This is a genomic window from Mycobacterium sp. Root135 (genome assembly GCF_001426545.1).
Classification (GTDB): domain Bacteria; phylum Actinomycetota; class Actinomycetes; order Mycobacteriales; family Mycobacteriaceae; genus Mycobacterium.
Window position 1 is genome coordinate 399860 of record NZ_LMEZ01000005.1, and the last position, 115019, is coordinate 514878.

113 protein-coding genes and 3 tRNA genes (2 of these 116 running past the window's edge) are annotated in these 115019 nt (G+C 67.1%); 63 read left to right on the forward strand and 53 right to left on the reverse strand.

What is annotated here, in order from left to right; translation table 11 throughout:
- Positions 1–213: the 5' portion of a transglycosylase domain-containing protein gene (locus ASD37_RS13050; protein WP_156720919.1), read on the reverse strand. 2070 nt of this gene lie to the left of the window's left edge; 213 of the gene's 2283 nt are visible here — the first part of the coding sequence; it begins with the start codon at positions 211–213; the stop codon falls past the left edge of the window.
- A 211-nt stretch (positions 214–424) separates the two neighbouring features.
- A complete protein-coding gene (locus ASD37_RS13055) occupies positions 425–859 on the reverse strand; it encodes a DUF5318 family protein (protein ID WP_056551401.1) in 435 nt (144 codons plus the stop codon).
- Positions 860–969: 110 nt separating this feature from the next.
- On the opposite strand from ASD37_RS13055, the gene ASD37_RS13060 reads away from it, so the two are divergent.
- The 3 genes from ASD37_RS13060 (at position 970) to ASD37_RS13070 (ending at position 3663) form a co-directional block, all read left to right on the forward strand.
- Complete coding sequence (locus ASD37_RS13060) at positions 970–1836, forward strand: DUF1707 domain-containing protein (protein WP_082570184.1); 867 nt, start codon at positions 970–972, stop codon at positions 1834–1836.
- 138 nt (positions 1837–1974) lie between these two features.
- Positions 1975–2538: a PadR family transcriptional regulator gene (locus ASD37_RS13065; RefSeq protein ID WP_056551406.1), complete on the forward strand. Its 564-nt coding sequence runs from the start codon at positions 1975–1977 to the stop codon at positions 2536–2538.
- Between the two features lie 48 nt (positions 2539–2586).
- Positions 2587–3663, forward strand: coding sequence for an inositol-3-phosphate synthase (locus ASD37_RS13070; RefSeq protein ID WP_056551408.1), 1077 nt, complete (start codon positions 2587–2589; stop codon positions 3661–3663).
- A gap of 92 nt (positions 3664–3755) precedes the next feature.
- Here the strand turns inward: ASD37_RS13070 and ASD37_RS13075 are convergent, their stop codons facing one another.
- Positions 3756–4961: an enhanced intracellular survival protein Eis gene (locus ASD37_RS13075; RefSeq protein WP_056553219.1), complete on the reverse strand. Its 1206-nt coding sequence runs from the start codon at positions 4959–4961 to the stop codon at positions 3756–3758.
- 57 nt (positions 4962–5018) lie between these two features.
- Between ASD37_RS13075 and ASD37_RS13080 the strand changes: the two genes are divergently transcribed.
- The 3 genes from ASD37_RS13080 (at position 5019) to ASD37_RS13090 (ending at position 8956) form a co-directional block, all read left to right on the forward strand.
- Positions 5019–5918 carry an alpha/beta fold hydrolase gene (locus ASD37_RS13080; protein WP_056551410.1) on the forward strand — a complete coding sequence of 300 codons (900 nt, stop codon included), beginning with the start codon at positions 5019–5021 and terminating at the stop codon, positions 5916–5918.
- Between the two features lie 115 nt (positions 5919–6033).
- Positions 6034–8124 (forward strand): PhoX family phosphatase, encoded by a 2091-nt coding sequence (locus ASD37_RS13085; RefSeq protein WP_056551412.1) that lies wholly within the window; start codon positions 6034–6036, stop codon positions 8122–8124.
- A 43-nt stretch (positions 8125–8167) separates the two neighbouring features.
- Positions 8168–8956: an LLM class F420-dependent oxidoreductase gene (locus ASD37_RS13090; RefSeq protein WP_056551414.1), complete on the forward strand. Its 789-nt coding sequence runs from the start codon at positions 8168–8170 to the stop codon at positions 8954–8956.
- A 6-nt stretch (positions 8957–8962) separates the two neighbouring features.
- On the opposite strand, the gene ASD37_RS13095 is transcribed toward ASD37_RS13090, so the two are convergent.
- Positions 8963–9871: a DUF4344 domain-containing metallopeptidase gene (locus ASD37_RS13095; protein ID WP_235568221.1), complete on the reverse strand. Its 909-nt coding sequence runs from the start codon at positions 9869–9871 to the stop codon at positions 8963–8965.
- 207 nt (positions 9872–10078) lie between these two features.
- Here ASD37_RS13095 and ASD37_RS13100 point away from each other — a divergent pair, with 207 nt between their 5' ends.
- From ASD37_RS13100 to ASD37_RS13110, 3 genes are all read left to right on the forward strand, one after another.
- On the forward strand, positions 10079–11812 hold the full coding sequence (locus ASD37_RS13100) for an ABC transporter substrate-binding protein/permease (protein WP_056553225.1): 1734 nt from the start codon (positions 10079–10081) through the stop codon (positions 11810–11812).
- On the forward strand, positions 11809–12555 hold the full coding sequence (locus tag ASD37_RS13105; protein WP_304438711.1) for an amino acid ABC transporter ATP-binding protein: 747 nt from the start codon (positions 11809–11811) through the stop codon (positions 12553–12555). Before ASD37_RS13100 ends, ASD37_RS13105 begins: the two co-directional genes overlap by 4 nt.
- Before the next feature lie 74 nt (positions 12556–12629).
- Positions 12630–13094 (forward strand): MarR family winged helix-turn-helix transcriptional regulator, encoded by a 465-nt coding sequence (locus tag ASD37_RS13110; RefSeq protein ID WP_056551416.1) that lies wholly within the window; start codon positions 12630–12632, stop codon positions 13092–13094.
- 10 nt (positions 13095–13104) lie between these two features.
- Here ASD37_RS13110 and ASD37_RS13115 read toward each other — a convergent pair whose 3' ends face one another.
- Positions 13105–14445, reverse strand: a complete 1341-nt coding sequence (locus ASD37_RS13115) for an amylo-alpha-1,6-glucosidase (protein WP_056553230.1) — start codon at positions 14443–14445, stop codon at positions 13105–13107.
- A 53-nt stretch (positions 14446–14498) separates the two neighbouring features.
- Between ASD37_RS13115 and ASD37_RS13120 the strand changes: the two genes are divergently transcribed.
- Together ASD37_RS13120 and ASD37_RS13125 are read left to right on the forward strand one after the other, a co-directional pair.
- Complete coding sequence (locus tag ASD37_RS13120; RefSeq protein ID WP_056551418.1) at positions 14499–15164, forward strand: SDR family oxidoreductase; 666 nt, start codon at positions 14499–14501, stop codon at positions 15162–15164.
- Entirely contained in the window at positions 15161–16861 is a 1701-nt protein-coding gene (locus tag ASD37_RS13125) for an amidase (protein ID WP_056551419.1), read from the forward strand. The genes ASD37_RS13120 and ASD37_RS13125 overlap by 4 nt, the downstream gene beginning before the upstream one ends.
- A 59-nt stretch (positions 16862–16920) precedes the next feature.
- On the opposite strand, the gene leuS is transcribed toward ASD37_RS13125, so the two are convergent.
- Positions 16921–19779 (reverse strand): leucine--tRNA ligase, encoded by a 2859-nt coding sequence (gene leuS, locus ASD37_RS13130; protein WP_056551421.1) that lies wholly within the window; start codon positions 19777–19779, stop codon positions 16921–16923.
- Positions 19780–19976: 197 nt separating this feature from the next.
- Between leuS and ASD37_RS13135 the strand changes: the two genes are divergently transcribed.
- Entirely contained in the window at positions 19977–20897 is a 921-nt protein-coding gene (locus tag ASD37_RS13135; protein WP_056551422.1) for an LpqN/LpqT family lipoprotein, read from the forward strand.
- Between the two features lie 41 nt (positions 20898–20938).
- Positions 20939–21298 carry a hypothetical protein gene (locus tag ASD37_RS13140; RefSeq protein WP_056551424.1) on the forward strand — a complete coding sequence of 120 codons (360 nt, stop codon included), beginning with the start codon at positions 20939–20941 and terminating at the stop codon, positions 21296–21298.
- A 7-nt stretch (positions 21299–21305) separates the two neighbouring features.
- Here the strand turns inward: ASD37_RS13140 and ASD37_RS13145 are convergent, their stop codons facing one another.
- Positions 21306–21911, reverse strand: a complete 606-nt coding sequence (locus ASD37_RS13145; RefSeq protein WP_056551426.1) for a YqgE/AlgH family protein — start codon at positions 21909–21911, stop codon at positions 21306–21308.
- A gap of 144 nt (positions 21912–22055) precedes the next feature.
- Here ASD37_RS13145 and ASD37_RS13150 point away from each other — a divergent pair, with 144 nt between their 5' ends.
- Together ASD37_RS13150 and ASD37_RS13155 are read left to right on the forward strand one after the other, a co-directional pair.
- Positions 22056–23339, forward strand: coding sequence for an MFS transporter (locus ASD37_RS13150; RefSeq protein ID WP_056553233.1), 1284 nt, complete (start codon positions 22056–22058; stop codon positions 23337–23339).
- 9 nt (positions 23340–23348) lie between these two features.
- Positions 23349–24122 carry a TIGR03084 family metal-binding protein gene (locus ASD37_RS13155; RefSeq protein WP_056551428.1) on the forward strand — a complete coding sequence of 258 codons (774 nt, stop codon included), beginning with the start codon at positions 23349–23351 and terminating at the stop codon, positions 24120–24122.
- Here the strand turns inward: ASD37_RS13155 and ASD37_RS13160 are convergent, their stop codons facing one another.
- Together ASD37_RS13160 and ASD37_RS13165 are read right to left on the reverse strand one after the other, a co-directional pair.
- A complete protein-coding gene (locus ASD37_RS13160) occupies positions 24123–24608 on the reverse strand; it encodes a hypothetical protein (protein WP_056551430.1) in 486 nt (161 codons plus the stop codon).
- Positions 24609–24657: 49 nt separating this feature from the next.
- Complete coding sequence (locus tag ASD37_RS13165) at positions 24658–26097, reverse strand: CCA tRNA nucleotidyltransferase (RefSeq protein WP_056551432.1); 1440 nt, start codon at positions 26095–26097, stop codon at positions 24658–24660.
- A 108-nt stretch (positions 26098–26205) separates the two neighbouring features.
- Here ASD37_RS13165 and ASD37_RS13170 point away from each other — a divergent pair, with 108 nt between their 5' ends.
- The 4 genes from ASD37_RS13170 to sigM all read left to right on the forward strand — a co-directional run bounded on the left by ASD37_RS13170 (position 26206) and on the right by sigM (position 33638).
- Positions 26206–26991, forward strand: coding sequence for an NUDIX hydrolase (locus tag ASD37_RS13170; RefSeq protein ID WP_056551434.1), 786 nt, complete (start codon positions 26206–26208; stop codon positions 26989–26991).
- The gene (locus ASD37_RS13175; protein WP_056551436.1) at positions 26988–29339 is read left to right on the forward strand and encodes a DUF6049 family protein; all 2352 of its coding nucleotides are present in this window, start codon (positions 26988–26990) and stop codon (positions 29337–29339) included. The genes ASD37_RS13170 and ASD37_RS13175 overlap by 4 nt, the downstream gene beginning before the upstream one ends.
- The gene (gene murJ, locus ASD37_RS13180) at positions 29336–32929 is read left to right on the forward strand and encodes a murein biosynthesis integral membrane protein MurJ (RefSeq protein ID WP_056551438.1); all 3594 of its coding nucleotides are present in this window, start codon (positions 29336–29338) and stop codon (positions 32927–32929) included. The genes ASD37_RS13175 and murJ overlap by 4 nt, the downstream gene beginning before the upstream one ends.
- 133 nt (positions 32930–33062) lie before the next feature.
- Positions 33063–33638: an RNA polymerase sigma factor SigM gene (gene sigM / locus ASD37_RS13185; protein WP_056551440.1), complete on the forward strand. Its 576-nt coding sequence runs from the start codon at positions 33063–33065 to the stop codon at positions 33636–33638.
- A 3-nt stretch (positions 33639–33641) separates the two neighbouring features.
- Here the strand turns inward: sigM and ASD37_RS32255 are convergent, their stop codons facing one another.
- Positions 33642–33953 (reverse strand): hypothetical protein, encoded by a 312-nt coding sequence (locus tag ASD37_RS32255; RefSeq protein ID WP_235568223.1) that lies wholly within the window; start codon positions 33951–33953, stop codon positions 33642–33644.
- A 104-nt stretch (positions 33954–34057) separates the two neighbouring features.
- Between ASD37_RS32255 and ASD37_RS13195 the strand changes: the two genes are divergently transcribed.
- The 4 genes from ASD37_RS13195 to ASD37_RS13210 all read left to right on the forward strand — a co-directional run bounded on the left by ASD37_RS13195 (position 34058) and on the right by ASD37_RS13210 (position 37029).
- On the forward strand, positions 34058–34333 hold the full coding sequence (locus ASD37_RS13195; RefSeq protein WP_056551444.1) for a hypothetical protein: 276 nt from the start codon (positions 34058–34060) through the stop codon (positions 34331–34333).
- A 70-nt stretch (positions 34334–34403) separates the two neighbouring features.
- The gene (gene trxB, locus ASD37_RS13200; protein ID WP_056551446.1) at positions 34404–35354 is read left to right on the forward strand and encodes a thioredoxin-disulfide reductase; all 951 of its coding nucleotides are present in this window, start codon (positions 34404–34406) and stop codon (positions 35352–35354) included.
- Between the two features lie 43 nt (positions 35355–35397).
- Complete coding sequence (gene trxA / locus ASD37_RS13205) at positions 35398–35733, forward strand: thioredoxin (RefSeq protein WP_056551449.1); 336 nt, start codon at positions 35398–35400, stop codon at positions 35731–35733.
- A gap of 96 nt (positions 35734–35829) precedes the next feature.
- Positions 35830–37029: an N-acetylmuramoyl-L-alanine amidase gene (locus ASD37_RS13210; protein ID WP_056551450.1), complete on the forward strand. Its 1200-nt coding sequence runs from the start codon at positions 35830–35832 to the stop codon at positions 37027–37029.
- Positions 37030–37036: 7 nt separating this feature from the next.
- Here ASD37_RS13210 and ASD37_RS13215 read toward each other — a convergent pair whose 3' ends face one another.
- The 9 genes from ASD37_RS13215 to rpmH form a co-directional block, all read right to left on the reverse strand.
- Positions 37037–37786, reverse strand: a complete 750-nt coding sequence (locus tag ASD37_RS13215; protein WP_056551453.1) for a hypothetical protein — start codon at positions 37784–37786, stop codon at positions 37037–37039.
- A gap of 219 nt (positions 37787–38005) precedes the next feature.
- Positions 38006–39004 carry a ParB/RepB/Spo0J family partition protein gene (locus ASD37_RS13220; protein WP_056551455.1) on the reverse strand — a complete coding sequence of 333 codons (999 nt, stop codon included), beginning with the start codon at positions 39002–39004 and terminating at the stop codon, positions 38006–38008.
- A gap of 25 nt (positions 39005–39029) precedes the next feature.
- Complete coding sequence (locus tag ASD37_RS13225) at positions 39030–40031, reverse strand: ParA family protein (protein WP_056551457.1); 1002 nt, start codon at positions 40029–40031, stop codon at positions 39030–39032.
- Complete coding sequence (gene rsmG / locus ASD37_RS13230) at positions 40028–40786, reverse strand: 16S rRNA (guanine(527)-N(7))-methyltransferase RsmG (protein WP_082570124.1); 759 nt, start codon at positions 40784–40786, stop codon at positions 40028–40030. Before rsmG ends, ASD37_RS13225 begins: the two co-directional genes overlap by 4 nt.
- A gap of 56 nt (positions 40787–40842) precedes the next feature.
- Entirely contained in the window at positions 40843–41370 is a 528-nt protein-coding gene (locus ASD37_RS13235) for a R3H domain-containing nucleic acid-binding protein (protein ID WP_056553239.1), read from the reverse strand.
- A gap of 69 nt (positions 41371–41439) precedes the next feature.
- On the reverse strand, positions 41440–42588 hold the full coding sequence (gene yidC / locus ASD37_RS13240; protein ID WP_056551459.1) for a membrane protein insertase YidC: 1149 nt from the start codon (positions 42586–42588) through the stop codon (positions 41440–41442).
- On the reverse strand, positions 42581–42871 hold the full coding sequence (yidD, locus tag ASD37_RS30950; RefSeq protein WP_082570125.1) for a membrane protein insertion efficiency factor YidD: 291 nt from the start codon (positions 42869–42871) through the stop codon (positions 42581–42583). The genes yidC and yidD overlap by 8 nt, the downstream gene beginning before the upstream one ends.
- Complete coding sequence (gene rnpA, locus ASD37_RS30955; RefSeq protein WP_082570126.1) at positions 42868–43227, reverse strand: ribonuclease P protein component; 360 nt, start codon at positions 43225–43227, stop codon at positions 42868–42870. The genes yidD and rnpA overlap by 4 nt, the downstream gene beginning before the upstream one ends.
- Before the next feature lie 32 nt (positions 43228–43259).
- The gene (gene rpmH / locus ASD37_RS30960; protein WP_079922433.1) at positions 43260–43403 is read right to left on the reverse strand and encodes a 50S ribosomal protein L34; all 144 of its coding nucleotides are present in this window, start codon (positions 43401–43403) and stop codon (positions 43260–43262) included.
- Positions 43404–43972: 569 nt separating this feature from the next.
- Here rpmH and dnaA point away from each other — a divergent pair.
- The 10 genes from dnaA to ASD37_RS13290 all read left to right on the forward strand — a co-directional run bounded on the left by dnaA (position 43973) and on the right by ASD37_RS13290 (position 56044).
- Complete coding sequence (gene dnaA, locus ASD37_RS13245; protein ID WP_056551461.1) at positions 43973–45457, forward strand: chromosomal replication initiator protein DnaA; 1485 nt, start codon at positions 43973–43975, stop codon at positions 45455–45457.
- 551 nt (positions 45458–46008) lie between these two features.
- The gene (gene dnaN / locus ASD37_RS13250; RefSeq protein ID WP_056551463.1) at positions 46009–47211 is read left to right on the forward strand and encodes a DNA polymerase III subunit beta; all 1203 of its coding nucleotides are present in this window, start codon (positions 46009–46011) and stop codon (positions 47209–47211) included.
- A gap of 31 nt (positions 47212–47242) precedes the next feature.
- A complete protein-coding gene (gnd, locus tag ASD37_RS13255; protein WP_056551465.1) occupies positions 47243–48136 on the forward strand; it encodes a phosphogluconate dehydrogenase (NAD(+)-dependent, decarboxylating) in 894 nt (297 codons plus the stop codon).
- A gap of 39 nt (positions 48137–48175) precedes the next feature.
- Positions 48176–49336 carry a DNA replication/repair protein RecF gene (recF, locus tag ASD37_RS13260; protein WP_056551467.1) on the forward strand — a complete coding sequence of 387 codons (1161 nt, stop codon included), beginning with the start codon at positions 48176–48178 and terminating at the stop codon, positions 49334–49336.
- Positions 49333–49899 carry a DUF721 family protein gene (locus ASD37_RS13265; protein WP_056551469.1) on the forward strand — a complete coding sequence of 189 codons (567 nt, stop codon included), beginning with the start codon at positions 49333–49335 and terminating at the stop codon, positions 49897–49899. Before recF ends, ASD37_RS13265 begins: the two co-directional genes overlap by 4 nt.
- A gap of 221 nt (positions 49900–50120) precedes the next feature.
- Positions 50121–52145: a DNA topoisomerase (ATP-hydrolyzing) subunit B gene (gene gyrB, locus ASD37_RS13270; RefSeq protein WP_056551471.1), complete on the forward strand. Its 2025-nt coding sequence runs from the start codon at positions 50121–50123 to the stop codon at positions 52143–52145.
- A gap of 36 nt (positions 52146–52181) precedes the next feature.
- On the forward strand, positions 52182–54752 hold the full coding sequence (gyrA, locus tag ASD37_RS13275) for a DNA gyrase subunit A (RefSeq protein WP_056551473.1): 2571 nt from the start codon (positions 52182–52184) through the stop codon (positions 54750–54752).
- A 10-nt stretch (positions 54753–54762) separates the two neighbouring features.
- Positions 54763–55686, forward strand: coding sequence for a DUF3566 domain-containing protein (locus ASD37_RS13280; protein WP_056551475.1), 924 nt, complete (start codon positions 54763–54765; stop codon positions 55684–55686).
- Between the two features lie 68 nt (positions 55687–55754).
- A tRNA-Ile gene (locus ASD37_RS13285) sits at positions 55755–55828 on the forward strand.
- A gap of 143 nt (positions 55829–55971) precedes the next feature.
- Positions 55972–56044, forward strand: a tRNA-Ala gene (locus ASD37_RS13290).
- 126 nt (positions 56045–56170) lie between these two features.
- Here the strand turns inward: ASD37_RS13290 and ASD37_RS13295 are convergent.
- The 6 genes from ASD37_RS13295 to cwsA form a co-directional block, all read right to left on the reverse strand.
- Positions 56171–56509, reverse strand: a complete 339-nt coding sequence (locus ASD37_RS13295) for a hypothetical protein (protein ID WP_056551477.1) — start codon at positions 56507–56509, stop codon at positions 56171–56173.
- Positions 56490–56837 (reverse strand): hypothetical protein, encoded by a 348-nt coding sequence (locus ASD37_RS13300; RefSeq protein WP_056551479.1) that lies wholly within the window; start codon positions 56835–56837, stop codon positions 56490–56492. Before ASD37_RS13300 ends, ASD37_RS13295 begins: the two co-directional genes overlap by 20 nt.
- The gene (locus tag ASD37_RS32260; protein WP_082570127.1) at positions 56834–58426 is read right to left on the reverse strand and encodes a WXG100 family type VII secretion target; all 1593 of its coding nucleotides are present in this window, start codon (positions 58424–58426) and stop codon (positions 56834–56836) included. The genes ASD37_RS13300 and ASD37_RS32260 overlap by 4 nt, the downstream gene beginning before the upstream one ends.
- Positions 58326–58625, reverse strand: coding sequence for a type VII secretion target (locus ASD37_RS13310; RefSeq protein ID WP_056551483.1), 300 nt, complete (start codon positions 58623–58625; stop codon positions 58326–58328). Before ASD37_RS13310 ends, ASD37_RS32260 begins: the two co-directional genes overlap by 101 nt.
- 365 nt (positions 58626–58990) lie before the next feature.
- Positions 58991–59188: a hypothetical protein gene (locus tag ASD37_RS13315; protein WP_056551485.1), complete on the reverse strand. Its 198-nt coding sequence runs from the start codon at positions 59186–59188 to the stop codon at positions 58991–58993.
- A 116-nt stretch (positions 59189–59304) separates the two neighbouring features.
- Positions 59305–59742, reverse strand: a complete 438-nt coding sequence (cwsA, locus tag ASD37_RS13320; RefSeq protein WP_056551487.1) for a cell wall synthesis protein CwsA — start codon at positions 59740–59742, stop codon at positions 59305–59307.
- 86 nt (positions 59743–59828) lie between these two features.
- Between cwsA and ASD37_RS13325 the strand changes: the two genes are divergently transcribed.
- Entirely contained in the window at positions 59829–60374 is a 546-nt protein-coding gene (locus ASD37_RS13325) for a peptidylprolyl isomerase (RefSeq protein WP_056551490.1), read from the forward strand.
- A 61-nt stretch (positions 60375–60435) separates the two neighbouring features.
- Here the strand turns inward: ASD37_RS13325 and ASD37_RS13330 are convergent, their stop codons facing one another.
- Complete coding sequence (locus ASD37_RS13330; RefSeq protein ID WP_056551492.1) at positions 60436–60855, reverse strand: PH domain-containing protein; 420 nt, start codon at positions 60853–60855, stop codon at positions 60436–60438.
- 155 nt (positions 60856–61010) lie between these two features.
- Positions 61011–61295, reverse strand: coding sequence for a cell division protein CrgA (crgA, locus tag ASD37_RS13335; RefSeq protein ID WP_056551494.1), 285 nt, complete (start codon positions 61293–61295; stop codon positions 61011–61013).
- A 100-nt stretch (positions 61296–61395) separates the two neighbouring features.
- Between crgA and ASD37_RS13340 the strand changes: the two genes are divergently transcribed.
- Positions 61396–62139, forward strand: a complete 744-nt coding sequence (locus tag ASD37_RS13340; protein ID WP_056551497.1) for a DUF881 domain-containing protein — start codon at positions 61396–61398, stop codon at positions 62137–62139.
- A gap of 18 nt (positions 62140–62157) precedes the next feature.
- Positions 62158–62826, forward strand: coding sequence for an aminodeoxychorismate/anthranilate synthase component II (locus ASD37_RS13345; protein WP_056551498.1), 669 nt, complete (start codon positions 62158–62160; stop codon positions 62824–62826).
- Here ASD37_RS13345 and pknB read toward each other — a convergent pair.
- From pknB to ASD37_RS13380, 7 genes are all read right to left on the reverse strand, one after another.
- Positions 62810–64699 carry a Stk1 family PASTA domain-containing Ser/Thr kinase gene (gene pknB / locus ASD37_RS13350; RefSeq protein ID WP_056551500.1) on the reverse strand — a complete coding sequence of 630 codons (1890 nt, stop codon included), beginning with the start codon at positions 64697–64699 and terminating at the stop codon, positions 62810–62812. The genes ASD37_RS13345 and pknB overlap by 17 nt on opposite strands.
- Positions 64696–65919, reverse strand: coding sequence for a serine/threonine-protein kinase (locus ASD37_RS13355; protein WP_056551502.1), 1224 nt, complete (start codon positions 65917–65919; stop codon positions 64696–64698). The genes pknB and ASD37_RS13355 overlap by 4 nt, the downstream gene beginning before the upstream one ends.
- Positions 65916–67394: a D,D-transpeptidase PbpA gene (gene pbpA / locus ASD37_RS13360; RefSeq protein WP_056551504.1), complete on the reverse strand. Its 1479-nt coding sequence runs from the start codon at positions 67392–67394 to the stop codon at positions 65916–65918. The genes ASD37_RS13355 and pbpA overlap by 4 nt, the downstream gene beginning before the upstream one ends.
- Positions 67391–68800: an FtsW/RodA/SpoVE family cell cycle protein gene (locus ASD37_RS13365; RefSeq protein WP_056551505.1), complete on the reverse strand. Its 1410-nt coding sequence runs from the start codon at positions 68798–68800 to the stop codon at positions 67391–67393. Before ASD37_RS13365 ends, pbpA begins: the two co-directional genes overlap by 4 nt.
- Positions 68797–70296 carry a PP2C family serine/threonine-protein phosphatase gene (locus ASD37_RS13370; RefSeq protein ID WP_056551507.1) on the reverse strand — a complete coding sequence of 500 codons (1500 nt, stop codon included), beginning with the start codon at positions 70294–70296 and terminating at the stop codon, positions 68797–68799. The genes ASD37_RS13365 and ASD37_RS13370 overlap by 4 nt, the downstream gene beginning before the upstream one ends.
- Positions 70293–70763 carry an FHA domain-containing protein gene (locus tag ASD37_RS13375; RefSeq protein WP_056551509.1) on the reverse strand — a complete coding sequence of 157 codons (471 nt, stop codon included), beginning with the start codon at positions 70761–70763 and terminating at the stop codon, positions 70293–70295. Before ASD37_RS13375 ends, ASD37_RS13370 begins: the two co-directional genes overlap by 4 nt.
- 184 nt (positions 70764–70947) lie before the next feature.
- Positions 70948–72432, reverse strand: a complete 1485-nt coding sequence (locus ASD37_RS13380) for an FhaA domain-containing protein (protein ID WP_056551511.1) — start codon at positions 72430–72432, stop codon at positions 70948–70950.
- 235 nt (positions 72433–72667) lie between these two features.
- Here ASD37_RS13380 and ASD37_RS13385 point away from each other — a divergent pair.
- Positions 72668–72750: transfer RNA gene (locus tag ASD37_RS13385), tRNA-Leu, on the forward strand.
- Between the two features lie 288 nt (positions 72751–73038).
- On the opposite strand, the gene ASD37_RS13390 is transcribed toward ASD37_RS13385, so the two are convergent.
- Both ASD37_RS13390 and ASD37_RS13395 read right to left on the reverse strand, forming a co-directional pair.
- Complete coding sequence (locus ASD37_RS13390) at positions 73039–73434, reverse strand: VOC family protein (protein ID WP_056551513.1); 396 nt, start codon at positions 73432–73434, stop codon at positions 73039–73041.
- Positions 73435–73481: 47 nt separating this feature from the next.
- Positions 73482–73997: a pyridoxamine 5'-phosphate oxidase family protein gene (locus tag ASD37_RS13395; protein ID WP_235568234.1), complete on the reverse strand. Its 516-nt coding sequence runs from the start codon at positions 73995–73997 to the stop codon at positions 73482–73484.
- Positions 73998–74104: 107 nt separating this feature from the next.
- Between ASD37_RS13395 and ASD37_RS13400 the strand changes: the two genes are divergently transcribed.
- From ASD37_RS13400 to ASD37_RS32265, 3 genes are all read left to right on the forward strand, one after another.
- Positions 74105–74821, forward strand: a complete 717-nt coding sequence (locus ASD37_RS13400; RefSeq protein WP_235568237.1) for an SDR family NAD(P)-dependent oxidoreductase — start codon at positions 74105–74107, stop codon at positions 74819–74821.
- A 192-nt stretch (positions 74822–75013) separates the two neighbouring features.
- Positions 75014–76093 carry a phospho-N-acetylmuramoyl-pentapeptide-transferase gene (gene mraY, locus ASD37_RS13405; RefSeq protein WP_056551515.1) on the forward strand — a complete coding sequence of 360 codons (1080 nt, stop codon included), beginning with the start codon at positions 75014–75016 and terminating at the stop codon, positions 76091–76093.
- Between the two features lie 37 nt (positions 76094–76130).
- Positions 76131–76517 (forward strand): hypothetical protein, encoded by a 387-nt coding sequence (locus ASD37_RS32265; RefSeq protein ID WP_056551517.1) that lies wholly within the window; start codon positions 76131–76133, stop codon positions 76515–76517.
- 82 nt (positions 76518–76599) lie between these two features.
- On the opposite strand, the gene ASD37_RS13415 is transcribed toward ASD37_RS32265, so the two are convergent.
- Positions 76600–77895 (reverse strand): EAL domain-containing protein, encoded by a 1296-nt coding sequence (locus tag ASD37_RS13415; protein ID WP_056551519.1) that lies wholly within the window; start codon positions 77893–77895, stop codon positions 76600–76602.
- Positions 77896–78431: 536 nt separating this feature from the next.
- On the opposite strand from ASD37_RS13415, the gene ASD37_RS13420 reads away from it, so the two are divergent.
- Positions 78432–78920 (forward strand): hypothetical protein, encoded by a 489-nt coding sequence (locus ASD37_RS13420; protein WP_235568239.1) that lies wholly within the window; start codon positions 78432–78434, stop codon positions 78918–78920.
- Between the two features lie 233 nt (positions 78921–79153).
- Positions 79154–80068 carry a hypothetical protein gene (locus ASD37_RS13425; RefSeq protein WP_235568241.1) on the forward strand — a complete coding sequence of 305 codons (915 nt, stop codon included), beginning with the start codon at positions 79154–79156 and terminating at the stop codon, positions 80066–80068.
- A gap of 17 nt (positions 80069–80085) precedes the next feature.
- Here ASD37_RS13425 and ASD37_RS13430 read toward each other — a convergent pair whose 3' ends face one another.
- Positions 80086–81072 (reverse strand): GNAT family N-acetyltransferase, encoded by a 987-nt coding sequence (locus tag ASD37_RS13430; RefSeq protein ID WP_056551524.1) that lies wholly within the window; start codon positions 81070–81072, stop codon positions 80086–80088.
- Positions 81073–81074: 2 nt separating this feature from the next.
- A complete protein-coding gene (locus ASD37_RS13435) occupies positions 81075–81800 on the reverse strand; it encodes a peptidase E (RefSeq protein WP_056551526.1) in 726 nt (241 codons plus the stop codon).
- 177 nt (positions 81801–81977) lie between these two features.
- On the opposite strand from ASD37_RS13435, the gene ASD37_RS13440 reads away from it, so the two are divergent.
- Complete coding sequence (locus ASD37_RS13440) at positions 81978–82607, forward strand: GNAT family N-acetyltransferase (protein ID WP_056551528.1); 630 nt, start codon at positions 81978–81980, stop codon at positions 82605–82607.
- A gap of 158 nt (positions 82608–82765) precedes the next feature.
- On the opposite strand, the gene ASD37_RS13445 is transcribed toward ASD37_RS13440, so the two are convergent.
- Together ASD37_RS13445 and ASD37_RS13450 are read right to left on the reverse strand one after the other, a co-directional pair.
- Positions 82766–84292: a UbiD family decarboxylase gene (locus tag ASD37_RS13445; RefSeq protein WP_056551530.1), complete on the reverse strand. Its 1527-nt coding sequence runs from the start codon at positions 84290–84292 to the stop codon at positions 82766–82768.
- 34 nt (positions 84293–84326) lie between these two features.
- A complete protein-coding gene (locus tag ASD37_RS13450) occupies positions 84327–84953 on the reverse strand; it encodes a UbiX family flavin prenyltransferase (RefSeq protein WP_056551532.1) in 627 nt (208 codons plus the stop codon).
- A 162-nt stretch (positions 84954–85115) separates the two neighbouring features.
- Between ASD37_RS13450 and ASD37_RS13455 the strand changes: the two genes are divergently transcribed.
- Complete coding sequence (locus ASD37_RS13455; RefSeq protein WP_056551534.1) at positions 85116–85802, forward strand: DUF5701 family protein; 687 nt, start codon at positions 85116–85118, stop codon at positions 85800–85802.
- Here the strand turns inward: ASD37_RS13455 and ASD37_RS13460 are convergent.
- Together ASD37_RS13460 and ASD37_RS13465 are read right to left on the reverse strand one after the other, a co-directional pair.
- Positions 85776–86264: a putative immunity protein gene (locus tag ASD37_RS13460; RefSeq protein WP_056551536.1), complete on the reverse strand. Its 489-nt coding sequence runs from the start codon at positions 86262–86264 to the stop codon at positions 85776–85778. The genes ASD37_RS13455 and ASD37_RS13460 overlap by 27 nt on opposite strands.
- Before the next feature lie 28 nt (positions 86265–86292).
- The gene (locus ASD37_RS13465) at positions 86293–86655 is read right to left on the reverse strand and encodes a hypothetical protein (RefSeq protein WP_056551538.1); all 363 of its coding nucleotides are present in this window, start codon (positions 86653–86655) and stop codon (positions 86293–86295) included.
- Positions 86656–86838: 183 nt separating this feature from the next.
- Here ASD37_RS13465 and ASD37_RS13470 point away from each other — a divergent pair, with 183 nt between their 5' ends.
- Both ASD37_RS13470 and ASD37_RS13475 read left to right on the forward strand, forming a co-directional pair.
- Positions 86839–88074 (forward strand): diguanylate cyclase, encoded by a 1236-nt coding sequence (locus ASD37_RS13470; protein ID WP_235568243.1) that lies wholly within the window; start codon positions 86839–86841, stop codon positions 88072–88074.
- Positions 88075–88122: 48 nt separating this feature from the next.
- Positions 88123–88830, forward strand: a complete 708-nt coding sequence (locus tag ASD37_RS13475) for a hypothetical protein (RefSeq protein WP_056551542.1) — start codon at positions 88123–88125, stop codon at positions 88828–88830.
- Here ASD37_RS13475 and ASD37_RS13480 read toward each other — a convergent pair.
- Positions 88803–89648 carry a hypothetical protein gene (locus ASD37_RS13480; RefSeq protein ID WP_200959886.1) on the reverse strand — a complete coding sequence of 282 codons (846 nt, stop codon included), beginning with the start codon at positions 89646–89648 and terminating at the stop codon, positions 88803–88805. The two genes, ASD37_RS13475 and ASD37_RS13480, sit on opposite strands and share 28 nt — an antisense overlap.
- 96 nt (positions 89649–89744) lie before the next feature.
- Between ASD37_RS13480 and ASD37_RS13485 the strand changes: the two genes are divergently transcribed.
- The gene (locus tag ASD37_RS13485) at positions 89745–90443 is read left to right on the forward strand and encodes a class I SAM-dependent methyltransferase (RefSeq protein WP_056551546.1); all 699 of its coding nucleotides are present in this window, start codon (positions 89745–89747) and stop codon (positions 90441–90443) included.
- Positions 90440–91435 carry a serine hydrolase gene (locus ASD37_RS13490; RefSeq protein WP_056551548.1) on the forward strand — a complete coding sequence of 332 codons (996 nt, stop codon included), beginning with the start codon at positions 90440–90442 and terminating at the stop codon, positions 91433–91435. The genes ASD37_RS13485 and ASD37_RS13490 overlap by 4 nt, the downstream gene beginning before the upstream one ends.
- Here ASD37_RS13490 and ASD37_RS13495 read toward each other — a convergent pair.
- Positions 91432–92901 (reverse strand): amidase, encoded by a 1470-nt coding sequence (locus ASD37_RS13495; protein WP_056551550.1) that lies wholly within the window; start codon positions 92899–92901, stop codon positions 91432–91434. The two genes, ASD37_RS13490 and ASD37_RS13495, sit on opposite strands and share 4 nt — an antisense overlap.
- A gap of 123 nt (positions 92902–93024) precedes the next feature.
- On the opposite strand from ASD37_RS13495, the gene ASD37_RS13500 reads away from it, so the two are divergent.
- Together ASD37_RS13500 and ASD37_RS13510 are read left to right on the forward strand one after the other, a co-directional pair.
- Positions 93025–93786: a MerR family transcriptional regulator gene (locus ASD37_RS13500; protein ID WP_056553247.1), complete on the forward strand. Its 762-nt coding sequence runs from the start codon at positions 93025–93027 to the stop codon at positions 93784–93786.
- A 311-nt stretch (positions 93787–94097) separates the two neighbouring features.
- Entirely contained in the window at positions 94098–95510 is a 1413-nt protein-coding gene (locus ASD37_RS13510) for an NCS2 family permease (RefSeq protein ID WP_056551553.1), read from the forward strand.
- Here the strand turns inward: ASD37_RS13510 and ASD37_RS13515 are convergent.
- From ASD37_RS13515 to ASD37_RS13525, 3 genes are read right to left on the reverse strand one after another with little or no spacing between them, the layout of a single operon-like run.
- On the reverse strand, positions 95468–95998 hold the full coding sequence (locus ASD37_RS13515; protein WP_056551555.1) for an NUDIX hydrolase: 531 nt from the start codon (positions 95996–95998) through the stop codon (positions 95468–95470). The two genes, ASD37_RS13510 and ASD37_RS13515, sit on opposite strands and share 43 nt — an antisense overlap.
- A 27-nt stretch (positions 95999–96025) precedes the next feature.
- Positions 96026–97492, reverse strand: a complete 1467-nt coding sequence (locus tag ASD37_RS13520) for a catalase (protein ID WP_056551557.1) — start codon at positions 97490–97492, stop codon at positions 96026–96028.
- Positions 97492–97962, reverse strand: coding sequence for a Fur family transcriptional regulator (locus tag ASD37_RS13525; protein WP_056553250.1), 471 nt, complete (start codon positions 97960–97962; stop codon positions 97492–97494). The genes ASD37_RS13520 and ASD37_RS13525 overlap by 1 nt, the downstream gene beginning before the upstream one ends.
- 193 nt (positions 97963–98155) lie before the next feature.
- Here ASD37_RS13525 and ASD37_RS13530 point away from each other — a divergent pair, with 193 nt between their 5' ends.
- From ASD37_RS13530 to ASD37_RS13540, 3 genes are all read left to right on the forward strand, one after another.
- Positions 98156–98764 (forward strand): class I SAM-dependent methyltransferase, encoded by a 609-nt coding sequence (locus ASD37_RS13530; protein ID WP_056551559.1) that lies wholly within the window; start codon positions 98156–98158, stop codon positions 98762–98764.
- A gap of 201 nt (positions 98765–98965) precedes the next feature.
- Positions 98966–100840 (forward strand): S8 family peptidase, encoded by a 1875-nt coding sequence (locus ASD37_RS13535; protein ID WP_056551561.1) that lies wholly within the window; start codon positions 98966–98968, stop codon positions 100838–100840.
- Between the two features lie 15 nt (positions 100841–100855).
- Positions 100856–102184, forward strand: a complete 1329-nt coding sequence (locus ASD37_RS13540) for a hypothetical protein (protein WP_056551562.1) — start codon at positions 100856–100858, stop codon at positions 102182–102184.
- A 6-nt stretch (positions 102185–102190) separates the two neighbouring features.
- On the opposite strand, the gene ASD37_RS32270 is transcribed toward ASD37_RS13540, so the two are convergent.
- Entirely contained in the window at positions 102191–102658 is a 468-nt protein-coding gene (locus ASD37_RS32270; RefSeq protein ID WP_056551563.1) for a zinc-binding dehydrogenase, read from the reverse strand.
- A 222-nt stretch (positions 102659–102880) separates the two neighbouring features.
- Here ASD37_RS32270 and ASD37_RS13550 point away from each other — a divergent pair, with 222 nt between their 5' ends.
- The gene (locus ASD37_RS13550; protein ID WP_056551564.1) at positions 102881–103126 is read left to right on the forward strand and encodes a nitrilase-related carbon-nitrogen hydrolase; all 246 of its coding nucleotides are present in this window, start codon (positions 102881–102883) and stop codon (positions 103124–103126) included.
- A 44-nt stretch (positions 103127–103170) separates the two neighbouring features.
- On the forward strand, positions 103171–104133 hold the full coding sequence (locus ASD37_RS13555) for a dipeptidase (RefSeq protein ID WP_056551566.1): 963 nt from the start codon (positions 103171–103173) through the stop codon (positions 104131–104133).
- A 9-nt stretch (positions 104134–104142) separates the two neighbouring features.
- On the opposite strand, the gene ASD37_RS13560 is transcribed toward ASD37_RS13555, so the two are convergent.
- Complete coding sequence (locus tag ASD37_RS13560) at positions 104143–104583, reverse strand: nitroreductase/quinone reductase family protein (protein ID WP_056551568.1); 441 nt, start codon at positions 104581–104583, stop codon at positions 104143–104145.
- 120 nt (positions 104584–104703) lie between these two features.
- Between ASD37_RS13560 and ASD37_RS13565 the strand changes: the two genes are divergently transcribed.
- The 6 genes from ASD37_RS13565 (at position 104704) to ASD37_RS13590 (ending at position 111082) form a co-directional block, all read left to right on the forward strand.
- Positions 104704–105903, forward strand: coding sequence for an ROK family protein (locus ASD37_RS13565; RefSeq protein WP_235568249.1), 1200 nt, complete (start codon positions 104704–104706; stop codon positions 105901–105903).
- Between the two features lie 43 nt (positions 105904–105946).
- A complete protein-coding gene (locus ASD37_RS13570) occupies positions 105947–107116 on the forward strand; it encodes an MFS transporter (protein ID WP_056551570.1) in 1170 nt (389 codons plus the stop codon).
- Positions 107117–107125: 9 nt separating this feature from the next.
- Complete coding sequence (locus ASD37_RS13575) at positions 107126–107797, forward strand: SIMPL domain-containing protein (protein WP_056551573.1); 672 nt, start codon at positions 107126–107128, stop codon at positions 107795–107797.
- Between the two features lie 131 nt (positions 107798–107928).
- Positions 107929–109026: an acyl-CoA desaturase gene (locus ASD37_RS13580; protein ID WP_056551575.1), complete on the forward strand. Its 1098-nt coding sequence runs from the start codon at positions 107929–107931 to the stop codon at positions 109024–109026.
- A 53-nt stretch (positions 109027–109079) separates the two neighbouring features.
- On the forward strand, positions 109080–110069 hold the full coding sequence (locus ASD37_RS13585) for a GGDEF domain-containing protein (RefSeq protein WP_056551577.1): 990 nt from the start codon (positions 109080–109082) through the stop codon (positions 110067–110069).
- Between the two features lie 38 nt (positions 110070–110107).
- Complete coding sequence (locus tag ASD37_RS13590) at positions 110108–111082, forward strand: diguanylate cyclase (RefSeq protein WP_056551579.1); 975 nt, start codon at positions 110108–110110, stop codon at positions 111080–111082.
- A gap of 15 nt (positions 111083–111097) precedes the next feature.
- On the opposite strand, the gene ASD37_RS13595 is transcribed toward ASD37_RS13590, so the two are convergent.
- Together ASD37_RS13595 and ASD37_RS13600 are read right to left on the reverse strand one after the other, a co-directional pair.
- Positions 111098–111307, reverse strand: a complete 210-nt coding sequence (locus tag ASD37_RS13595) for a hypothetical protein (protein WP_056551581.1) — start codon at positions 111305–111307, stop codon at positions 111098–111100.
- 66 nt (positions 111308–111373) lie between these two features.
- Complete coding sequence (locus tag ASD37_RS13600) at positions 111374–112336, reverse strand: hypothetical protein (protein ID WP_056551583.1); 963 nt, start codon at positions 112334–112336, stop codon at positions 111374–111376.
- Positions 112337–112365: 29 nt separating this feature from the next.
- Between ASD37_RS13600 and ASD37_RS13605 the strand changes: the two genes are divergently transcribed.
- Positions 112366–112560: a DUF1737 domain-containing protein gene (locus ASD37_RS13605; RefSeq protein ID WP_200959887.1), complete on the forward strand. Its 195-nt coding sequence runs from the start codon at positions 112366–112368 to the stop codon at positions 112558–112560.
- Positions 112561–112563: 3 nt separating this feature from the next.
- Here ASD37_RS13605 and ASD37_RS13610 read toward each other — a convergent pair whose 3' ends face one another.
- Positions 112564–114216: a peptide chain release factor 3 gene (locus ASD37_RS13610; protein WP_056551587.1), complete on the reverse strand. Its 1653-nt coding sequence runs from the start codon at positions 114214–114216 to the stop codon at positions 112564–112566.
- Between the two features lie 227 nt (positions 114217–114443).
- On the opposite strand from ASD37_RS13610, the gene efeU reads away from it, so the two are divergent.
- A protein-coding gene (gene efeU, locus ASD37_RS13615; RefSeq protein WP_056551589.1) for an iron uptake transporter permease EfeU crosses the window boundary here: on the forward strand, positions 114444–115019 show its 5' portion. 1017 nt of this gene lie beyond the right edge of the window; the window shows 576 of its 1593 coding nt (coding positions 1–576); its start codon is at positions 114444–114446; its stop codon lies beyond the right edge, outside the window.

Below are 115019 nucleotides of genomic sequence, written 5' to 3' on the forward strand. Positions count from 1 at the left end.
GATCGCCAACGCGGCCAACGACCCGCGGCGAACCCACTTCCAGTTGACGTTGAACTGTCGCCCGCCCGAACCGCCACCGGGTGGCCGGCCACCGCCGGGCGGACCTGGCGGTGGTGGCTTCGGCGGCGGGGTGCCGTCCAACGCGGCCTTGACGACGTCGATCGGGTCGCGGTACTGAGCCGGGCGCGCGTCGCGCACCGGCGGGATGACCATCGTCTGGCGGTCGTCGTGGCGCCGAGGATCACGCTGCTGCGGCTGCTGCGGGGGGCGCGGCGGCTGGGGCTGCTGCTGTTGTGGCTGCTGTGGCAACGCCCGCGTCGCACCGTCCGACTGGGACGGCGCGGAGTGTCGCGGTTGCGCGACGCCACCGTCGGCCGAGGTCCCCTTGCGGATGTCGTCGGCCGACCGGTCTTGTCGCCCTTCGCTATTCACTGGCGGTACGCGCTCCTGAGCGCGCCGACTTGGTGTTCTTGGTGCGCGTCGCTCCTCCGTGAGGACGTGGCGCGCCCAACACATAGCTCTTCACCAAATGATTCCAACTGCAAGTTCTACATACCTCCACCACGTGCACCGCGAATTCGTCGAACTTGGCTGCCAGCATCACCAGCTCCTCGGTGGAGCGGGCGGATCCGGACACTGCTCCGAGATGATCACCGAACACCCACGACACCAGCGTGAGCTGCTCCTTGCGACATATCGGACACATCACCTGACTGGACTTGCCGTGGAACTTCGCGGCGCGCAGCAGATACGGATTGGCGTCACAGACCTCTGAAACACCCGTGCGGCCCGAGTACACCTCGGCCAGCAGGGACCGCCGCTTGAGCGCGTAGTCCACCACCTGTCGCTGCAATCGCACGATGACCAGAGTACGTCGGCCCCCCTTTCGCGCAGCTTCGACTCCGCCACCTTCACCCCTGTTCGACATCTGGTCTGCGGCGATGGCACGTGAACTCCTACGATCCGTCAATGGCGACTCGGCAGACAGCAGGTACACGGGCGAAGGACAGCGACCGCAACAACACCTGCCAGGTACTCGACAGCGCGCTCGGCGACGGGCAACTGTCCGGGGAGGAGCACCGCATCCGGGTCGCGGCCGCCACCACCGCCGCGACGCTCGGCGACCTCCAACAGCTGGTGGAAGACCTGCAGAACGACAACGCACCGGTCCAGATGCCCGACTTGAAGAAGCCCTCGCGGATGATCGGCGGTGACAGCGGCTGGGGCATGCGCGCCGCCGTGGCGGGCGTTCTGGTGGTTCTCGGCATCGCCATTGGCTGGGGGTTGTACGGCAACACCACCTCGCCGTTGAGCTTCACCTCCGACCCCGGCGCCAAGTCCGACGGCATCCCCGCGAAGGTGATCACCCCGCCCAAGCAGCTGCAGTCACTCGGCGGGCTGACCGGCCTGATGGAACAGATGCGTCAACGCTTCGGCGACACCATGGGCTACGGCCTGACGATCTATCCGGACTACGCCGTGCTCTATCGGCCCGACCCCACCGACGACCGGCGCAAGCTCAACTACACGTACCGCGGCGGGTTCGACGATCCGTATCCGGCCACCAAGAGCTCGGACGACACTCTGGTCGACCTGAGCGCCTTCGACGTCAAGACCGTCGTCGGGATCATCAGGGGCGCCCCCGAGACGGTCGGACTACAGCAGAAGGACGTCGAGGCCGACGACACCTACCTCACGATCGACCCGGCCCGCGACCCCACCATGCCCGGCACGCTGACTCTGCGCGTCAGCGTCTCCAGTGACTTCGGCAGCGGGTCCATCACCTTCGCCGGCGACGGCACGATCAAGCGCATCGACGGCCCGCCGCCAAAATAGCGGCCCGACTCGCCGCCTGACTGGCGGACTTTCCAAAGTGTTGTGTATGTTCGCTTTACGCAGCGCCGTTTATATCGGTGCGATACATTTTTTCGACGGGTGTAATCGTCGTAGCGAAACCGCATAGGAGGTGATTCGATGCTGGAACTGGCCATCTTGGGACTCCTCATCGAGTCACCGATGCACGGCTACGAGCTGCGCAAGAGGCTGACGGGCCTGCTCGGAGCCTTCCGGGCGTTCTCCTACGGCTCTCTGTATCCGGCCCTGCGCCGGATGCAAGCCGACGGCCTCATCGTCGAGGAGTCGGACCCCGTCGGTGCCGTCAAGATGCGGCGGGCCCGGCGGGTCTACGTCCTCACCGACGCCGGCAAGCTCCGCTTCACCGAGCTCGTCGCCGACACCGGTCCGCAGAACTACACCGACGACGGATTCGGCGTCCACCTGGCCTTCTTCAACCGCACCCCGGCCGAGGCCAGGATGCGCATCCTGGAGGGTCGTCGCCGCCAGGTGGAGGAACGCCGCGAAGGCCTGCGTGAAGCCATCGCGCGCGCCAGTAATTCACTCGACCGCTACACCCGCCAGCTTCATCAACTCGGGCTCGAGTCCAGCGAGCGCGAAGTCAAGTGGCTCAACGACCTGATCGCGGCAGAACGCGTCGCCGCTACAGGCCGCCCCGAGACCACCCCCGAACCACAGCCCTAAATCCCCAACACCCGCTTCGCAGTCGTCAGTACAGAAGGAGATCGCCCCATGTCCGAGTCGAATGAAATCCGGGTCGCCATCGTCGGCGTCGGCAACTGCGCCTCGTCGCTGGTGCAGGGCGTGCAGTACTACCTCGACGCCGACGAGAACTCGACCGTCCCCGGTCTGATGCACGTCAAGCTCGGCAAGTACCACGTCCGCGACGTGCAGTTCGTCGCCGCGTTCGACGTCGACGCCAAGAAGGTCGGCTTCGACCTCTCCGAGGCCATCTTCGCCTCCGAGAACAACACCATCAAGATCGCCGACGTGCCGCCCACCAACGTGACGGTGCAGCGCGGCCCGACGCTCGACGGCATCGGCAAGTACTACTCCGAGACCATCGAGGTGTCCGACACCGAGGCCGTCGACGTCGTCAAGACGCTCAAGGACGCCAAGGTCGACGTGATGGTGTCCTACCTTCCCGTCGGGTCCGAAGAGGCCGACAAGTTCTACGCGCAGTGCGCCATCGACGCCGGCGTGGCGTTCGTCAACGCGCTGCCCGTCTTCATCGCCTCCGACCCCGTCTGGGCCGAGAAGTTCCGTGCCGCAGGCGTTCCCATTGTCGGCGACGACATCAAGAGCCAGGTCGGCGCCACCATCACCCACCGCGTGATGGCCAAGCTGTTCGAGGACCGCGGCGTGCAACTCGACCGCACCATGCAGCTCAACGTCGGCGGCAACATGGACTTCCTCAACATGCTGGAGCGCTCGCGCCTCGAGTCGAAGAAGATCTCCAAGACCCAGGCCGTCACCAGCAACCTGCAGCGCGAGTTCAACGCCAAGGACGTCCACATCGGCCCGTCCGATCACGTCGGCTGGCTCGACGACCGCAAGTGGGCCTACGTCCGCCTCGAGGGCCGCGCCTTCGGCGACGTGCCGCTGAACCTGGAGTACAAGCTCGAGGTCTGGGACTCGCCGAATTCCGCTGGCGTCATCATCGACGCGGTGCGTGCGGCGAAGATCGCCCTCGACCGTGGCATCGGCGGACCGGTCGAGGCCGCCTCGGCGTACCTCATGAAGAGCCCGCCCAAGCAGCTGGCCGACGACATCGCGCGCGCCCAGCTGGAATCGTTCATCGAGGGCTAGGTTCCTCAACCTCACCATCGAGTGTGCTGTGGGATCGCGACAACTTCGGTTGAGGCGATCTCACAGCACACTCGATGCGGTTTGGGGCGGGGTTAGAAGCCGAAGCCGAGCTCCGCGGGGACGTCGGAAGCGAACGCGGCGTCCAGCGCGTCGATGACCCGAGAGTCGTTGCAGCGCAGTCGATTCGACGCGGCGAAGGCCGATGCGCGGTGCTCACCCAGGTAGAGACTGCCGAGCACCGACAGGGTCGACCACACGTCGGGCTCGGCGTCGGTGGGCTCGCAGCTCGCCTGACCGTCACGAATCTCGAGCTTGAACCGGCCGCCGCCGCCGAGTAACCCGTCGGAGACGTCGAGCACCAGCGACGCGTCGGCCGCATAGGTCCGGGCCGTCAGCACCGCAGGTACGTCCAGCATTCGCAGCCACAGCCCGTCCTCGCGATGGGTGAGCCGAACCCGCCGCGCGTCCGTCAGCAGGTACGGCAGCAGCTCACCGGGCGGCGCCTCGACCGTCACGGTGTCCATCAGGTCCATGCCGAGCAGCGTCCGCCACAATGCGACGTAGGCGTCGACGGTCACCGCCGCCAGCTTGGTGATCGCGACCGTCTTCCGCTCACTGTCGCCGTGGATGCGGTACATGGCGAAGCCGTCGTCGTGCAGCAGCGCCATCAGCGGACCGCCGCCACGCCGCGACTCCTCCCGGTCACCGAACACCTGATCCCACATCTGTCGTGGCGTGAACAATCCGCCGGGCGTCCTCAGCCGCCAGCGTTCGTAGACCTCCTCGATCCGATCGCGGTGGTCGACCGGCGTGACGATCCGCACGCCACCCCGATCGGGAACCTCGTCGAGGAACTCGGCCCCGCGACGGTCGACGCTCAGCGACTCGACGACACTCGCTTGGCCGTAACCGAACCGACTGTAGATGGCGCCCTCCGACGCCTCGAGTCCGGCAATCGGGTAGTCCGCCAACGCCATTCGACGATGCAGTTCACCGAACATCTCCCGCAGCACGCCGCGCCTGCGATGCGTCGGAGCCACGCACACCCACGACACCCCGGCCATCGGCAGCACCGCGCCGCCCGGCACGGTCAACCGAAGATCGAGGTAGTACGCCATCCCGACCACGTCGTCCCCGTCGCAGGCGATCACGACGCCGTCGGCGGGCATCAGCGTCCGCCACATGTCGTTGGCCTCCCGCGGCCGGAAGGACCCGAAACAGGTGGCCGCCAACAGCACCATCGCGGGCCAGTCGGCGTCCTCGGCGGAACGGATCGAGAGTCCAGTCGGGGAAGGCATGAATCCGACGGTGGCACAGCGCGCCGACCGTCGCATCCCCTTTTGTACTGTCGAACGATGGCGGAGATCAACGACGACGACCTGCTTGGCCTCGACGAGTTCGCGCTGCTGGCGGAGAACGCCGAGCAGATCGGCGCCACCGGTCCCCTGCCGTCGGCCGAGAGGCTGGAGTCGGGCCCCGTCAGCGCGCTCAAGTGGGGCACGGCCGATCCGGAGGTCGTCTTCCTGCACGGCGGCGGGCAGAACGCCCACACCTGGGACACCGTCATCCTGGGCCTCGGCGTGCCCGCGCTGGCCGTCGACCTGCCCGGCCACGGCCGGTCCGCGTGGCGCGAGGACGGCGACTACGGCCCCAAGCTCAACTCCGACACCCTGGCGCCGGTGCTGCGCGAATGGGCTCCCGCGCCGCGCCTGATCGTCGGCATGTCACTCGGCGGGTTGACCGCACTACGGCTGGCCGCGACCCAGCCCGCGCTGGTACCCGAGCTGCTGCTCGTCGACGTCACCCCGTCCGCACCCGAACGCCACGAGCAGATGACCAAGGCGCAGATGGGCACCGTCGCGCTGGTGCGCGGTGACCGCACCTTCCCCAGCTTCGCCGCGATGCTCGACGTGACCGTGGCGATGGCGCCGAATCGCGACCGTAAGTCGTTGCGCCGCGGCGTCTTCCACAACAGCAAGCAACTCGACGACGGCACCTGGACGTGGCGTTACGACTCGTTCCGCAAGGGCGAAGGGTTCGAGGGCCTCTGGGACGACGTCCCGTCGATCACGATGCCCACGACGCTGGTGCGGGGCGCCAACTCGCACTTCGTCAACGACGAGGACGCCGACGCGTTCGCCACCGCGGCCCCGGGCTTTCTGCGCACCCACGTCGTCGCGGACTCCGGCCACTCCGTCCAGGGTGATCAGCCGGCGGCGCTCGTCGAGATCCTGCGCGGGGTGCTCGCCCGCTGACCGTGTTTGGCTGCCGTTCACCAAATGCTTCACAACTGATCAACAGCGACCCGTAAGTTTCCGGCGAACTGGCCACAGCCCCGGCCGGTGCAATCGTCGGAAGGCTTCCCTTCGCATGTCGCTGGTGCCGTTGAACTTGTTCGTCCAACACGATGGTCGCTCCGCGCGCCAGCACGTGACGTGCCGCTACAAGTGCGGTGACGCGTGCTCTCAGCCGGTCCCCAACGACAGCGCCAACGAATACTTCGGCGACGTCGTCCAGCGGGTGTCGCGCCGAACGCTGCTGCGGACCACGGGCGTCACCGTGCTGGCCGTCGGCGCCGGATCGGCCCTGGCCGCGTGCGGCACCGACACTCCGCCAGCCGTCAGCCAGGCCCCTGAGCCCCAAAAGCCCTCGGCGGGAATGAACTTCAACTCGGTGGCCCCCAACAGCGACGACGCCGTCGTCATCCCCGACGGTTACCGCCAGGCCGTGGTCATCAGCTGGGGCGATCCCGTCGTGCCGGGAGCGCCGGCGTTCGACGTGACCAAGCAGACCGCCGCGGCTCAACGCGGGCAGTTCGGCTTCAACAACGACTTCGCCGGGCTGCTGCCGATTCCCGGCAACGCCGGTCACTTCCTGCTGGTGACCAACCACGAGTACACCACCGAACAGTTCATGCACCCCGGCTACGACGCAGACAAGCCCACCCGCGAGCAGTTCGACATCTCGATCGCCGCCCACGGCCTCTCAGTGGTCGAGGTCAAGCGGACCGCCGACGGTCTCGCGCCGGTGCTGGGCCGCTACAACCGCCGCATCACCGCCGACACCCCGATGACGCTGACCGGACCGGCCGCGGGCACCGACTTCGTCAAGACGGCCGCCGATCCGGACGGGCGAACCGTCTTGGGCACGTTCGCCAACTGTGCGGGCGGCGTGACGCCATGGGGCACCGTGCTCTCGGGTGAGGAGAACTTCCACGGCTACTTCGGGGCGCCGGAGGGGGCGTCGGTCAGCCCGGTGCGCTCCGATCAGTTCAAGCGCTACGGCGTCAAACCCGAAGCGACCGAACGTAAGTGGGAGTCCTTCGACCCCCGATTCGACGTCGTCGCGACACCCAACGAGGTGAACCGCTTCGGTTACGTCGTCGAGGTCAACCCGTGGGACCCCGCGTCTCAGCCGGTCAAGCACACCGCGATGGGCCGCCTCAAGCACGAGGGCGCCACCATCTACGTCACCGCCGACGGCACCGTCGTGTCCTACACCGGTGACGACGAACGCTTCGACTACATGTACAAGTTCGTCTCCAGCAAGAAGGTGCAGCCGGGGGTCGGGGCGAGCGGAGCGACGGGAGGAGGTTTCAGCCCAGAAGCCATGGCGCACAACATGACCCTCCTCGACGAGGGCACGCTCTACGTCGCCAAGCTGTCCAGCGACATCCCCGCCAACCAGGTCGACGGCTCCGGCACGCTACCCGCAAAGGGGTCCTTCTCGGGCACCGGCACGTGGCTCCCGCTGCTGCGCTCCGGCCCGAACGGCCAAGCCGAGTCACTCGTCCCCGGCGTCAGCGCGACAGAGGCGTCGGTGTTCACCCGCTTCGCCGCCGACAAGGCCGGTGCCACCAAGATGGACCGTCCCGAGGACTTCGAGGCCAACCCGAAGACCGGCAAGGTGTACGTCGCCCTGACCAACAACGACGAACGCGGTGCGCCCGGTGAGGCGGCCCCCGATGCGGCCAACCCCCGCAACGACAACAAGAGCGGGCAGATCCTCGAGCTCACCGACGACCACGCCGGCACCACGTTCACCTGGGAACTGCTGCTGGTGTGCGGCGACCCGGCCGCCGCCGACACCTACTTCGGCGGCTTCGACAAGAGCCGCGTCAGCCCCATCTCGTGCCCCGACAACCTGGCCTTCGACAGCCACGGCAACCTGTGGATCTCCACCGACGGCAACGCGCTCGACTCCAACGACGGCCTGTTCGCCGTCGCACTCGACGGGCCGAATCGTGGTGAGACCAAACAGTTCCTGACCGTGCCGCTCGGCGCCGAGACGTGCGGGCCGGTCGTCACCGACGACCTCGTCACCGTCTGCGTGCAGCACCCCGGGGAGAGCGACGACAACAGCGTCGACGACCCCCTCTCGCGCTGGCCGGAGGGCGACAACGGCACCGCCCGCCCGTCCGTCGTCGTGGTCTGGCGGGACTCCGGCAACATCGGCGTGTAGGCCCTCGTGGGAGAACTCGGGGAATAAGGGGTAAGCAGGACCCATGAGCTTCCCCACCCGCATCGGTGTCCAACTCCAGCCCCAGCACTCCCCCAACTACGGCCACCTCCGCGACGCGGTCCGGCGCTGCGAGGACATGGGCGTCGACGTCGCCTTCAACTGGGACCACTTCTACCCGCTCTACGGTGACCCCGACGGCGCCCACTACGAATGTTGGACGATGCTCGGCGCGTGGGCCGAGCAGACCTCGCGCATCGAGATCGGCGCGCTGGTCACCTGCAACTCCTATCGCAACCCCGAGCTGCTGGCCGACATGGCGCGCACCGTCGACAACATCAGCGACGGCCGACTGATTCTCGGCATCGGGTCGGGCTGGAAGCAGAAGGACTACGACGAGTACGGCTACGAGTTCGGCACGGCCGGTAGCCGGCTCGACGACCTGGCGGCCGCCATGCCGCGCATCACCTCACGGCTCGGCAAGCTCGATCCCGCACCGGTGCGGGACATTCCGATCCTCATCGGCGGCCAAGGCGAGAAGAAGACACTGCGCATGGTGGCGGAGTACGCGCACCTGTGGCATGGCTTCACCACCACCGAGACCTACCCGGATAAGGCCGCCGTGCTCGACCGGCACTGCGCCGACGTCGGCCGCGACCCCTCGACCATCGAACGGTCGGCGGGCGTCGAAGCCGGCAAGGGCGAGGACGCGCTGCTCGCCGACGCCGAAGCACTGGTCGGGTTGGGGGTCAGTCTGTTGACCATCGGCGTCAACGGCCCCGACTACGACCTCAGTGCCGCCGAAGCGCTGTGCCGCTGGCGCGACAGCCGCTGACCCGGCCTACTTCACATACGGCGTCAGCAGAGTGCTCCACGCCCGGCTCAGCTTCTCGTACTCGCCAGGGCACCGCTCGGCGCGATGCTCCGGCAGCTGACCGGTAGCCACGACGTCCCCCGTGTCGTCAGGATCGGCGCCGTACGCCCAACAGATCATGTTGAACATCCGCGCCCGGTCCGGTGTGTGCTCGTCGGAGAGAAGGTCGTCGTCGATCGGCCCCCCTTCACCCGAGCTCATCGCGCCGAACCACCGGGCCGAATCCAAAATGGCCTGCACGTTGTTCGGTTCGACCTTGCCGTCGTCGTCGGGTTGCAGGAGCAGGTAGGCCGACGCCTGGTCAGCCACGTCCTCTTCGCGCCCGGTGGTCGGCAGCTCGTAGAGGTCGATCACCATGTGACCGGTCTCATGATAGAAGGAGAACAAGGCCTCGTTCCACGCGCTGGTCTCCGGATCTTCGTCACCAAGCCCCGCGTACAGGTCCAAACTGTTCGCGACGTCCTCGTAACACAGGGTCATCGCCTTGTCGTCCGAGCTCCAAAAGTCGTTGGGCTCATCGCATTGCGAGCCCTTCAAGGGGATGTCGTAGGGCAGCTTCAAGGTCGCGGTGATGTCCTCGGCCAGCTGCGGCAGCAGTTTGGTGTCCTCCATGAACTTGCGGCCCCGAACGGCGTCCGGCGTGGTGGCCTCTTCGTAGACCACGTTCATGGTGCCGGGCCAGTCGTCGTCGGACGGGTCCGAGTCCGGGACGCCGTTGTGGTTGACGTCGGTCTGAGTGGGCGTCGGCATGACGGCGGCCTCGGCCGGTGCCGACGACGACACCGCCGCCTGGCTGCCCTGTCCACAACCGGCCACGACGGCCGCGACGGCCGCGACGGCCACCATGACCACACCCGTACGAATGTTGGCTGCCACGTATCAATCCCCCGTCACTACCGGACCGAAACCGCACTCTAGCCCGACGAAGTAACGTGTACGTCAATTTAGGTGGGTGGGCAGCGAAAGGGACTCGTCACGAGCAGAAGCCGTGCTGCGGCGTCGTTGCCAAGTAACTTGCTATGGGTGAACCACCACTCGGGCCACGCACGCTTCCGCCTGGCCGCACTTCTGGCCGTCGTGCTGATGACGATCGGGCTCGCGCCGCCGGCATCCGCAGACGCCGACCAGTGCGCGCCTCCGGGAGCCGAGAGCGCCAGCGCCCTGCCCACCAACCTCGCGTCGGCGGCGAAGGGCCCGGAGGCGGACAAGTACACGACGCCAGGCGTCGAGCCGCTCCCGGTCGACGCGAAAGCCCTCGGCCTCGGCACCCCCGGCGTGCTGACCGTCGGCACGCTGTCGGACGCGCCGCCCAGCATCTGCATCGACTCCCAGGGCACGTTCACCGGTTTCGACAACGAACTGCTACGCGCCGTCGCCGACAAGCTGGGGCTGAAGGTCAACTTCGTCGGCACCGACTTCTCCGGTCTGCTGGCGCAAGTGGCGGCCCGCCGCTTCGACGTGGGCTCGTCGTCGATCACCACCACCGACGCCCGGCGCCAGACCGTCGGCTTCACCAACGGCTACGACTTCGGCTACTTCTCACTGGTGGTCCCGCCAGGCTCGCCGATCAAGGGCTTCTCGCAATTGACTGCAGGACAACGCATCGGCGTGGTCCAGGGCACCGTGCAGGAGGCCTACGTCGTCGACACCCTCGGGCTCGACCCGGTCAAGTTCCCCGATTACAACACCGTCTACGGCAGCTTGAAGACCCGCCAGATCGACGCCTGGGTGGCGCCGTCACAACAGGCGGTCGGCACGGTGCAAGCGGGCGACCCCGCCCAGATCGTCGAGAACACCTTCAGCCTGGACAACTTCGTCGCCTACGCGGTGGCCAAGGAGAACAAGCCGCTGATCGACGCCCTCAACGCCGGCCTCGACGCAGTGATCGCCGACGGCACCTGGTCGACGTTGTACTCCAACTGGGTGCCCCGCGCGCTGCCCCCCGGCTGGAAGCCCGGCTCCAAGGCGGTACCACCACCGCAGCTGCCCGACTTCAACGCCATCGCCGCGAAACAGGCTCCCGCCGCGGACAATTCCAGCGTCGCACCCAAATCGGTTGGGCAACAATTGGCGGACTCCTTCCTGGACTGGGAGCTGTACAAGCGCGCCATCCCCGACCTGTTCAAGACAGGTCTGCCCAACACCCTGATCCTGACGGTCTGCGCCGCCATCATCGGCCTGATCCTCGGCATGGGCCTCGCAGTCGCCGGCATCTCCAAGGCCCGCTGGCTGAGATGGCCTGCGCGCGTCTACACCGACGTGTTCCGCGGCCTGCCCGAGGTGGTCATCATCCTGATCATCGGCCTGGGCGTCGGACCGATCGTCGGCGGGCTGACCGGCAACAACCCCTATCCGCTCGGCATCGCGGCACTCGGCCTGATGGCGGCCGCCTACATCGGCGAGATTCTGCGCTCGGGCATCCAAAGCGTGGAGGCCGGACAGCTCGAGGCCTCACGGGCGCTGGGCTTCAGCTATTCGTCGTCGATGCGGCTGGTCATCGTGCCCCAGGGCGTCCGGCGCGTGCTGCCCGCCCTGGTCAACCAGTTCATCTCGCTGCTCAAGGCCTCGTCGCTGGTGTACTTCCTTGGCCTCATCGCCAGCCAACGCGAACTGTTCCAGGTGGGCCGCGACCTCAACGCCCAGACCGGCAACCTGTCACCCCTGGTCGCGGCGGGCATCTTCTATCTCGCCTTGACCATTCCGCTGACCCACCTGGTCAACTACATCGACGCACGGCTGCGACGCGGAAGACCCGTGGCCGACTCCGAAGACCCGGCCAGTCCCTCGAACCCGGCAGCAACCCAGGAGATGTTGTGAACGCCCCCGTGAAGTTCGAGCCAGTGTCGTTGGCAGCCAACGACATCCACCTGTCGTTCGGCACCAACTCCGTCCTTCGCGGAGTCGACCTCGACGTGCCCGCCGGCACCACCACCGCGGTGATCGGACCCTCCGGCTCGGGCAAGTCCACCCTGCTGCGCGCACTGAACCGGCTGCACGAACCCGACCGCGGCGACATCCTCCTCGACGGCCGATCCGTGCTCAAGGACAACCCCGACGAGTTGCGCCAACGCATCGGCATGGTGTTCCAGCAGTTCAACCTGTTCCCCCACCGCACCGTCCTCGACAACGTGACGCTCGCACCCCGACGACTCAAGCGCCTCGACGCCGACGCCGCACGCGAACTCGGGCTGACCCACCTGGACCGAGTCGGGTTGCGACACAAGGCCGATGTTCGCCCCGCCACCCTGTCCGGCGGGCAGCAGCAGCGCGTCGCCATCGCCCGCGCCTTGGCCATGGCGCCCCAGGTGATGTTCTTCGACGAGGCGACCTCGGCGCTCGACCCCGAGTTGGTCAAGGGCGTCCTCGCGCTCATCGCCGAGCTCGGCAAGGACGGCATGACGATGGTGGTCGTCACCCACGAGATGGGCTTCGCCCGGTCCGCCGCCGACTCCGTGGTGTTCATGGACCACGGCAAGGTGGTCGAGACCGGGACACCCGAGCGGATCTTCTCCGACGCCGAGACCGACCGCTTGCGCCAATTCCTGTCGCAAGTGCTGTAGCGATTGGGGGTCAGTTGGACCAATCGACGCATGTCGAGCGGTCCAGACGGCCAGAGCGGTTAGACTAGCGAATTATGGTAGAGACCGAACCGCAGGTCACTGAGCTGGCCGGAGAGCTGCAGCAGGTGCTCTCCAAGCTCTTCTCCGTCCTGCGTCGGGGCGACTCCAACCGGAACATGCCCGAGGGCGGTGCCGACCTGACCCTGGCGCAGCTGTCGATCTTGCTGACACTGCTTGATCTTGGTCCGATCCGGATGACCGAACTTGCGGCCCACGAGCGCGTCCGCACCCCGACGACCACGGTCGCCATCCGGCGCCTCGAGAAGCTCGGACTGGTCAAGCGGTCCCGCGACCCATCCGATCTGCGTGCCGTCCTCGTCGACGTCACCCCGCGCGGACTGGTCCAACATCGTGAGGCGTTGGCGACGCGACGCGCCCAGATCGCAGGCATGCTGACCCGGCTCAGCGCCGAAGAACGCCAGACACTGGCCAATGCCCTTGCGCCACTTACCAGGTTGGCCGAGCAGCAGAGCGACTAGCTCCCCCGCGTCACCCAAGCCAGTCCAAGACCGCCGCGGCGGTCCACGACTGTTGCATGCTGCCCAACGGTTCTCCGGTGAACGGCTCGTAGTACTCGGCGAAGGTCCCGTCACTGGCCTGGCGCAGTCCTTCACGCCTCAGGTTCGACGACCGCTCGGCCCAGCCGCGGCGGGCAAAGCACCAGGAGAACAACCACGTCAGGACCGGCCAGACCGGGCCGCGCCAATACTCCCGCGCCCGGAAGTCCGGTGACACCGGCGACGTCGACGGGATCAGGGAGTACTTCAGATCCGGATGCCCGCAGAAGCGCGGACCTTCGAGCCGTCTCAGCAGCGTCCGTTCGCGGTCGTGGGACAGACCGCCGCACAGCAGCGGCGAGAACTGGGCGACCGTCTCGGTCGTGATCCACTTCTCGGCACGAAGATCGTAATCCCTTGCCCCACAGGTACGTTCGTCGGTGGAGTCGACGACGCCGCGGCGGAAGCGCTCCGCCCACGCATACAGGTCGCGGACGTCGGAATGCGGACGCTTGTAGTCCTCCCCGATCTCGGCGAGCACCGTGCACGCCACCGAGAGGATGGCCGAGACGAAGACGTCCTCGACGGCGAAGCTCATCACCTTCGGCAGCAGCGCGTCGTCATAGTTGACCGACTTCATCTGCTCGACCAACCACATGTAGCGGTCGTACTCCAGGTCCGACGGTCGCTGCGTCGCGTCGGTGACGATCGCGTTGTCCTCACGCGTGTACGGCGGCATCGGTCCCGGAGTCACGTTGGCGTACGCCGCATCCCAGCGCGGCGAGTTGTCCATCCCGGACTCCCACCCGTGATAGACCGTCACCCGGCCGCGGGTCTCGGGGTCACGGGCCTCGGCCAACCACCGGTGCCACCGCACCAAGTCGTTCCACCGACGGTCCAGGAAGGCCTCCGCCACGGCGCGCGTGGAGCGGCCCCTGGTGCGGGCGTTGTCGAGGATGCGCTGCACCGCGATGGCGTGCACCGGCGGCTGGGTGATGCCCGACGTCTGCCTACCCAGTGGCGCGTTGACCGCCAGCGCCGAGGTCGCCCACCGCGCGGGGCCGGGGAAGTAGCCGTCGACCCCGTTGGCGAAGACGATGTGCGGAATCATGCCGTTCTTCCACTGCGCCGACAGCAGGGTGTCCAGCTCCACGACGGCGCGCTCGACGCTCAGCGGGGCCAGGCCGATCGACACGAAGGCCGCATCCCAGCTCCACATGTGTGGGTACAGCAGTGGCGCGGCGGTGGTCATCACGCCGAGGTCGTTGCCGCGCAACAAGTAGGCGGCGCGGGCCGAGAGCTGCGTGGGCGCGAAGTTCGAATCCGGTGGCATCGGGTCCATCATGCGACGCCGACGGCGGGCGCGCAGGTCGGTAGGGTTTGCGCATGCCTTCTGCGTTGATCACGGGTGCCTCCGGCGGGCTGGGTTCGGCCATCGCCGACGCACTTGCCCCCACTCACACCCTGCTTCTCGCGGGCCGTCCGTCCGACCGCCTCGACGCGCTCGCCGAGCGCCTCGGCGCTCCGACCTGGCCACTCGACCTCGCCGACGCCGATTCCATCGAAGCCGCCGCCGAGGTGCTGACCGATCTGGACGTCCTGATCCACAACGCCGGCGTCGCGTACCCCGGCCGGGTCGACGAATCCAGTGCCGACCAGTGGCGCGCGACCTTCGAGGTCAACGTCGTCGGCGCCGTGGCGTTGACGCTGGCCCTGCTTCCTGCACTACGCAGCGCGGGCGGGCAGGTCGTCTTCGTCAACTCAGGTGCCGGCATCAAGGCTTCACCCGGCCTGGCGTCCTACTCGGCGAGCAAGTTCGCGCTGCGGTCGTTCGCCGATTCGCTGCGCGCCGACGAGCCGTCCCTGCGCGTCACCTCCGTGCATCCGGGCCGGATCGACACCGAGATGCAGCGCGACCTGGTCGCCTACGAGGAGCGCGACTACGTGCCAGAGCAGTTCCTCTCACCCCAGACGGTGGCCGCCGTGATCGCCCAAGCGGTCAACGCCCCGGCCGACGCGCACGTCCACGAGATCGTGGTCCGCCCCCGATGACCGCCGCGTTCGAGGTGCACGAGGCGTCCATCGCAGACCTACGCGCGGCGATGGACGCGGGCACCGTGACGGCCGTCGGGTTGCTCGAGTCCTATCTGGCCCGCATCGCGGCCTTCGACGGCGAACTCAACGCCGTCGTCGTGGCCAACCCGCACGCCCGCGCCGAGGCAGAGGCGTCCGACGCCCGCCGCCGCGACGGCCACACCCACGGCCCGCTCGACGGCATCCCGTACACGATCAAGGACAGCTACCAGGCCCGCGGCCTGACCGTCGCCGCAGGCAGCCCGGCATTCGCGAACCTGGTGGCACAGCGCGATTCCTTCGTCGTCGAGCGCTTCCGCGGGGCGGGCGCCGTCCTCATCGGGTTGACCAACATGCCGCCGATGGCCAACGGAGGCATGCAGCGCGGCGTGTACGGCAGAGCCGAAAGCCCCTACAACGCCGACTATCTCACCGCGCCCTTCGCCTCTGGGTCGTCCAACGGATCGGGCACCGCGACCGCGGCGTCGTTCTGCGCCTTCGGAATCGGTGAGGAGACGTGGTCCTCCGGGCGGGGGCCGGCGTCGAACAACGCGCTGTGCGCCTACACCCCGTCGCGCGGCGTCATCTCGACCCGCGGCGGCTGGCCGCTGGTGCCGACCATGGACGTCGTGGTGCCACACACCCGGTCGATGGCCGACCTGCTCGAGGTGCTCGACGTCCTCGTCGCCGAGGACCCGGATGCACGCGGCGACTTCTGGCGGCTGCAGCCGTGGGTGTCGTTGCCGCGCGTCGACGAGATTCGCCCACCGTCCTACCAGGCTCTGCCGACTGGCCCGGACACGTTGGCGGGCAAGCGGTTTGGCGTGCCACGGATGTACGTCAACGCCGACCCGGACGCCGGTGTCGGCGCCACCGGGATCGGTGGGCCCACCGGTCGGCGGGTCGACACCCGGCCGTCGGTGCTCGACCTGTTCGACGCGGTGCGGCGCGACTTGCTCGCCGCGGGCGCCGAAGTGGTCGACGTCGACTTCCCGGTCGTCAGCAACTACGAGGGTGACCGTGCCGGAGCCCCGACCATCGCGACCCGCGGCCTGGTCAACCCCGACTATCTCCGACGCGAAATCGTCGACCTGTGCGCCTGGGCGTGGGACGACTTCCTCGCCGCCAACGGCGATCCCGCGCTCAACCGCCTCGCCGACGTCGACGGCAGCCTCGTCTTCCCGCACCCCCCTGACGCGCTGCCCGACCGCTACGACGGCTTCGACGACGACATCGCGGAGTACCCGGCGTTCATCCGCGACAACCCCGTCGACTCGTTCCTGGGCATCCCGACCATCCCCGAAGGCGTCCACGCGCTGGAGCAGACGCGGCGGGTCGACCTCGAGGAGTGGATGGACGGCCTGGGCCTGGACGCCGTCGTCTTCCCCGCCGTCGCCGACGTCGGACCGGCCGACATGGACGTCAACCCCGCCTCGGCTGACCTCGGGTGGCGCAACGGCGTGTGGGTGGCCAACGGCAACTTGGCAATTCGTCACCTCGGCATCCCGACGGTGACCGTGCCAATGGGCACGACGGCCGACATCGGCATGCCGGTGGGGCTCACCTTCGCCGGCCGGGCCCACGACGACGTCGCGCTGCTGCGCTACGCCGCGGCGACCGAGGCCACCGCTCAGCGCCGCACCCCGCCACCGCGCACTCCCCCACTCCCGCAGTGATTTCGGCGCGTTCAGCCGCGGTGAGCGCGGATTAGCGCGCCGAAATCGCTTGGGCAGGACTAGATGACGACGTTGACCATCTTGCCCGCCACCACGATGACCTTCTTCGGCGTAGCACCGGCCAAGAACGCGACGACCTTCTCGTCGGCGAGCGCGGCCGCCTCCACGGCGTCGGCGGCGGCGTCGGCGGCCACGGTGATACGGCCCCGCACCTTCCCGTTGACCTGCACCGGGTACTCGACGGTGTCCTCCACCAGATAGGCCGGATCGGCCGTCGGGAAGGGACCGTGAGCCAGCGGTGCGTCGTGACCCAGCCGGCGCCACAACTCCTCGGCCAAGTGCGGCGCCAACGGCGCGACCATCAACACCAGGGGCTCGACCGCGGCGCGCGCCGTGACGTCCTCCTTGGTGAGGTGGTTCGTGTACTCGATCAGCTTGGCTGCCGCGGTGTTGTTGCGAAGTGCCGCATAGTCTTCGGCGACTCCGGCGATCGTCTTGTTCAGCAGCCGCAGTGTCGCCTCGCCCAGCTTCTCGTGGTCGGCGACGCGCTCGGCACCGGTGTTCTCGTCCACCACGACGCGCCACACCCGCTGCAGGAACCGGTAGGCACCGACGACGTCCTTGGTTGCCCACGGCCGCGACGCCTCGAGAGGTCCCATCGACATCTCGTATACGCGCAGGGTGTCGGCCCCGTACTCCTCGCAGATCTCGTCGGGGGACACCGAGTTCTTCAGGCTCTTGCCGATCTTGCCGAACTCGCGGTTGACCTCGATCTCGCCGTCGGGACCCGGCCAGTAGAACTTCGAGTCCCGCTCCACCACTTCGGCTGCGGGGACGTAGGAGCCCCGCGAATCCGTGTAGGCGAACGCCTGGATGTAACCCTGGTTGACCAGCCGGCGGTACGGCTCGCGGGAGCTGACGTGGCCTAGGTCGAAGAGCACCTTGTGCCAGAACCGGGAGTACAGCAGGTGCAGCACCGCGTGCTCGACACCACCGACGTAGAGGTCGACGCCGCCGGGGTCCGACGGGCCGTGCTCGGCCGGCCGCGGGCCCATCCAGTAGGCCTCATTCTCCTTGGCGCAGAACGTTTCCGAGTTGTAGGGGTCGGCGTACCGCAGCTCGTACCAGGAGCTGCCCGCCCACTGCGGCATGACGTTGGTGTCGCGGGTGTAGGGCTGAAGTCCGTCACCGAGATCCAGGTCGACGTTCACCCATTCGGTGGCCTTGCCAAGCGGCGGCGACGGTTCACTGTCGGCATCGTCCGGATCGAACTGCACCGGCGCGTAGTTCGGGATGTCGGGCAGCTCGACCGGCAGGGCAGATTCCGGCAGCCCGTGTGCGCGACCGTCGGCGTCGTACACGATGGGAAACGGTTCGCCCCAATACCGTTGGCGGGCAAACAGCCAGTCCCGCAGCTTGTATTCGATCCGCGCGCGGCCGCTGCCGTCGGCCTCAAGGCGGGCCAGCACGGCCTCCTTTGCCGAGGCGACGCCGAGCCCGTCGAGGTAGTCGGAGTTCACCAGCACCCCGTCGCCGTTGTAGGCGGCCTGGGTGACGTCGCCACCGGAGATCACCTCGAGCACCGGCAGCCCGAACGCCGTCGCGAACTCCCAGTCCCGCTGATCGTGCCCCGGCACCGCCATGATGGCCCCGGTGCCGTAGCCGGCCAACACGTAGTCGGCGATGAACACCGGAACACGTTGCCCGTTCACGGGATTGATGGCGAAGGCGCCGGTGAACACGCCTGTCTTGGACTTGTTCTCCTGACGCTCCAGGTCCGTCTTCGCCGCCACGGTCGCCCGGTAGGCGGCCACTGCCTCAACCGGCGTCGCCGCCCCGAACGTCCACCGCTCGTCGGTGCCCTCGGGCCACTCTGGGCTAAGGAGCACCAGCGCGTTGACCAAGCCGTGCTCGGGCGCCAACACCAGGTAGGTGGCACCGAACAGCGTGTCGGGTCGGGTGGTGAACACCTCGACGTCACCGGCGTCGGTGGCGAAGCGCACCTCGGCGCCGGTCGACCGACCGATCCAGTTGCGCTGCATGGCCTTGACCTTGTCCGGCCAATCCAGGTCGTCCAGATCGTCGAGCAGACGGTCCGAATAGGCGGTGATGCGCATCATCCACTGGCGCAACCGCTTTCGGAACACCGGGAAGTTGCCACGGTCGCTGCGACCGTCGGAGGTGACCTCTTCGTTGGCCAGTACGGTGCCCAACCCAGGGCACCAGTTCACGACCGAGTCCGCGCGGTAGACCAGCCGGTACGCGTCGACGACGTCCGCCCGCTCGCCCGCCGACATCGTCGACCAGTCTCCGCCGTCGGGAACCCTGGCCCCTGATTCGAACTCGGCGATCAGTTCGCTGATCGGGCGGGCGCGGTTAGCCGCCTCGTCGAACCACGCGTCGAAGATCTGCAGGAAGATCCACTGCGTCCACTTGTAGAAGTCGGTGTCGGTGGTTGAGAAGCTGCGCCGCGCGTCGTGGCCGAGCCCGAGTCGGCCCAGCTGACGACGGAAGTTGACGATGTTGGCCTCGGTGCGGGTCCGCGGGTGCGTGCCCGTCTGCACCGCATACTGCTCGGCGGGCAAGCCGAACGCGTCGAAACCCAACGCGTGCAACACGTTACGACCGGTCATCCGGAAGTAGCGGGCGTAGACGTCGGTGGCGATGTACCCGAGCGGGTGCCCGACGTGCAGGCCCTCCCCGGACGGGTAGGGGAACATGTCCTGGACGAACATCTTGTCCGCGGGCACGGGCGACCCGTCGGCGGGCGCGAGCGATCCCACCGGGTTGGGGACGTGGAACGTACCCAGCCGAGCCCACGTCTCCTGCCACGTACGTTCGATGTCGCCCGCCAGCTTCGCGTCGTAGCGGTGCTGCGGGGTGCTCGAGGCGTCCAAGCCGCCTTCCCCTTCATTCACGTGAACAGGGTAGTCAACGGCATGCTCTGCGCCCCAATTCTCGACGCGTTGGTATCGGTTCCGTTGCAGAGGTGTCTTCGCATGGTTGCAGCTCGTCCCAGCACTGGTTACCGGAAGCGGAGCCTGGATACAGTCGGCGCCTGGCCTGGGCTCACCGGGTCAGGAAGCTCGTGTGATCCGGGAGGACCGACGTTTAGATGTTCGAAAATGCCCGTCGTTGGGGACTTCTGGTAGGTGGCTTTGCAGCTGGCACGGCATGCGTGCTCGGCCTCGCCGGTCCCATTGCCCAAGCCGAGCCCACCCTCCCCCTGCCCGCAGTGCCGGCTCCTGCCACCGTCACGCAGACCGTCACCGTGCAGGCCGGCGCACCCGCCGCCGCCGCTGCGGGCCCCAACCAGCTGATCGCGTCACCCGCGGCCCCGGTGGCACCCGCCGTCCCGGCCGCACCCGCCGTCCCGGCCATAGTTCCAGCCACCGCGGGAACCCTCGCCGACTTCTTCAGGGAGAAGAACGTCGCGATGGAACCGCAGAAGGCCGCCGACTTCAAGGCGCTGACCATCGTGCTGCCGATGCCGACGGGGTGGAGCCAGGTGCCCGACCCCAACGTCCCCGACGCCTTCGCCGTGATCGCCGACCGCGTCGGCGGTGACGGGCTCTACACCTCCAACGCCGCAGTGCAGGTCTACAAACTGGTCGGCGACTTCGATCCACGCGAGGCCATCAGCCACGGCCTGATCGACACCCAGCAGCTCCCCGCCTTCCGAGCCACCGACGGGTCCCTCGCCGAGTTCGGCGGCATGCCGTCGGCCCTGATCGAAGGCACCTACCGGCAGAACAACCTGACGCTGAACACCTCGCGGCGCCACGTCATCGCGACCTCGGGCCCCGACAGGTACCTGGTGTCGCTCGCGGTGACCACCAGCGCCCAGGTCTCGGTCGCCGCCGGGTCGGCCACCGACGCCATCGTCAACGGATACCGCGTCGGATCACCGGACACGCCACCGCCGGCACCGGCCGCTCCGGCCGCCGCCCCGGTCGCCGTTGCCGCAGCTCCCGCGGCCCCCGCGGCGCCGGCAGTGGTCCCCGCCGCCGCCCAACCGCTCGGGCTGCCGCGCTAGCGGTTACCTCTCCGGCCGGCACGCCTCGTATTGTGGGGCCCATGCTGATCGCCGCCGTGCTGTGCCTCTGCGCTGCCGCGGCGACCGCGGCGATGGGCCTGTGGTCGGCGAGCCGACCCCACGCCACCGACCAGGTCGCCCAAGTTCTGCGTGCCGTCGTGCCGACCCAACTGGCCGCCGCGGTCATGCTGGCCGCCGGCGGCGTCGTCGCCCTCGCGGCCCCGCCCCACGCCGGGGTGCTGGCATTGGTGGTCTGCGTCGTCGGCGCGGTGGGCACCGTGGCAGCCGGGTGCTATCAGAGCGCGAAGTCCGTCGCACTGCGCGAGGCCGCTCGGGAAGCCCAGTCGTCGGACGCCGGCTGCGCAGGCGCCTGCGCGTCGTGCACCCTGTCCTGCCACTGACCAGAGGTCAGTTGCGGCTGACATCGATCGGGTGGGTCGCCAGCAGCGACAACGGCATCGGCTGACGCCGGAGCACCCGCGACCACAGGTCGACCTTCGGTTCGACGAGGACGTCGGACGGCAACGCCGACAACACGATCCAATCGTCGCGCTCGATCTCGCCCTCCAGCTGACCGATCGTCCACCCGGAGTAGCCCGCATAGATCCGCACGCCCTCGACCGCGGGGGCGATCGTGTCGGGGTCGCCGTCCAGGTCGACCATCACGATGCGGCCCTGCACGTGCCGCAGACCGGGCACGTCGGTGGGCTGCACGCCGGCGCGCAACGTCGCCAGACACAGCGCGGCGTCCCGCTTGACGGGGCCGCCGACGAACATGGTCTTCGGTTTGGTGGCGAGCTTGGTCCACTGCGGCAGCACGTTGAACACGGCCGTCTCGCTGGGGCGGTTGAGCACGACGCCGAGGGTTCCGCTGTCGTTGTGCTCGACGACGTAGATCACGCTGCGACGGAACGTCGGTTCCATCAGATCGGTGTTGGCGATGAGCAGCGTTCCGGCGCGGACACGATGCGTCGCCGGAGCGAAGTGGTCCTCCGGGTCCTCTGACTGCGCCACCCACCCATCATGTCACCAGCGTGCGTCGATCGTGGCGATCGGGCGCGGCCGTGCCGGGTTGTTTCGGGAATCGCGTCGCCAACCTTTGTAGGGTGGTTGGACGCCACTCGGCGCACCGAACATCCCACCGACATCGGACGGCAATTGACCACGCCTCACGACCGCTTCGCCCTGTGGCGGGCGGTGCGAGCGCTCACCGAGTTCCGCAGGCTGCTGGAGTTGCGTGCGGTCAGCTCGTTCGGGGACGGCCTGTTCCAGGGCGGGTTGGTCGGCGCGCTGCTGTTCGACCCGGAACGCGCCGCCAATCCGTGGGAGATCGCCGGATCCTTCGCGGCACTGTTCCTGCCCTACTCGTTGCTCGGCCCGTTCGCCGGAGCGCTGCTCGACCGGTGGGATCGACGCCGGGTGCTGATCGGCGCGAACCTCGCCCGCGTGCTGTTCATCCTCACGGTGGCGTTCCTCCTGGCATTCCATGCAGGAGCGCCGTGGATCCTGCTCGGCGCGTTGGTCGTCAACGGGTTCACGCGGTTCGTCACCTCGGGACTGTCCGCCGCACTGCCGCACGTCGTGCCGCGGGATCAGGTGCTCACGATGAACTCGGTCGCCACCGCCGTCAGCGCGGCGTCGTTGTTCTTCGGCGCGATCTTCATGCTGGTGCCGCGGTGGGCGTTCGGGGTGGGCGACGGCGGTTCCTCGGCCGCCCTGTTCATGGCGTCGGTGCCCGTGGCGGTAGCGTGGATCCTGTCCGTGCGGTTCTCCCCCCACGTCCTTGGTCCCGACGACTCGGCGCGCGCGGTGCACGGCTCGGTGGCTTACGCCGTGGCCACCGGGTGGGGTTACGGCTTGCGGACGGCGGTCTCGGTGCCCAGCGTGGCGGGGACGCTGTCCGGCGTGGTCGCCCACCGGATGGTGTTCGGGATCAACACGCTGTTGGTGCTGGTCACCGTGCGGCACACCGGCTCGGTGAACGTCGCCGGCCTCGGTGTCGCCGTTCTGTTCGCGGCCACCACCGGGATGGGGTCGTTCCTCGCCAACTTCCTGACCCCCGTCGTCGTGCGCCGGTGGAGCAGATACAAGACCGTCAACCTGGCCCTGTTGGCGGCCGCGGCGATCCAGCTCGCCGCGGTCGGCCTCGACCTGCCGATCATGATGGCGTGCGGCTTCCTGCTCGGCGCCGCCGGTCAGATGGTCAAGCTGTGCGCGGACTCGGCGATGCAACTCGACGTCGACGACGCCCTGCGCGGCCACGTCTTCACCGTCCAGGACGCGCTGTTCTGGGTGGCGTTCGTGGGATCGATCACGCTGTCGGCCGCAATCATCCCCGTCGACGGTCACTCCCCCGCCCTGGTCGTCCTCGGCGCGGTGGTCTACCTGCTCGGGTTGGCCGCGCACGCCGCAATCCGCAGGGGCGCAACGACGTCGGACTAGGGTGACGCCATGGCCGGAGCCGAGGGCGTAGTGACCGACTTGCAGGCCGAGAGCGACTCGCTCGACGACCTCGTCGCCGGGCTCGACGACTGGCGGCTCGCCACCCCCGCCCCGGGGTGGACGGTCGCCCACCAGGTCGCCCACCTGTGGTGGACCGACCGCGTGTCACTGCTCGCCGTCACCGACGAGCCCGCCTTCGCCGCCGTCCTGGCCGACGCCGCGACCAACCCGACCGGCTTCGTCGACGACGGCGCCGAACAGCTGGCCACCACCCCGCCCGCCGAGATGCTCACCGGCTGGCGGAACACCCGCTCGCTGCTGCACGACGAGCTTCGCCAAGTGGCCGACGGCAGGAAGCTGCCCTGGTTCGGTCCGCCGATGAGTGCGGCGTCGATGGCCACGGCTCGGCTGATGGAGACCTGGGCGCACGGTCTCGACGTCGCCGACGCGCTCGGGGTGACCAGGCCGCCGACCGCCCGGCTGCGGTCGATCGCCCACATCGGCGTGCGCACCAGGGACTTCGCGTTCACCGTGCACCGACTGCCCGTCCCGACCGAGCCGTTCGCAGTCGAGTTGGCGGCGCCGGACGGGTCGACGTGGACGTGGGGGCCCGCCGACGCCACCCAGCGCGTCACCGGGTCGGCCGAGGACTTCTGCATGCTGGTGACGCAGCGCCGCCCGCGCGCCGACCTCGACGTCGTCGCGGTCGGTGACGACGCCGCCACGTGGCTGACGATCGCGCAGGCGTTCGCGGGGCCGCCGGGGGCCGGGCGGGAGCGGTAGCTACAGCTCGCTGGCCGCGTCCGCCGCGCCGTCCCCGTCCGAGTCGGCAAGCTTCACGTCCCACCGGCCGTCCGCGTCGACGTCGACGTACGCCTCGTCACCGACCAGGGCCCGATCCGCCAGGCCGTCCCGGTCCACGTCGAGAACCCTGTCGTCGACCTGGCCGTCACCGTCGAAGTCCACCAGCGGGCCACCCGTCAGCTCGACGCCGTCGAGACCCAGCCAGCGGATCTGCCCACCGACCGCCCACGTACCCGAACCGTCGTCGGTGAACGACGCCTCCGGGTGCCCGTCGTCGTCGAGGTCGAGCAGCAGGTGGTCTGCGGTCCCGTCCCCATCGGAGTCGGTCAACGCGTCGTCGAGGCGGCCGTCACCGTCGAAGTCCAGGCCGATCGCGTCGAAGATTCCGTCGTCGTCCGCGTCGACGGTCAACTCCGCCGACCAGATCGTCGCCGACCCGTCACCATCACCCAGGCAGTAGTCCATCGTGCCAATCCCCCCGTCGCTTCGCTCACCTAGGAACTTGGACGCGGCCCTACTGCTGCGCGTTCCACCACTTCTGAAGTTCGTCGACGGCCTCGTCGTGTTCGAGCGGCCCGCGGTCCATCCGCAGCTCCTTGAGGTACTTCCACGCCTTGCCCACCTGCGGGCCGGCGGGGATGTCGAGGATGCGCATGATCTCGTTGCCGTCGAGATCGGGCCGGACCCGCTGCAGGTCCTCCTTCGCGGCCAGCTCGGTGATCCGGTTCTCCAGGTCCCCGTAGCTGGCCTGCAGCCGCGCGGCGCGGCGCTTGTTGCGGGTCGTGCAATCGGCCCGCACCAGCTTGTGCAACCTCTCGAGCAACGGCCCGGCGTCGGTGACGTAGCGACGGACCGCGGAGTCGGTCCACTTGCCGTCGCCGTACCCGTGGAACCGCAGGTGCAGGTACACCAGCTGCGACACGTCGTCGACCATCTGCTTGGAGTACTTCAGCGCCCGCATGCGCTTGCGGGTCATCTTCGCGCCGACCACCTCGTGATGGTGGAAGCTGACACCGCCGTCGCCCTCGTGCTTGCGGGTGGCCGGCTTGCCGACGTCGTGCAGCAGCGCCGCCCACCGCAACACCAGGTCGCGCTCGCCGGGATTCTCCAGATCGATGGCCTGCTGCAACACCGTCAGCGAATGTTGGTAGACGTCCTTGTGCTGGTGGTGCTCGTCGATGGCCATCCGCATGCCACCCACCTCGGGCAGCACCACCACGCCGAGGCCGGTCTGCACCATCAGGTCGACGCCGGACACCGGATCGGCGCCCAACATCATCTTGTCCAGCTCGGCGGCCACCCGTTCGACGGTGATGCGCCCCAGCTCGTCGGCCATCCGCGCCATCGCCTCGCGCACCCGGGGCGCGACGCCGAAACCAAGCTGCGACACGAACCGCGCCGCCCGCAACATCCGCAGCGGGTCGTCGCCGAAGGACACCTCCGGGGTCGACGGCGTGTCGAGCACCCGGTCGCGAATCGCGGCCAATCCGCCTAGCGGATCGTGGAATTCACCAAGCCCGGCGGGCGTGATGCGCACCGCCATCGCGTTGACCGTGAAGTCGCGGCGCACCAGGTCGTCGTCGAGGGAGTCACCAAACCGCACCTCCGGGTTCCGCGTCACGCGGTCGTAGGCATCGGCGCGGAAGGTGGTGATCTCGAGGCGTTCGGTGCCCTTGCCGACGCCGACGGTGCCGAACTCGATGCCGGTGTCCCAGAGGCCGTCGGCCCACCGCTTGACCACCTGCTGCACCTGATCCGGGCGGGCGTCGGTGGTGAAGTCGAGGTCGTTCAACGGGCGCTGCAGCAGCGCGTCTCGCACACTGCCGCCGACGAGGTACAGCTCGTGGCCGGCGTCAGCGAACAACTGGCCCAGCTCTCGGAGCACCGGCGTGTGCCGCTGCAGCGCCTTGGCCGCGGTCAACAACTCGTCGGTCGTGGAGGGATCTTTCGGCACGTTCGATGAGCCTAGTGGGCGCTACGGCTGCATAACGACCCGGCGACAAGCCGACCACGACGGCGAGTGGTAAGGGACGGATACCCCGCGGCAGCTACTATCGCTTGGGTGTCGGAGGGCGAACGAGCCAAACCACGACGGCGCCGAGGGCGGCGCCGCGGCCGACGCTCTGCAGGTCCGCCGGAGACCGCCACTTCCGACACCGCGAACGCGCCCACCACACCGCTTCCCGGCCCCGTTCCCGGCCACCAGGTCGACTCCCAGGCAAAGCCTCCGTCGAACAGATCGGGCCGACGCACCCCCGAGCGACTGCGGACGGTGCACGAAACCTCGGCAGGCGGGCTCGTCATCGACGGCATCGACGGCCCAGCTGACGGCCAGGTCGCCGCTCTCATCGGCCGGGTCGACCGGCGCGGACGCATGCTGTGGTCCCTGCCGAAGGGCCACATCGAGCAGGGTGAGACCGCAGAACAGACCGCCATTCGGGAGGTCGCCGAGGAGACCGGAATCCAGGGCAGCGTCCTGGCCGCGCTGGGCAGCATCGACTACTGGTTCGTGACCGAGGGGCGGCGCGTCCACAAGACCGTGCACCATTACCTCATGCGATTCCTCGACGGCGAGCTCTCCGACGAGGATGTCGAAGTGACTGAAGTCGCCTGGGTGCCCCTGACCGATCTCCCGTCGCGGCTGGCCTACGCCGATGAACGCAAACTCGCCGAAGTCGCCGGTCAACTGATCGCCAAACTGCAGGCCGACGGCCCTGGCTCGCTGCCGCCGCTGCCCCCCAGCTCGCCGCGCCGCCGCCCGCAGACGCACTCCCACACCCGCAACCGTCGGCCCGACGACACACCGCAACCCGGCCGGCGGGCGAACGGCTGCGGCCAAGGACCATGACGCGCGCGGCGGCCTGGATCGTCGGGTTCCGCTTGCTGGCCGTCATCGCCATGGTGACGTTGATCGTCGTACCCGCCGTGGTGCCACGCGCCGCAGCGGGCGAGCCCGGGGATCGGCCCTTCCTCCAACTGCACATCGACGCCATCACCCCGGACTCGATCACCACCACAAGCGACCCCATCGTCACCGTGTCGGGCACGGTCACCAACGTCGGTGACCGCCCGGTGCGCGACATCATGGTCCGTCTCGAGCACGCCGAGGCCGTCGCGTCGTCCGCGGCCCTGCGCACCGATCTGACCGGTGGCGTCGACCAGTACCAACCCGTCGCCGACTTCGTCACCGTCGCACCGGAACTCGCGCAGGGTCAGCACGTGCCGTTCACGCTCTCCTACCCGGTGCGCTCCGCGGAACTGCCGTCGCTGCAGATCGACCAGCCCGGCATCTACCCCGCCCTCGTCAACGTGAACGGAACGCCCGACTACGGCGCACCCGCCCGCCTCGACGACGCCCGGTTCCTGCTGCCCGTGCTCGGCGTGCCCGCCGACCCGTCCCAGGTCGACGAGTCCCCGTCCGCCGTCGTCCCCCCCGACACCTCGCGGCCGGTCCGCATCACGATGCTGTGGCCGCTCGCCGACAGACCGCGGCTCGCCGCGGGCGTACCCGGCGGCAGCACTCCGGTCCGGCTGGTCGACGACGAACTCGCGACGTCCCTTGCCCCCGGCGGTCGCCTCGACACGCTGCTGTCGGCGGCCGACTTCGCCACCAGCCCGCCCGTCGACCCGGCCGGCCAAACCCGCAGCGCGTTGTGCCTTGCCGTCGACCCTGACTTGTTGGTCACCGTCAACGCGATGACCCTGGGTTACGTCGTCAACGACGACCCCGTTGGTGGCGTCAACTCGCCGACGCACCCCGGTACCGGTCAGGAAGCCGCGGCGAACTGGCTCGGCAGGCTCAGGGCGCTGGCCCAACGGTCATGCGTGACGGCGACGGTGTACGCCCAAGCCGACCTCGGGGCGTTGGCCCGCGTCGGCAATCCCGAACTGTCCACCATCGCCGTCAAGGGTGCCGCTGACATCGTCGACCAGATCCTCGGCGTCGTGTCGACCCGCGGCGCGACCCTCGTCGGGGACGGACCGCTGACCGGAGCCGCCGTTCGCCTTCTGTCGGCGCAGGGACCGACCGTCGCGATCGCGGCGGGCGACGTCAGCCCGCGCCGGTACGACGCGAACGTGGTGGAGGCACCCTTCGACCCGGCCGTCGGAGCGGCGCTCGCGGGTGCCGGCACCATGCCGGTGACGCCGTCCTACCTGGACGCCTCGCTGGGGGTGCCGCTGGCGCACGACTCCCCCATCGCCCGCAGGGAGGACGCCATCGCCGCCGTGTTGTGGCGGGCGTTGCGGCCGCAGAGCGAGCCCCGCACCGAGATCCTGGTCCCGCCGCTGGCGTGGAACCTGCCTCCCGAGGAGGCGCAGGCGATCCTCACGACGCTCGCCTCGTCGATTCGTTCCGGCTTGGCCGTCCCGCGGCCGCTGGCCACCGTGGTCGCCGAGGGCAACGTCCTCCCCCCTTCGGCCATCGCGCCGCTGCCGCCGGACAACCTCGGCAATCCCCGCGCCCACGTCGACCAGGGCGTGACCGACGGCATCGCCAACACGACGCTGCGGCTGGGCGGACTGACCGCCGCGTTGACCGTCGACCCACGAACCGGGCTGACCGGCACGCAGTACACCGCCCCGCTGCGAGAAGACCTCCTGCGGGCGCTCAGCCAGTCCGTGCCGCCGGACGCCCGCAACGGGCTCGCCTCCCAACGCGTCGGCGTGGTCGACGACACGGTCGGTGACCTGCTGCGGGCGGTCACCATCGTCAACCCCGGTGGCTCCTACACCCTCGCGACCGAACGCAGCCCGCTGCCGTTGGCGCTTCGCAACGACCTGCCCGTCCCGATCAAGGTGCGGCTCGACGTCGACGCCCCGCCGGGAATGACCGTCGACGACATGGGCGAGATCGAGCTCCCCCCTGGCTTCCTGCCGCTGCGCGTGCCGATCGAGGTGCACTTCACCCAGCGCGTCGCCGTCGACGTGTCCCTGCAGACCGCCGACGGTCTCCCGCTCGGCGAACCGGTTCGCCTCTCGGTGCACTCCAACGCCTACGGCAAGGTGCTGTTCTTCATCACGCTGTCGGCGGGAGCGATCCTCGTCCTGCTCGCCGGTCGCCGCCTGTGGCATAGATTCCGGGGGCAACCCGACCGGGCCGACCTGGATCGGCCCAAGCGGCGCGACGGTGACGGCAGGCTGGATCCCCTCGATGTGGCGCTGGCCCACGCGCCCGACGAGGATCGCCACAAATGAGCACCACGAGGCCGCCGGGGTCCGCACCGCGACCACCGCAGGCTCCTCGCCGCATCCCGCAGGGCCCGGCCCCGCGCCGTCGCGCCGGCAGGCCCGAGCTGACCGACGCCGCCGTCGTCTCGCGGTCGTGGGGCATGGCGCTGGCGACGCTGATCAGTCGCATCACTGGCTTCATCCGCATTGTGCTGTTGGCGACGATCCTCGGCGGATCACTGCTGAGCGCCTTCTCGGTGTCCAACCAGCTGCCCAACCTGATCGCCGCACTGGTACTCGAGGCGACGTTCACCGCGATCTTCGTGCCGGTGCTGGCCCGCGCCGAGCGCGACGACGCCGACGGTGGCACCGCATTCGTGCGGCGACTCCTGACACTGTCGACGGCCCTGCTGCTCGTCGCGACGATCGTCTCGGTGGTGGCCGCACCGCTGCTGGTGCGGCTGATGCTGGGCGGCGACCCCAAGGTGGACCGCGCGCTGACCACCGCGTTCGCGTATCTGTTGTTGCCGCAGATCATCTTCTACGGGCTGTCCTCGGTGTTCATGGCAATCCTGAACACCCGCAACGTGTTCGGGCCGCCGGCGTGGGCGCCCGTGCTGAACAACGTGGTGGCGATCGGCACGCTCGGCGTGTTCGTCGCCGTGCCCGGCGAACTGTCGCTCGACCCCGTCGCAATGGGCACCGCCAAACTTCTGGTGCTTGGCATCGGCACCACCCTCGGCGTCGTCGCGCAGACCGCGGTGCTGTTCGTCGCGATCCGGCGGGAACGGGTCAGCCTGCGGCCGCTGTGGGGTCTGGACGACCGCCTCAAGAAGTTCGGCGGCATGGCCGCCGCGATGGTCCTCTACGTCCTGATCAGTCAGGCCGGCCTAGTCGTCGGCAACCAGATCGCCAGCACCGCAGCCGCGTCCGGGCCTGCCGTCTACAACTACGCGTGGCTGGTCCTGCAGCTGCCGTTCGGCATCATCGGCGTGACGGTGCTGACCGTCGTGATGCCGCGGCTGTCCCGCAACGCCGCCGCCGACGACCAGCCCGCCGTGCTGGCCGACATCAACTTCGCGACGCGCCTCACCATGCTGACGCTCATCCCCGTCGTCGCCTTCATGACGGTCGCCGGCCCGGCCATCGGCAGCGCACTGTTCGCCTACGGACGGTTCAGCGACGCCGACGCCGGCAGCATGGGCCACGCGATCGCGCTGTCCGCCTTCACCCTGCTCCCCTACGCGATGGTGCTGCTGCAGACGCGTGTCTTCTACGCCAGGGAACAGCCGTGGACCCCGATCGTGCTGGTCGTGGTGATCACCGCCGTCAAGGTCGTCGCGTCGCTCGCGGCGCCGCACCTCACCGACGACCCCGAGCTCGTCGCCGGTTACCTCGGCTTTGCGAACGGCCTCGGCTTCCTCGCGGGCGCCATCGTCGGGCACGTCATGCTGCGGGCCAATCTCAAGCCGCCAGGCGGAAGGATGATCAGCCTCGACGTCGTGCGGACGGTCCTCGTCACCGTGGCGGGGTCCCTGGCGGCCGGTCTGATCGCGCACCTCGCCGACCGACTTCTGGGTCTTGGGGCGTTGACCGACGACCACGGCGGCGGCGGCTCCCTCCTGCGGCTGACCATCCTCGGGCTGATCATGTTGCCGGTCATCGCCGCGGTCTTGCTCGCGGCCAAGGTGCCCGACGCGCAGGCCGCGGCGGGGGCGATTCGACGGCGGCTGGGCCGCGGAGCAGCTACGACGCCGGTGACACCGCCGCCGAGGATTCCTGTCCCACCGCGACCGGGTGTGCCCCTCCCGTACGCTGATCACGGCAGTTCACCTCCGTTGCGACCGCGTCAATATGGGCCAGCGTCGAGGTGGGACGGCGAACCTCCGGCAGGAGTTGTCGGAGACGGGCTTCGGAGAGGACAAGCGGTGAGCGACGACCCGGCGGGCGGTTCAACGCCCGACGCAGGCTCGACCACCCGCATTCCCCGTCAGAGCGCCGACGACTTTCAACCGGACGTCCCAGCCGAGTCCCATTTGCCGCCCTCGGGACGGCCGCCCGCCGATTACGGCGGCGACCCGACGAGGGAACCGGTGTCGGTTGGCATGCCGAATGAACCCGCCATCGAGGCGGCCACCGGCGACGACGACATCCACCTGATCCCCGGCGCCACGATCGCCGGCGGGCGCTACCGCCTGCTGGTGTTCCACGGCGGCCCGCCGCATCTTCAGTTCTGGCACGCGATGGACACCGCCCTGGACCGCCAGGTGGCGCTGACCTTCGTCGACCCCGACGCCGTCCTGCCCGACGACGAGCTCTCGGAGATCCTGTCCCGCACCCAGCGGCTGAGCTCGCTCGACGTTCCCGGCGTCGCACGCGTTCTCGACGTCACCAGGACCGGTTCCGGCGGCCTAGTGGTCTCCGAGTGGATCCGGGGCGGTTCGCTGGCCGAGGTGGCCGAGACGTCCCCGTCGGCGATCGGCGGCGCTCGCGCCGTTCAGTCCCTGGCGGCGGCGGCCGAGGCCGCACACCGTTCCGGGGTCGCCCTGTCCGTCGACCACCCGGGTCGGGTTCGGGTCAGCATCGACGGTGACGTCGCGCTGGCGTTCCCCGCCACCCTGCCGTCGGCGACGCCGGAGGAAGACATCCGCGGCATCGGCGCGGTGCTGTACGCCCTGCTGGTGAACCGGTGGCCGCTCCCCGGTTCGACCGAGCGCGGTGGCATGCAGGCCGCCGACCTCGACGCCGCGGGCGAACCGGTCGAGCCCCGCACGGTGGATCGCGACATCCCGTTCCAGATCTCTGCGGCCGCCGTGCGCGCGGTGCAGGAGAACGGCGGGATCCGTTCCGCGCCAACCTTGTTGAACCTGTTGCAACAGGCCACCGCCGTTGCCGACCGCACCGAGTTGATCGCGCCGATCGGCGAGGCCGAGGCAGCCGGAACCCGGCACCGCGACGGCGGCCACGACGACGATCCGGAGGCCAAGTCCCGCCGCAAGAAGGGCGTGTTGATCGGTGCCGCCGTGGCGGGGTCGATCCTGGTGGTCGCCCTCATCGTGTTGGCAACGGTGTTGCGCGGTGTGTTCAGCGACGTCGGCGGCACGTTGGACAAGGACGAGCTTGGGCTCAACACGCCCACGACCAGCACCACCAGCGATCCGAGCGCAGGCAACGTGAAACCCGTTCGGGCGACGGTGTTTTCGCCGGGCGGCGAGGCCGACAACCCCGCCGACGCCGGCAAGGCGATCGACGGCAGCACCACGTCGGCGTGGCAGACGGACACCTACAGCGACGCGGTGCCGTTCCCCAACTTCAAGAACGGCGTCGGGCTGATGCTGCAGCTGCCCCAGCCGACCGCGATCGGGTCCGTGTCGATCGACCTGAACAGCACCGGTACGTCGATTCAGATCAGGTCCGCCCAGTCGGCCACGCCGGCGACGCTCGACGACACCACCGAGCTGAGCCCCCCCACTCCGATGAAGACGGGGTCGAACACGATCACCGTCACCAATCCGCAGCCCGTCTCGAATGTGCTGGTGTGGATCACCACGCTCGGCTCGGTGAACGGCAAGAGCGAGGCCGCCCTGTCGAACATCACGCTCAAACCCGCTTCCTGACGAGTTGTCCCCAGGCCACGACTGCCGGCCCTGACCCGTGTTCCTGCAGTTCACTGCGGTGCGCTCCGCTCGAGGGCCGTTGCCGCGACAAGAGGTGCGGTGACGGGTGCCCGGCGTTGATTAGTGTTCGTTTGTGGGGAGCTGCGGAGAAGTCACCGGTGCCGAGCGGACGGATGCAGAGTTGCTCGTTGCGCACGTCGACGGTGATCGGTACGCCTTCGAAGAGCTCTTCCACCGCCACCACCGTCAGCTCCACCGGCTGGCACGGATCACCAGCCACAACCGCGAGGACGCCAAGGACGCGCTGCAAGACGCGATGCTGTCCGCGCACCGCACGGCACCAACCTTTCGGCACGACGCGTCGGTCAGCAGTTGGCTCTATCGCATCGTCGTCAACGCGTGCCTTGATCGCTTGCGCCGCAACAAGTCTCATCCAGTCGCCTTGCTGGACGACGAGATCTGTCACCTCGGTGATCCGACCACCCGCGTGGACACGGTGCTCGCCGTCGAACGCGCCCTGCTCCGGCTGCCGCTCGAGCAGCGAGCCGTCGTGGTCGCAGTCGACATGCAGGGCTACTCGGTCGCGGAGACCGCCCGTCTGCTCGGCATACCGGAGGGCACCGTGAAGAGTCGCTGTTCGCGGGCGCGAGCCAAACTGGCCAAGACGCTGGAGCACTACGACGATCCCGCGCCGACCGTTCGGCCCTGACGGCTACCGGCTCTGACGCACCCTGGTGTCCGGGCGAGGGACGGCCACGAACTGCGGCCCGTTGACGGCCTGCGACAGGCAGCCGGGGATGTTGCGGCACGCGATGATCGCGCCCGCACCCGGCGCCTGGCCGGGCGCGGTCGGAATCTGGTTCGGGATTCCGCAGGTCTGGTGATACGGGTCGTACGGGACGATGTTCATGTCGCAGGCCAGCACGTCGGTCTGCGGCGTCGTGGCCACGTCCATGGCCAGCAAGCCCGTCGCCGACGCGACGCCGACCGCACCGATCACCAGTAGCCGGTGAAGATTGCGCATGTCAGCCTCGTTCGTGGTCGTCCTACCCAGCATCCTCTTCTCCACAGGCTAGCGAAAGGACATTCCCAGGGACCGGCGTCGGAGGCCGGTGCGACACTGACCAGGTGCCCGACGCCGCGGACGATCGCTACGAGCTCCCCGTCACGGTCGACCTTCTCGCCGACCTGCAAGCCGGGCTGCTCGACGATCGAACCGCGGCCCGGCTCCGCCGGCGGGTGCGTACCGATCCAGCCGTCAAGGCCCAGCTGGCCGCGCTGGATCGCGTCAGCCGCAACCTGTCCGCCCTCGCCGTCGACTCGGCATCGGCACCGGACGTCCCCGCCGACGTGACGGCGACCATCTGCGAGGCGCTGCGCTCGGCCCCTCCACCGACTCCATGACGCGTCCCCGAGTCGCGCCTGGAACAGCCGGGCCTACCCTGGTGTTATAGGCGTACGCAGAAAGGCGGAAATGACTTCCTCGAACACCGTTCACGACGTGATCATCATCGGCTCCGGTCCTGCTGGTTACACAGCGGCCGTGTATGCCGCGCGTGCGCAACTCCATCCGTTGGTCTTCGAAGGCGTGCAGTTCGGTGGCGCGCTGATGACGACGACCGAGGTGGAGAACTACCCCGGTTTCAAGGACGGCATAACCGGTCCTGCGTTGATGGAGGAAATGCGCGAACAGGCGCTCCGTTTCGGGGCCGACCTGCGCATGGAGGACGTCGACGACGTCGACCTCGACGGCCCGGTCAAGACGGTCACCGTCGGCGACGAGACCTTCCAGGCAAAGTCGGTCATCCTCGCGATGGGTGCGGCCGCCAGACAGCTCGGGGTCCCCGGCGAAATGGAACGCATCGGCACGGGCGTCAGCACCTGCGCCACGTGTGACGGATTCTTCTTCCGCGACCAGGACATCGCCGTGATCGGCGGCGGCGACTCCGCGATGGAGGAGGCGATCTTCCTCACCAAGTTCGCCAACCACGTCACGCTGATCCACCGTCGCGACGAATTCCGGGCGTCGAAGATCATGCTCGACCGCGCCAAGGACAACCCGAAGATCACGTTCATGACCAACACCGCGGTCACCCAGGTCGAGGGCGAGCCCAAGGTCACCGGCCTGCGTTTGGCCGACACCGTCACCGGTGAAGAGTCCAAGCTGGCCGTGACCGGCGTGTTCGTCGCGGTCGGCCACGATCCCCGCTCGGGCCTGGTCAGCGGCAAGGTGGATCTCGACGACGAGGGATACGTCAAGGTCAAGGGCCGCACCACCAGCACCTCGGTCGACGGCGTCTTCGCCTGCGGCGACCTGGTGGACCACACCTACCGGCAGGCCATCACCGCCGCCGGCAGCGGCTGTTCCGCCGCGATCGACGTCGAGCGGTGGCTCACCGGCCACCAAATCGCCGACAACTGGTGACGTTCCACCCCTTCACCCCACCCCTCTCAGACAGGAGCACCACATGAGCGACAAGACCAGCGCAACCGTTGCCGTAACCGACGACTCGTTCTCGCAGGACGTCCTCACCAGCAGCACCCCGGTCCTGGTGGACTTCTGGGCGTCCTGGTGCGGCCCGTGCAAGATGATCGCACCGGTTCTGGAGGAGATCGCCGCCGAGAAGGCTGGCGCGCTCACCGTGGCGAAGATCGACGTCGACGCCAACCCGGGTACCGCGCGTGACTTCCAGGTGGTGTCGATTCCGACGTTGATCCTGTTCAAGGACGGCCAACCGGTGAAGCGAATCGTGGGCAGCAAGGGCAAGGCGGCGCTGCTCCGCGAACTGTCTGACGTGGTCTAATCCCGGTCCCTCCGTTCCCACCGGATCGGACACACCCGGCTTCCGACTGGCCTGGAGGTTTCTGCATTAGCGACTCCGTCTGCGACAATTCTGGTCATGTCTAGTCTGCGCCGCGGCGATCGGGGAGCCCCGGTGGTCGAGATTCGGTCGGCGCTGGCGGCGTTGGGCATGATCGACAGCCCCGACGACGACCTCACGACTGGCAAACACGTCGCGTTCGACGTGTTCGACGACGACCTCGACCACTCGGTCCGCGCCTTCCAACAGCGCCGCGGGTTGCTCGTCGACGGCGTCGTGGGTGAGGCCACCTATCGCGCGTTGAAGGAAGCCTCGTACCGTCTTGGCGCCCGCACCCTGGCCCACCAGTTTGGCGCGCCGATGTACGGCGACGACGTAGCGACGCTCCAGGCACGGCTCCAGGATCTCGGTTTCTACACCGACCTGGTCGACGGGCACTTCGGGCTGCAGACGCACAACGGCCTGATGTCCTATCAGCGGGAGTACGGTCTGTACCCCGACGGCATCTGTGGCCCAGAAACGTTGCGCTCCTTGTACTTCCTGGGTTCGCGGGTGACCGGCGGTTCGTTGCACGCGATCCGCGAGGAGGAGCTCGTCCGTCGCTCCGGTCCCCGGTTGTCGGGTAAGCGCATCATCATCGATCCGGGCCGCGGTGGCGACGATCACGGGCTCATCATGAATGGTCCGGACGGGCCGATCAGCGAAGCAGACATCCTGTGGGACTTGGCAAGTCGGCTCGAAGGCCGGATGGCGGCGATCGGCATGGAGACGTTCCTGTCGCGGCCGGTGGGTCGCAGCTTGTCCGACGCCGAGCGCGCGGCGACCGCCAACACCGTCGGTGCGGACCTGATGATCAGCCTCCGGTGCGCCTCGCTGCCCAACTCCCCCGCCAACGGCGTCGCGTCCTTCCACTTCGGCAACGCCCACGGGTCGGTGTCGACGATCGGTCGCAACCTCGCCGACTTCGTGCAACGAGAATTGGTGGCCCGCACCGGGTTACGCGACTGCCGCACGCACGGCCGGACGTGGGACCTGCTTCGCCTGACCCGGATGCCCACCGTGCAGATCGACGTCGGTTACATCACCAATCCCCACGACCGCGACCTGCTGGTGTCCTCTCAGGCCAGGGATTCCCTGTCCGAGGGCATCCTCGCCGCCGTCAAGCGGCTGTACCTGCTAGGCAAGAACGACCGTCCGACGGGCACGTTCACCTTCGCCGAACTGCTGGCGCACGAGCGGTCCGTCGAACAGTCCGCCGGCCGCGCCGCGCAGGCCTGAGACCACCTCAGCTACAGGGGCTGGCGCCGGCTCCAACCGGCTGCTGCAGTTGCGCGCTCACCAACAGCTTTTCCAGCGCGGCCTCGACGTCGGCCTTCCAGCCCAACCCCTGCTCGAGTTCGAGTCGCATCCGGGGAAAGTACGGGTGAGGGGCGACGATCTCGAAGCCGACGTCTGAGAGGAAGTCGGCGTCGATGATGCATTGGTCGGCCGAGCAGTCACCGAGTGATTGAATCGCCGAGCGGAGATTGGGCGACACCAACTCTGGATCGGACAGTTCGGCGGATGCCGCCGTCCGACCGAACGCCTCCAACGCGCGCACGCCGCGGCGAACCAAGTCTCCGACGACGGCGGCCATCAACGCGCGGGTGAGCCCCTCCCCTTCGGTGCCGTACTCGACGCCGACCGTCGTCAGCAAGACGGCGTCGGCACTGACCGGTCCGGTCGGGAAGAGAGCCGCGCGCGGCACCGCCCGAGGCGGAGCGTAGAACGCGAACCCCAGACAGAGTTCGTCACCGCTGGATGCCGAGGCGGCGAAGTCCGCTTGATCCGGTTCGCAGGCCACGGCCATCTGTCCGCAGGAACCCCACTCCAGCATGACCATGGAGAGCCAGGCTTCCTTTTCGAATTCGGGATCGGCGAGGTGGTCCTCGACCGGCAGCGTCGACGGGTCGACTTCCCAGAACACGCAACGCCGCGCGTGCTTGGGCAGTTGCTCGAACGCTTCGAGACGCAGCGGCGCGATTCGTGCTGACACTAGACACCCCGCGTTTCAGGTCGGCCGGCCGGACGTGGCTTCCCCTCCAGAATAGGAGGACGCGGCGAGTGTGGCCCACTCTGATCTCGTAACGGCACGCCGGACTCCCGCGAAAAGCGAATCATGTTGCTGCGCAAGGAATTTGCTCCTTTTGGCCGCGACGACACCGGTCTCGATTCGTCGCTTTGTCACAGTGACGTAATTACCGCTTGTGGTAGGTCATGGGTTCGCCGCGTTCATAAGGTCAACTATGCGTTGCAGATCGTCGACCGACCCGAACTCCACGACGATCTTGCCCTTGCGTTTGCCAAGGCTCACCGATACCCGGGTGTCGAAGGCAGATGACAGCCTCTCGGCAACGTCTTGCAGTCCCGGCATCTGAATCGGCTTCCGCCGCTGAGCCGGAGTCGACTCCCGCACGCCGTCCCGGTTGGCAAGCGTGACCGCCTCCTCCGTGGCGCGGACCGACAGGCCCTCCGCCACGATGCGGGCGGCCAATTCCTCTTGCTTCTCGGCTCCACTCTCCAGTGCCAGCAGAGCACGGGCGTGTCCGGCGGACAGCACCCCCGCCGCCACCCGGCGCTGCACCGCGACCGGCAAGCGCATCAGCCGGATCATGTTGGTGATCACCGGACGTGACCGCCCGATCCGCACGGCTAGTTCCTCGTGGGTGACGCCGAACTCCTCCAACAGCTGCTGGTAGGCCGCCGCCTCTTCCAACGGGTTCAGCTGCGCCCGGTGGATGTTCTCCAGCAGGGCGTCGCGCAGCATGCTGTCGTCCGCGGTCTCACGAACGATGGCCGGGATTGCCGCCAGGCCGGCCTCTTGGGCCGCGCGCCAGCGCCGCTCCCCCATCACCAGTTGGTAGCGGGGGCTGCCCTCCACCGGGTCGACGGCACGCACCACGATGGGCTGCATCAGACCGAACTCGCGAATCGAGTGGACGAGTTCGGCGAGTGCCTCCCCGTCGAACACCTGCCGCGGCTGCTTGGGGTTCGGTTCGATGGCCGCCGGGTCGATCTCGCGGTACACGGCGCCCACGTCACCGACTGGTTCGACGGCGGGTGTAGCGGGGGTAGTCGGCGCTCCGCCGTACATGACGTCGGCCGCCGCGGCTCCCATCGCGGGACCCATGCTGCCCTTGTCGTCGCTCGGGCCGGTAGGGATCAGGGACGCGAGACCGCGACCGAGTCCGGTTCGCTTGGGCGGCGGAGTCATGCTCTTCTCCTATTCGTGCGGACGCTCACTGGCCAACCTGGGGATTCGTCGCGCCGTGTGCGCGGTCGGCGATCTCGCGACTGGCGTCGAGATAGCTCATCGCGCCCCGCGACCCTGGGTCGTACTCGAGGATCGTCATGCCGTATCCCGGTGCCTCGGACACCTTCACGCTGCGCGGGATGACGGTCCTCAGAACCTTCGCGCCGAAGTGCGCCCGCACGTCGTCGGCGACCTGGTCGGCCAACTTGGTTCGTCCGTCGTACATGGTGAGGACGACGGTGGTGACCTCCAGATGCGGGTTCAGGTGCGCCTTCACCATTTCGATGTTGCGGAGCAGCTGACCCACTCCCTCAAGGGCGTAGTACTCGCACTGGATCGGGATGAGCACTTCCGGTGCGGCGACGAGTGCGTTGATCGTCAGTAGGCCCAGCGACGGCGGGCAGTCGATGAAGACGTAGTCGAAGTCATACTCCTGCAGGGAGGCGAGCGCGTTCCGCAGGCGGCCTTCGCGGGCGACCATGCTGACCAGTTCGATCTCCGCGCCGGCAAGGTCGATCGTCGCGGGCACGCAGTACAGCCGCTCGTTGTACGGGCTCTGCTGAAGTGCCGACTCCAGGGTGATCTCGCCGATCAACACCTCGTACGACGACGGCGTTCCCGGACGGTGCTCGATACCCAGTGCGGTGCTGGCGTTGCCCTGCGGATCGAGATCGATGACGAGAGTCTTCAACCCCTGCAAGGCGAGCGCGGCGGCCACGTTGACGGCGGTGGTCGTCTTCCCGACGCCGCCCTTCTGGTTGGCGATCGTGAACACCCGCTGACGCGGGGGACGCCTCAGGTGCTGACCCTGCTTGTGCAGGATTCGCACTGCGCGCTGCGCTTCGGCACCGATCGGGGTGTCCGCGGCCGTCGGTTCAGTCCAGGCTTCCTCCGCCGGCGGCAACCATGTTTCACGTGAAACATTGCGGGGCGAATTCGCCGGGGCAGCCCCGGATGCCTTTGCCTCGCCAGATGGCCGTGGTTTCACTTGCTTCTCCTCGTCGGCCCGTCGGGCCGTGGTGCTCGTCGATCCTGGGCTTTCGCGGACTTTCGGTGCGGTGCGCCGGACCTGCTCCCCGGCCCCGCCGGGCGACTCGCCTTCACCGCCACGACCACGGTTACGGGCGGAGTCAAGTAGGTCACGCCACATTCCATCACCTTCACGTCGTCGGCACCCAGCGAGAGCATCGCTCGGCGGTGCTCTTGGACCTCGGAATTGGCGCGCTCACCTTTCATCGCAAGCATTCGACCACCGGGCTGAAGGAGCGGAAAGCACCAGCGGGTGAGCTTGTCCAGCGCGGCGACGGCGCGTGAGGTGACGACGTCGACGTCCCCGGCCGCCTCTCGCACGGCGCGCTCCTCCGCCCGCCCGCGGATGACGACCGCAGAGAGCCCGAGAAGTTCGACGACCTCGGACAGAAAGTCGGCCCGTCGCAGAAGGGGTTCCACCAGAATCACGCTGACATCGGGTCGCGCCAACGCCAGCGGAATCCCCGGCAAGCCGGCTCCGCTGCCTACGTCGGCTACGCGCTGCCCCGGCGTCATCAGCTCGCCGATGGCGGCGCTGTTCAGAATGTGTCGATCCCACAGGCGTTCAACTTCGCCGGGACCAATCAGGCCGCGCTCGATGCCGGCGCCCGCCAGGATCGCCGCATACTCCTCGGCCACCGGCAAGCGGTCGCCAAAGAAGGCGGCGGCCGCTTCCGGCGCCGGTGGCGCTTCACCATGTTTCACGTGAAACATCCTCCGATTCCGCCGCCCGGCGCCGCGATCGAACTACATGGTTGTAACTCGTACGGTCAGGCAGGCAGAACGACAACGCGCCGAGAGGGCTCCGCGCCTTCGCTCTCACTCCGCACACCGTCAACGGCCGAGACTGCATCGTGAACGATCTTCCGCTCGAAGGGAGTCATCGGCGTCAGCTCTTCACGCTCGCCACTGGCCAGCACGCGGCGAGCCACCTTGTCCCCGAGCGCGGCCAACTCGTCCCGGCGTCCCCGACGCCAGTGCGCCACGTCCAACATCAGCCGGCTCCGCTCGCCGGTCTTCTGGTGCACGGCCAACCGTGTCAGCTCTTGGAGCGCGTCCAGCACCTCGCCCTTGCGACCGACGAGCTTCGCCAGATCGCTGCCGCCCTCGATGCTGACGACCGCGCGATCGCCCTCCACGTCGAGGTCGATGTCGCCGTCGAAGTCCAGTAGGTCGAGAAGCTCCTCGAGGTAATCCCCCGCGATCTCGCCCTCGTTGACCAAGCGGTCTTCCAGGCTCTCCGACTTGGGCGCATCGCCCTCTACGTCGGTCCGTTCGGTCGTATCAGCGTCAGTCATCTTCGTCCTTACCTCCATGCTTCGACATGCATCAGTGGCCACTGCGGGCCGAGCTGACTCGGGTACTTGTCAGGGCCGTCGCCTCTTGGGCCGATTGTTGGTGCGCCTCGGCGCACGATTCGCCGCGCTGCCCGCCTTGGGTGCGGCGGGCTTCCCGTTCGACGCGGGGGTCGATCCGCTCGCCGGTCGCACGTCGCCCGTCTCGGTGTCCTCCACTGCGTCGATCTCCTCGGCGGTGGAATTCGTCAGTTCACGTTCGGCGGCGGCCTTCGCCGCGTTGTCGGCGGCGGCCGTCTGCGGGCGCTTGCGCTTGACCTTCGGCTTGGAACCCGGGGCCGGAGCATTCGACGCGCGTCGCGCCAAATCCTCTTCCTTCTTGAGTTCCTCTTCCTTCTCGATGCGGCCGAACACGTAATGCTGCTGCCCGTAGGTCCAAATGTTGTTGGCCACCCAGTACAGGATCACGGCCAGCGGGAGGAAGGGACCACCGACGACCACGCCGAGCGGAAACACGTACAGCGCCAGCTTGTTCATCATCGCGGTCTGCGGATTGGCGGCAGCCTCGATGCTCTGCCTGGCCACCGAAGCGCGGCTGTTGAAGTGAGTGGCAACACCGGCAAGGATCATCAGCGGCACACCCACTGCGATCACGGCCGCACGGTTGAACTCCTCGAAGGCTCCGAGGCCGACCGTCTGAATCATCGACGCACCCAGCGGCGCTCCGAACAGGTGGGCGTCCAGGAAGTGGCCCACGTCGGTGGCGCTGAAGACGTAGTTGCCGAGCGACCGGTTCTCCTCGACCGTCAACCCCAACCGCCCGAAGCCGGTCTGCGTCCGGTTGAAGGAGTTCAGCACGTGGTACAGCCCGATGAACACCGGGATCTGCGCCAGCATTGGCAGGCAGCCGAGGATCGGGTTGAACCCGTGTTCCTTCTGAAGCTTCTGCATCTCCAGCGCCATCCGCTGGCGGTCCTTGCCGTACTTCTTCTGCAGCGCCTTGATCTGTGGCTGCAACTCCTGCATTTGGCGGGTCGTCCTGATCTGGCGGACGAACGGCTTGTACAGAATCGCGCGGAGCGTGAAGACCAGGAACATCACCGTCAGTCCCCAGGCGAAGAAGTTCTCCGGGCCGAGGAGGAAGGCGAACGCCTTGTACCAAACCCACATGATCGCGGAGACCGGGTAATAGATGACGTCGAGACTGAACCAATTAAACAAACGAATCGCTCCTCAGCGTCGTGGCATCGGATGCCACCTCACGTCGCTCCGGGATCGGATCCCATCCACCTGGGTGCCACGGACCACATTTGGCCAGTCGCACCAAGGACAACCAAGCCCCCCGCACCAACCCGTATTCACGGAGCGCGTCGACGGCGTATTGACTGCACGTCGGGGTGAACCGGCACGAAGGCGGCCGATAGGGGGAAATCATGTTTCGGTAGAGCTCGACGGCGCCGATCGCTACACGCGCCAGGGCTCCGGTAATCCGTCCGCCACTCATCGGCGCGCTCCTGCGCTGGAGTTCACCCGCCGCAACGCGTTTCGCAGCTCTTCGTCGAGACGGGACGACACCGCTCGGCTACTACTCGGAAGAGCGCGGATCACCACTTTGTCACCTGGGCCCAAGTCGTCGAGGACGCCACGGGCCACATGCCGCAACAATCGCGAGACTCGATGCCGCACGACTGCAGGGCCGACGGACTTGCTGACGACCAGTCCAATCTTCGGAGCTTCAGACTCGTCCCCGGTGGCCTTCAACGCATGCACGACGATGTCGGGTTGCGCTGCTCGTACGCCACGACGGACGGTCAATCCAAAGTCTGTCGATCTCGTCATCCGGTACTGGGCCGGAAGCACCTGTCTACACCCTGCTGTGGATCAGAGCAGGATCACGCAGTGAGTGAGCGACGGCCCTTAGTACGCCGGCCCGACACGATGGCGCGGCCTGCGCGCGTGCGCATCCGCAGCCGGAAGCCATGCACCTTGGCACGGCGCCGGTTGTTCGGCTGAAACGTCCGCTTGCCCTTGGCCACGGCTATATCTCCTCAATGTGTGCGACCACTCCCCTCGCGCACATGGAAACATGTCCGTCTGGAAGCAGCCGCGGTACGTACGCTTCGTTGGTCTCGCTTGCTAGCTCCGGCGCGTTAACCCGAGAATCCGAGTCGCAGCCGTATCGCCACGTTCGGGCGACTGTTCGAGGGTACTGACGAGATTTCCCTAGGTCAAACCTGCTTCTCCAGGTCCGATCCGACTCCCGATTTCGCCACTTGGTTCACACCTGTCACCATTGAATACACAGCCCGCCAGACGGTCACCGCAATGTTGCAGAACTGTTGGCACCCAGCAATAAACCTGTTAGCTTCTGCCAAGGCCATCTCAGACCGAGGCGGCGCTGGACGAAGAATCGAGGATGGCAGCCCAACCGCGAGCCCATGGTGTACTCGAGCACCGTGACGAGCCCCGGCAACGCCGCCTCCGCGCAAGAAAGCAACGACACAACGACCGGTGTCGGTTATCCACAATCTGTGGATAACCATGTGGACACTCGGTCATTGTCTATTCGGCCAACCCTGTCTGGCCACGAGGGGGAACTTCTCCGTTGACAGCAGACGCCGACCCGCCGTTCGTCGCAATCTGGAACGACGTCGTTGCTGAACTCAACGGTGACGTGCCCTCCGACGCCACTCCGGGCTTCACTTCCCCGAACCTGACCGCACAGCAACGAGCCTGGCTCAAGCTGGTCAAACCCCTCGTCATCGCCGAAGGGTTTGCTCTGCTGTCGGTTCCCACGCCCTTCGTCCAAAACGAGATCGAACGGCACCTTCGCGAACCGATCATCGCCAGTCTGAGCCGGCATCTCGGCGGACAGCGAATCGAGCTCGGGGTGCGCGTCGAGACTCCAGCCCCGGACTCCGAGCGGGACGACGAGATTCGTGCCGACGCCCTCCACGATTCCGACGAGGTCGACGAGGACCAAGAAGCCCTTGCCAGCGCCGAGGCGAGCTGGCCGGCCTACTTCACCAACCGGGCGCAGAGCTCGCCGTCGACCAACGACGTGAGCCTCAACCGTCGCTACACCTTCGACACGTTCGTCATCGGCTCGTCGAACCGCTTCGCCCACGCGGCCACCCTCGCCATCGCCGAGGCCCCCGCCCGCGCCTACAACCCGTTGTTCATCTGGGGTGAGTCCGGCCTCGGCAAGACACACCTCCTCCACGCGGCCGGCAACTACGCCCAGCGACTGTTTCCCGGCATGCGGGTGAAGTACGTCTCGACCGAAGAGTTCACCAACGACTTCATCAACTCTCTCCGTGACGACCGCAAGGCGTCGTTCAAACGCAGTTACCGCGACATCGACGTGCTGCTGGTCGACGACATCCAGTTCATCGAAGGCAAGGAAGGCATCCAGGAGGAGTTCTTCCACACGTTCAACACGCTGCACAACGCGAACAAGCAGATCGTCATCTCCTCTGACCGTCCGCCGAAGCAGCTCGCGACTCTGGAAGATCGCCTGCGTACCCGTTTCGAGTGGGGTCTGATCACCGACGTTCAGCCGCCCGAGCTGGAGACCCGGATCGCCATCCTGCGCAAGAAGGCGCAGATGGACCGGCTGGACGTGCCGGACGACGTTCTGGAGCTCATCGCCAGCAGCATCGAACGCAACATCCGCGAGCTCGAGGGCGCGCTCATCCGCGTCACCGCGTTCGCGTCGCTCAACAAGGCCGCGATCGACAAGACGCTCGCCGAAATCGTGCTGCGCGACCTGATCTCGGATGCGAACTCGATGCAGATCAGCATCGCCACCATCATGGCCGCCACCGCCGAGTACTTCGAGATCACCATCGAAGAGCTCCGTGGGCCCGGTAAGACCCGTGCGTTGGCGCAGTCGCGTCAGATCGCCATGTACCTGTGCCGGGAGCTCACCGATCTCTCGCTGCCGAAGATCGGTCATTCGTTCGGCCGTGACCACACCACGGTCATGTACGCGGAGCGCAAGATTCGCGGCGAGATGGCGCAGAAGCGTGAGATCTTCGACCACGTCAAGGAACTCACGACGCGGATCCGGCAGCGCTCCAAGCGCTGATCGTCGCCCGCAGCCTCTTCCTTCACCACTTTCGAGTCACATCTGGTGCTGTCGTGCGCCGAAAATCTGAGAATCTTCTGCCCCAGTCGCACCACGGGTCACATGAATGGCTCGTGGACTACTCGTGCGTCACTCGTGGACTAATGACGGACTTTCGGCGGCGCCGTCCACACACGAGCCAACCGTCCACAGCCCGCCAAATTACACACGCCGGTAGTCCACGAGTGACGCACGAGCGGACACCGCCTCCGACCTGCCAACCAACGCCTCGATCCACAGGTTGCACAGCACCTATTACTGTTACTCATCTATCAATCTATTTCCTTCTTTAAAAGAAGCACCTGGGGAACGAGCCCTGTGGGCCGTCCGGAGAACCGCCCTGGCGGGGCGCTTGTCACCGCGATCGATTAGCTTTCAACTTGAGGCCGGAGGCTCTACGGTGGGTCTTCGACAACCGGAACGGTCGTCGAACCGCAGCGTGGTGAAATGTCCGTAAGACACCCGTAGATCCGCTGCTCGTGCAAGTGGTGGGTTTTACCGAAGGGGACGCTATGGACGCGGCGACGACGACAATTGGTACCGATTTGAAGTTTCGGCTGGTGCGCGAAGACTTCGCGGACGCCGTGGCTTGGGTTGCCCGGATCCTTCCGACGCGGCCGACCGTGCCGGTGCTCTCAGGTGTGCTGCTGACCGGCTCCGAAGACGGTTTGACCATCTCCGGCTACGACTACGAAGTCTCGGCCGAGGTTCGTGTCGCGGCTGAAATCGCTTCTCCGGGAAGTGTTCTCGTCTCTGGGCGGCTGTTGTCCGACATCACGAAGTCGCTGCCGGCCAAGCCGGTCGACGTCACCGTCGAAGGCACCAGGGTTTCGCTGACCTGCGGCAGCGCACGTTTCTCGCTTCCCACGATGGCCGTCGAGGACTACCCCACGCTGCCGCAGCTGCCCGAGGAAACCGGTGTGGTGGCGTCGGACTTGTTCGCCCAGGCCATCAGTCAGGTCGCCGTCGCGGCCGGCCGTGACGACACACTGCCGATGCTGACTGGCATTCGGGTGGAGATCTCCGGCGACAAGGTCGTGCTGGCGGCCACCGACCGATTCCGTCTCGCCGTGCGCGAGCTCACCTGGACCACGAACACCGCCGACATCGAGGCCGCCGTTCTGGTACCTGCCAAGACTCTCGCCGAGGCGGCACGGGCCGGCACCGACGGTGCCGACGTCCACCTGTCCCTCGGTGCGGGTGCGGCCGTCGGCAAGGAGGGACTGCTCGGTATCCGGAGCAACGGCAAGCGCACCACGAGTCGCCTTCTCGACGCCGAGTTCCCGAAGTTCCGCCAGCTTCTTCCCGCCGAGCACACCGCCGTCGCCACGGTCGGGGTCGCCGAACTGACCGAGGCCATCAAACGTGTTGCGCTCGTTGCCGACCGCGGCGCCCAGGTCCGGATGGAGTTCACCGAGGACTCGCTGCGGCTGACCGCCGGTGGCGAGGACGCCGTGGGTCGCGCAGAGGAAGACCTGCCGGTGGAGTTCTCCGGTGAGCCGCTGACCATCGCGTTCAACCCGACCTATCTCACCGATGGGCTCGGCTCGTTGCACACTCCGAAGGTGACGTTCGGCTTCACGACATCCAGCCGTCCCGCGGTGTTGCGCCCGGCGGGTGATGATGGTGATTCGTACGTCGGTGCGAGTGGTCCGTTCCCGGCCGCCCAGACCGACTACGTGTATCTGTTGATGCCGGTCCGTCTTCCAGGCTGACCGGCCCTAACACCACGAAATAGAGGAGCACATGCAACTCGGGTTGGTCGGTCTCGGCAAAATGGGCTTCAACATGCGGGAACGCCTTCGCAAGGGCGAGCACGAAGTCATCGGATACGACCCCAGACCCGAGGTGACCGACGTTCCAGATCTGGCCGGACTTGCCTCGGCGCTCACCGCACCGCGCGTGGTGTGGGTGATGGTGCCCTCGGGCGAGATCACCACTGGAACCATCGCCGGTCTCGCCGAGGTACTCAGTCCGGGCGACATGGTCGTCGACGGTGGCAACTCGCGCTACACCGAAGACGAACCGCACGCCGCGTTGTTGGCGGAGAAGGGCATCGGCTTCGTCGACGCCGGTGTCTCCGGTGGCATTTGGGGTCTCACCGAGGGTTACGGCCTGATGGTCGGAGGCAGCGACGCCGACGTGGAGAAGGTCATGCCGATCTTCGACACGCTGCGTCCGCCGGGACCGCGGGAAGACGGATTCGTGCACGCCGGGCCCGTCGGAGCCGGTCACTTCGCCAAGATGGTTCACAACGGCGTCGAGTACGCCATGATGACCGCCTACGGCGAGGGTTACGAATTGCTTGCCGCATCAGACCTGGTCAAGAGCCCACAAGCGGTCTATCAAGCGTGGTCCAACGGGACCGTGGTCAGATCGTGGCTGCAGCAGCTGCTCGCCAAGGCGCTCAAGGAGGATCCGAAGCTCGCGGAGATCCGGGGTTACACCGACGATTCGGGTGAGGGTCGTTGGACCGTCGAGGAAGCCATTCGCCTCCGTGTCCCCGTTCCCGCGATTGCAGCGTCTCTGTTCGCGAGATTCCTTTCCCGACAAGACGATTCGCCGACCATGAAGGCCGTCGCGGCATTGCGCAACCAGTTCGGCGGCCACGCGGTCCAGCGGATCCACGAGTCGGGTTGATTCCTTGAGTTCGACGATGAAGCGGTGCGAGGCGGCTAGGTGTACGTACGTCAACTGGGTCTGACCGATTTTCGGTCCTGGTCACGACTTGAGTTGCTGCTGGAGCCGGGGCGGACGGTCTTCGTCGGCCCCAACGGCTTCGGCAAGACGAACATCGTTGAGGCCCTGTGGTATTCGTCGACTTTGGGTTCGCACCGGGTCGGCGCCGACGCACCGCTGATTCGGGCGGGCGCAGAGCGCGCCATCGTGTCGACCATCATGGTGAACGAGGGCCGGGAGCTGGCGGTCGACCTGGAGATCACCGCGGGCCGTGCCAACAAGGCGAGACTCAACCGCTCCCCCGTGCGCAGCGCCCGGGAAATTCTCGGCGCCATTCGCGCGGTGCTGTTCGCCCCGGAGGACTTGGCGTTGGTCCGCGGCGACCCCAGTGAACGCCGGCGCTACCTCGACGAGCTCGCCACGACCCGACGACCGTCGGTGGCAGGTGTGCGAGCGGACTACGACAAGGTTCTTCGCCAGCGAGCCGCTCTTCTGAAATCCGCTGCGGGAGCACGCTTTCGGGGCGACTCGAGTGCGCTGGACACACTCGACGTGTGGGATGGTCACCTCGCAGCGCAGGGAGCACGGCTCATCGCCGCCCGGGTGGCCCTGGTCAACATGCTGGCCCCGGAAGTCGAGAAGGCGTATCAACTTCTGGCTCCCGCGTCACGGCCGGCGTCCATCAGGTATCGCAGTTCGGTGGAGGCGGTAGAGGAAGAAGCCGCGACCGGCGCGCCCAGCGTGGAGGTCTTCGAGGTCGGACTCCTCGACGAGTTGGCCCGCAAGAGGTCCGCGGAGTTGGAACGTGGTGTGTGCCTTGTCGGTCCTCACCGGGATGATCTGGAGTTGCGTCTCGGGGATCAACCCGCCAAGGGATTTGCCAGCCACGGTGAGTCCTGGTCGACGGCGCTGTCGTTGAGATTGGCTGCCTATGAACTACTTCGGTCCGAGGGGTCGGATCCCGTGTTGTTGCTCGACGACGTGTTCGCCGAACTCGACAACGCACGTCGACGTGCGCTGGTCGAGGTGGCGTCGTCTGCGGAGCAGGTCTTGGTGACCGCCGCGGTGGCCGAGGACATCCCCCAGGATTGGGATGCGCGCAGGATCGTCGTCGGCATGCGAGACGACGACTCCGGTCGACTGTCCGAGGTGACGGAGTGACCGATCCGACCGACGACGAGCCCAAGGGTCCACCGCCCGAGCTCGCGCACATCAGGGGAATGGACCTGGTCCGGCGCACGCTCGAGGAGGCGCGTGGCGCGGCACGCAGTCAGGGAAAGGACGTCGGCCACGGGCGGACGTCGACGTCCTCTAAGCGGGTTCCGAACCGCGGCGGCCGCCGGAGATGGTCGGGCCCCGGGCCGGACGCGCGGGATCCGCAGACCCTCGGCTCGTTGACGTCGCAGTTGGCGAAGAGCAGAGGGTGGGCGCCGAAGGTCGCCGCGGGGTCGGTGTTCGGACAGTGGGAGACCGTCGTCGGAGAGCAGATCGCCGAGCACGCAAACCCGACGACGCTGCGCGACGGCATCTTGACAGTGGAGGCCGAGTCCACCGCGTGGGCAACCCAACTGCGGATGGTTCAGCCCCAGTTGTTGGCCAAGATTGCGGCTGCGGTCGGCGACGGCGTCGTCACCAGCCTGAAGATCGTCGGCCCGGCCGCCCCGACGTGGCGCAAGGGTAAGTACAACGTGCCGGGCCGCGGTCCGCGCGACACTTACGGATAGTGGATACCGGCGCGATCTGAGAGCGCCGACAGCGTGCGCAACCCCACGTTCGGTCGTCGGGACGCGTGCTTGGCTGTGAAATTCCGTGCACGGCTCATTTAGGTACATGAAACCGTCGCCTCAGAGTGGGTCCTGACGGTGGGTAAAGGTAGACTGGCCGAAGACTCGCGAGGAGCGCATCGCCTCCTCCCGCACGTGAACCCCAAGGAGACGCGTCCAACGTGGCTGCCCAGAACAATACTGAGTACGGCGCAGAATCGATCACCATTCTCGAAGGTCTCGAGGCGGTCCGCAAACGACCGGGCATGTACATCGGTTCCACGGGTGAGCGCGGCTTGCACCACCTGGTCTGGGAGGTCGTCGACAACGCGATCGACGAGGCGATGGCCGGCCACGCCACCAGGGTCGACGTCAAGATTCTCGGTGACGGCAGTGTTCAGGTCACCGACGACGGCCGCGGCATTCCGGTCGCGATGCACGCCACCGGCGTACCCACGATCGACGTCGTCATGACCCAGCTGCACGCCGGCGGCAAGTTCGGTGGCGAGAACAGCGGTTACAACGTCAGTGGTGGCCTGCACGGAGTCGGCGTCTCCGTCGTCAACGCGCTGTCCACCCGTCTCGAGGCCACCGTCCTACGCGACGGCTTCGAGTGGTTCCAGTACTACGACCGTTCGGTCCCCGGCACCCTCAAGCAGGGCGGTCCGTCTAAGAAGACCGGGACCACCATCCGGTTCTGGGCCGATCCGGACATCTTCGAGACCACCGTCTACGACTTCGAGACCGTCGCGCGCCGGCTTCAGGAGATGGCCTTCCTCAACAAGGGCCTGACCATCGATCTGATCGACGAGCGCGTCACCGCAGAAGACGTCGTCGACGACGTGGTCAGCGACACGGCGGAAGCGCCGAAGTCCGCGGACGAGAAGGAGGCGGAGGCCAAGGCCCCGCACAAGGTCAAGCACCGCACCTTCCACTACCCGGGCGGGCTGGTCGACTACGTCAAGCACATCAACCGTACGAAGACGCCGATCCAGCAGAGCATCATCGACTTCGACGGCAAGGGTCCCGGCCACGAGGTCGAGATCGCAATGCAGTGGAATGCAGGCTATTCCGAGTCGGTGCACACCTTCGCCAACACGATCAACACCCACGAGGGTGGCACGCACGAAGAGGGCTTCCGAAGCGCGTTGACGACGGTGGTCAACAAGTGGGCCAGGGACAAGAAGCTGCTCAAGGAAAAGGAACCCAACCTCACCGGCGACGACATCCGCGAAGGTTTGGCGGCGGTCATCTCGGTCAAGGTCAGCGACCCGCAGTTCGAAGGTCAGACCAAGACCAAGCTCGGCAACACCGAGGTCAAGTCGTTCGTGCAGAAGATCTGCAACGAGCAGCTCAGCCACTGGTTCGAGTCCAACCCGGCCGAGGCGAAGACGGTCCTGAACAAGGCCGTTCAGTCGGCGCAGGCCCGGATGGCCGCTCGTAAGGCGCGAGAGTTGGTGCGCCGCAAGAGCGCAACCGACATCGGTGGCCTGCCAGGCAAGCTCGCCGACTGCCGCTCGACCGACCCGCGGTTGTCGGAAGTGTATGTGGTGGAGGGCGATTCGGCCGGCGGCTCGGCGAAGAGTGGTCGCGACTCGATGTACCAGGCAATCCTGCCGTTGCGCGGCAAGATCATCAACGTCGAGAAGGCCCGCATCGACCGGGTGCTGAAGAACACCGAAGTCCAGGCGATCATCACCGCGTTGGGCACCGGCATCCACGACGAGTTCGACATCACCAAGCTGCGCTATCACAAGATCGTGCTGATGGCCGACGCCGACGTCGACGGTCAGCACATCTCGACGCTGCTGCTGACGCTGTTGTTCCGATTCATGAAGCCGCTCATCGAGAATGGGCACGTCTTCCTCGCACAGCCGCCGCTGTACAAGTTGAAGTGGCAGCGCAGCGATCCCGAGTTCGCCTACTCCGACCGCGAGCGCGACGGACTGCTGGAGGCGGGCAAGGCGGCCGGTCGCCGGATCAACACCGAGGACGGCATCCAACGGTACAAGGGTCTCGGCGAGATGGACGCCAAGGAACTGTGGGAGACCACGATGGATCCGTCCGCGCGGGTGCTGCGTCGAATCACGTTGGACGACGCCGCCGCGGCCGACGAACTGTTCTCCGTGCTGATGGGCGAGGACGTCGAGGCTCGTCGCAGCTTCATCACCCGTAACGCCAGAGACGTTCGCTTCCTTGACGTTTAACGGCCAGTATCCAAAGACGAATAGGGCTGACACACGATGACTGACACCACACTGCCGCCCGGCGGCGACGACGGCGCGATCACCGACCGCATCGAACCGGTCGACATCCAGCAGGAGATGCAGCGCAGCTACATCGATTACGCGATGAGCGTCATCGTCGGCCGTGCGCTCCCGGAGGTTCGAGACGGCCTGAAGCCGGTGCACCGCCGCGTGCTGTACGCGATGTACGACTCGGGCTTCCGTCCCGACCGCGGACACGCGAAATCCGCACGCTCCGTTGCCGAGACGATGGGCAATTACCACCCGCACGGTGACTCGTCGATCTACGACACCCTGGTCCGGATGGCCCAGCCGTGGTCGCTGCGGTATCCCCTGGTCGACGGGCAAGGCAACTTCGGCTCGCCCGGCAACGATCCGCCAGCCGCGATGCGGTACACGGAAGCGCGCCTCACGCCGCTGGCGATGGAGATGCTGCGTGAAATCGACGAGGAGACAGTCGATTTCATCCCCAACTACGACGGCCGGGTGCAAGAACCGACCGTCTTGCCGTCCCGCTTCCCCAACCTGTTGGCCAACGGCTCGGGCGGTATCGCGGTCGGCATGGCCACCAACATGCCGCCGCACAACCTTCGGGAACTCGCCGAGGCGGTGTTCTGGTGCCTCGACAACTTCGACGCCGATGAAGAGGCCACCCTTGCGGCGGTCACCGAGCGGGTCAAGGGACCCGACTTCCCCACCTACGGACTGATAGTCGGCTCGCAGGGCATCCACGACGCCTACACGACGGGCCGCGGCTCGATCCGCATGCGCGGTGTCGTCGAGGTCGAAGAGGACAGCAAGGGCCGCACGCTGCTCGTCATCACCGAGCTCCCCTATCAGGTCAACCACGACAACTTCATCACCTCGATCGCCGACCAGGTGCGTGACGGCAAGCTCGCCGGCATCTCCAACATCGAGGACCAGGGCAGCGACCGGGTCGGCATGCGGATCGTCGTCGAGGTCAAGCGCGACGCCGTGGCCAAGGTGGTCCTGAACAACCTCTACAAGCACACCCAGCTGCAGACCAGCTTCGGCGCCAACATGCTGTCGATCGTCGACGGTGTGCCTCGCACGCTGCGGATCGACCAGCTGATCCGCCTCTACGTCGTGCACCAGTTGGACGTCATCGTCCGCCGCACCATCTACCGGTTGCGCAAGGCGAACGAACGAGCCCACATCTTGCGCGGCTTGGTCAAGGCGCTCGACGCGCTGGACGAGGTCATCGCGCTCATCCGGGCGTCGGCGAACGTCGACGTCGCGCGGGCCGGCCTGATCGAGCTGCTGGACGTCGACGACATCCAGGCGCAGGCGATCCTCGACATGCAGCTGCGGCGGCTGGCCGCCCTGGAACGTCAGCGCATCGTCGACGACCTGGCCAAGATCGAGGCCGAGATCGCCGACCTCGAGGACATCCTCGCCAAGCCGGAGCGGCAGCGGAAGATCGTCCACGACGAGCTCGCAGAACTGGCCGAGAAGTACGGCGACGACCGTCGCACCCGGATCATCCCGGCCGACGGCGACGTCGCCGACGAGGACCTCATCGCCCGCGAAGAGGTCGTCGTCACCATCACCGAAACCGGGTACGCCAAGCGCACCAAGTCCGACCTGTACCGCAGCCAGAAGCGCGGCGGCAAGGGCGTGCAGGGAGCGGGTCTGAAGCAGGACGACATCGTCCGGCACTTCTTCGTGGGCTCCACCCACGACTGGATCCTGTTCTTCACCACCCAGGGCCGCGTCTATCGGGCGAAGGCCTACGAACTACCCGAGGCGTCACGGACGGCCCGAGGCCAGCACGTCGCGAACCTGCTGGCGTTCCAGCCGGAGGAGCGCATCGCGCAGGTCATCCAGATCAAGTCTTACGAGGACGCGCCGTACCTGGTGCTCGCCACCAAGAACGGTCTGGTCAAGAAGTCCAAGTTGACGGACTTCGACTCGAACCGCTCCGGCGGCATCGTCGCGGTCAACCTCCGTGACGGCGACGAGCTCGTCGGCGCCGTGCTGTGCTCGGCCGAAGAGGATCTGCTGCTGGTCTCGGCAAAGGGCCAGTCGATCCGGTTCTCGGCCACCGACGAGGCGCTGCGGCCGATGGGCCGCGCCACCTCCGGCGTGCAGGGCATGCGGTTCAACGAAGAAGACCAGCTGCTGTCGCTGAACGTGGTCCGTGAGGGCACCTACCTCCTGGTGGCGACGTCGGGTGGTTACTCCAAGCGGACGGCCATCGACGAGTACACCCCGCAGGGGCGTGGCGGCAAGGGCATCCTGACGATCCAGTACGACCCCAAGCGTGGCACTCTGGTCGGAGCGTTGATCGTCGACGAGGACACCGAGCTCTACGCCATCACCTCGGGTGGGGGCGTCATCCGGACCGTGGCACGCCAAGTGCGCAAGGCCGGGCGGCAAACCAAGGGCGTGCGCTTGATGAACCTCGGAGATGGCGACACACTGATTGCCGTCGCCCGCAACGCCGACGAGGACGCCTCTGACGACGTCGTAGAAGGCGTCGTAGACGGAGTTGCCGAAGACGTCGTCGATGTCGTCGACGACGACTCACAGACTGACCCGAGCTAAGGAGCCGTAGGTGGGTTCACCGAACGAACCTGGACCACCGCGCACCGGCGACGGTTCAGGTAGTACGAACGGCGCTCACGAAGCCGGCCCGGGGAACGGTGCCGGGTCGACCGGTGAGGTTCCGCCGTGGCAGCGGGGAACCGCGGCACGGCCCAGGCAGCCAGATGGTCCACGGGCCGGTGCGGCGGCTGGTCACCAGGGTGGCGGCTCGCCAGGCGCCGATGCCCGGCTCAACCGGTTCATCTCGGGTGGGCCTGCCACGGGTCCGGCGCAGGGTGCTCCCCCACGTGAGTCGGCGCCGCCGCGTGAGTCGGGTCCAGGACGGGAGTCCGCTCCGGCACCGGCGCGCGACTCGGCGCCCGCACGGGAGTCCACTCCGACGAAGACCGACGCCGCACCGCCCAATCGCAACGAGCCGGCCCGGTCGGAGGCCTACGCGAGCGAGCTCCCCGACCTGTCGGGTGTCGCCCCTCGTGGGCCACGCAAGCCAGCGGCCGAGCGGACGGCCGTCGAGCCCTCTTCGCGGTCCTCGGCGCCCGCCACGCGCGCGTCGGCGGGCAGCCGGTCCCAGGGGCCGGTGCGAGCGAGCATGCAGATCCGGCGGTTCGATCCGTGGAGCGTGCTGAAGGTCTCGCTGGTGCTGAGCGTGGCGCTGTTCTTCGTCTGGATGATCGCCGTCGCGTTCCTGTACTTGGTGCTAGGCGGCATGGGTGTGTGGACGAAGCTGAACAGCAACGTCGGCGACCTGCTCACCAGTGCCAGCGGCAGCGGTGGCGAATTGGTCTCCAGCGGAACGATTTTCGGCGGCGCAGCCCTCATCGGTCTGGTCAACATCGTGCTTCTGACGGCGATGGCGACGTGCGGTGCGTTCATCTACAACCTGACCACCGACCTCGTCGGCGGCGTCGAGGTGACCCTCGCCGACAGGGACTGAACACCCGCGGTTTGGGGCGATGGCAGTGGTTGCGGTAACCTCGTCCCTCGGCCGTCGTATGTGAATACGGGCCTGTAGCTCAGGTGGTTAGAGCGCTTCGCTGATAACGAAGAGGTCGGAGGTTCGAGTCCTCCCAGGCCCACGGTTTGCCTTACCGAGAGAGGGTGCACTGTGAGAGTTTTCGTAGTGCTCACCCTTCTCGTCGCGGGGGTGGTGGTCGTCAGATCCCGCAACCGCGTCGAGGTGTGGCATGTGGCCGCCGATCAGCCAAGCTGATCACCAAGAGGGGCCTTAGCTCAGTTGGTAGAGCGCTGCCTTTGCAAGGCAGATGTCAGGAGTTCGAATCTCCTAGGCTCCACAATCATTCTTCTCCCCGTCTGGGGACTGTGTTGCTCACGGCGCTGGGGTGATGTCGGCGAGTACGGCGTCAACATCTGATGACGGTCTGCACTGGTCCGTCAACACGGACCGACGCCAGTGGCAGCTAGACGAGGCCAGCCGCCCGCGCAGCGAGATAAGCCGGGATCAGAATCACGAGCGTTAGCGGCGCCGCAGTGCAGCCCGCCAGCATGCCGCGCCCGACCTGAGCCCCCGATCCCCGCCCTCGCGTTAGGCCCCAGCCGGCAAGTGCCGTGAGGAGGACTGCCGGACCCACCGTGACCGGAACGAAGTACCAGGCGAGCAGCGAAACTGCGGTGAGGAATTCGAGGCCCAGGATGGTGACGACGGCCGCGATGAAACCAGGAGCGCCATAGCGTCCGCTGACTGCAACGGGCGGCTCGACCGGTGGGCCGACTCGTCCGTCAGAGAAGCCAGAAGGCATATGTCACCGCTCCGATCAGGACGATGGCAGCGCACGCAGCCGTGCTGAGCCCGACCCCCCTGGCCGCCCCCGCGTCACGGAAGAGAAGCCCGACTGCGGCGCCGAGAGAGAACACCACGGCGATGCCAGTCGCGCCGAGCACGGCCACACGCGGAGCATGTTCAGCGTCGGCCACGACTGACCACCGACCCAGCAGCCATATGGAGATCAGCAACAGTCCGAGAATCACCTGAATGACGACCGGCGCCGAACGGGTCGCGAGGGTCCACGTGCGATCGTCGAATCTTCGGGCTCGGACCGTCGACGGCGGAGGGGATGCCTCGCTCACATCGGCACCCCTCCGGTTGTCGGCGGCGCTGCCGACGGCGGGTCGTCGACGGTCCCGAACGCAGTGCCGGGCAACGGGGTTGGGACGTCATACTTTGGGTTCCATCCCCCGGTGTCGAAAGGTGCAAAGGCCTTGCCACCGGTTCCGACGTCATGGTGAAACGGAAGGTTGGTCATGGGGCCCTGCTGGCCGCCGTGCGCAGCGGGGTCGATGAGAACAGTGTGTGAGCTCCCGTCCGGCATGTCCTGATACACCTCCATCGACGGGTAATCCGTCCGCGTTCCGTTGATTTGTACGCCATCAGGGCCCGGGGTGAACACGAGGTCACCGTTGACGGTGACCTCGTGGCCCTGGAATGGACCCGTCGGGTCTCGAGTGATGTCGGGTGCGAACGGGTTGCCGGAATCGTAGGCGATGCGCACCGTGCCGTCGGGAAGCTGCGTGACCGTACCGGTTGGGCTTCCGCATCTGACTTCGCCCGACGAGCCGTCCGAGTTCTCGAGCACGGACGGATTCTGACGCATCACGACGATGCCGTTCTCGTAGTCGACGGTGGTGGTGACCTTGGTGTCTTCGGGGTCGAAGTTGGCGTCGGGTCCGCGATTGTTGCCAAGGTCGTGTGTCCAGGGTGGCGATGAGCGGACCTCTCGGTCCGGGATCCACTGCGAGGACCGTACGACGCCCTGACCGGGAACCGGTTCGATCCGGACGACCCGCACCTCCGGAGGGTGCCCGTCGAACTTCGGCCCGTAACTGTTGGGGTCGAGGGAAGCAGCCGTCGTCCAGTCGGACTTCGAAGTGGGGTCTCGTCCAAAGACTTCTCGGAACGCCTGCTCTTGGTTGTGCCGACGCTCGCTCTCGTCGGGTATGCCGGGTCCGTCGGTGTGTGGGCTCAACGGTGCATCGAACAGCTGTAGCGCCGGGGAACCGAGGCCGGTGACGGCCGTGCGAAGGCGTTGGCTGAGGCGTCGATCCTCGGTGTCGAAGTCGGCCAGCAGGGTTTTGACCGCCATCGAATTAGACGCGGCCAAGTGCCTGAGAAGCATGGCATTCACGGGGCTGGTCTTGGCGTACTGCTCCAGTGAACTTCCGGGACGCACGGACACCGATCCGTCCGGACTGATCTGCCAGCCCTGAGAGTTCAACCGACTCACTGTCTCCACCAACGTAAGCCGAGTCTGGGCGAGCTGCGTACCGCTGTCGTTCAGGTCGCGCTGAACCTGTGTCATGGCCGCGTGGATCTGCTGCATGCGCTGCAGCGTTGGCGCGGCCTTCGCAAGCGCGGCCTCGGAGGCCGCGCCTTCCCAACCGTTACGGAGTCCGTCGAGTGTGGCGCGCTGCTTGTCGAGCTGGGAGGACAAGCGCGATGCCTTGGTATCCAATTCTTCGGCGGACTGGATGAGCGCGCTGGGCCGGGACCCTTCTACCTGAGAGGTGGTCACCGGCACGGTGCGGTCCGATTTGCGACAGGCGCATCCGGATGAATGGTCATTCCATCTGCTTGTCGAGACCACGGCCGAACTGTTCATCGGTCTGGTGATAGTGGTCCGCTGCGGCGGCGAGCTTGGCTGAATGTGCTGCCAACTCATCGTGCAGGCGGCGGGTCTCGTCGTCGAAGACCGAACCCGTCGCGTGGCACGCTGCCCCCGTGAGCAGACCAGGCATCCCGGCGCCGGCGTTGGTCATCGATTGTCCGGCGTCCAAACCGGACACGAACGAGCTAACGTCGTACTGAGCCTGCGCAGCGTCTCGCAGCCTGGTGGGGTCCACCCGCAACGTCGCTCCCATGGCCTCAATTCTAAGACCCCTTCCGCGCGGCTCGGAGCAGTGATAAGAAGATCGACGGGCGCGAACACTTGACCACGTTCAGCGTCGGGCGCGGCGCCTAGTCCGTCTATTTTTGGTGGTCGACGAGACTTGCTGCCCCTCATCGACACGCCGGGGGCGGCGCCGACGATCTCCAATCTTATTGGTTCACAGCGTGTTTCGTGTCGTGGGGCAGCAGCATACGGATTGGACCGCGACAAGCGCTCATCCTCTAGCCGACCCGGAAACGCCCAGAGCGCTTCCCCAACAAGGGATATGCGCCACGACGATGGAGTCAGCCTCCGTCAATGCCACAGTTAGACCCTCGTACCAGCGCAAAACCACACCTACCGCTGCAGCGCCTCGATGAGGGCGAAGCGGACGCGAGCCACGATCGCATTGCTCGCACGGCAGATTCCAGGCTGCTGCGAGGTGGCGTAGACGATTACGCCGTCCTCCCCCAGCGTCCACCCGCCCGAGGCGTCGACGGTCATGTAGGGGCCACGATGGGCGTCGAAGAGGTGCACCGTCCACGGCGAGTCCAACAAGCCCTGCTGACGCGCCAGGAAGGTGACGTCGACGACGTTGCGCGCGAGCGCGTCCCAATTGGCCCGCTCGCGAATCAGATTCGCCGCAGCGAATGCCCGGTCGTCCTGCGAATTCAGGGCCGGGGCGTGGCGTCGACGCTCGGTGGCAGCGGTGACGGGTCGGGCTGCGTCGAGCGCCTGATGATGGAGAACGACACCGCGCCGACGGCGAGGACGGCCACGCCCACTCCGATCACCACGGCCGGCTTGGGGCGACGCTTGGTCCGGCGGGCCTTCTTCAACGCGTCGGGAAGGCTGGTGACGGCTTCCTGAGCGGCCGCGAGCTCGTTGGCGATGGCTTCCTGGGCGGCGGCGAGATCCTTCGTCAGCTGGCTCTTGAGCCGGTCGCGGCGGTAACGGTTGGCGACCCACCCCACCGATGAACGCGTCGAGTTCAGCGCGACGCCGACCGCTCCCCTCGTCACGTCGACGGGGCCGACCGTCGAGTACTTCAAACCGCGGGCGAGGCGTGCCGACGGTGACAATCTGGCGACACTGGTCGAAGAGCTCATGCATGGGCCTCTCTGCGGGGAACGTTCGGCGACCACCCTATTGCGTGCCCCATTGGAGGGGGCGGAACTCGCTCGTGAAACGCGAAATGGCACACTGGCATCCCGTGACGAGTCCCATACAGACAGCAACCGCGACCCTGCACACCAACCGCGGTGACATCAAGATCGCGCTCTTCGGAAATCACGCCCCCAAGACCGTCGCGAACTTCGTCGGTTTGGCCCAGGGCACCAAGGATTACAGCACCGAGAACGCGTCGGGCGGCACCGAGGGCCCGTTCTACGACGGCGCAGTGTTCCACCGCGTCATCTCCGGCTTCATGCTCCAGGGCGGCGACCCCACGGGCACCGGACGCGGCGGACCCGGCTACCAGTTCGCCGACGAGTTCCACCCCGAGCTGGCCTTCGACAAGCCGTACCTGCTGGCCATGGCCAACGCGGGCCCCGGCACCAACGGCTCGCAGTTCTTCATCACCGTGGGCAAGACGCCGCACCTGAACCGCAAGCACACCATCTTCGGTGAGGTCGTCGACCCCGATTCGCAGGCCGTCGTCGACGCCATCGGCAGCACGCCGACGGGCCCGGGCGACCGCCCGACCGAGCCGGTCGTCATCGACTCGATCACCATTTCCTGACCCAGTTCCCACCGATGCGCCCCGCGGGTGAATCTCGCGGGGCGTTGTCGTGTGCGGGTGGCTACCTGCCCGCGTAGCCGGCGGCGGTCAACGCGTCGAGGACGTCGAGCGGGTCGGTGCCGAGATCCCATCGAGTGAACACCAGCAGACGGTCGTCGGCGACGGTGTCGATCTCGAGCAGGCGCACCTTCCGTCCGATCCGACGGAACTCCGTGATCCGGATCTTCGCGACGTCGCTGCGGCCGAAGACGTGAGTGCCGAACCAGCCGCGCACGGCGAGCCCGGCGTCGGTGATTGCCAGTTTTGGCCTGGCTCGCCAGGACATGCCCGCAAACGTCAGCAGACCCACTGCGGCAATGCCGGCAAGAACACGTCCCGGCACGTCTGTGACTAGGGTCACAGCGGCGACGGCCATGGTTAGGCCGATGGCGCCTGCGACGGCAATGCCCCCGGTCGAGGGACCCCAATTAGTTTGCTGCATCGGGTCTGACCACCCCATATGCGTGCTTGATCAAGTTATCCACAGGTGCTATCCCCAATGGGGATGAATCACATCCATGTGATTGGGTGACGAGCAGGTTGCCGACAGGAGAACGTGACGCAACGACGGCGGATCGATCCTGGTCGTGGAACAGGTCATCGCCAACGCATCGTGAGCAACAGCCCGGTAATCATGAAGGCAAACGCGATCGCGTAGTTCCACTGCGCCAGATTGGCCATCCAGGCGAGGAAGCTGGGAGCGTCGACGGGGTTGGTCGCGGCGAGCTGGAACACCAACAACCACACCAGGCCGAGCAGCATCAGGCCGACGAACAACACCACGAACCAGATGCTCGACGGGCCAACCTTGACCTTGACCGGCGTCCGACTGACGGGGCTGATCGTGAAGTCGTTCTTCTTGCGAACCTTGGACTTGGGCATGGTTACCTTCGGGCAGTTGGCGCCACGCGAGCTATGCGGTGCGACGATGGAGCGGATGCAACCCAGAGCCTAACGCAGCACCTTGCGGGGAGGAGAAACCATGGCTCGTGCGGGCCGGTCCCCGTGGCGTTTCGGCGTGCCCGTCGTCTGCCTTTGTGCCGGGTTGTTGTTGGCGACCACCCACACCGTGTCCGGCGGCAGCGAGATCCGGCGCAGCGACGCCCCCCGACTCGTCGACCTCGTCCGGGATGCCCAGGCGTCGGTCGACGGACTGTCCGCGCAGCGTGAACGGCTGGTCGACGAGGTCGACAACCACCACGGCGGCAACGCGTCGGCTGCGCTCACCGCGCTGACCCAGCGGGCCGACGCGCTGACCGCCGACGCCGGTCTGGAGGCTATGCACGGGCCCGGACTGGTGGTCACGCTCAACGACGCCCAGCGCGACGCCGAAGGCCGGTTCCCCGGTGACGCGTCGGCCGACGACCTCGTCGTCCACCAACAGGACATCGAGGCGGTCCTGAACGCGATGTGGAGCGCGGGCGCGGAAGCCATCCAAATGCAGGATCAGCGCATCATCGCCACCTCCGCTCCCCTGTGCGTCGGCAACACCCTTCTGCTGAACGGCCGCACGTACAGCCCGCCGTACGTGGTCACCGCGATCGGCGACGCCTCCGCGATGGAGGCGTCCCTCGCCGCGTCGCCGATGGTCGAGCTCTACAAGAGGTACGTGCTTCGGTTCGGGCTCGGCTATACCGAGGAACGTCAGACCGACGCGAACGTCGTGGCCCATCCCCCGGCGGTGCGCATGCGCTACGCGAAGCCGGCGGGCCCGCTCGGATACTGAGCCCAGTAACCTGGGCAGATGCGTGTTCTCGTCGTCGACAACTACGACAGCTTCGTGTTCAACCTGGTCCAGTACCTCGGACAGTTGGGCGTGCACGCCGACGTGTGGCGCAACGACGACCCGCGCCTGGCGTCCGACGCCGACGTCGCCAAGGCTGCCGAGGACTTCGACGGCATTCTGCTGAGCCCCGGACCGGGTACCCCGGAGCGGGCCGGCGCGTCGATCCCCCTGGTCCACGCCTCCGCGGCCGCGTCGACTCCCCTGCTCGGTGTGTGCCTCGGGCACCAGGCCATCGGGGTCGCCTTCGGGGGCACGGTGGACCGCGCACCCGAGCTCCTGCACGGCAAGACCAGCAGCGTGAATCACGCGAATGTTGGTGTGCTGAAAGGACTTCCGGATCCGTTCACGGCGACGAGGTACCACTCGCTGACGATCCTGCCCGAGACCATGCCCGCCGCTCTCGAGGTGACGGCGCGGACGTCGGGTGGCGTGGTGATGGGCGTGCAGCACGTCGAGCTGCCGATTCACGGCGTGCAGTTCCATCCCGAGTCGATCCTCACCGAGGGCGGTCACCGGATGCTCGCCAACTGGTTGGCTGCGTGCGGTCAGCCGCTCGACGAGGGTCTGGTCGGCACGCTCGAGCGTGAGGTGGCCGACACGGTCCGGACGGCTACTGCGCGAAGCTGATCGTGACCGGGTCGCCGAACTTCAACGGGGTACCCGCCGACGGACTCATCGTGGCCACCGAGTTGGTGGGATAGCCGCTGTTCTGCGCATTGGGGAGCTTGTTCAATTCGCCGGTCCACCCCATCGACCGCAGTAGCGGTTCGGCGTCGACCCAGAACTGCCCGAGCAGCGACGGCATCGTGAACTGGTTGCCACGCGACACCTGCAGCTGGATCGGGGTGTCCACGGGCACGTCGGGGGTGTTGGCCGGCGGAAGGGTCCCCATCACCTGACCCTTGGTGTTGGCGAGCCCGTCGACCTCGACCGGGATGGGCGGTGCGGTGAATTCGTTGGCGACGAGGATCTGCGTGGCCACTTCGACTGTCTGCCCGGCGACCGACGGGACCGTCTTCTTGCTCGGCCCGCTGCCGATGACGATGGTGATGACGTTGGTGATGGCCGACGACGAATTGGCCATGGGGTTGGTCACCAACACCCGGTCCTTCTGCTCCGCCGGCGACGAAGACAACTGCTGCTGGATCTTCTCGAAGCCGGCGGCCCGTAGCTTGGTCGAGCACTCGGAGAAGGTGACGCCGGCGCAGTCCGGCACCTCGGCCTGCTGCGGGCCGGTTGACACGTTGATGGTGATCTGGTCGTCGCGGGCGGCGGCGGTGTTGGCCGCGGGGTCGGTGCTGATGACGTCGCCGACGGGTACCTCGGAATCCGGCTGCTGGCTGCGGACGGTCTTGAAGCCGAGGTTCTGCAGGGAGACGACGGCCTCGTCGTACTTCTGGCCGCGCAGGTCGGGGATCTGGACGTCGCGCGGGTTGCCCCCGACGAAGTTCAGCAGCACCGTCACGACGACGGTGAGCACCGCGAGCACCGCGACGATGGCGAACCACCGGCCGATGGCGGGGTTGCGTTCCTTGGCGACGTGGGTGCGCTGATGCGTCGGGATGTTCTCGGTCGGCTGCTGGTGGCGCCCGATCAGGGGGCCGGCAGCCAACAGCGACGTCCGCTCGGCGTCGGTGAACACCTTGGGCGCCTCGGGCGCCTCGCCGCTGTGCACGCGGATCAGGTCGGTGCGCATCTCGGCGGCGGTCTGGTAGCGGTTGTCGGGGTTCTTGGCCAGCGCCTTGAGCACCACGGCGTCCAGGTCGGGGGTCAACACCGGGTTGCGCTCCGACGGCGGAACCGGGTCTTCGCGGACGTGCTGGTAGGCCACGGCGACGGGGGAGTCACCGACGAAAGGTGGCTCGCCGGTGAGCAATTCGTACAAGACGCAGCCCAGCGAGTACACGTCGGAGCGGGCGTCGACCGTCTCGCCGCGCGCCTGCTCGGGGGACAGGTACTGCGCGGTGCCGATGACCGCGGCGGTCTGGGTGACGCTGACGCCGCCGTCGTGCAGCGCGCGGGCGATGCCGAAGTCCATCACCTTCACGGCGCCGGACTTGCTCATCATGATGTTGGCGGGCTTGACGTCTCGGTGGATGATGCCGTGCTGGTGGCTGAAGTTCAGTGCCTGGCAGGCGTCGGCGATGATCTCGATGGCCCGGCGGGGTTCGATCGGGCCGTCGTTGTGCACAATGTCGCGCAGCGTGACGCCTTCGACGTACTCCATCACGATGTAGGGCAGCGGCCCGGTCGCGGTCTCGGCCTCACCTGTGTCGTACACCGCCACGATGGCGGGGTGGTTCAGCGCGGCGGCGTTCTGCGCCTCGCGGCGGAAGCGAAGGTAGAAGCTCGGATCCCTGGCCAGGTCCGCGCGCAGCACCTTGACCGCGACGTCACGGTGCAGCCGCACGTCGCGGGCGAGGTGAACTTCCGACATGCCACCAAAGCCGAGGATTTCTCCCAGTTCGTAGCGGTCGGACAGGTGCTGAGGGGTGGTCATCGATACATCTGTTCTGCGAGTGAAGGCCCGCTGAGGCTGGGCATGGCGCCCGGCGTTGGCGGCGGCACCGACACCACCGTGGTGCTGGTTTCGGTGGACGGCGCCGTCTTCTTGTCGTTGCGATCCTGGACGTTGAGGACCATGAGGATCGCGATGATGATGGCGAGGGCGCCAAGCACGCCGGCAGCCCACAGCAACGCACGCTGGCCGGGGGAGAACGTGCGCTTCGGCGGTGGGGTGCGGTGGCTGCCGGTTGGTGGCCGGGTGGTGCGGACGCTGGCCGTCGGCGGCCGGCCGTAGTCGGGAACCGCGCGGGTCTGTGCGGTCGACGGAATGGCGGCCGGGGTGGCCCGGCCGATCGTGGGCGCGTGATTGGGACGCGGTGGCCTGCGACCGGCCCGGACGGCGGCGACGGCGTCGGCGAAGGTGCCGCCGGTGCGGTAGCGCTGCCCGGGTTCCTTGAGCAAGCTGATCTCGATCAGCTCGCGGACGTTGGGCGGGATGTCGGCCGGCAGCGGCGCCGGCTGTTCCTTGATGTGCTTCATCGCGACGGTGAGCGCGCCCTCGCCGATGAACGGTCGGCGGCCGGCCACGGATTCGTAGCCGACGACGCCCAACGAGTAAACGTCGCTGGCGGGGGTGGCGTCGCGGCCCAGCGCCTGCTCGGGAGCGATGTACTGAGCGGTGCCCATCACCATGCCGGTCTGCGTGACGGGCGCGGCGTCGACGGCCTTGGCGATGCCGAAGTCGGTGAGCTTCACCTGGCCGGTCGGGGTGATCAGGATGTTGCCCGGCTTGACGTCACGGTGCACCAACCCGGCGGTGTGCGCGACCTGCAGCGCCCGCCCGGTCTGCTCCAACATGTCCAGGGAGTGCCGAAGCGACAGTCGCCCAGTGCGTTTGAGCACCGAGTTGAGCGGCTCGCCGGTGACCATCTCCATCACCAGGTAGGCGGTGCGGGCGTCCTCGAGCTCGGTCTCGCCGTAGTCGTAGACGCTGGCGATGCCGGGGTGGTTCAGCATGGCGACGATTCGGGCCTCGGCGCGGAACCGCTCCACGAACTCGGGGTCCGACGAGAACTCGGCCTTGAGCACCTTGATGGCCACCTGGCGTCCCAGGCGGGCGTCGAGGGCTTCCCAGACCTGTCCCATACCGCCCGTCGCGATGAGTCGCTGAAGACGGTAGCGGTCGGACAGCGTCACTCCGACGCGCGCGGTCATGATCCCTCCCGCAGGGCCGCGGCAATGGTTGCCCGGCCGATCGGCGCAGCGAGTGCACCACCGGTCGCGGACAATCGGTCCCCGCCATTCTCCACCAACACCGCAACCGCCACCTTCGGTGCCTTGGCCGGGGCGAAGGCGATGTACCAGGCGTGGGGCGGGGTGTTCCGCGGGTCGGAGCCGTGTTCGGCCGTTCCGGTCTTGGAGGCGATCTGTACGCCCGCGATGGAACCCGTCTGCTGGGTCGCCTGCTCAGCGTCGATCATCAGGTCCGTAAGTGTAGTGGCGACCTGGGGAGACACCGCACGACGAAGCTCCTGGGGGCTGGTCGAGCTGATGTTGGCGAGGTCGGGTCCCTTGAGGTCTTCCACCAGGTACGGCTGCATCGTCACACCGCCGTTGGCGACGGTCGCGGCGACCATTGCGTTCTGCAGCGGGGTGACGGCGACGTCCTTCTGGCCGATGCTCGACATTCCCAGGGCCGCGTCGTCACCGATGGGGCCGACGGTGGACCCGGCCACTTGCAGCGGGATGGGTGGGGGAGCGGTGTCCAGCCCGAAGGCCTGGGCGGTACTGCGCAGCTTGTCGGCGCCGGTGCGGACGCCGAGGTCGACGAAGGCGGTGTTGCACGACTTCGCGAACGCGGTGCGCAAGCTGGCGGTCGGGTCGTTGCCGCACGTCGCGCCGCCGTAGTTCTCCAGCGTTGCGGTGCTGTCTGGCAACGGGATTCGGGCCGCCGCGGTGAGTTGGGTGTCTGGGGTGGCGCCGTTGGCGAGTGCCGCCGCGGTGGTGATCACCTTGAACGTCGACCCCGGGGGGTAGGTCTCGGAGATGGCGCGGTTGACCAGCGGCGAGTCGGGGTCGTCCCGCAGCTGCTGCCAGGTGTCGGATTGCACGTTGCCGTCGTGTGAGGCCAACAGGTTTGGGTCATATGACGGTGACGAGACCATCCCGAGAATCTTTCCGGTGGACGGCTCCAATGCCACTACCGAGCCCTTGCATGGGCCGCCGTTGCACCCCTTCTGCATGGCATCCCAGGCGGCTTGCTGCACCTGCGGATTGATGGTGGTGGCGACGTTCCCGCCGCGAGGATCGCGGCCGGTGAAGAAGTCGGCGAGACGGCGGCCGAAGAGGCGTTCGTCTGAGCCGTTGAGGACGGTGTCCTCGGCGCGCTCCAGCCCGGTGCTGGAGTACAGCAGCGAGTAGAAGCCGGTCACCGGGGCGTACGCCTGCGGGTTCGGGTACACCCGCAGGAAGCGGAAGTGCCCGTCGGTCGAGGTGGAGTAGGCGAGCAACTGCCCGCCTGCCGAGATTTGGCCGCGCTGACGGGAGTACTCGTCGAGCAGCACCCGCTGGTTGCGGGGGTCCGACCGCAGCCCGTCGGCTCGAAACACCTGTGTCAGCGTGGCATTGGCCAGCAGCAGCACGATCAGGCCCATGATGGCGATCGAAATACGTCGTAGTGAGGTGTTCATACGCGGCCGATCACCTCCGTGTGTGCCGAGGCGATCGGGGTGGCGTTGGGGGCCTTCGCGTCCAGTGGACGGCGGGCCGAGTGGGAGATGCAGATCAGGATCGCCAACAGCACGTAGTTGGCGATGAGCGAGGATCCGCCGTACGACAGCCACGGCGTGGTGAGGCCGGTCAGGGGGATCAGCTTGGTGACGCCGCCGACGACGATGAACAGCTGGATCGCCAGCGTGGACGCCAGGCCGGCGGCGAGCAGCTTGCCGAAGCTGTCGCGCACGGCGACCGCGGTGCGTAGGCCGCGGATGACCAGGATCGTGTAGAGCATCAGCACGCCGGCGAATCCGACGAGGCCGAGCTCTTCGCCGATGGCGGCGATGATGAAGTCCGTCGACGCGGCGGGGACGGTGCCGGGCTGGCCGTTGCCGAGGCCGGTGCCGAAGATCCCGCCGGTGGCGAAGCTGAACAGCGACTGGACCATCTGGTAGCCGGCGCCGTCGGGGTCGGCGAACGGGTCGAGCCAGGTCTCCACACGGACCCGGACGTGCCCGAAGGCGTGGTACGCGACGACGCTGCCGATCGCAAAGAGGCTGAGCCCCAACAGAACCCAGCTAATCCGGTCGGTCGCGATGTAGACGAGCACCAGGAACGAGGCGTACAGCAGCAGTGACGTGCCGAGGTCCTTCTCGAAGACCATGACGCCGACCGAGGCGATCCAGGCCGCCAACAGGGGCGCCAGGTCGCGGGGCCGGGGCAGGTTCATCCCGAGGATGTGCTTGCCCGCGCTGGTGAACAGGCTGCGCTTGGCCACCAGAACCGAGGCGAAGAAGATCAGCAGCAGGATCTTGGAGATCTCGGCCGGCTGAATGGAGAAGCCGTGGAAGCGAATCCAGATCTTCGCGCCGTTCTCCTCGGACATCGAGCTGGGCAGGATGGCCGGAATCAGCAGGAACACCAGGCCGACCAGTCCGCACACGTAGCCGTACCTGGCCAGCATGCGGTGGTCGGTGAGGAACGCGACGACGAGGCAGAACGCCACCACGCCGACCAGCGTCCACAGCATCTGCTGGTTGGCGCTCGGGCCGCGGTCTCCGCCGGGCGCACCCTCGGCGAGGTCGAGACGGTGAATCATCACCAGCCCCAAGCCATTCAGCAGTGCCACCACGGGAAGCAGCAGCGGATCGGCGTAGGGCGCGAAGCGGCGGACGGCCACGTGGGCGGCGCCGAAGAGGGCGAGGAATCCAAGCGTGTACTGCGCCAGGTCCCAGCTGAGGCCCTGTTCCTGGTTGGCCTCGACGATGAGCAGCGCGACGGTGGTGATCAGTGCGGCGAACCCGAGCAGCATCAGTTCGGAATTGCGCCGGTTGGGCAATGGCGGAACAACGGTCACGGGCGCCTGAGGCTGCGTGCTCATGACGCCGTCCGGCAGTCGGTGCCCGGCTTCTGTGGCGGCGGCGGGAGGGCCGTGCCGGTGGGCGTCGGCGGCGGTGGCGGCGCGGTCACCGTGGTCGGGGCCTCGGGCGCAGGACTTCCCGCGGTGGTGGTCGGGGCCGCCGACGTCGTCGACGGTGCCCCAGACGCGCTGGACGGGGTCGGGCTCGGCGCAGGCAGCGGGGTGGACGTCGTGGTCCGCGCCGAGGCCGGCACGCAGATCGGCAGGACCGAGGACTGGGCCAGCTCCCTGAGCTGGCGGATCGCCTCGTCGAGCGTGCCGCCGGGCAGCCCGGCGGTCACCTGGGCGCGTTCGGATTCGCGGAGGTCGGCGACCTGCAGGGGCTTGCAACCGCCGCGCGCGTCGTCGACCCCGATGTTGGTGATCGAGTTGCGAGAATCCAGGCACGCGATCTGGAACGTCTCCTGCAGCGACATTCCCGCGACGCTGCCCTGCACCCCGCGCATGATGTACACGGAGCCGTCGCTCTCGGCGACGTAGTAGTTGTTCTGAATCACCGTGCGGCCCACCGCAAGTCCCGCGAGGACCAACACCAGCAGAAGCAGGGCGACGAAGATCATCGTGCGCCGCGAACGCGGCTTCTTGACGGGTGCGGCGGGTGCGACGGCGGGGCGGTTGGCTGCTGCCGCGACGCGCTTGGGGTTGAAGGCCGACGCCCGGCCGGCCGCGGTGTTGGGAGGGGCGCTCTGGTCGTCCTGTCCGGACACCGCGCCCGCCAGAATCGGCTGGGTCTGGCCGTATTCGTAGTCGACGACGTCGGCCACCACGACGGTCACGTTGTCGGGACCGCCGCCGCGCAGGGCCATCTCGATGAGCCGGTCGGCACTCTCGGTGACGTCGGGGATCTGCAGTGCTTCCAGGATGGTGTCGAAGCTGACCGGGTCGGACAAGCCGTCGGAGCACAACAGGTAGCGGTCACCGGCGTGGGCTTCGCGCACCGTCAAGGTGGGCTCGACCTCGTGGCCGGTCAGCGCGCGCATGATCAGCGACCGCTGCGGATGGCTGTGGGCCTCGTCGGCGGTGATGCGGCCCTCGTCGACCAGGGTCTGGACGAAGGTGTCGTCCTTGGTGATCTGGGTGAGCTCGCCGTCGCGCAGCAGGTAACCGCGGGAGTCGCCGACGTGGACCAGGCCAAGTCTGTTTCCCGCGAACAAGATTGCGGTCAGGGTGGTACCCATGCCCTCGAGGTCGGGATCGGCCTCGACGTGTCCGGCGATCGCCGAGTTTCCCTCATGGACCGCGGCGTTGAGCTGACTGAGCAGGTCCCCGCCCGGCTCGTCGTCGTCGAGGTGGGCGAGTGCGGCGATCACCAACTGGGAGGCCACTTCACCGGCGGCGTGGCCGCCCATGCCGTCGGCCAACGCCAGCAGGCGCGCCCCGGCGTACACCGAGTCTTCGTTGTTGGCGCGGACCAGGCCGCGGTCGCTGCGGGCCGCGTATCGGAGGACGAGACTCATGGGCGCAACTCGATCACGGTCTTGCCGATCCGCACCGGCGTGCCCATCGGAACCCTTACCGCCGTCGTCACCTTCGCCCTGTCAAGGTATGTACCGTTGGTCGATCCTAGGTCCTCGACGTACCATTCCGACCCTCGTGGGGACAGCCGCGCGTGCCGTGTCGACGAATAGTCGTCGGTGAGCACCAGCGTCGAGTCGTCGGCGCGGCCGATCAGCACGGGCTGGGCGCCCAACTGAATGCGCGTACCCGCCAACGCTCCTTCGGTGACCACCAGCTGGCGCGGGGTGTTGCGGCGCTGGCCGCGGCTGGGCAGCAGAGTGCCCCGCAACGCGAGCCCACGCTTGACCATCACCGCACCCGTTGGGGCGTAGATGTCGGTACGCAGAATCCGCAGCACGGACCAGATGAACAGCCACAGCAGCAACAGGAAACCGACGCGCGTCAGCTGCAGCACTATCCCCTGCATCTGACGTCCTCTCCGTCACCGTCCCGATGTCGCCGTGTCGGCGTCACCGCACCGTTTCCCGGGCCGCGTCGCGACCGACCTGCGGCTGACTCAGCCGTCGTCGGCAACGTCACGATACTTGGGCCGGCGACGGGTGCAAGGCACGAGTACTGGCTTGGCCTCCAGCCGTCACCGGCCTGAGCGCTCAGTGAACGCGGACGATGATCTCGGAGTGACCCAGGCGGATGGTGTCGCCGTCGGCCAGCTGCCACTCCTGAACGGGAGCGTTGTTGACCGTCGTGCCGTTGGTGGAGTTCAGATCCGACAGGAGCGCGACCTGCCCGTCCCAACGAATCTCCAGGTGACGACGCGAGACGCCGGTGTCCGGCAGGCGGAACTGCGCGTCCTGGCCGCGTCCGATGACGTTGGCGCCCTCACGAAGCTGGTACGTGCGGCCACTGCCGTCGTCCAGCTGCAGCGTCACGTTCGCACCAGCGGAGCCGTAGCCGCCGGCAGCGCCGTAGCCGGCCACCGGAGCGGCGGCAGGTGGCTGACCGTAGTCGTACCCGGGCTGGCCGTATCCGCCGTCGGCAGGCTGGCCGTAACCGGGATCGGCGTAACCCTGAGGTGAGCCCTGGTCGCCGTAGCGGCCGTAGTCGGCCTGAGGAGCGCCGTAGCCGCCCTGCTCGGGACGCCCGTAGGCCTGGGCGCCGTAGCCCTGGTCTGCGTAACCGCCCTGCTCCGGGTAGCCCCCTTGCTCGGAGTAGCCGCCCTGGTCCGGGTAGCCGCCCTGCTCGGGGTACGCCGGACGCTGAGGCTCGGCCGGACGGCCGTACTCCTCACCGCGGGGAGGCGCGGGCGGACGACCGTAGTCGTAGCCGCCGGATTCGCCGTAACCACCGGGTGCGCCTGCCGGGGGGCCGTATCCGGGAGGCGGCTGACGGTAACCCTGGTCCGGGTAACCGGCAGGCGGGCTCGCCGGCGGGCCGTAGCCCGAGGGGGAGCGCTGGTCGTAGGACGGCGGCGGGTAGCCCTGCTCCGGGTAGCCGCCACGGTCGTAGCCACCCTGCTCCGGGTAACCACCGGCCGGCTGCGGGGGCTGGCCCGCGGCGGACGCAGGCGGATATCCGCCTTCGGGCGCTGGCGGATACGGGGCGCGGGGCTCGTCGCCCTGACGGCCGTACTCGTAGTAGTCGTCGCCAGGCTGCGCTGGTCCCTGGCCGCCGCCGCGGTAGCTCGGGTTGTCGGTCATCGGTGGAACTCCTGGTTCGGTGTGAGCACGGTCTGGGGGGGCAGAGGCGCTTGCGCCGCTGGTCGAGTCTGGGTTGACCGTTCCACGAGTGCGAAACTGGCCGGTGTGCAACTGCGGTGACGCTTCGAATCCAACGACCACATCACCATACGTTTGCCACCCTTGATCACGGATGTATCCCTCCAGGTATCGGGCGAATGTCGTCGGTGTGAGGTCGGGGTCAGCGCGGACCTTGTGAAAGTCGGATGCACTGAGGGTAATGACGTAGTCGTTTGGGGCCAAAATTCTGCCGCCTCCGACTTCGCGTGCGCCGGCGTCGGCTTCGCGCTGCAGGATCGCTTCGACCTCCTGCGGAACGATGCTGCCGCCGAAGACACGCGCAAAGGTGTCACCGACGGTTGCCTCGAGTTTGCGCTCGAAGCGGTCGACGAGTCCCATGTCACCGCCTGCCTCGCTGTTCGTCGTGGTGGTCGCGCTCGACGCAGTGGACGAACCTGCGTGTCGCGGGTGTCGATTCTTCTTGGCATGGTATCGGCCACGGGCGTCAGAACGTGACCAAGCAATGGGGTCGATCGGATCGAGGCTGGTCAGGGCTTCGGCCGGCGACGCGCATGGGCCTAGCTGCGCGGTTGGGAGGCGGGCCCGAGTGCGTGATAGTCTCTCCCGGTTGTTGGGGCGAGTGGCGGAATGGCAGACGCGCTGGCTTCAGGTGCCAGTGTCCTTCGGGACGTGGGGGTTCAAGTCCCCCTTCGCCCACAATGAGCGGTTCTAAACCGCGACGCCAAAGGCCACGAACCAGAAATGGTTCGTGGCCTTTGTGTTTGGCGGGTGTCGGTGACCGCCGGTTTAGTTGACGGGACTTCTCGCGCTACGTCCCGCTCCGCCGTCAATGGCTGGCGCCGGGGCCTTGGATGCGGCGCGATTTCCTGGTCTGATCCGGTCGGCACCGCCAAGCACGAGCGCAATCCGCATTGCGGCGTCTCGTTTCTCTAGATTCGAGACTTGATCGTGTCTAGCCGGGATTGGCGGAAGCACGAACCCGACTTAGAAACCGGACTCGCCAGATCCGAAGGTGCCGCGTTCGATCAACTGGACGACGTTGCCCTCTGGGTCGACAGCGTCGCACCGGGTTTCGTCTCCAAAGCGCCACTCGCCGACGACCGGGTCGACTCTGCCGCCCAGATCGACCGCGAGAGCGCGGGTGGCCGAGATGCTCGCAACTTCCATGGCGAGCTTGATCGGCGTCTGACTGCGCCGCGCTGGAGGGCTCGTCACGGGCAATGCCTCGTCCGACTGGACCAAGGTGAGCAGCCAAGCAGTGGACTGCAGAACGCAGTACCCGCGGTCGGCATCGATGCCAGGTAACAGCCCGAAACAGCGTTCGTAGAATGTCCGCATTCGGACGAGATCACCGACGTAGACGACCGCGGCAGCTCCCATCTGGGTCTTTGTACCACGATCGACCGCTGCAGAAGTGCTGGCGACCACTAGTCCTGCAGTGGACGACCGCCTGACCAACCGAACCATCGATCGATCTCTACGTGGACTGTCACAAGCGGACTCTCTCTAGCGGGGTAGTCCTTACCAAGGAAGTGCCTTGAAAGCCGATCAATGTCGGCGAGTCCCTCATCAGGCTTGATCGACACGACGTGTCCCTGAACCGATATATGGGTGCCGAAATCGTCCGCCGCAAGCACGGTCAGCGATACGTGGCCGTTGTTTTGTAGATGTTTCAGACGGGCGCGGTCAGCGTTCATGCACAGCATCAGAAGTCCGTCATCCTCGATGAGATACCAAGTCGCCACCGACACCGGGCGGCCATCCTTGGTAACCGTAGCCATGACGGCCGGATTGGGCTTACGGAGAAAAGTTAGGGCGGTTTCTGGCAATGGGGCATCAGGCACATGTTGATGGTGCCAGACCCCGATCCGGCGGCCCGGCACCGCTTCTACTGCCGCACCGGCCGCGTCAATCGAAGCGGTTGTGCGGCAAGAAATGATCACTCTCAAATCTCTAGAAACGAGACGAGATCCCACCTTCAGCGTGGTCCGAGCTCGTTTGTCGCCAGAGCTAGCGTATGAGCATGGGTGAAACCAGGCGCGTCGCGTTGGTGACCGGAGCCACCTCGGGAATAGGGCTGGCCATTGCTCGCCGCCTCGCGGGGCGGGAGTATCGCGTGGTCGTGCATTCACGATCGTCGACCGAGGCTGGAAACGCATTGGCTGCCGAACTCGGCGACGCCCACTACATCCAAGCGGACCTCGCAGACGATGCGGACAGACAGCGGCTTGTCGCCGATTCCGTTCGCCTCGCCGGGCGTCTTGACGTACTGGTCAACAACGCTGGGATCAGCGCAGTGATCCCGCACGCCGATCTTCAGAGCGCCTCAACGTCGATGTGGCGGAAACTATTGGAGGTCAACACGATCGCACCATTTCGCCTCGTCGCCGAAGCCGAACCTCACTTGCGCGCCTCAGCAAGAAGTGGCCGGTCCTCGACGGTCGTCAACATCAGCTCGCACGCCGGGATGCGCCCCAAAGGAGCCTCGATCCCGTACTCGGCGAGCAAAGCCGCCCTCATCCACACCACCAAGCTCCTCGCACTCACCCTCGCCCCCGACATCCGGGTCAACGCGATCGCACCCGGCCTCGTGGACACTCCGATGACCGCGGAATGGGCCGAAGCGCAAGCGTTGTGGCGCGAACTGGCCCCGATGGGGCGTCCCGCAACCCCAGAGGATGTGGCAGACACCGCCCTAGCACTCATCGAGTCCGACTACATGACCGGCGAGATCCTGACCCTCGATGGCGGCCTCGGCCTTACCTGACCAATGGCGACAGGTTGCGCCCAAAAACTGAGACGAATGTGGGCGGTCTCGATTTTCTAGCACTGAGACCCGACTGATATCGCCGCGGTGGCGCCGCATGGGGGTCCGCCATACTGGCCCCGTGGGGGCTTCGGATGCGGTGCAGTGCAACTGCTGTCGATTGACTTCCGCACCAGGGGGCGGCATCGATCTATGAAACACATACTCATCGCCGCGGGCTTGGCTCTGGTGGTCGCACTTCTGCTGACCCCGGTGTTGATCCGCGTGTTCACCCGGCTGGGGTTGGGCCAGCCGATCCGTGACGAGGCCCCCGAGAGCCACCAAAGCAAGAGTGGCACGCCGACGATGGGCGGCCTCGCGATCGTCACCGCGATCTGGGCAAGTTACCTAGGTACGCACCTCGTGTCGCTAGCGCTCGGCGGTGAGGGCCCGTCGGCGTCGGGGCTGCTCGTCCTCGGCCTGGCCACTGCTCTGGGCGCGGTGGGGTTCACCGACGACTACCTAAAAGTGCGGCGCGCACGCAACCTAGGTCTGAACAAGCGCGCCAAGAGTGCAGGCCAACTCGTCGCGGCGATTCTCTTCGGCGTGCTCGCGCTGCAGTTCCGCAACGCCGACGGTCTCACTCCCGGCAGCGCCGGACTCTCTTACGTCCGCGACATCGCCACGTTCGCAATGCCGCCGGTGGTGTTCGTGCTGTTCTGCATCGTCGTCGTGTCGGCCTGGTCGAATGCCGTCAACCTCACCGACGGACTCGATGGGCTGGCCGCAGGTGCCATGGCGATGGTGAGCGCCGTCTACGTGATCATCACGTTCTGGCAGTTCCGAAACGCGTGTGCCGACACCCCGGGAGCTGGTTGTTATCACGTCCGGGACCCTCTCGATCTGGCGTTGGTCGCCGCGGCGACAGCCGGTGCTTGCATCGGATTCCTGTGGTGGAACGCCGCCCCTGCCAAAATCATCATGGGGGACACGGGTTCGCTTGCACTGGGCGGCATCATCGCCGGGTTGTCGGTGACCAGTCGCACCGAGATCTTGGCCGTCATCCTGGGCGCCCTGTTCGTCGCGGAGGTGACTTCGGTTGTCATTCAGGTCATTTCGTTTCGCACCATCGGTCGACGGGTCTTTCGTAATTCTCCGCTCCATCACCACTTCGAGCTGATCGGGTGGCCGGAAACCGCATTGACCATTCGCTTCTGGTTGATCGCCGCCATCGCCTGCGGCCTCGGAGTGGCGCTCTTCTACGGCGAATGGTTGGCGGCCGTCGGAGCCTGAAGCTCCTTAGTACGACAGCTGCAGGTGCCGACCGGCGGTGGGCGGCGGTCTCGTCGGCCTGCTGGGCGCTCCCGTGGCGATCGCCGTCGACGCGCTCAGCTACCTGGTGGACGCGGCACTCAACGCCGGCGTCGAGGAGACCCGACCCACTTCCTCCACGCGGAATCTTCGCGCTGAGATCCGCGACGGCGTGCAATGGACCTACCGACATCGCACGTTGAAACCACTGGCGGTGTCGACCCACATCTGGTTCGTCGGCGGTGTCCGTCGTTGTTTCGGTGCAGCTTTCGCCGAACGGGAATTGCGCATCGTGCTGCAAATTATCTTTGCCAAATTCGTCTCGCAACCCGTCAGTAAGCATCCCGAGAAGGCCGCCCGCCGGGGATCATCCATGTACCTCGACAAGGCGCCACAGTCGTTCTGACATGACGTTCAACCCGAACTGAACCGGGAGCAGTCCCAAGGGCGGTTCAAGGCAGCAACACGCGGCGTTCGGTGTGAGGTTTTCAGAGCATGCGGTCGAGCAGGCTACGGGCCACCATCGTGACCAGTGACCGGTCGTTGGTGATCGCGACGTCGAAGAGCCGGTCACCGGGGTGACGATGGTGCGCGAGGGCGTTCCCGTGGTCGCGCGCGACGAGTGCGGTGGCGGTGTTGGGGCCCAGGGCGAGCACGACCCACTGACCGCAGATGGGATCGGCGGGGTCCAGACAAACGCCGCGGATACCCGTTCCCAACTCGAGGTCAAGGCCTTGGCCGAAGACCGCCACCAGCGGTGAGATGGCGGCAAGGTCGTGATAGCGCCGCCGGGTCTCCCCGCAGAAGTGTTCGGCGCGTTGCGGTGCTGTCAGCACCATGGCCGGATCCGTGGCGTGGCGTGCCTGGTCTTCGATGTGACGCGACAGCGCCAACACAGTGTCCTTGCGTTCGGTACGCACCGCTGCGCTGGGCGCGACGACGTCGAACGGTGTGGTGTCCTCACGCCAGGGAGCGGGTGTCCGGGCCCGCGGAGGTGACCATGCGACCGCGGGGTGCAGGTCGAGGTCAAGGGGCCCCGGGCGCCCGAATCGGTAGCCCTGACCCAGACTCGCGCCCACGGCCAGAGCCTGCTGCAGATGCCCGACCGTCTCGATGCCTTCGGCGCAAATGACCGCCCCGGTCCGCTGACGATGCGCCAGCACGGCGCCGAGGGTACGGGCCTGGTCGTAGCGTGGGTGGGACTGCACCAAGTTGAGGTCAAGCTTGATGACGTCGGGGGAGAGGATGTCGAGCAACGCCAGCGAGTCCGGATGTGCGCCAACGTCATCGAGTGCAATGGCGAATCCGTCGGATCGCAGCGCGGCCACCTTCTTCAGTAGGGCGCGGGGACGGGTGAGCAGGCTGCGTTCGGTGATCTCGAATATCAGTTGGAGGCCGTCATGGCCACGGGCGAGGGTGGCGTCGTCGGCTCGGCGCACGTAGGGGGTTTCGGGTTCACAGTTGATGAAGATCGTGCTGGAGCGTCCGACACCGGCGGCCAGCGCGCGTTCTATCGCCGTCTCGATGCACATCTGATTTAGCTGGGCTGTCCGCCCGGTCGCCGCCGCGTGGGCAAGGACGGACCGCGGGTCGGGATTGCCGAACCGGGGCCACCGTGCCAATGCTTCATAACCGATGACGGTTTCATCCGGCAGGGAGACGATGGGCTGGAATACCGGTTCGAGCCCGACTCCGCTGGCCGCGGAATCCAGTTGGTGGGCAACCATCTCGAACGGTCGTTGCGGCGGGGACAGTGCGTTCCCGGCGCTCGTGGCCTTCGTCATCCGCGCAAATCGCGCGGGCGGCGGTGCCGCCCATACGGCCGTGCGTCACCAATTGTGCTCATGTTGCCCCCCGTGCCAATCGGGAGCGTGCTCACCACATCACCTGCCGGGGTGCGGGACGTCGACCCCCGCAGATCCAGCGATGAGGAACGCGGGTGCGCTCGCCCTTAGGCCGACACGAGCGAGGTCTGGGCCGCGTCGGATTCTGATCATGATAGTTGCTACTCACGTGGATTCTCGCCCGGAACGGTCCGTCCGTGGAATCGGTGGACCGGGCCGAGCATGTCCCGGAGTCTTTGGGCAGCGCTCAGATCGGCGCACCACCATGGTGGACGCAACCGCGATCGCAGGTGTCGGGAAGGATTCGAGCGCCGGACCAAACCCCCAGCGGTTAGTGGTGCGACGCCGTCACGGGTTGCCGGCGATTCCAAATTTGCCTTGTTCCAGCGAGATTCGCCTCGGTTTGGCAGCTATCGTCCAGGAATGCCGTGCCCTTTCGTTGGTACCGTTCCCCGCTGGTGAAACGGAGGGGACTTGTGAAACCGACTGCCCGCACGGTGCGGGTCATCTTCGGCGTTGCGTTGTTGTGGATCTGCGTCCTGCAGTACGTCGTTCTCGCAGTCGTACGCGCGGAGCCTTATCCCGCGCTTGTCCTACCCGGCTTTCCGGCACGCTGTCCGGGCTGCCTCTTGGAGACCGGGCTGCCAAGGACCGCGGAACCGACACTGCTGGTGCGCTTCGCAGACGGACATGCTGAGGAGATTCCGCCCCAGGCAATCTTGCCGGCGGGTCCGTCAGTGCGGCTGTTGGCGTTTACCGACGCATTCAAGGACGACAGCAAGGTCGCCGCCAATCCCGGCGCCGTGGCCTGGTTGCAGGGTCGCGTTTCGCAGCGATTCCCCACCGAAACGGTCACCGGACTCGACATCGTGTGGCGTTCGGCCACCTATGAGTCGGCGTCAAGGGCCTCAGTCAAGTACGTGCCGCTCTATACGGTCCACGTCGTTTTCGGGGGCGGGAAGTGACACTCGTCGACGGGTTCGACCGGTGGGTCGAGAGCGGCCCGTTCACTTCGGCAGACCTGGGCATCTATCGCATCGTCTATGCGGTGTGCGCGCTCTTCATCGTGCCAAACATAGGGTGGCTCAGTCATTTTCCGCAGTTCATGTTCCAACCACCGCCTGGCCCGATTCAGTTGTTTCCCGGCTTTCCGTCGCCCACCGTGTTGGTCTGCTTGGAGGTTCTGCGGTCTGCGGCCTTGATCCTGCTCGGGCTGGGCCTGTGGACGCGTTGTGCGTCGATCGCCGTGGCGGTGCTGCTCGTCGTCACGTACGGCTTGACGTTTAGTCTCGGGAAGGTCGATCACACGATCTTGTTGGTCGTGGCGCCCTTGGTGCTCGCGTTCGCCAACTGGGGAGACCGCTTTTCGCTCGATTCGCTGCGGCATCCCGCCGAGGCCACCCCGCAGCGTCAGTGGCCATTGCGACTCCTGGCCCTCCTCATCGGATGGGGCTTCTTCGCCGCTGCGCTGACGAAGGTTCTGACTGGTTGGCTCTCGTTCTCCAGTCAAGCAGCGCGCGGATACTTCGTTCTGGGCTACCTGACCGAGAGCCGGACGTTCTGGCTGGCCGATTGGGTCGCCGCACACGATGTACGTCCCGCGTGGGAGGTCGTTGACTGGCTGACCGTCATCTTCGAAGCATCGATCTTGATCGCCCTGCCATGGTGGCGCGCCTTCCGCACGACGCTGGCCGTCGCCGCCACATTCCACTTGGCCGTGCTGCTGATCATGGACATCGACTTCAGCCATGCGGTGGTCGCTTATGGCGCTTTCGTGTCATGGGCCTCCGTCGGCCGGCGGATGAGGCTCGCGATGTTGTTCAGACCCATCTCCCAGTTGCTGGGCACTCCGCGGACGACTCGACGCGCCAAGATCTTGCTGTGGTTGTTTGCAGCAGCCATCGGTTGTGTCGCCTGGGCTCTCATGGAGAGCCCAGGGGGAAGCACCCCCACGGGTCTGGTTGCCAGCGACGTCGTCATCCTCCTGGGGGCAGTGATCGGCTCGGCCTACCTTGTTCACGAGGCGCGTGCTCTATTGGCGGGCAGGCGCCGGCAGGCCGTTCACCGTGGTCCGCGGGGAAGTGACAACGCAGACGTGGCCGGCGACGGTTAGTCGCCAGCGATTGTGAGCTAGCGAGCGTGCGTCGCAGATTCCGGACGCAATCCCTTCAGCATCGCCACACCGAGACATCCGCGTCCTTGCCCCCTCTCCTGGAAACCTTTGCTGGCGTACAACTTACGAGCTGCAATGTTGCGCTGATGAACGTTCAGGCAGAGCGCAGAATGTTGAGGCGAGCAGCGCCGTGCCAGTTCGTCAAGGAGCGCGCCACCCGCACCGCGTCCGCGTGCCTCGGAAACGACGGCGATGCACACCTCCGGTAACGAGGCGCCCTCTGCGTCGAGCATGAGTGGCGGGTCGCTGTGGAAGGTCCATGCTGCCGCGACTGGGCGGCCCAGTACATCGGCGGCAACGAGCACTGTGTCGTCGTTGGACGGCAGGAGGTCGTGGACGTCCTCGGAATCCGCATCGGGGAGTGGCCAGTCCTCGATGACAGAGGCCTGCCGCGCCATTTCGATGATGAACCCACGATCGCCCGGGGTGGCTGAACGCAGCTGCCACGGTCCTGCAATGCTTCGTTCAAGACTGCACACATGGCCAGCACCAGGGGGATTCGCCCGCATCTGGATGCGGATTGCCGGGGCCTCGCCCTGCCGGCTCACTTCGTCGAACCCGAGCCGGCGGTACAAACGGCATGCACGCGCGTTGACGTCCAGCACGTGTAGTTGCACACTCTTGCCGTCGGCAAAGGCGCAGTCGAGCACGCCGCGCAGGATGCGTGCACCGACTCCCCGATTCTGTTGTCCGGGAGCGATTTCGATGAGACCGACGTACACGTCACCCGCGAAATGGCCAACGTTGAGCCGCCCGACGTCAACGCCGTCGACCACGACCACTTGGGTTGCGTCGACGTCGATCGTGCGCTGCAAGTAGGCACGCTGGTCCTCGTCGACCCACCCCCACACCTGCTCGACGTAGGGGCCCAGCGTCTGTTTGTGAAGCCGAAAGAAGAACTCGAAGTCGACGTCGGCAGCAGGTCTGAGGCAGATCGTCTGCATGGTCACAGCCGCCGGACGTCCAAGGCCGTCTCCACCGCGGCTCCGTCACACTCCTCGACGAAATATGCGCCAGCCGAACCTGTTTCACCGACGGCTTCGACGAGTTCGGTACCGCGGTAGAGCAGCCCGACACCGTCATCGGTGGCGTAGGCGGCAGGCAAGACCCCGTCTCGGACGAGGGAATGGAGAAGGGGGCGGCGCTCGGCCTCGGAGTCGTAGTGAACCCCGTTGGCGTAAGGCAGGAAACCCAGTCCGTTGGTGACCGGCCGCAGCTGCGGACCGAACGAGTCGGTGGTGCCGCCGGCATGCCAACAGATCGATCCGGCGGAGATTCCCGTCAAGACCACACCCGCCTGCCATGCGTCGCGCAGGGCGACGTCGACTCCGTGCAGCCGCCACATTGCCAGCAGGCCGGCAACACTCCCGCCGAACACCCACACCACGTCCTGCTCCAGCAGATGAGCGGCGACGTCGTCGACGTTGGGCATGGGGAACAACGACAGGTGCGAGGCCACGAATCCTCGGCTCTGCGCAGCCTCTGTCAGATAATGCAGCACCGTCTTGTCATCACCCATCGCAGTGGCGAGCAGACACATTCGCGGGGCCCGACCGTTGACACCGGACAGCTCAACGGCGAAGTCCGTCAGGGCTGTGAAGGTGAACCGGGTGCGCTTGCCGGCACCGATTCCTCCGCTGGTGGCCAGAATAGTCGGTGCATCGGCAGGCATACCTGCGACCGTAAACGCGTTCCTGCACGGAGACAATCGATTTCCCGATCACAGGTCGTCGCTAATGCGGAGTGAGCATGGCAACCGCCTCTGCAGCGCTCACCACGGAGTCGATCCGCAGCGCGGACTCGCTGGCACAGAGCACGGAGCGTTCGACCCACTGCTCTGGCATGCCCCGTGCCGGTGCCGCCGGGTGAAGGATGGCAACCCAGGGCGCTGCGCGAGGACAATGACGTGGTGAGCTCGAGCGGTCCAACAGACGGCGGCTGGGTCGGCCGTGCGCGGGGCCGAGCTTCGGTGCTGCGCACCGACCGGCTGTTGCTGACGACTTGGACTAGTCACGACCTGCCTGATCTTGAGGCGCTCCACGGCGATCCGGTGGCGATGAAGTACATGGTGAGTGGCGTGCTGAACCGAGACCAGACGCGGGCACACCTTCTCAGTTGGCAGCGCGAGCACACGGCTCAAGGGTGGTCCAAATGGCGCGTCCAACACCAAGATGGGCGCTTCGTGGGCCGCGCAGGCTTCAGTCGTGCGCACGAGACATCATGTCGCGAGGTCGGATGTCTGGTCGCGCCGCAGTTTTGGGGCTGCGGCCTGGCCACCGAGATCGTCAACGCCCTCACCCGCTGGCACCAGCAAGATGCTGAAGCCGCGGTCGATCCTGACCTGTTGGCCTACGTCCTCGCCGCCAACGCCGTGAGCCGCCATGTGCTCGAAAAGACCGGCTATAAGTGCATCGGTCTCGACTCCAACGATTCACGCCAACTGATCTATCGCAACCGTCTTGAACGAGAGCACATGTGACCGTCCCTTCCAGGAGCGAGACAACGCGCGATTGCTCGCACCCAACTGAGTACCGGGGGAGCGGTGAAAAACGTCAAACTTGCCGGTTCAGACATTAGTGCTCAGCCGCCGTCGGCCTCCTCGACGCGCCCCACGTGGGCTTTCGCCTCGCAGACTCTTCACGGGGCGGTGAAGCCCCAGCGCTCCCAGTTGTCGAGCACCTTCTGCTTGACGGGCTCGGGATAGTTCTCGTCGAACGACATCACCCGCTTCTCGGGGCGCCCCACCCGGTCGGCGTTCTCCAGGCAGGCGTAGATGACGAGCGAGGTCCCTTTGTCCTCGGAGAGTTCGCGAGTGGTGTGGTAGGACTCGATGCCGTCACCGAAGGCCCGGAGCTCGGGAAAGAGGTAAGTGGTGAACGTGGGGTGGTTGCGAGATGCGAACGCCCACACCACCTGTTTGACGTCGGAGGGATCGATGTCTTCGTCGACCACGAGAATCTTGGTGACGGTGTCGCCGACGTGATCAGTCCAGAAGGTGTTCCCAAGACGGTTCATGAACTCGTCCAGCGTCCAGCCGGTCTTCGCGTGCCAATCCTTGGGGACGCGGACCACGAACCACAGGATCGCCGCCTCGAACAAGTACATGCCGTCGATGACGGGCAGGCCGGCCTTCTGCAGGGTGACCACCGAGTCCGACGAGATGAAGAACCCCATGGTGACGTGACAATTGTCGATCGGCACCCCGGGAATCGACATCGGCAGAATCGGCTTGTCGCGGAACGTCACGCAGGTGACCTTCTGCCGCGGGAAGATCGTCGTCTCGTCGGGCAGATAGCCCGGGTATTCGCCGAAAGGCCCCTCGGGCTCCTGGGTGCCGTATTCGATGACGCCTTCGATGACGATCTCGGCGTCGGCGGGCACGAGGATGTCGTTGGTTTCGCACTTCACCATGTCCAGCGGTGCGCCGAGAAGTGCACTGGCCATGTCGTATTCGTCGACCCACGCCGGAATGCGCGAGGCTGCCTGGGTCGAGGCGACCGGGCTGACACCGAGAGCGCACGCCCACGGCATGTCCTTGCCCTCGTCGCGCCACATCTTCCAGATCATCCCGTTGTGCTGCTTGGGCCACCACTGGCCCGTCATGGTCTGGGCGTCGAGGATCATCGCGCGGTTGGTCGACCAGTTCGTCCACTTCCCGTCGGGGGTCTGGGCGATGTTGAGGCCCGCGGTCTGCAGGTACCTGCCGCCGTCGCCGTCGTGGGCCAGCGGCGCGGGGATCTTGTTGAGGTCGATCTGGTCACCGGTCCACTTGTTTTGCTTGCACGGCGCCTGGGAGGCGTCGACGACGTTGGGTGGGTAGGAGCGGCCGTTCTCCTTGGCCTCGATGTAGGCGGCTTGGATTTCCATCAGGGGTGTTTCGGGGGGCAGTCCGAGCATCGCGGAGAGCCGGCGCCAGGGTTGGGTGGGGTGTCCACTCTTGCCCATACCCCAGTCGGCGGCGCGAAAACCGGGCTCGGCGTCCTTGACGTTGTTGAAAACCGGCATTGGAGCGCATGTTTCGGCCGCGTGGCGGAAGATCGCCCCCATCTCCAGGTTCCAGTCGACTTCGTCGTCGATCTCGACGAGTTCGCCCATGTCCTTCATCAGGGCGAGGTACTCGCGGTAGCTGCGGGGGATCTTGTTGCGGTCGACGTGTGCAGACATGAGGTGTGTGCTCCTTGAAGGCCGGGATTGGTGGTCAGTGGACGGGGCGGAGAAGCTCGGGCTCGTGGCGCAGATTGGGTGCTGGTGGTCGTTCACCGGTCCAGCGCGCGAAGAGGTCTCGGCGGAGTTCGACGTCGGCGAGGTCCAGGACGCGGTTGACGGTTTGGTCGATTAGGTCGTCGATGGTTTCGGGCCGCTGGTAGAAGGCCGGTGCCGCTGGCATGATGATCGCTCCGATTTCGGCGAGCTGGGTGAGGATGCGCAGGTGTCCGAGGTGCAGCGGTGTCTCGCGCACCAGCAGAACCAGTCGGCGGCGCTCCTTGAGCATGACGTCGGCGGCGCGCAGCAGCAGATTGTCGGAATAAGAGGTTGCAATGCCGGCTGCGGTCTTCATCGAGCAGGGGGCGACGACCATGGCGTGGGCACGAAATGACCCGGAGGCGATCGAGGCGCCGATGTCGTTGGGCTTGTGCACGACGTTTGCGAGCGCTTCGATCTCGCCGACGGTCATGTCGAGTTCGTAATGCATTGTTCGGCGAGCGGATTGGGACATCACCAGATGTGTTTCGACGTCGGGTTCTTGCTGCAACACCTCCAAGAGTCGGACGCCGTACGCCGTGCCGCTGGCCCCGGTTATTCCTACGATCACGCGGGCGGTCATGTCAGTCCTCCTCTGTGCTGCCGAATGTCATGACTCGAGCCAACTCTGATCGAGCACGGGTCGACAGCCCGGTGGCGGTAGTTGGCCATTCCGGCTAGCGGGTAGCGGGTCTGTGGGGGACTCACCCCGGAACTCTGACGACGCCGGGATCGTTGCGTCCCCATGGTCACCGTCGCCCCACCCCTGCTCAGCCTGATTGACCAAGCCGACCGGCTCATCGGATTCGAGGTCCACCGGCGCGCCGGCCTGTCCGCTTCCCGATTGCGGGCCATCGCCGCTGCGGCCGGACAGTCGGGGCTGCTGGTCGTCCACCCGGAATTGGTGCCCGCGTCACACCTGGCACCATTGATCCGCCATTCGGACAAGCAAGGTTTCGTCGTCACCGACATGAACGACGTCGATGAATTCAAACCCGTTGTCGAGGTGCCGGATTCGCCGGTCTACCTACTGGAAGACGTCGATCGCGGCGACCACTATGCGAACTGGAGCCCCAACGAGGTGGATCGCGATCTGACTGCCGTGGGCCGAACGCCGCTGACCCTGACTGAGGGGCTGACGTGGCTACTCCAGCAGCCCGCCACACTGCAGCGCAACCACTGCTTCATGACGATTGGCTCGCGCAAGCGCAAGCCCGGAGGTGCGCTCGACACCCGCACCCCGGCGATTTGGATCAGCAACGGCACGGGCCGTGACGGTGCCGCCAATCGGAACGCGCCGAAGATTGGGTGGTGCTGGGCCGGCAACCGGCACACCTGGTTGGGCTTCGCGTCGTCATCCGGCCGCCGACCGCTCGAGAGCAAGATGGCGTGGCCTGCTCCCACGTCAGAAGCCCGACCCCTTCCGAATTGAGATGCGAAGGCCCGATCCGGTCTGGTCGATCACGATGCGGTCCATGGTCTCTGCGCGCAAGTGGTCGGGAAGCTGGGCGGCTTGCCACGAGTGCTCGTCCCACGCGGCCTGAGGATTTTGGGCTGGCGATCGTGCAGCGATGGCGCGGAGTGCGTAGTACGCGCCGCCGTACGCGTGTTGAGGAACGTGGGCAGTCGCGACGGCCTGGCCCGCCGCATGGGCGGCAGCGATGGCGGCCGGATCGGTGGTCTCCTTGGCGGCGGCATGGGCGTCGAGCGAGGCCTTGCGGATCACCGCCATGCTGAACTCCCCTGTGCTCACCCAATCCCGACCCGTCTCGATCGCCCGTCGGGGGCGCGTGTCGTCGGGGCTAGCCACCTCGAAGATCGGCAGGACGCGCTCGGCGCAGTCGAGTGCCCACCGCGCCATCGTCCGTTGATCGTCACGCGAGAACTTCTTCATCCGCATCGACTCCCATCACACCTGCCGGTTAGCGAGGAAGAGGCCCGAACTCGGTCCACCGCCGTTGTGAGGCTCCGTACCAGGTGACGATGGCATCGCCCAGTTCGCGCAGTAGTCCGACGGGCTCTCCACTAGATGCGGGAGCTCTGTCAAAGATGCGGTCGTCTTCGATGCCGGCGAGCAGTCGAGCGACGTCGTCGGCCGACGCTCGCGCCCTGAGTGCATCGACGAGGATCGACGTATAGGTGTCGTACTCGTTGGCGGCATAGGGGAATACGTTCGCTATGCCGATCGGGTCCCAGCGCCAATGGAGGATCTGCCGCAGTTCGTACTCGCCGGTTTCATCCCACCACTGGGCGGGCGCAATCAACTCGTCCGGCTCCGTCGTCACGGCGTCAAAGTACGCGCCGCGCCGGACACCCGCCCACGTCGCCGACGGCGATTACATGCGGCAATGTGGCGAATGGCGCCAACCCGGCGTCCGGTTGTCCGATACTGCCAATGAGCGCGGGTGAGGCCATGCTGGCAGGGTGGCCGACTCGCATGAAGTACGGGGCTTAGGCTCGCAGGACGCGTGCCCAGGCCAGTTTGGGGGAGCGGTGGCTGGCGTGGGCCGCGCGACACCAGTGGTGAGCACACCGCCGACGCCGGTGAACCGGTGGGACAACACGATTGGCGAGTCGTCTCCGAGGGCGATCTGTCCGCAACTTCGAGGGCGACCCCGGTGAGCGCCGAGGCGAGCCGAGGCTTGCTGCTCCAGTGGTGGCGGGAGGGCGACGACTACGAATGGCGCATCGAGTTCCTGCGCAGTCGCGGCTTGCTCATGGTGCTGCGCCAACTGATTGCCGCCATCGGGGCGACGATGGGGGCGCTGGCGGTGGTCAACGCCTATGCGCCACCAGGGGTTGACGACTCGCTGGTGCGGATCGGCTGGGTAGCAGTCGCCGTGGGCTCCTTCGGGTGGGCGGCCCGCTGGGCGTTTCGGCCCTGGCCGACCGCACGGACGTCGGCGGCACTGGTCGTGTTCGTCGACGTCCTCATGACGATGTCGGCGTTGTTGTTCGGAGACCCCAACCTGGCCATGTCGGGAATCCCCATTCTCCTGTGCGCTGGCGGCTACGTGGTGTTCTTCCACGGCCCACGGCTGCATGTCGCCCACATTGCTTGGTGCACAGTCTCGGTGGTGGGGATAGCCACCTGGATGGCCTTGGTCGAACCCGAATTCGGCCTGCACTTGGCGGTATCCCGCGCGGTCATCGCGTTGTTGGTCACCGTGTGCATCCTGCCCGGCCTACAGTTCGGATTCTGGCTACTGCAGGACAGCTCGATGCAATCGCTGACCGACCCTCTGACCGACCTCACCAATCGCCGCGGACTGGAGGTCGCGGTGAAGCGGCTCAACGTCTCCGCCGCCACGAACGTCCAACTGAGCGTGCTGCTGATCGACGTCGACGGCTTCAAGGCGGTGAACGACACCCGAGGGCATGTCGTGGGCGACGAGGTGCTGATCCGGACGGCGCGCAGGATTCGCGAGAATGTACACGGCTCGGCGGTGGTGGCACGGTGGGGAGGCGAAGAATTCCTGGTGGTGGACCGAATGGCCATCGATCAAGCCGCGGTGATCGCCGAGCGGATCCGCGCCGCGGTGTGCGCCGCCGGTGATCCCACGGTGACCGTGAGCATCGGCGTGGCGACGGGCAGACCATCGGAATCAGACTTGCGTGAGGTGATCGAGGCTTCCGACGCCGCCATGTACGACGCGAAGGCGACGGGCGGCGACCGCGTCGCCTTCGCCGAGTGCGCGCGCTGACACCCACGTGACCGGCGAGCCAAGCCCGGCCTGGCCAATACTCATGACGTGACCGACGTATTCACCTTCCACCTCGCCCAGCTGCCCGTGAGCACGACGGTGCCACTCCTGCGCCGCGCACCCCAGCCGGACCGGGTGGGGGGTCTGCGGTACGCCGAGTGTCTCTCGCTGATGCGACTCGGGGCGCCCGCCATCTCGACTGACCGGTTGCACTTGCGGCGACTGGCGATGTTCGCGCGTTGGGACGACGAAGCCGCCGTCGACGAGTTCCTCGCCGGTCCTGGCCAGCGTTTCGCGTCAGGTTGGCACGTCCGAATGACGTTCCTGCGGCGATGGTCGCAGCTGGCGGCGTTACCCGACCTGCCCCAGCGGGCCGATTCGTGGGACGACGAGGAGCCGGTCATCGCGGTCACCCTGGCCCGGATGCGACTGTTCGAGGTGCCCCGCTTCTTGACGTGGGGCAGGCCGGTCGAGCGGCTGGTACGCGATCATCCGGACACGACATTGGCGTTGGCGGCAATGCGCCCACCCCGGTCGGTATCCACGTTCTCGATCTGGCGCTCGATACGGGCGATGACTGAGATGGTGCACGGCCACAGCGATGTTCACGAGCCCGCCCGGCACGCCGATGCGATGACTGAACGGCGCCGCCGCGACTTTCATCACGAGTTCGCGACCTACCGTTTCCGTCCGCTCTCCGAGCACGGCAGCTGGGAAGGGCGTACGGGCTACGTCCCGCGGCGCTCGAGTTTGTAGTGCAGCCGGACCGCTGGCCGGTTCCACATCCGCAGCACGTGGTCGGTGCGCAACACCTGCTGGTCGTCGACGTACAGATCGAACATTTCGTGCAATGGAACACGCCTGGCGAAATGTCGTCCCTGATTCCGAACCAGAACATAGGCCCCGTTCGCACCCCACGGGCCTGGCGGGGACTCGAGTCGCAGGCCACCGTCAGGGCGCAGCTGAGGCTGCAAGAACACCTGAACGTTGCCCTCCTCCAGAGGGAACGTCACGTGGACGCTCGGCCGTACGGCACCGGGAAGTGTTCTGCGCGAATAACGTCCGCTGAACACGGTGTCTCCGTTGGCGCGCAGAGTCCGCACCCAGCCGGCCGCAACGTGTGCGCCCTCGCGGTCGGTGATCACCGACACTCGGCCGTCCATGCCGTGCGCGGCATCCAGGGGACGCGTCGGCAACGCCAGCTGTTGTACGCGCTTGCCGAACAGCCGTGAGACCAACTCGCCTCCCGGCCAGAACAAGGGCGACCAGCTGCTCCACACCTCCATGCGCCATCGCGAAGTGCTCGTGTAGAAGTCGTGAATAATCGGGTGCACAGCCGCTGGGTCGAATCCCGGCCCCGCCAGGCAGGCCAGATCGGGCAGCACACCGGCATCTGGATCGTCCTCGGTCAGTGCGCCACCGCATCGGTCCGCCTCGGCCCGGAGCCAGTCGTGTGCACCACCCTTGGCGCCAACGGGTGCCTGCAGCCACGCGTGGCTGCCACCGAGGTCGACGCGGCGGCCTGTGACCCGCCAGAACTGACGCATCGCCAGATCCAATGTCGAGAGATTCACAACGGCGATCGTACGGCCACCCCGTGCTGCGCAGGTGTCTCGAGCGCCTGCGTAGGGGCATAGGATTGGCGATCGGTGGAGGATGACTGGGATGGTATGGCCGAGTGGTACGCCGAACTTGTTCGCAGTGGATCGGCGATGCACCGGTTCTCCCGTGACATCTTGCTAAAGGCTCTGCCGGTCAACGTGATTGGGCTCGACGTTCTCGACGTCGGGTGTGGTGAAGGCATCGTCAGCCGAGCGTTGGCCGGCCGCGGAGCCCGGGTGGTGGGCGTCGACCCCACCCGTGCGCTCGTCGCGCATGCCGAGGCCGCCGAGCGTGCGAACCCGACCAGAGCGGTCTACCGCATTGACGACGGATCCAGCTTGCAGACGGTGCCGGACGACTCGGTCGACGGTGTGACGGCGGCGCTGTCGCTGAACAACATCGCCGATCTCGACGCCGCACTGCATTCCGTCAGGCGAGTGCTGCGTCCGGGTGGTTTCCTGGTCTTCACGGTGCCGCATCCGTGCTTCGACGCCCCAGCTACGGAGACGTTCGCTACTCCGGGCGGGCTTCGCCGCGCCGTCGGCGACTACTTCGCCGAAGGGCTCTGGCGGTCACCGCACCCACACAGCGTCCGCCGAGCAGGCAACTACCACCGCACCATTTCCGCGTACGTCACGGCGGTGTTGGGCCACGGCTTCGTACTGCGCCGCCTCGACGAACCCGCCCCGTCCGACGAGATACGCGCCGAGGCCCCGCATCGACTCGGATTGCCGCCGTTCCTCGTGATCAGTGCGACGCTTCGATGAGTGCCGCACCGCCCGGACTCGGGGCGGCCACCGGCGACGCAGATCTGATCGCAAGGGTCGAACCGCTGCTGCGCGGCGCTGGCCTCGCCGACCGCGTCAGCGTCGTCCACATTCAGGACCACGTTCCCGCCTGGGCACACTTCGGTGCCGGGCCCGACACGGTCTACGAAATCGGATCGGTCACCAAGACCATGACCTCGTTGCTCTTCGCCGACGCCGTCGAGTGCTGGGAGCTGAAGGCCGACACCACGTTGGGCAGCCTGCTCGACGTCCACGGTCAGGTGGCTGGGGTGACGCTGGAAGAACTGGCGAGTCACCGGTCGGGTTTGCCGCGACTGTCCGGGCGCCACCGGGACCAAGTGAAGGTCGTTTCCGCCGTGCTGCGGCATCGCAACCCGTACACCGAAGACGTCACGACGCTGCTCGCGCAGGCCGATACGGCGAAGATCGTTGGCAGAGGCATGTTTTCGTACTCCAACCTCGGCACCGCCCTTCTCGGCCAGGCACTGGCCGCCCACGCAGGCGTCGGGTATCCCGAATTACTCGGTCGCCGGATCTTCGAGCGTCTTGGCATGACCCGGTCGTCGGTACCCCTGTCCGCCGACGACCTGCCCCCCAATGCGCCGACGGGGTGGAGCGCGGCCGGCAAGCGCCAGCAGGCGTGGACCATCAACGCCTACGCACCGGCCGGCGGGGTGCGCTCGACACCGGACGACATGGCGCGTTACGCACGAGCCCTGCTCGACGGAAGTGCGCCGGGCTTGAGCGCACTCGAACCGCGGTGGGATGCCGGAGACGGACACCGGGTGGGCTATGCCTGGCTCACCGATCGCGTTGGGAGCACGGACATCACGTGGCACAACGGCGCAACGGGCGGCTTCTCGAGCATGTTGGCCCTCGACCGCAGTCGCGATTCGGCGGTGGTCATCCTCGCCAACACGATGGCCACCCTCGACGAGATCGCGATTCGCGTTCTGGCAGAGGAGAATTAGGCCGGTGGCGCGTCCTTACCCGGCGCTTGGAAGCCGCCGATCCGGTGTTCGAGCCACTCGGCAAGCCGCAGCGGAGTGCGGTCCTCGAATGCCGGACCGATGATTTGCACCCCCACCGGCAACCCGTCGGCGGACCGCCCCGCAGGGACGGCGGTGGCGGGCAGGCCGGGCATCGTGGCCAGGCCGGCCCACACGAGTTGGTCGAAGAACGGGTAGTCGACGCCGTCGATGTCGATCCGGCAACCCAGCAGATCCGGATCGTGGTCGTGCGGAAACGCGGGAGTCGGAGTGATCGGACACACCACGGCGTCGAACTCGCCGAACAGCTGTCGCCAGCCGTGTCGATGGTGCTCGCGACGGTTGGCCACCTCGATCCATTCGCGATGGCTCAGCACCATTCCGCGCAGCCGCGCCGCATCCAGACTGCGGTCATCCGCGCTCAAAAGTGCTGCGCGAGTGTGTAAATCTTCGTACTGGTCGACGGGAAAGCGCGCCACCGAACCGGAGAACAGCAGCAGCGTGTACAGCCAGGCGGCTTCGGTCAGGTCGGGCAGCAGCTGGCTGTGCCGTTCGACGCGGGCACCACTGGACACCAGGGCGTCGGCCACCCGGTTGACGCCGGCGCGCACTGCGGCCCCGGTGGCGATGTACGGGTGTTCCTCGAGAACCAGCACTCGGAAGTCTTTTAGTCGCTCGTGACGCGGGGGTGGCAGCGCCACCGTGTGCGCCACGCCGAGCGTCAGCGGGTCAGGTCCGGCCATCACGTCGAGTAGGAGCGCAAGGTCGCGGGCCGTGCGCGCCATCGGACCGACGACGGCGAGGTCGGATTCGGTCGGAAATGCCTGCGCGCGGGGCGGAGTCATACCGCGCATCGCGGCCAACCCGAGTGTCGGCTTGTGTGCGTAGATGCCGCAGAAATGCGCGGGCGTGCGCAGCGAACCGGCGAGGTCGGAACCGATGGACAGTGCCCCGAACCCGGACGCCAGGGCGGCCGCCGACCCACCCGACGATCCGCCCGCCGTGCGACCGTGGTCCCACGGATTGTTCGTGACGCCGTAGAGGTCGTTGAAACTCTGAAGACCTTGTAAACCCAACGGCACGTTCGTCTTGCCGAGCACCACGGCGCCGGCGGCCTTGAGCCGCGCCACCTGGACCGCGTCCTCGGACGGGACGAACCCCCGGTGCTCCGGCATGCCCCACGTCGTGGGCAGCCCGGTCACGTCGAACGATTCCTTGACCGTCACCGGAATGCCCAGCAGTGGCCGATCCTCTCCGCGGGCGCGGGCTTCGTCCGCGTGCCGAGCGGTGTCCCGCGCACGATCGTAGTCCGGCACACAGATCGCGTTGACCTGAGAGTTGTGCCGCTCGATTGCGGCGATTGCGACCTCGGTCAGCTCAACCGATGACACCTCGCCAGCGCGTAAGGCGACCGCCAAATCTCCAGCCGACCGATAGTTCCATTCCATGATTCGGACGCTAACGACCCACCTCGGAAGCCATAAAATCGTTGATCCCGCAATGGAAGAGTCCGGCTTGACCCTCACGCGACGTGAGGCCCCAACATGGTCGACGTGACGCAGGAGATTCAGGTGGAAGAACTCACCGTGGGCGAGGTTGCCCGGCGTTTTGGCATCACGGTCCGGACGCTGCACCACTATGACGACATCGGGTTGTTGACTCCCAGTCGGCGTTCGGCTTCCGGCTACCGGGTCTACACGTCGGCGGATCTGACGCGCTTGTCCCAGGTCATCGTCTACCGCCGGCTCGAGCTGTCCCTCGAGGAGATCGCGAGCCTGCTGGAAGACGGCAACGAGGTCAGCCACCTGCTTCGTCAGCGCGAACGCGTCACGTCCCGACTCGACGAGATGACGGCTCTCGTCGAGGCAATCGATCACGCATTGGAGAAGGCGATGAACAACACCCCCATGACCGACGACGACATGCGCGAACTCTTCGGTGACAGCTTCGACGACTACCAAGCAGAGGCCGAACAGAAGTGGGGCGAGACTGACGAGTGGAAGGAATCGCAGCGGCGAACGAAGTCCTACGGCAAGCAGGAGTGGATCCAGATCAAGTCCGAGGGCGAAGCCGTCGAGAAGGCGCTGTCCGACGCCTTTCGCGTCGGACTACCGGCCGACTCCGAGGAGGCGATGGCTGCGGCCGAGCAGCACCGGCTTCACGTGAATCGCTGGTTCTACGACTGTCCGCCGGCCTTCCATCGAAACCTGGGGGACTTGTACGTGAGCGACCCCAGATATGTTGCCAACTATGACGAGTCGTTCGGTCTCCCGGGCCTCGCTGCCTACTGTCGTGAGGCGATCCATGCGAACGCGGACCGAACTGGCGAATGACGGTCAGGTGCGGACGGCCACCCGTTGGGCGGGTGGACTGTGGTTGGCCGCGACATTGGTGATGCTTCGATCGGAACGCGCGAGTGCGATTCTGCGAAAGCTGGGGACCTACATGTCCACGTACGGCGTGTTTGCGGCACTGCTCGCAGAGGGCAGACGCACGCGGCACGCGCCCGTCGGGCAGCGCTGACCAAGTTCGGCCTGCGGTCCCTCGAGCTCTTGTACTGGGCAAGTTCGAAGGCCCGGCCTTGCAAAGAGGAGAAGAAATCGGCGCGCGACTCTAAGGTCGTCGCGTGGAACAGAACGCACCTGTGAGCCGTCTAGACCGGTTCTTCGAGATCACCGAGCGGCAGTCGACGATCAGCACTGAGATCCGCGGTGGACTGGTCACGTTCATCGCGATGGCCTACATCATCGTGCTGAACCCGATCATCCTGTCCAGCGCGCCCGACGTGGCCGGCAACAGCCTCGACTTTGCGCAGGTGTCCGCCACCACGTCGCTCGCGGCCGGCGTGATGACCATCTTGTTCGGCGTGATCGCGCGACTGCCGTTCGCCTTCGCGGCCGGCCTCGGCATCAACTCATTCCTCGCGACCACGGTCGTCGGTACGGTCACCTGGCCCGAGGCGATGGGCCTGGTCGTGATCAACGGCGTCATCATCGTGATCCTGGCGGCGACTGGACTGCGCAGGCTGGTGTTCGACGCCGTCCCAATGGAACTCAAGCTCGCGATCACCGCGGGCATCGGCTTGTTCATCCTGTTCATCGGGTTGGTCGACGCGGGATTCGTCGGTGCCACCGGCGTGCCGTCGCCACCCGTCGGGCTGGGCAGCGGTGGCGCCGGATCGATCAGCACCGTGCCCGTCCTGGTGTTCGTGTTCACGCTGCTGCTGACCGGTGTGCTGGTGGTTCGGCGCGTGCGCGGCGGCATCTTGATCGGCCTCGTCACGGGCACGGTGGTCGCCGTCGTCATCGAGGCCATCTGGCACCTGGGCTCGGCGGTCGACAAGCCCGGCGGCTGGAGCCTGTCGGTGCCGACGCTGTCGGGCTCACCGTTCGCGCTGCCGGACCTCTCACTGGTCGGAGCGTTCACCCTGGACAGCTTCGGCCGCATCGGCGTCCTGGCCGCCGTGATGCTGGTGTTCACCCTGGTGTTCGCGAACTTCTTCGACGCCATGGGCACGCTGACCGGCCTGTCCCGCGAGGCCGGCCTGTCCGACGAGAAGGGAAACTTCCCGCGACTGAAGGCGTCGCTGATCGTCGAGGGCGCCGGTGCGGTCGTCGGCGGCGCGACCTCGGCGTCGTCCAACACCGTCTTCATCGAGTCCGGGGCCGGTGTCGAGGAGGGCGCACGCACCGGCCTGGCCAACGTGGTCACCGGCGTGCTGTTCCTGGCCGCGATGTTCATCTCGCCGCTCGCGTCGATCGTGCCGACCGAAGTGGCCGCCGCCGCGCTGGTCGTCGTCGGCGTCATGATGGTGTCGCAGCTGCGTCACATCGACGTCTCCGAGTTCTCGGTCGCCATGCCGGTGGTGCTCACCGTGGCGGCGATGCCGTTCACCTACTCGATCGCCAACGGCATCGGGATCGGCTTCATCGCGTGGGTGGTGACGCGGTCGGCGACCGGCAAGGCCCGCGAGATCAGCCCGCTGCTGTGGGTCGTGACGGCGGGGTTCGTCGTCTACTTCGCCCGCGGCTGGCTCGAGACGATGATCGGGCTCTGAGACGTTCGGATCACTCCGTTGACCGCCTCGACCATGCCGTCGGTCTCGCGTGCGACCAGCGCGGAGCGAATCCTGTTGGCCAGTCGCGGGATCGTGACCCGATCCACGTCTGACGGATCGACGAGGACGACCCCACGCCCCTCGTCGTCGGCGGGGACGTCCGCGAGGTCTGCCTCGTCGAGGACGCCTCCGTCGTAGACGAACATGACCGAGTCGCCCCGGTCCCCGCCGTCGGTCTGGTGATCGAGCACGAGCAGCCGACCGACCGCGACGTCGACGCCCAGTTCCTCCCGGCACTCCCGCACGCACGCCGCCGGCGGGGACTCGCCGACTTCAACTGCGCCGCCGGGTAATTCGAGATAGTCGCGGTACGTCACGTCGTACATGACGACGCGCCCGTTAGGAGTGGTGATGAGCGCCCCGGCACCTTGCCTCACGCGGGCGAGCTGTGCGTAGTACTGCTCGGGGGGCACGAAGCTCTTCGGCATCGACCCAGTATCGAACACCAGGCGGGCTCAGAGTGCGCCGATGGCTTCGCAGGCTTTGCGGACGCCTTCGCCGTAGGCGGGGTCGGCCCGGGTGCAGTTCTCGATGTGCTTGTTCACGGTGACCGACCGGGCACCCTTGATCGCGCGGGCGGTGTTGTCGAACAACCGCTGCTGCTCTTCCCCGGTCATCAGCCGGAAGAGGTTGCCGGGCTGTTCGAAGTAGTTGTCGTCATCTTCACGGAAGTCGAAGTGATCCGCGGTGTTCCCGATCCCCTGCGGTGGGTCGGCGTAGGCCGGTTGATCGGGCCACCGACCAAAGCTGTTGGGTTCCATTCCCGGCACCCCACCCTGGTTGCCGTCGACCCGCATCGCCCCGTCGCGGTGATAGGTGTTCACCCGGGCCGCACCGCGGGGGTAGTTCACCGGGATCTGATGATGGTTGACCCCGACCCGGTAGCGGGCGGCGTCGCCGTAGGAGAACAACCGGCCCTGCAACATCTTGTCCGGGCTGTAGGAAATGCCCGGGACCAGGTTCGCCGGGGAGAACGCGGCCTGCTCCACTTCGGCGAAGTAGTTGTCCGGGTTGCGATTCAGCTCGTATTCGCCGACTTCGATGAGCGGGTAGTCCTGCTGGCTCCACACCTTGGTCAGGTCGAACGGGTGAAAGCGGTAGGTTCGGGCGTCGTCCTCGGGCATCACCTGGATGAACAGTGTCCATCGCGGGAACTCACCGCGTTCGATGGCGTCGAACAGGTCGCGGCCGTGGGATTCGCGGTCGGCCCCGATGACGGTCTGGGCTTGCTGGTCGGTGAGGTTGTCGATGCCCTGCTGGGTGCGGAAGTGGAACTTCACCCAGTGCCGGATCCCGTCGGCGTTGATCAGGCTGAAGGTGTGGGACCCGAAGCCGTGCATGTGCCGATAGGAGGCGGGGATGCCGCGGTCACCCATCACGTAGGTGACTTGGTGAAGGGATTCGGGCAGCCCGGTCCAGAAGCCCCAGTTATTCTCCGGATCGCGCAGGTTGGTGCGCGGGTCGCGTTTGACGGCGCGGTTGAGGTCGGGGAACTTCAGCGGGTCGCGGTGGAAGAACACCGGGGTGTTGTTGCCGACGACGTCCCAGTTTCCTTGGGTGGTGTAGAACCGCAGCGCGAAGCCGCGGATGTCGCGTTCGGCGTCGGCGGCGCCGCGTTCCCCGGCGACGGTGGAGTAGCGGGCGAACATCTCGCAGGGGTTGCCGACCTGGTTGAACAGGGCTGCGGTGGTGTAGGCGGAGATGTCGCCGGTGACCTTGAAGGTGCCGAACGCCCCGGCGCCCTTGGCGTGCATGCGGCGCTCAGGGATCACCTCGCGACTGAAGTGCGCGAGCTTTTCGATCAGCCACAGGTCTTGCAGCAGCAGCGGACCCCGCGGCCCGGCGCTCATGCTGTTCTGGTTGTCGACCACCGGCGCACCCGCCGCCGTCGTCAACGGCTCAGTGTTCTCCTCGAACGCCATCAGATGTTCTCCTTCGTCGTTGACGGCGACTGCGCGCCGTCGATGTTGGTTTCCGAGCACGGTCCGCACGTGCCCCAGAAGGTCACTTCGGCCTCGTCGACGACGAAGCCCCTGGTGGTCGACGGCATCAGGCACGGCGCTTCGCCGCTGACGCAGTCGACGTCTTCGAGTGCGCCGCACCGGCGACACACCACGTGGTGATGGTTGTCGCCACCCTCGAGTTCGAACAGCGACGCCGAACCAGCCGACCCGACCCTGCGGACCAGCCCGGCGCCGACCAGTGCACCCACAACGTCGTAGAGGGCTTGGGTCGAGACCGACCCAATCTGGTTGACCACCAATGCCTTCAGCGATCGCACGTCGACGTGCGGGTGGTCCTCGAGTGCGTGGAGGACCGCGCTGCGCTGGGCCGTGACGCGGAGCGACGCGTTGCGCAACAGCTCCTCGGCGTCTCGCGTGGACGTGAACACCCATGCCTCCTCGGGTCCGTTTGGATTGGTTCCAGTCTCTGCGCCGACCGCCAGGGCCGGTACCACGAAGACGGACGAGGACCCCACGGAAGTGGACATGGCATTGGCTGAGTCAGCGCCGTGGAGTCCGACGCACCCGAGGAATTCGTCGCCGCGATCCGCAACTGGACGGCGCAGGCCTGACACTAGGAACATGACCGGCCCCATCGACGACTCCGTGATCGCCGTCTACCAGGAACACGGCTCCGCTTGGGCGAAGCTCCGCGGTGACCACCTGGTGGAGCGTTCCTGGCTCGATCGCTTCTGCGACCTACTGCCCACCGGAGCGGCGGTACTCGACATCGGCTGTGGCTCCGGCATACCGATTGCCCGCGAGCTGATCCAGCGGGGATTGAACGTCACCGGGCTCGACGGCGCCCCGACGATGGTCGCGTTGTTCGAGCGCAATCTGCCAGGTACACAGGTGCACCTCGGGGACATGCGCAAACTGAGCCTCGGTCGACGTTTCGCCGGCCTGCTGGCGTGGGACAGCTTCTTTCACCTCTCGCCGGGCGATCAGCGTGTGATGTTCCCCCGTTTTGCGACGCATGCCGCACCGGGCGCGGCGCTGATGTTCACCAGCGGAACGTCCGAAGGTATCGCGATCGGCCAACTGGACGGCGTGCCGCTCCATCACGGCAGCCTCGACGCGGGCGAGTATCGGCGGCTACTGGATGCCACCGGCTTCGACGTCGTCGACCACGTGGAGGAAGACCCGACATGCGGGTCGCGCACAGTTTGGCTGGCGCGGCGACGCGGCTGATGAGTGCGGCGAAAGCCGTTGCCGTACAGCCACTGTGGCACCCGACCTCAAGCGTCGCCGTCCGAATGCTCAAACCGCCGCGCGGGCCAGCCGATGCGCGGTAGCTTGCAGGGGTTGGTCGTAGCTGCTCCTCGACGGCAGTGCGCCTCGTTTGGGGGATGACACCATGGCAATCCGTCACCACACACGGACCGGCCCGTCATGACCGCATTGGACGACGTCACCCCGCCGTCGCCAGAGCGCGCCTGGCAGGCCAGGGTCCTGTGCGCCGTTCAGGCCCTGGCGGCCGTCGACCAGCCCGCGACGCCCACGCGGCTCAACGAGATGGTCGGCGCGAAGTTCGCCTCGGTGTTCCTGCCGGGAGACCGGTTGTACGAAGGCGCGCGGCCGTCGTGGGAGAAACGCGTGGCGGAGGCCGTCGACGTTCTCGTCACCGGAAAGATGCTCCGCCGACGCAAGAGTGACGGGGTGGTGAAGGCCACCGCCGCTGGTCAAAGGCAGGCCGACGAGGCCTGCCGCGTGGGTGCCATTATTGCTCGAGACGCGACGCCAGCCACCGAACGCGTAGCGTCCGCCGGTCCGGTGATGGCCAGCGTCGTCGTGGTGCCGCTCCAAGACAAGCTGCCGCCCACCCGTGTTCCCCTCGCGGCCGTGGGGGAACTGACCGTCGACCAACCCAAGCCGGTGATGATCGAACTGAACCTGCAGTACGGCGGCGGCGGGCTGGACGGTGCAGTGGCCCGCGTGGAGGAGCTGTGGCAATTGGTCGGCGCCACAGGGCATCCCGTCGTGGTCGCCGAGCAGTACATGGCGGGCGAGCTGACCCACCAGCAGATCCAGAACATCACCACGGCGGACTCGGCGGGTGGCGGCTGGCCCCAGCGGGCCATCTTCCGAATCTGGCCAGACTTCCAAGTGCACCGACAGATCGACGCGTCGGGTGCCACCGTAAAGGCGCTGCCTGCGCAGCGGTCGTTCGCCGCCTACGGCGCGGGCATCGTGTGGGCGGTGGTGGACTCCGGCGTCGACGGTAGCCATCCGCACTTCTTGGCCGACCACATCCTCGACGACCCCTCGGTCGCCGACCTGCATCGCGACTTCGTCTCCGGCAGTGAGGATCCGGCCCTGGCGCTGGTCGACGACGACGGGCACGGAACACACGTGGCCGGAATCGTCGCCGGTGGCCTGCAGCGGTGGAAGAAGGACGATCCCGAACGTCGGGCGCTGGCGGTGGAGAAGCGGAAGAACAACGGCGCCGTCGGCGGCAACGACCCCATCCTGGTGCCGCGCAGCGTGGACGTCGAACTGCTGAACGGCATTGCGCCCCTGGCCAAATTGGTCAGCCTCAAGGTGCTCAGCGAGTTCGGTGACCTCACCGCGCGCACGGCACGCGTGATGGCTGCGCTCGCGTACGTCCGGCAGGTCAACGCCGCCGCCGGGAAGCTGCCCCGAATCCACGGCGTAAACATCAGTTTGGGCTACGACTTCCTGGCCGACTGGTTCGGCTGTGGGCAGAGCCCGTTGTGTCTGGAGGTGAACCGACTGGCGCTCTCCGGGGTCGTGGTCGTAGTCGCGGCCGGCAACTCCGGGTACGTCACGCTCAACGCGAGCCAGTCCGACGTGACCCGATTCAGCGCCGCCATCACGATCAACGATCCCGGCAACGCGGAGAACGCCATCACCGTGGGCTCCACCCACCGCGACGCCCCGCACACCAACGGCATCTCGTTCTTCTCGTCGCGGGGACCGACCGGAGACGGTCGTCCCAAGCCGGACTTGGTGGCACCGGGGGAGCGCATCATGTCGGCGGCGGGCGGGCAGCACCTGAAAGACATTCAGCGAGCGCAGTTCCCGGGCTACAGCGATGCGGCCTACATCGAGGACAGCGGCACCAGCATGGCCGCGCCGCACGTGTCGGGAGCCATCGCCGCCTTCCTGTCGGTGCAGCGCGAATACGTCGGCAAGCCCGACGAGGTCAAGCGGATCTTCATGTCCTCGGCCACGTCGCTGAACCGCGCCAGGGACTTTCAGGGCGCCGGGTTGGTCGACCTGATGCGCGCATTGCAGACGCCGTAACCGGAGGAGACGACCGTGATCAACTGGAGAATCACCTTCGACGCCGAGGGACACGTCGACCAGGACGAAGAGAATCAGCTCGTCGCGCAGCTGCGCGAGCATGCCGTCACCGACGTGGTGATGTTCTCCCACGGGTGGAACAACGACGAAGCCGCGGCTGCCTCGTTGTACGAGCGGTGGTCGGAGCTGTTGAGCGCCCACGTGGCCGCGGGCCGCGAGGTTGGTTTCGTCGGCATCCGGTGGCCGTCGCAGCTCTGGCGCGACGTGCCCATCCCCGACTTCGACCCGACCCCGTCCGGTACCGCGACCGGAGCGGCCGGGCTCGACGAGACCGGCACTGCCGTCGTCGCCGGGTCGGCCCTCAGCGCCGAACAACTCGACGATCTCAAGACCCTGTTCCCCGGTGGCAGCGGCGAACTCGACCAGATCGCCGACCTCCTCGCCGCTGAGCCAAGCCAGTCCCGCGCCGACGAGATGTTCGCCCTCATGCGGCGATTCAACGACGCGGTGACCGTCCAGTCCACCGACGGCGAAGCAGTGGAGTCGGGGCGGCCAGGCATGCTCGAGAGCGGCATGACCGCCAACGAGGTGTTCGGTGCCTACGCCAACGCGCTTGTCGTATCGGGCGTCGACGTGACGGGCGGGGGCGGCGGCGCCGGCTTGGGGGACCAACTCGGGAAGCTGTGGCACGGCGCCAAGGAAGCGTTGCGAGGTCTCTCATACTGGCAAATGAAGAATCGGGCAGGCGTCGTCGGAGCCAACGGGCTCGGACCGCTGATCGGACGCATTGCCGCCAACGACGACTTCCCAACCCCGCGAATACACCTGGTGGGGCACAGCTTTGGCGCCCGCGTCGTGTCGTTCGCGTTGGCGGGCTTGCCGCCGGGTGACCCGTCGCCGGTCAAGTCGGTGACCTTGCTCGAAGGTGCCTTCTCCCGGTTCGCGTTCACCGACGTCCTCCCGTTTGACTCCACGAGCAGGTCCGGCGCCTTGGCGGGCAAGCTGGCGCGAGTCGACGGCCCGGTGACGGTGTGCTTCTCCAGTCACGACACGGCGTTGAGCGTGAGCTATCCGCTGGCGTCACGTGCCTCGGGTGACGACGCCGCGGGTGTTGGCGATCCGTTATTCCGTTGGCGCGCAATCGGTTCACTCGGTGCGTACGACGCTCCGACGCTGTTCGTCGACCGGGTTGGTACGACTTATCCCTTCACTCCGGGTGCGATTCTCAACGTCGACTCCTCCGCCGTGGTCAAGACGGGTCCCCCGCCGTCCGGGGCGCACAGCGACATCTTCCACCCGGAGCTGGCGTGGATCGTCGCCTCGGCAGCGCGGTTGACCGGCTGACGGTCGTCAAGCCCTGCCCGGCGTGAGAACGATCCGACCCAACACCCGACCCTCTTCCATCTGGCGGTGCGCGTCCGCGGCCTGCTCCAGCGGTAGGACGTCGTGCACGACGGCGTGGAGTTCTCCGCGGGTCGCAGCCTCGAACTGAGCCGTCCTGACGCGGGCCTTGGCGTCGCCGGCGATGGTGTCCAGGCTGAAGGTGCCGAACGAGCGCGACAGCTGAAACGAGTTCAGCAGCCGTGCGCCGAAGTCCACGGGTATCGGGCCGGCCACCATGCGGGCGACGACCATGCGTCCGGTCGGCGCGAGACGGTCGACGAACGCGGGCACCTCGGGCCCACCGATGACGTCGACGATGACGTCGACGGCCGCCGGGGCCGAGGAGTCGCCGTGTCCCGATCTGTCGAGGACGTGAGTGGCCCCAAGCTCGCGCAGCCGCTCACCGCGTTCGGGTGAGGACGTGGTGACCGCCACCAGACGCGCACCAACACCGCGTCGCCCGTTCTGAAGTGCGCGCGTTGCAACGCGAAATGCGCGACGGACCCGGCACTTCCGAGCGTCACTGCGTCGACCGAGGACAGAGCGTCGGGCAGCGCGACGACGTCATCTACGAGCGCCACGGCGTGCTCCGCGTAGGCGCCGGAGACACCTGCGAACGCCCACACCCACGGCGGTGACCCCCCCGTCGCACGGGCGGTGGAGAACACCGTCACTCTCGTCGTGGCGGACATCGTCGGCGAGCAAGGAGGGCGTCGCGCGCTCGGCTGCAGCCGGATCGTCGATCCAGATGGTCGGGTCCTGGCCCAGGCGCATCCCGACGAGACCGCGCTCGTCGTCGCCGACGTCGAGACGCGCCGTCGAGCCCACGACCCACGCGGATGGGACGGCCACCTCAACCCCGCCGTGAGTGGTGAATTCGCCGCGCTCCTAAACCCGCCGTGACGCCTGGGCCAGTTGACCCCGGTGGTGGTGCACCATCGGTAGTCATGTCGCAGTTTCTCTGGGATCAGCACGCCTGCCTGCCCTTGCAAGTGGGTGCCGACGTCGAGCCACTGACCCGCTTTCAGCGTCGCGGGGGTGCCTTCGTTTCGGTCAACGCCGGTTATTCGCCGCACTCGTTCACCGACACGGTCGCGCTGCTCGACCACTTCCGAGCGGCCGTCGACGCGTATCCTGATCTGGAACTGGCCGCGCACGTCGACGACGTCGACCGCATCACCTCCGAGGACCGGATCGCCGTGGCGTTCGACCTGGAGGACTCGGCGCCCATCGGCGGCGATCTCGACAACCTCGCCACGTTGGCCGCACTCGGTGTCCGAACTCTGCTGCCCACCTACAACCACGCCAACCGCGCAGGTAGCGGGTGCCTGGACGCGACGGATACCGGTCTGACGGCATGGGGCGCGGAGATCGTCGCCGAGATGAACGTGGTCGGCATCGTCCCCGATGGGTCACACTGCAGCACCCGCACCGGCCTCGACTTGTGCGACGTCTCCAAAGGCCCAGTGGTGTACAGCCATTCGTGCATGAAGGCAATCTGGGACCACCCACGCAACATCACCGACGACCAAGCCCGTGCCTGCGCGGCGACGGGTGGCGTCGTCGCCATCACCGGTGTCGGCATCTTCCTCGGTGCCAACACTCCGACCCTCGACGCGATGACGAGCCATCTCGAGTACGCCGTCGACCTGATCGGCGTCGACCACGTCGGCATAAGCAGCGACTTCTCCTTCGACCACGCCGACTTCAACGACGAGCTGCTACGCAACCCGCACCTGTTCGACGAGAGCTACACCAAGTGGGGACCCATCCAGTGGATGCCTCCGGAAACGGTCCTGGCCATTGGTCAGCACCTCGGCGGGCGGGGTTGGAGCGACGCCGACGTCCATGCGGTGCTCGGCGGCAACTTCCGTCGAGTGGCACGACAGGCGTGGGTCAACACGACGTAGGGCTGGCTATCAGGCGCTGCGCTGCAACTCGATCACGGGGATCACGCGCGACGTGCGGCGCTGATAGTCGCCGAACTGCGGCTGCACCGCCACCTGCTTGGCGTAGACGTCCTCGCGCTCTTGGCCTTTCAGCACGCGGGCGGTCACCGGGAACTTCTCCGTGCCCCACTCCGCGACCGTCTCGGGGTGGGCGACCAAGTTGTGGTACCAGTCCGGATTGGTGTCGGAACCGCCCTTGCTCGCGATGACGTAGATCCGGTCCTCGTCGAGGAAGGGCACCAGGGGAGCGATCCTCTCCTTGCCGGACCTGGCGCCGACGTGGTGCACGAGCACGACCGGAGTGCCTTCGAACTGGCCGCCCGGCCGGCCTCCCGTCGCGCGGAAGTCCGCGATGACTTGCCGGTTCATCTCGGCCAGTTCCGCGGCAGTTATGCCGATGTCTTCGGACATGTTCAGCGTCCCTTCGGTTATATGGAGACTGTCTCCGGTAATTATTACGGAGACATTCTCCGTTTGTCGAGCGGTGGACGATGACACGACCGCTGCGTGCGGCGGCGATAGGGTGGATCGGTGGTCACGGCTCGCGACGCCGGTCAAGCGGCGCACCTCCGTTGGCTGGGAGCCGCTCAACTGATCTCCGTCGTGCGGGCCGAGCCGGGTATCACCCGCGCCACGGCAGCCCAACGACTCGGCATCGGAAGCGGTGGAGCCACCGAACTGATGGCTCGGATGCGCAACCTCCGTCTGCTGGGTGAATCGCCGGCACCGGTTCAGGGTCGAGGTCGGCCGACGACGGTGCTGGGACCTCACGACGAGGGTCCGTTGGTACTGGCCGTCGACCTGCGCTCCGCTGACTGGAGACTCGCGCTGGCAGGCGTCGACGGCGAGCCCGAGATCGTCGACCAGGCCACCGGCACGGGCGCCGACCAAGACCGCGTCCGCGCGCAGCTGATCAAGGCGATCGGAGCGGCATACCGTCGAAACCCGAAGCGGATCAGGGCGATAGCGGTCGCCGCGCCGGGCCCGGTCAGCAGTGATCACGTAGGCCAGGTGCCCTCGCGCGGATGGCGTGACGTCGACATGTCGGGGTTGGCCGCCCGAATTCCAGGCGGTGCCGGCGTCCGACTCCTCATCGGCAACGACGCCACCTTGGCCGGGCTGGCCGAGTCGCGCACCGGGGCCGCCCACTCGGCCGCCACGGCACTGCACCTGATCGTCGCGCACGGTCTCGGCGGCACGCTGGTGGTCAACGGTGAACCAGTCGGCGGCGCACACGGCGCGGCGGGGGAGTACGGCCACATCCCGTTCGGCGACCCGGCTCTGGCCTGTCCCTGCGGTGCGGCCGGTTGTTGGGATCTCACCGTCGACGGGCGGGCGCTGGCTCGGCACCGAGGCGATGCGCCGCCGGAGGATCCGGTCGGCTACGTGCGGACTGTAGCGGGGCGCGACGATCGAGACGTGCGGACCCGCAGGGCGTTTGAGGCGGTGGCGACGTCACTGGGCCGAGGGATCGGTGGGTTGGTGAACCTGCATGATCCGGACGTCGTGACGATTGGCGGCGTGGCGCCGCTGTTGCGGGCGGCGGCGCCGGAGGCGTTCGACGCCGCGTACCGGGACGGATTGATGAGCTTTCGGAAGGCGTCGCCTACGCCGGTACTCGACGGCATGCATGGCGACGACGGTCCACTCGTCGGCGCCGTGATGCTGGCGCTGGACGCCGTCACCAGCGCGGAGGCGCTCGCGCAGTGGGCTGAAAGGCAACGGGCATAACGACTCTTGAATATCCTCGCCTGACGAGTATATTATCGTAACGATGACGTCGCTCGACCCGGGATCGCGCGTGCGATCCAACCGTGGCGGTCTGCTCGCGCTGGCGGCCGCATCCTGTCTCGCCGTCACCACCGAGATGCTGCCCATCGGGCTGCTGCCCGCGATTGGCGCGACCTTCGACGTCGACACCTCCACGACCGGCCTTCTGGTCAGCCTGTACGCCGTCATGGTGGCGGCGCTCGCAGTCCCCCTGACCGTCGTCACCGCTCGGTTGCCCCGCAAGCCGCTGCTGCTGACCACCGTGCTGCTCTACGTGGTCAGCAATGCCGTGGTCGCCGCGGCACCGAACTTCGCCGCGGTCGCGGCGGGGCGCACCATCGGCGGTCTGACTCACGCGTTGTTCTTCTCGCTGTGCATCGGATACGCGCCTCGGTTGGTCGGCCGCGATCAGGTCGGCCGCGCCCTTGCCATCGCCACCGGTGGGGTGTCCGTCGGTTTCGTTCTGGGCGTGCCCCTTTCGACGTCGCTCGGGAACGCCTTCGGGTGGCGGGCGTCATTCGGAGTGCTCGCGGTGCTGGCCGCCGCGACGCTGGCCTTCGTCGCCTGGCTTCTGCCCGCCGTGCCCCGTGACAGTCCCGCTCTCGAGGCCCGGGCCGTGGGAAGCAGGCGGCAGCTGGTGGCCGTCGTCGCTTCCAACGCCATGACCTTCGTCGGCCAGTTCACGCTGTACACCTACATCAGTGCAGCTCTGCTGGGTGCCGGTGCGACGCCCGCACTGGTCGGACCCATCCTGCTGCTCTGTGGCGCCAGCGGCTTGGTGGGTCTGACGTTCTCGGCCCGCACACTCGACCGCAGCCCGCGACGCACGATCCTGGTGGTTCTGGCCGTGGTGATCGCAGCGGTGACCGTCACCGGTGTTGCGCATGAGGCACTGCTGCCGTTGGTGGTCGCCGCGCTCGTCTGGAACGGCGCCTTCGGCGGGGTGCCGCCCATCTACCAGGCGTGTGCCGTCCGGACCGGTGCCACCTCACCCGAGCTGGCCGGGGCTTGGGTGAACGCGTCGGCGAATCTCGGCATCGGTGCGGGCGCCGCGATTGGTGGTGGCCTCCTCCCCGTGATCGGGATGGGCGGACTTCCCCTGGTGAGCGCGGCGTTCGTCGCGCTCGGGCTCATCGTGGCGATGGCGGCTCGACGGTCCTTCCCGCAGCGCTAGCTTGTTGACATGCCAACCGAGATCACCGTCCGTGGGTCCTTCTCCGCGTTTCAGCCGCCCGAGCGCGGGACCGTCCACGCCTCCATCGGCTACGAGGGCCCCGAGATGCAGCCGGTGTACGACCGGGTTGCCAGGGACCTCGAAGCCGTCAAGGCGTCGGTCATCCAGCTCGAGGGCGACGGTCAAGGTGCGGTGACGTGGTGGTCTGCCCAACAGCTCCGGACCTGGTCGACGCGCCCCTGGCACAAGGACGGCAAGCGGCTTGCGCTCGTCCATCACGCGACCGTCAGCGTCGAGGTGAAGTTCCGCGACTTCGCCGCGCTGTCGCGCTGGGTGGGCGAGCACGTCAGCAACACCGAGGGGTTCACTCTGTCGCGGGTGAGCTGGGCGCTGACGGAGAAACGCCGGGACGAGCTCGTCCAGGAAGTGCGCACGAAGGCCGTTCGGGATGCCGCGGCGCGCGCTCAGCTCTACGCCGACGCCCTCGAACTTGGACCGGTCAGTCCCCTGGCCATCGCGGACGCTGGAATGCTTGGCACCCAGGCTTTTCACGAAGGTGGCGGCGGGTTCGTACGGGCAGCGCCGGGGTCGGGCGGAAGCGGGCCGGACGTCGAACTCGTGCCTGAGGACGTCAGGGTCTCCGCGACGATCGACGGGCGGTTCGTGGCAGGCGTCTCGTAGCCTGGCTGCGCGTCAACGGTGCGCGGCAAACCTTCGGTCGGCCCCGTCAAGGCCCAAGGTAGGCTGCTGCCAGTACCCCACCGGTGGCCTAGCTTGCGCCGCTCCAAAGACGCACACCCGAGGACACCCAGATGGCGATCTCCGATGTCTCCGCTTACATGCACCTCAGCACGGAGGACGTCGACGCAATCGCCGACGAACTCGACGGGATTCGCCAAGACGTCGAGGAGTCGCTCGGAGCCAAGGACGCGGCCTACATCCGACGCGTGATCCAGTTCCAACGGGTGCTCGACGCCTCTGCGCGACTGTTGATCGTCGGGAGCCGGTCGCGGTCCGGGTGGTGGCTGGGGACTGCGGCGCTGGCGTACGCGAAGTCCGTCGAGAACATGGAACTTGGCCACAATGTCTCTCACGGCCAATGGGATTGGATGAACGACCCCGAAATCCACTCCACCAGTTGGGAGTGGGACATGGTGGGGGTGTCAGCTCAGTGGCGGTACTCGCACAACTACCGACACCACATCTTCAGCAACGTCCTCGGCATGGACGAGGACATCGGCTACCGCCTGTTGCGAGTGACGCCGGATCAACCATGGCGTAGCCCGTACCTGCTGACGCCATTGCGAAACCTTCTGCTGGCGGCCACCTTCGAATGGGGAATCGCGCTGCACGGCATTCGCTCGGAGCGAGATCGCGTCGACACGGAAGCCGCCAGGTCCGCGGAACAACGGCGATTCTTCGCCAAGATCGCCCGCCAGTTGGGCAAGGACTACCTGTTGCTCCCCGCCCTGAGCCTTCGACGGTGGCGTCGCACTCTGTCGGCCAACCTCACCGCGAACCTGCTTCGGAACGTCTGGGTGTACGTGAACATCATCTGCGGACACATCCCCGACGGCGCCGAGACGTTCGACCCGGCGGTCCTCGACGGCGAGACCAAGGGCGAGTGGTATCTCCGGCAAATGCTGGGGGCGGCAAACTTCGAGGCCGGTCCACTGCTGGCATTCTCGGGCGGGCACCTGTCCTACCAAATCGAGCACCACCTGTTTCCCGATCTGCCAAGCAACCGCCTGCCACAGATCAGCGTCCGAGTCCGGGAGCTGTGCAAGAAGTACGACCTTCCGTACAACACGGGGTCGTTCCCGCGCCAGTACTTCCGGACCCAACGGACCATCCACAAACTGGCGGTGCCCGACGGGTTTCCGACCGTCGGGCGCGGAGACCGCGACTAGGAGTCCGCGGCCCCGCTGTTGACGCCCCCGTCAGACCCAGGCAAGTTAACGGCATGTACCGTCCGAGTTCGCTCGCCACCGTGGACGGGCGAGTACTTGGCAGGCAGAACGTGCGACTTCTGCGGATCTATTTGAGCGCAACCACCTTTCTGTACGCGTACGGAGTGACGTTCACCCTCTTTCCGGTACGCACCGACCTGGCCTATGGCAACCCGATCGGCGGAATCGTCGCCATCGTCCTCGGGATCTCCGCGCTGGCATACCTCGCCCTCCGGCCGGACCGCCCGATGCCAGCCACCCTGGCCGCGATGGCGGCCACCCCCGTCGTCATGGCCTTCCACATGACCCTGACCGCGGAATACGTCTGCTTGATCGCGCCGATGTTCCTGGCGATGTACCTGCGGGCCTTCCACCCGCCCCGGCAGGCACTTCTGCTGATCGCCCCCATGACGGTGGCGTGCGTCGTCGCCGTCGTGATCGCCCCCGCACCGCACGTCGGCGTCATCACCGGACTCATCTTCGTGGTCGCCATCGTCGGCGCGGCCGAGTCGTTCGGATTGCTCGTGCGCGCGATGTTCACGGCCGCCTGCACGGACCCCCTGACCGGCCTGTTGAACCGGGCGGGCTGGGAGATCGGCACCGGCGACCTTCTGGCGCGGGCCCGGGCGCAGTCGGCCCCCGTCACGGTCATCGCCATCGACATCGACGGGCTCAAGGCGCTCAACGATTCCTACGGGCACCAGGCGGGGGACCGCCGCATCACCGAGTACGCGGACAGTTGGCGTCGTACCGCGCCGCGGCGGGCGGTCGTGGCTCGCATGGGTGGTGACGAATTCGCCTTCTGCATCGCCGGCGAACCGCACGACGTCGTCGACGAATTCCTACGGACCATCCGGCACGACACCCCGGGGGTCAGCGTCGGCGTGGCCACCGATGCCACGGCCCTGGCGAGCGTCGTCGAGCTGTACGCGCAGGCCGACGCGGCGCTGTACCTCAGTCGGGGGCTGCCTCTGCGCGACGACTCTCCGTCGGCCCGGGACTGAGGGGTGTGCCCATCCCATCAGTCAAGGACAATCCAGGTATGCCGAACTCGTCGGAGGCGCTGCGCCGCCGGATGCTCATCGGCTACCTCGGAATCCTCGTCGGGCTCTACGGCATGGCGGCGGTGTCGGCGCTCGACTACGCGTCGAGCAAGGGCGAGCTGGCAGCGGCGGTGCTCGGCCTGGTCGGCCTGACGCTCGCCGTGCCGAGTCCGCTGCGCGGGTGGCGCTACGCGGTCGTGGCGACCTGCGTGTGCACGGCTCCGTTGGTGCCGACGCTGTTTCACGAACTGGCGGTGGCCCAGGTGTGGGCGGTGATGCCGCTGATGTTCGCGGCAATCTTCCTGCGCACCTGGCACCGTGCGTCGGTCGCCCGCGCGTGGGCCGTGCTCATCGCGGCGGGCGCGGCGGCCGCCCTGCTGATCGCGCCGGCCGACATTCCCTCGCTGTGGATGGTGCTGTACGCGGTCTGCATCATCGGCGCGCCAGAGGTCTTCGGCATCCTCAACGCCTCCCTGGTGGAAGCCGCCCTGCGCGACCCGCTGACGTCGGTGTGGAACCGCGCCGGCGTCGACCGCGCCGCAGGCGAGCTCATCGGCCGGGCTCGACGACGAGGAGAGTCGATCGCCGTCATCGTGCTCGACGTCGACCACTTCAAGTCGATCAACGACCGCTACGGACACGCCGTCGGTGACCGAGTGCTCGGGGACCTCGCCCAACGCTGGACCGGGCAGCTACCCGACTCGGCGGTGATCGGGCGCATGGGCGGTGACGAATTCGTGGTCGTCGTCTGTGGCTACGCCGTCGACGAGGTCCGAGCGCTCGCCGACGTACTGGGGAACCACCAGGAGGTCGGCGTGACCACCGGCGTCGCCGTCGGCCAGGCGGGTGACGACGACGACATCTTGACGGACCTCATCACCTCCGCCGACGAGGACCTGTATCGCCGCAAACGCAACCGCGACGACACCGGCGCCCCCATCCTGGACGGCGAAGCCGAGCCGTGGAGCGCGTGATGGTCTCCGGCGCGGTTAGTCCAGGTCGACGTGCCGCCGGTGGACGCCGACGTCAAAACGCTTTGGCCCCCAAGGTGTCTCGAGCGCGAAGTGAATCTTCTTGGGCTTGCCCGTCAGTGTCGTCTCGACGACGGTGCCGACCGCGCCGGCGGGCACGTCCGGCACGTTGATCCCCCCGGTGTCGCTGCGGGCCGTCACCTGGTCACCCCTCTTGTAGCGCCGCACGATTCCTCCCTCCCATTCGTCGTGGCATCCATGGTCGACGGGAGGCAGTCATGATCGCAACCGGTTTTAGCGCTGCGCGTCCCACCAATCGAGCACTCGGATACCGAACAGGGTCAACCACTTTGACGGCTCACCTGCGGGAACGTCGGCGGTGAACCACTGGCGGCCGGGTAGCGTGGCGCCCTGAATCCAGGTGCCGTCGGGTTGGCGAGCGGCGCGGATGAGCGCGATCGCGTCGGCCATTCGGGGATCGGGTGCCGTCCCGTCGAACATCGATTTCTGGCGGAAGTACTCGGCGGCGTTGAGCACGCTGTAACGCCATCGCGTGGGATGGGTGAAGTGGTCGACCCAGGGCGCCACCGGTTCTCCGGTCGAGAGTCGGCGAAAGAGGCTGCGCGCCAACAGGTACTCCTCGCCGGAGTGCCTCGCCGCGCGGGTGGCGTCGGTCCCACCCGTCGCGAGGTCGTAGTCGAGTAATCCCTTGAGCGCGTTGAGCGTCGAATGGAAAGACGACCGCGTCGAGCCCTCCACCCACTCGCAGTTCCAGCCCCCGTCGGGCAGCCGGTGCTCGACGAACCAGTCGACGATGCCGGCGACGTCCGCACCGAGCCACACACCGTTGGACACGGTCCACGAATTGATGCAGCAGTCGACCTCGCCGCCCCAGTAGGGCAGGTCGTCGTACTCCCATCGGCTGTTGGCGGCCAGCAGGTCGGCCGTGCCCCGGAGCGCCGCCGCGTCAAGGCCCCACTCCCGCAACGAGTTCAGCGTCCACGTGGTCGCGGTCCATGGTTGCCCGTCGGTCTCGACCTCGTCGAAGTCGAAGCCCGCGGGGAAGAACGCCCCACCGGCCCACTGCCCGTCCGAGTCCTGCAGTGCCAGCAGGCGCGCGCCGAAGCCCTCTGTCGCGACGCGGTCCCGCGTCTGGCGCCACACCTCCGGAGGGGCCTGGCTGACGTCGCGCTGCACCTGCCACCGCAGGGCCGGATCGGAGTCGAGCAACCAGGTCGTCAGGTGCGCCGCCGCCATCGCCCGAGTCTAGGTGGCACCATCGAATGATGACGGAACCACCGAACGGATTGCCGAGGTACCGCCTGCTGACCGGACCGGACGACGAGGCGTTCTGTCGGCGCGTCAGCGAAGCGCTCGATCTCGGCTACGAGCTGTACGGCGATCCGGCCATCAGCCTCGACGGAGGGCGGGCCGTGGTGGCCCAAGCCGTCATCTGGCACCGGGTCGTGCGGTACGTCTGACGGCTAGTCGTCGCCGGCGGCGACCAGCGACTGCAGCTTCACCGACGGGTTGTCGCGCTGGAATCCTTCGAGCCGCCACTTGGTGGAGAACAGCACCAGGATGACGCCGTCGGTGCGAGTGAAGACCTCGACCGACGGTTGCCGCTGCAGGAACTCGACGTCACCGGGATCGGCGGCGCGCGCCACGGTGTACGGGAGCGACTCAAGTGAGATCGGCGCGCTGAGTTCGGTCGCCATCCGGTGCGTCGCCACTTCGAACTGCATCGGTCCCACGGCGGCGAAGACGGGGGCCTGGTCGCCGCGGCGGTCCGAGCGCAGGACCTGGACGACGCCCTCCTGCTCGAGCTGGTCGATGCCCTTGCGGAACTGCTTGTGCTTGCTGGGATCGGTGCCACGGGCGACGGCGAAGAACTCGGGCGAGAAGCTCGGGATCGGCGGGTACTGCACCGGGATGTCGCGGTAGAGCGTGTCGCCGGGACGCAGCACGTTCGCGTTGGCCAGCCCGATCACGTCGCCGGGCCACGCGGTGTCCAACGTCGAGCGCTGCTGGCCGAACACCGACTGCGCGTACTTGGTGACGAACGGCTTGCCGGTGGTGGCGTGGGTCAGCACCTCACCGCGTTCGAAGGTGCCCGAGCACACCCGCGCGTAGGCGATGCGGTCGCGGTGTGCGGAGTCCATGCCCGCCTGCACCTTGAACACGAACGCGCTGAAGGGGGCCTCGGCGGGCCTGCGGTGGCCGTCGACGTCGAGCTGCCCGTGCGGCGACGGAGCGAGCTGAACGAGCACGTCCAAGAGCTGGTTCACGCCGAAGTTCAGGGCGGCCGAGGTGAACAGCAGCGGGGTGGTCTCGCAGCCGAGGAAGGTGTCCTCGTCGTAGTCCGACCCGTCGGCTTCCAGCAGCTCCGATTCCTCGACGGCGTTGTCCCAGTCGACGCCTGCCGCGTCGTGGGCCTCGGCCGGGGCGATGTGCTCCTCGGGGGCAGCCTTCGCGCCGCCCGCGGTGCGGGTGTAGCGGATGAAGTTGCCGGTGCGTCGGTCCAGCACGCCCTTGAAGTCGCCGGCAATGCCGACCGGCCACGTCAGCGGGGTGGGCCGCAGCCCGATCCTGGACTGGATCTCGTCGAGCAGCTCGAGGGGGTCGCGGCCCGGTCGGTCCCACTTGTTGATGACCGTGATGATCGGGATGCGTCGCAGCCGGCACACCTCGAAAAGCTTGAGCGTCTGAGGCTCCAGGCCCTTCGCCGCGTCGATGAGCATCACGGCGCAGTCGACGGCGGTCAGTACCCGGTAGGTGTCCTCGGAGAAGTCGGCGTGACCGGGGGTGTCCAGCAGGTTGATGACGCAGTCCTGCCCGGTCGGGGCCCGGTACGGGAACTGCAGCGCGGTCGAGGTGATGGAGATGCCGCGGGCCTTCTCCATGTCCATCCAGTCGGACACGGTGGCGCGGCGGCCGGACTTGCCGTGGATCGCGCCCGCTTCGCTGATGCGGTTGGCATGCAGCACCAGGGCCTCGGTCAACGTCGACTTGCCTGCGTCGGGGTGGCTGATCACGGCGAAGGTCCGGCGACGCTTGGCTTCGGCGGTGATGCGGTCCGCGGCCCGACCTTCGGCGGCCGTCAAGGTGCCTGGAGTCTGAGGGGAATTGTCGGTCATTGCGTATCCGATGGTATTGGCTCCGACACCGAATAGATAAATCGACTCTGCGGCCGGTGGGCCACGGACCTGCACGTCAGACGGGTTGCCGGGCGCCGGTCCGCGGGACCGCGCTGACCGTTCCCTGCGCGAAACGTGTTAGTTCGCTGGGCATGTGGCCCTGAACCTGGTCTTTCAAGTAGCGGCAAGCCTAACCTAACCTCCGATCTGACGGCGACGGGAGAAACGTGCAGGGCATCTTCATCGGCACGTTTCTGATCGGTCTGCGCGAAGGCCTCGAAGCCACCCTCATCGTCAGCGTCATCGGCGCCTTCTTGACGCGCAACGGCAAGTCCGTGCGTCCGATGGTGCTCGGCGTCGGCCTGGCCGTCGTCATCAGCATCGCCGTCGGCGCGGGCCTCGACGTTCTCTCCGCGTCACTGCCTCAGCGGCAACAAGAGATGCTCGAGACCGTCATCGGGGCGATCGCCGTGGTGTTCGTGACCACGATGGTCATCTGGATGAATCGCAACGCCTTCCGGATGAAGGGTCAGCTGGAACGCGAAGCGGCACAAGCGATCAACAGCGGCGGCGTGACCGCGCTGGCGCTGATGGCCTTCCTCGCAGTGCTCAAGGAGGGTTTCGAGACCGCGGTGTTCCTGCTCGCGGCGGCGCAAACCGCGCAGGGCAGCAGGTGGTTCGCCCTGTTCGGCGGGGTGGCGGGCATCGCGACCGCCGTCGCCATCGGTGCCGGTATCTACGTCGGGAGCCTTCGGCTCGACCTGGGTCGGTTCTTCCGCATCACCGGGGTCTTCCTGGTGTTC

Coding starts and splice junctions, on each gene's coding strand:
- ASD37_RS13060 (WP_082570184.1), top strand. CDS start 970: ATGGCGACTCGGCAGACAGCAGGTACACGGGCGAAGGACAGCGACCGC.
- ASD37_RS13065 (WP_056551406.1), top strand. CDS start 1,975: ATGCTGGAACTGGCCATCTTGGGACTCCTCATCGAGTCACCGATGCAC.
- ASD37_RS13070 (WP_056551408.1), top strand. CDS start 2,587: ATGTCCGAGTCGAATGAAATCCGGGTCGCCATCGTCGGCGTCGGCAAC.
- ASD37_RS13075 (WP_056553219.1), bottom strand. CDS start 4,961: ATGCCTTCCCCGACTGGACTCTCGATCCGTTCCGCCGAGGACGCCGAC.
- ASD37_RS13080 (WP_056551410.1), top strand. CDS start 5,019: ATGGCGGAGATCAACGACGACGACCTGCTTGGCCTCGACGAGTTCGCG.
- ASD37_RS13085 (WP_056551412.1), top strand. CDS start 6,034: ATGTCGCTGGTGCCGTTGAACTTGTTCGTCCAACACGATGGTCGCTCC.
- ASD37_RS13090 (WP_056551414.1), top strand. CDS start 8,168: ATGAGCTTCCCCACCCGCATCGGTGTCCAACTCCAGCCCCAGCACTCC.
- ASD37_RS13100 (WP_056553225.1), top strand. CDS start 10,079: ATGACGATCGGGCTCGCGCCGCCGGCATCCGCAGACGCCGACCAGTGC.
- ASD37_RS13110 (WP_056551416.1), top strand. CDS start 12,630: ATGGTAGAGACCGAACCGCAGGTCACTGAGCTGGCCGGAGAGCTGCAG.
- ASD37_RS13115 (WP_056553230.1), bottom strand. CDS start 14,445: ATGCCACCGGATTCGAACTTCGCGCCCACGCAGCTCTCGGCCCGCGCC.
- ASD37_RS13120 (WP_056551418.1), top strand. CDS start 14,499: ATGCCTTCTGCGTTGATCACGGGTGCCTCCGGCGGGCTGGGTTCGGCC.
- ASD37_RS13125 (WP_056551419.1), top strand. CDS start 15,161: ATGACCGCCGCGTTCGAGGTGCACGAGGCGTCCATCGCAGACCTACGC.
- ASD37_RS13135 (WP_056551422.1), top strand. CDS start 19,977: ATGTTCGAAAATGCCCGTCGTTGGGGACTTCTGGTAGGTGGCTTTGCA.
- ASD37_RS13140 (WP_056551424.1), top strand. CDS start 20,939: ATGCTGATCGCCGCCGTGCTGTGCCTCTGCGCTGCCGCGGCGACCGCG.
- ASD37_RS13155 (WP_056551428.1), top strand. CDS start 23,349: ATGGCCGGAGCCGAGGGCGTAGTGACCGACTTGCAGGCCGAGAGCGAC.
- ASD37_RS13160 (WP_056551430.1), bottom strand. CDS start 24,608: ATGGACTACTGCCTGGGTGATGGTGACGGGTCGGCGACGATCTGGTCG.
- ASD37_RS13175 (WP_056551436.1), top strand. CDS start 26,988: ATGACGCGCGCGGCGGCCTGGATCGTCGGGTTCCGCTTGCTGGCCGTC.
- murJ (WP_056551438.1), top strand. CDS start 29,336: ATGAGCACCACGAGGCCGCCGGGGTCCGCACCGCGACCACCGCAGGCT.
- ASD37_RS32255 (WP_235568223.1), bottom strand. CDS start 33,953: ATGCGCAATCTTCACCGGCTACTGGTGATCGGTGCGGTCGGCGTCGCG.
- trxB (WP_056551446.1), top strand. CDS start 34,404: ATGACTTCCTCGAACACCGTTCACGACGTGATCATCATCGGCTCCGGT.
- trxA (WP_056551449.1), top strand. CDS start 35,398: ATGAGCGACAAGACCAGCGCAACCGTTGCCGTAACCGACGACTCGTTC.
- ASD37_RS13210 (WP_056551450.1), top strand. CDS start 35,830: ATGTCTAGTCTGCGCCGCGGCGATCGGGGAGCCCCGGTGGTCGAGATT.
- ASD37_RS13220 (WP_056551455.1), bottom strand. CDS start 39,004: ATGACTCCGCCGCCCAAGCGAACCGGACTCGGTCGCGGTCTCGCGTCC.
- rsmG (WP_082570124.1), bottom strand. CDS start 40,786: ATGTTTCACGTGAAACATGGTGAAGCGCCACCGGCGCCGGAAGCGGCC.
- ASD37_RS13235 (WP_056553239.1), bottom strand. CDS start 41,370: ATGACTGACGCTGATACGACCGAACGGACCGACGTAGAGGGCGATGCG.
- yidD (WP_082570125.1), bottom strand. CDS start 42,871: ATGAGTGGCGGACGGATTACCGGAGCCCTGGCGCGTGTAGCGATCGGC.
- dnaN (WP_056551463.1), top strand. CDS start 46,009: ATGGACGCGGCGACGACGACAATTGGTACCGATTTGAAGTTTCGGCTG.
- gnd (WP_056551465.1), top strand. CDS start 47,243: ATGCAACTCGGGTTGGTCGGTCTCGGCAAAATGGGCTTCAACATGCGG.
- gyrA (WP_056551473.1), top strand. CDS start 52,182: ATGACTGACACCACACTGCCGCCCGGCGGCGACGACGGCGCGATCACC.
- ASD37_RS13295 (WP_056551477.1), bottom strand. CDS start 56,509: ATGCCTTCTGGCTTCTCTGACGGACGAGTCGGCCCACCGGTCGAGCCG.
- ASD37_RS32260 (WP_082570127.1), bottom strand. CDS start 58,426: ATGAGTTGGCAGCACATTCAGCCAAGCTCGCCGCCGCAGCGGACCACT.
- ASD37_RS13310 (WP_056551483.1), bottom strand. CDS start 58,625: ATGGGAGCGACGTTGCGGGTGGACCCCACCAGGCTGCGAGACGCTGCG.
- cwsA (WP_056551487.1), bottom strand. CDS start 59,742: ATGAGCTCTTCGACCAGTGTCGCCAGATTGTCACCGTCGGCACGCCTC.
- ASD37_RS13325 (WP_056551490.1), top strand. CDS start 59,829: ATGGCACACTGGCATCCCGTGACGAGTCCCATACAGACAGCAACCGCG.
- ASD37_RS13330 (WP_056551492.1), bottom strand. CDS start 60,855: ATGCAGCAAACTAATTGGGGTCCCTCGACCGGGGGCATTGCCGTCGCA.
- crgA (WP_056551494.1), bottom strand. CDS start 61,295: ATGCCCAAGTCCAAGGTTCGCAAGAAGAACGACTTCACGATCAGCCCC.
- ASD37_RS13340 (WP_056551497.1), top strand. CDS start 61,396: ATGGCTCGTGCGGGCCGGTCCCCGTGGCGTTTCGGCGTGCCCGTCGTC.
- ASD37_RS13345 (WP_056551498.1), top strand. CDS start 62,158: ATGCGTGTTCTCGTCGTCGACAACTACGACAGCTTCGTGTTCAACCTG.
- pknB (WP_056551500.1), bottom strand. CDS start 64,699: ATGACCACCCCTCAGCACCTGTCCGACCGCTACGAACTGGGAGAAATC.
- ASD37_RS13355 (WP_056551502.1), bottom strand. CDS start 65,919: ATGACCGCGCGCGTCGGAGTGACGCTGTCCGACCGCTACCGTCTTCAG.
- pbpA (WP_056551504.1), bottom strand. CDS start 67,394: ATGAACACCTCACTACGACGTATTTCGATCGCCATCATGGGCCTGATC.
- ASD37_RS13365 (WP_056551505.1), bottom strand. CDS start 68,800: ATGAGCACGCAGCCTCAGGCGCCCGTGACCGTTGTTCCGCCATTGCCC.
- ASD37_RS13370 (WP_056551507.1), bottom strand. CDS start 70,296: ATGAGTCTCGTCCTCCGATACGCGGCCCGCAGCGACCGCGGCCTGGTC.
- ASD37_RS13375 (WP_056551509.1), bottom strand. CDS start 70,763: ATGCAGGGGATAGTGCTGCAGCTGACGCGCGTCGGTTTCCTGTTGCTG.
- ASD37_RS13380 (WP_056551511.1), bottom strand. CDS start 72,432: ATGGGACTCGTCGACCGCTTCGAGCGCAAACTCGAGGCAACCGTCGGT.
- ASD37_RS13390 (WP_056551513.1), bottom strand. CDS start 73,434: ATGGGAGCTGCCGCGGTCGTCTACGTCGGTGATCTCGTCCGAATGCGG.
- mraY (WP_056551515.1), top strand. CDS start 75,014: ATGAAACACATACTCATCGCCGCGGGCTTGGCTCTGGTGGTCGCACTT.
- ASD37_RS13415 (WP_056551519.1), bottom strand. CDS start 77,895: ATGACGAAGGCCACGAGCGCCGGGAACGCACTGTCCCCGCCGCAACGA.
- ASD37_RS13430 (WP_056551524.1), bottom strand. CDS start 81,072: ATGCAGACGATCTGCCTCAGACCTGCTGCCGACGTCGACTTCGAGTTC.
- ASD37_RS13435 (WP_056551526.1), bottom strand. CDS start 81,800: ATGCCTGCCGATGCACCGACTATTCTGGCCACCAGCGGAGGAATCGGT.
- ASD37_RS13445 (WP_056551530.1), bottom strand. CDS start 84,292: ATGTCTGCACACGTCGACCGCAACAAGATCCCCCGCAGCTACCGCGAG.
- ASD37_RS13450 (WP_056551532.1), bottom strand. CDS start 84,953: ATGACCGCCCGCGTGATCGTAGGAATAACCGGGGCCAGCGGCACGGCG.
- ASD37_RS13455 (WP_056551534.1), top strand. CDS start 85,116: ATGGTCACCGTCGCCCCACCCCTGCTCAGCCTGATTGACCAAGCCGAC.
- ASD37_RS13460 (WP_056551536.1), bottom strand. CDS start 86,264: ATGAAGAAGTTCTCGCGTGACGATCAACGGACGATGGCGCGGTGGGCA.
- ASD37_RS13485 (WP_056551546.1), top strand. CDS start 89,745: ATGGCCGAGTGGTACGCCGAACTTGTTCGCAGTGGATCGGCGATGCAC.
- ASD37_RS13490 (WP_056551548.1), top strand. CDS start 90,440: ATGAGTGCCGCACCGCCCGGACTCGGGGCGGCCACCGGCGACGCAGAT.
- ASD37_RS13495 (WP_056551550.1), bottom strand. CDS start 92,901: ATGGAATGGAACTATCGGTCGGCTGGAGATTTGGCGGTCGCCTTACGC.
- ASD37_RS13515 (WP_056551555.1), bottom strand. CDS start 95,998: ATGCCGAAGAGCTTCGTGCCCCCCGAGCAGTACTACGCACAGCTCGCC.
- ASD37_RS13520 (WP_056551557.1), bottom strand. CDS start 97,492: ATGGCGTTCGAGGAGAACACTGAGCCGTTGACGACGGCGGCGGGTGCG.
- ASD37_RS13530 (WP_056551559.1), top strand. CDS start 98,156: ATGACCGGCCCCATCGACGACTCCGTGATCGCCGTCTACCAGGAACAC.
- ASD37_RS13535 (WP_056551561.1), top strand. CDS start 98,966: ATGACCGCATTGGACGACGTCACCCCGCCGTCGCCAGAGCGCGCCTGG.
- ASD37_RS13555 (WP_056551566.1), top strand. CDS start 103,171: ATGTCGCAGTTTCTCTGGGATCAGCACGCCTGCCTGCCCTTGCAAGTG.
- ASD37_RS13560 (WP_056551568.1), bottom strand. CDS start 104,583: ATGTCCGAAGACATCGGCATAACTGCCGCGGAACTGGCCGAGATGAAC.
- ASD37_RS13570 (WP_056551570.1), top strand. CDS start 105,947: ATGACGTCGCTCGACCCGGGATCGCGCGTGCGATCCAACCGTGGCGGT.
- ASD37_RS13575 (WP_056551573.1), top strand. CDS start 107,126: ATGCCAACCGAGATCACCGTCCGTGGGTCCTTCTCCGCGTTTCAGCCG.
- ASD37_RS13580 (WP_056551575.1), top strand. CDS start 107,929: ATGGCGATCTCCGATGTCTCCGCTTACATGCACCTCAGCACGGAGGAC.
- ASD37_RS13585 (WP_056551577.1), top strand. CDS start 109,080: ATGTACCGTCCGAGTTCGCTCGCCACCGTGGACGGGCGAGTACTTGGC.
- ASD37_RS13590 (WP_056551579.1), top strand. CDS start 110,108: ATGCCGAACTCGTCGGAGGCGCTGCGCCGCCGGATGCTCATCGGCTAC.
- ASD37_RS13600 (WP_056551583.1), bottom strand. CDS start 112,336: ATGGCGGCGGCGCACCTGACGACCTGGTTGCTCGACTCCGATCCGGCC.
- ASD37_RS13605 (WP_200959887.1), top strand. CDS start 112,366: ATGACGGAACCACCGAACGGATTGCCGAGGTACCGCCTGCTGACCGGA.
- ASD37_RS13610 (WP_056551587.1), bottom strand. CDS start 114,216: ATGACCGACAATTCCCCTCAGACTCCAGGCACCTTGACGGCCGCCGAA.